Annotated in this window: 107 protein-coding genes and 3 pseudogenes (2 of these 110 only partly in view); 46 read left to right on the forward strand and 64 right to left on the reverse strand. The window is 69.3% G+C overall.

The genetic code is table 11. The features are described from left to right. Positions 1-706 carry the 3' portion of a hypothetical protein gene (locus ACTMTF_RS10945; protein WP_441110490.1) on the forward strand. 482 nt of this gene lie to the left of the window's left edge, so the window shows 706 of its 1,188 coding nt (coding positions 483-1,188); the start codon falls outside the window, past its left edge; it ends in the stop codon at positions 704-706. On the opposite strand, the gene ACTMTF_RS10950 is transcribed toward ACTMTF_RS10945, so the two are convergent. From ACTMTF_RS10950 to ACTMTF_RS10960, 3 genes are all read right to left on the reverse strand, one after another. Continuing rightward, positions 686-1,213 (reverse strand): DUF402 domain-containing protein, encoded by a 528-nt coding sequence (locus ACTMTF_RS10950; RefSeq protein ID WP_441110491.1) that lies wholly within the window; start codon positions 1,211-1,213, stop codon positions 686-688. The genes ACTMTF_RS10945 and ACTMTF_RS10950 overlap by 21 nt on opposite strands. 341 nt (positions 1,214-1,554) lie before the next feature. After that, positions 1,555-2,196: a response regulator gene (locus ACTMTF_RS10955; protein WP_441110492.1), complete on the reverse strand. Its 642-nt coding sequence runs from the start codon at positions 2,194-2,196 to the stop codon at positions 1,555-1,557. Next, complete coding sequence (locus tag ACTMTF_RS10960; protein WP_441110493.1) at positions 2,193-3,545, reverse strand: sensor histidine kinase; 1,353 nt, start codon at positions 3,543-3,545, stop codon at positions 2,193-2,195. Before ACTMTF_RS10960 ends, ACTMTF_RS10955 begins: the two co-directional genes overlap by 4 nt. A gap of 111 nt (positions 3,546-3,656) precedes the next feature. On the opposite strand from ACTMTF_RS10960, the pseudogene ACTMTF_RS10965 reads away from it, so the two are divergent. The 3 genes and pseudogenes from ACTMTF_RS10965 to ACTMTF_RS10975 all read left to right on the forward strand — a co-directional run. After that, a pseudogene (locus tag ACTMTF_RS10965) lies at positions 3,657-4,310 on the forward strand (ABC transporter ATP-binding protein); the annotation flags it as partial. Positions 4,311-4,378: 68 nt separating this feature from the next. Next, positions 4,379-5,137 (forward strand): ABC transporter permease subunit, encoded by a 759-nt coding sequence (locus ACTMTF_RS10970; protein ID WP_441110494.1) that lies wholly within the window; start codon positions 4,379-4,381, stop codon positions 5,135-5,137. Then, entirely contained in the window at positions 5,134-5,910 is a 777-nt protein-coding gene (locus ACTMTF_RS10975; protein WP_441110495.1) for an ABC transporter permease subunit, read from the forward strand. The genes ACTMTF_RS10970 and ACTMTF_RS10975 overlap by 4 nt, the downstream gene beginning before the upstream one ends. Positions 5,911-6,058: 148 nt before the next feature. On the opposite strand, the gene ACTMTF_RS10980 is transcribed toward ACTMTF_RS10975, so the two are convergent. Together ACTMTF_RS10980 and dapA are read right to left on the reverse strand one after the other, a co-directional pair. Next, positions 6,059-7,744, reverse strand: a complete 1,686-nt coding sequence (locus tag ACTMTF_RS10980) for a ribonuclease J (RefSeq protein ID WP_397009173.1) — start codon at positions 7,742-7,744, stop codon at positions 6,059-6,061. Positions 7,745-7,798: 54 nt separating this feature from the next. Further along, positions 7,799-8,716 carry a 4-hydroxy-tetrahydrodipicolinate synthase gene (gene dapA, locus ACTMTF_RS10985; RefSeq protein WP_441110496.1) on the reverse strand — a complete coding sequence of 306 codons (918 nt, stop codon included), beginning with the start codon at positions 8,714-8,716 and terminating at the stop codon, positions 7,799-7,801. A 1,535-nt stretch (positions 8,717-10,251) separates the two neighbouring features. Between dapA and ACTMTF_RS10990 the strand changes: the two genes are divergently transcribed. Both ACTMTF_RS10990 and ACTMTF_RS10995 read left to right on the forward strand, forming a co-directional pair. After that, a complete protein-coding gene (locus tag ACTMTF_RS10990) occupies positions 10,252-10,968 on the forward strand; it encodes a GntR family transcriptional regulator (RefSeq protein WP_397009169.1) in 717 nt (238 codons plus the stop codon). A gap of 808 nt (positions 10,969-11,776) precedes the next feature. Continuing rightward, on the forward strand, positions 11,777-12,433 hold the full coding sequence (locus tag ACTMTF_RS10995) for a JAB domain-containing protein (protein WP_441110497.1): 657 nt from the start codon (positions 11,777-11,779) through the stop codon (positions 12,431-12,433). A gap of 519 nt (positions 12,434-12,952) precedes the next feature. On the opposite strand, the gene ACTMTF_RS11000 is transcribed toward ACTMTF_RS10995, so the two are convergent. Beyond that, entirely contained in the window at positions 12,953-13,771 is an 819-nt protein-coding gene (locus ACTMTF_RS11000) for an NmrA family NAD(P)-binding protein (protein WP_441110498.1), read from the reverse strand. A 586-nt stretch (positions 13,772-14,357) separates the two neighbouring features. Then, complete coding sequence (locus ACTMTF_RS11005; protein ID WP_441110499.1) at positions 14,358-14,648, reverse strand: hypothetical protein; 291 nt, start codon at positions 14,646-14,648, stop codon at positions 14,358-14,360. 101 nt (positions 14,649-14,749) lie between these two features. Here ACTMTF_RS11005 and ACTMTF_RS11010 point away from each other — a divergent pair, with 101 nt between their 5' ends. Continuing rightward, positions 14,750-15,238 (forward strand): GntR family transcriptional regulator, encoded by a 489-nt coding sequence (locus ACTMTF_RS11010; protein ID WP_397009161.1) that lies wholly within the window; start codon positions 14,750-14,752, stop codon positions 15,236-15,238. Between the two features lie 36 nt (positions 15,239-15,274). Further along, positions 15,275-15,661, forward strand: coding sequence for a GntR family transcriptional regulator (locus ACTMTF_RS11015; RefSeq protein WP_441110500.1), 387 nt, complete (start codon positions 15,275-15,277; stop codon positions 15,659-15,661). Positions 15,662-15,885: 224 nt separating this feature from the next. Here ACTMTF_RS11015 and ACTMTF_RS11020 read toward each other — a convergent pair whose 3' ends face one another. The 3 genes from ACTMTF_RS11020 to ACTMTF_RS11030 all read right to left on the reverse strand — a co-directional run bounded on the left by ACTMTF_RS11020 (position 15,886) and on the right by ACTMTF_RS11030 (position 18,338). Next, positions 15,886-16,284, reverse strand: coding sequence for an ASCH domain-containing protein (locus ACTMTF_RS11020; protein ID WP_441110501.1), 399 nt, complete (start codon positions 16,282-16,284; stop codon positions 15,886-15,888). Between the two features lie 6 nt (positions 16,285-16,290). Then, complete coding sequence (locus ACTMTF_RS11025; protein WP_397009155.1) at positions 16,291-17,313, reverse strand: hypothetical protein; 1,023 nt, start codon at positions 17,311-17,313, stop codon at positions 16,291-16,293. Positions 17,314-17,447: 134 nt separating this feature from the next. Beyond that, the gene (locus ACTMTF_RS11030; RefSeq protein WP_441110502.1) at positions 17,448-18,338 is read right to left on the reverse strand and encodes a DMT family transporter; all 891 of its coding nucleotides are present in this window, start codon (positions 18,336-18,338) and stop codon (positions 17,448-17,450) included. 28 nt (positions 18,339-18,366) lie between these two features. On the opposite strand from ACTMTF_RS11030, the gene ACTMTF_RS11035 reads away from it, so the two are divergent. From ACTMTF_RS11035 to ACTMTF_RS11050, 4 genes are read left to right on the forward strand one after another with little or no spacing between them, the layout of a single operon-like run. Continuing rightward, on the forward strand, positions 18,367-19,764 hold the full coding sequence (locus ACTMTF_RS11035) for a PLP-dependent aminotransferase family protein (RefSeq protein ID WP_441110503.1): 1,398 nt from the start codon (positions 18,367-18,369) through the stop codon (positions 19,762-19,764). A gap of 23 nt (positions 19,765-19,787) precedes the next feature. Continuing rightward, on the forward strand, positions 19,788-20,354 hold the full coding sequence (locus ACTMTF_RS11040) for a CGNR zinc finger domain-containing protein (RefSeq protein ID WP_441110504.1): 567 nt from the start codon (positions 19,788-19,790) through the stop codon (positions 20,352-20,354). Between the two features lie 44 nt (positions 20,355-20,398). Beyond that, positions 20,399-21,007 carry an N-acetyltransferase family protein gene (locus ACTMTF_RS11045; RefSeq protein WP_441110505.1) on the forward strand — a complete coding sequence of 203 codons (609 nt, stop codon included), beginning with the start codon at positions 20,399-20,401 and terminating at the stop codon, positions 21,005-21,007. Positions 21,008-21,019: 12 nt separating this feature from the next. Next, positions 21,020-21,895: a 1,4-dihydroxy-2-naphthoate polyprenyltransferase gene (locus tag ACTMTF_RS11050; protein ID WP_441110506.1), complete on the forward strand. Its 876-nt coding sequence runs from the start codon at positions 21,020-21,022 to the stop codon at positions 21,893-21,895. 60 nt (positions 21,896-21,955) lie between these two features. On the opposite strand, the gene ACTMTF_RS11055 is transcribed toward ACTMTF_RS11050, so the two are convergent. From ACTMTF_RS11055 to ACTMTF_RS11080, 6 genes are all read right to left on the reverse strand, one after another. After that, a complete protein-coding gene (locus tag ACTMTF_RS11055) occupies positions 21,956-22,429 on the reverse strand; it encodes a GNAT family N-acetyltransferase (RefSeq protein ID WP_441110507.1) in 474 nt (157 codons plus the stop codon). 137 nt (positions 22,430-22,566) lie between these two features. Next, complete coding sequence (dapB, locus tag ACTMTF_RS11060) at positions 22,567-23,304, reverse strand: 4-hydroxy-tetrahydrodipicolinate reductase (RefSeq protein ID WP_397009141.1); 738 nt, start codon at positions 23,302-23,304, stop codon at positions 22,567-22,569. Between the two features lie 21 nt (positions 23,305-23,325). After that, positions 23,326-24,636, reverse strand: a complete 1,311-nt coding sequence (locus ACTMTF_RS11065; RefSeq protein ID WP_397009139.1) for a M16 family metallopeptidase — start codon at positions 24,634-24,636, stop codon at positions 23,326-23,328. Then, positions 24,633-26,963, reverse strand: coding sequence for a polyribonucleotide nucleotidyltransferase (locus tag ACTMTF_RS11070; protein ID WP_441110508.1), 2,331 nt, complete (start codon positions 26,961-26,963; stop codon positions 24,633-24,635). The genes ACTMTF_RS11065 and ACTMTF_RS11070 overlap by 4 nt, the downstream gene beginning before the upstream one ends. Positions 26,964-27,238: 275 nt before the next feature. Further along, a complete protein-coding gene (gene rpsO / locus ACTMTF_RS11075; protein ID WP_189141590.1) occupies positions 27,239-27,508 on the reverse strand; it encodes a 30S ribosomal protein S15 in 270 nt (89 codons plus the stop codon). Between the two features lie 165 nt (positions 27,509-27,673). Continuing rightward, positions 27,674-28,072, reverse strand: coding sequence for a VOC family protein (locus tag ACTMTF_RS11080; RefSeq protein WP_441110509.1), 399 nt, complete (start codon positions 28,070-28,072; stop codon positions 27,674-27,676). 71 nt (positions 28,073-28,143) lie between these two features. Here ACTMTF_RS11080 and ACTMTF_RS11085 point away from each other — a divergent pair, with 71 nt between their 5' ends. Next, the gene (locus ACTMTF_RS11085; RefSeq protein ID WP_441110510.1) at positions 28,144-28,731 is read left to right on the forward strand and encodes a TetR/AcrR family transcriptional regulator; all 588 of its coding nucleotides are present in this window, start codon (positions 28,144-28,146) and stop codon (positions 28,729-28,731) included. 6 nt (positions 28,732-28,737) lie between these two features. On the opposite strand, the gene ACTMTF_RS11090 is transcribed toward ACTMTF_RS11085, so the two are convergent. Further along, positions 28,738-29,664 carry a bifunctional riboflavin kinase/FAD synthetase gene (locus ACTMTF_RS11090; RefSeq protein ID WP_441110639.1) on the reverse strand — a complete coding sequence of 309 codons (927 nt, stop codon included), beginning with the start codon at positions 29,662-29,664 and terminating at the stop codon, positions 28,738-28,740. Positions 29,665-29,748: 84 nt separating this feature from the next. On the opposite strand from ACTMTF_RS11090, the gene ACTMTF_RS11095 reads away from it, so the two are divergent. Further along, positions 29,749-30,768 (forward strand): TRM11 family SAM-dependent methyltransferase, encoded by a 1,020-nt coding sequence (locus tag ACTMTF_RS11095; RefSeq protein WP_441110511.1) that lies wholly within the window; start codon positions 29,749-29,751, stop codon positions 30,766-30,768. Here the strand turns inward: ACTMTF_RS11095 and truB are convergent. From truB to rimP, 8 genes are all read right to left on the reverse strand, one after another. Continuing rightward, on the reverse strand, positions 30,765-31,637 hold the full coding sequence (gene truB, locus ACTMTF_RS11100) for a tRNA pseudouridine(55) synthase TruB (RefSeq protein ID WP_441110512.1): 873 nt from the start codon (positions 31,635-31,637) through the stop codon (positions 30,765-30,767). The two genes, ACTMTF_RS11095 and truB, sit on opposite strands and share 4 nt — an antisense overlap. Continuing rightward, on the reverse strand, positions 31,637-32,680 hold the full coding sequence (locus ACTMTF_RS11105; protein WP_441110513.1) for a DHH family phosphoesterase: 1,044 nt from the start codon (positions 32,678-32,680) through the stop codon (positions 31,637-31,639). The genes truB and ACTMTF_RS11105 overlap by 1 nt, the downstream gene beginning before the upstream one ends. Then, positions 32,677-33,132 carry a 30S ribosome-binding factor RbfA gene (rbfA, locus tag ACTMTF_RS11110; protein WP_327102359.1) on the reverse strand — a complete coding sequence of 152 codons (456 nt, stop codon included), beginning with the start codon at positions 33,130-33,132 and terminating at the stop codon, positions 32,677-32,679. Before rbfA ends, ACTMTF_RS11105 begins: the two co-directional genes overlap by 4 nt. A 42-nt stretch (positions 33,133-33,174) precedes the next feature. Next, a complete protein-coding gene (locus tag ACTMTF_RS11115) occupies positions 33,175-33,471 on the reverse strand; it encodes a DUF503 domain-containing protein (protein ID WP_441110514.1) in 297 nt (98 codons plus the stop codon). A gap of 118 nt (positions 33,472-33,589) precedes the next feature. Beyond that, on the reverse strand, positions 33,590-36,739 hold the full coding sequence (gene infB, locus ACTMTF_RS11120) for a translation initiation factor IF-2 (protein WP_441110515.1): 3,150 nt from the start codon (positions 36,737-36,739) through the stop codon (positions 33,590-33,592). Positions 36,740-36,865: 126 nt separating this feature from the next. Then, positions 36,866-37,165 (reverse strand): YlxR family protein, encoded by a 300-nt coding sequence (locus ACTMTF_RS11125; RefSeq protein WP_397009120.1) that lies wholly within the window; start codon positions 37,163-37,165, stop codon positions 36,866-36,868. Further along, a complete protein-coding gene (nusA, locus tag ACTMTF_RS11130; RefSeq protein WP_397009118.1) occupies positions 37,149-38,153 on the reverse strand; it encodes a transcription termination factor NusA in 1,005 nt (334 codons plus the stop codon). The genes ACTMTF_RS11125 and nusA overlap by 17 nt, the downstream gene beginning before the upstream one ends. A gap of 11 nt (positions 38,154-38,164) precedes the next feature. Further along, on the reverse strand, positions 38,165-38,650 hold the full coding sequence (gene rimP, locus ACTMTF_RS11135; RefSeq protein WP_441110516.1) for a ribosome maturation factor RimP: 486 nt from the start codon (positions 38,648-38,650) through the stop codon (positions 38,165-38,167). A gap of 276 nt (positions 38,651-38,926) precedes the next feature. Here rimP and ACTMTF_RS11140 point away from each other — a divergent pair, with 276 nt between their 5' ends. Beyond that, positions 38,927-39,946 carry a ferritin-like domain-containing protein gene (locus tag ACTMTF_RS11140; RefSeq protein ID WP_441110517.1) on the forward strand — a complete coding sequence of 340 codons (1,020 nt, stop codon included), beginning with the start codon at positions 38,927-38,929 and terminating at the stop codon, positions 39,944-39,946. 15 nt (positions 39,947-39,961) lie between these two features. Here the strand turns inward: ACTMTF_RS11140 and ACTMTF_RS11145 are convergent, their stop codons facing one another. The 4 genes from ACTMTF_RS11145 to ACTMTF_RS11160 form a co-directional block, all read right to left on the reverse strand. Then, positions 39,962-40,753 carry a class I SAM-dependent methyltransferase gene (locus tag ACTMTF_RS11145; RefSeq protein ID WP_397009112.1) on the reverse strand — a complete coding sequence of 264 codons (792 nt, stop codon included), beginning with the start codon at positions 40,751-40,753 and terminating at the stop codon, positions 39,962-39,964. 90 nt (positions 40,754-40,843) lie between these two features. Further along, entirely contained in the window at positions 40,844-42,592 is a 1,749-nt protein-coding gene (locus ACTMTF_RS11150; RefSeq protein WP_397009110.1) for a proline--tRNA ligase, read from the reverse strand. 70 nt (positions 42,593-42,662) lie between these two features. Beyond that, on the reverse strand, positions 42,663-43,310 hold the full coding sequence (locus ACTMTF_RS11155; protein WP_441110518.1) for a hypothetical protein: 648 nt from the start codon (positions 43,308-43,310) through the stop codon (positions 42,663-42,665). Between the two features lie 95 nt (positions 43,311-43,405). Then, on the reverse strand, positions 43,406-43,852 hold the full coding sequence (locus ACTMTF_RS11160; RefSeq protein WP_441110519.1) for a hypothetical protein: 447 nt from the start codon (positions 43,850-43,852) through the stop codon (positions 43,406-43,408). 101 nt (positions 43,853-43,953) lie between these two features. Here ACTMTF_RS11160 and ACTMTF_RS11165 point away from each other — a divergent pair, with 101 nt between their 5' ends. The 5 genes from ACTMTF_RS11165 to ACTMTF_RS11185 all read left to right on the forward strand — a co-directional run bounded on the left by ACTMTF_RS11165 (position 43,954) and on the right by ACTMTF_RS11185 (position 50,503). Continuing rightward, a complete protein-coding gene (locus ACTMTF_RS11165) occupies positions 43,954-45,021 on the forward strand; it encodes an LLM class flavin-dependent oxidoreductase (RefSeq protein WP_397009104.1) in 1,068 nt (355 codons plus the stop codon). Next, positions 45,021-46,088 carry a hypothetical protein gene (locus ACTMTF_RS11170; RefSeq protein ID WP_441110520.1) on the forward strand — a complete coding sequence of 356 codons (1,068 nt, stop codon included), beginning with the start codon at positions 45,021-45,023 and terminating at the stop codon, positions 46,086-46,088. The genes ACTMTF_RS11165 and ACTMTF_RS11170 overlap by 1 nt, the downstream gene beginning before the upstream one ends. 161 nt (positions 46,089-46,249) lie before the next feature. Beyond that, positions 46,250-47,803, forward strand: coding sequence for an AMP-binding protein (locus tag ACTMTF_RS11175; protein WP_441110521.1), 1,554 nt, complete (start codon positions 46,250-46,252; stop codon positions 47,801-47,803). 209 nt (positions 47,804-48,012) lie between these two features. Beyond that, positions 48,013-49,329 (forward strand): FAD-dependent oxidoreductase, encoded by a 1,317-nt coding sequence (locus tag ACTMTF_RS11180; protein ID WP_441110522.1) that lies wholly within the window; start codon positions 48,013-48,015, stop codon positions 49,327-49,329. A 16-nt stretch (positions 49,330-49,345) separates the two neighbouring features. Then, a complete protein-coding gene (locus tag ACTMTF_RS11185; protein WP_441110523.1) occupies positions 49,346-50,503 on the forward strand; it encodes a DUF6986 family protein in 1,158 nt (385 codons plus the stop codon). A gap of 30 nt (positions 50,504-50,533) precedes the next feature. On the opposite strand, the gene ACTMTF_RS11190 is transcribed toward ACTMTF_RS11185, so the two are convergent. The 5 genes from ACTMTF_RS11190 to ACTMTF_RS11210 all read right to left on the reverse strand — a co-directional run bounded on the left by ACTMTF_RS11190 (position 50,534) and on the right by ACTMTF_RS11210 (position 54,904). Beyond that, positions 50,534-51,214 carry a copper homeostasis protein CutC gene (locus ACTMTF_RS11190; RefSeq protein WP_441110524.1) on the reverse strand — a complete coding sequence of 227 codons (681 nt, stop codon included), beginning with the start codon at positions 51,212-51,214 and terminating at the stop codon, positions 50,534-50,536. A gap of 107 nt (positions 51,215-51,321) precedes the next feature. Next, positions 51,322-51,924, reverse strand: coding sequence for a GNAT family N-acetyltransferase (locus ACTMTF_RS11195; RefSeq protein ID WP_441110525.1), 603 nt, complete (start codon positions 51,922-51,924; stop codon positions 51,322-51,324). A 213-nt stretch (positions 51,925-52,137) separates the two neighbouring features. Continuing rightward, on the reverse strand, positions 52,138-52,893 hold the full coding sequence (locus ACTMTF_RS11200) for a GntR family transcriptional regulator (RefSeq protein WP_441110526.1): 756 nt from the start codon (positions 52,891-52,893) through the stop codon (positions 52,138-52,140). Between the two features lie 415 nt (positions 52,894-53,308). Then, complete coding sequence (locus ACTMTF_RS11205; protein WP_441110527.1) at positions 53,309-53,722, reverse strand: Zn-ribbon domain-containing OB-fold protein; 414 nt, start codon at positions 53,720-53,722, stop codon at positions 53,309-53,311. A gap of 27 nt (positions 53,723-53,749) precedes the next feature. Continuing rightward, positions 53,750-54,904 carry a thiolase C-terminal domain-containing protein gene (locus tag ACTMTF_RS11210; RefSeq protein ID WP_441110528.1) on the reverse strand — a complete coding sequence of 385 codons (1,155 nt, stop codon included), beginning with the start codon at positions 54,902-54,904 and terminating at the stop codon, positions 53,750-53,752. Between the two features lie 133 nt (positions 54,905-55,037). Between ACTMTF_RS11210 and ACTMTF_RS11215 the strand changes: the two genes are divergently transcribed. The 3 genes from ACTMTF_RS11215 to ACTMTF_RS11225 are packed head-to-tail and all read left to right on the forward strand — an operon-like array spanning position 55,038 to position 57,856. Next, positions 55,038-55,724, forward strand: coding sequence for a flavin reductase family protein (locus ACTMTF_RS11215; protein ID WP_441110529.1), 687 nt, complete (start codon positions 55,038-55,040; stop codon positions 55,722-55,724). Between the two features lie 45 nt (positions 55,725-55,769). Continuing rightward, positions 55,770-57,065: a DUF2252 domain-containing protein gene (locus tag ACTMTF_RS11220; protein WP_441110530.1), complete on the forward strand. Its 1,296-nt coding sequence runs from the start codon at positions 55,770-55,772 to the stop codon at positions 57,063-57,065. Between the two features lie 44 nt (positions 57,066-57,109). After that, positions 57,110-57,856 carry an SDR family oxidoreductase gene (locus tag ACTMTF_RS11225; RefSeq protein WP_397009082.1) on the forward strand — a complete coding sequence of 249 codons (747 nt, stop codon included), beginning with the start codon at positions 57,110-57,112 and terminating at the stop codon, positions 57,854-57,856. On the opposite strand, the gene ACTMTF_RS11230 is transcribed toward ACTMTF_RS11225, so the two are convergent. From ACTMTF_RS11230 to ACTMTF_RS11240, 3 genes are all read right to left on the reverse strand, one after another. Next, a complete protein-coding gene (locus ACTMTF_RS11230; protein WP_441110531.1) occupies positions 57,846-58,667 on the reverse strand; it encodes an ATP-grasp domain-containing protein in 822 nt (273 codons plus the stop codon). The genes ACTMTF_RS11225 and ACTMTF_RS11230 overlap by 11 nt on opposite strands. A 93-nt stretch (positions 58,668-58,760) precedes the next feature. Further along, positions 58,761-59,021 carry a hypothetical protein gene (locus ACTMTF_RS11235; protein WP_397009079.1) on the reverse strand — a complete coding sequence of 87 codons (261 nt, stop codon included), beginning with the start codon at positions 59,019-59,021 and terminating at the stop codon, positions 58,761-58,763. Between the two features lie 87 nt (positions 59,022-59,108). Then, positions 59,109-59,366, reverse strand: a complete 258-nt coding sequence (locus tag ACTMTF_RS11240) for a hypothetical protein (RefSeq protein ID WP_441110532.1) — start codon at positions 59,364-59,366, stop codon at positions 59,109-59,111. A gap of 213 nt (positions 59,367-59,579) precedes the next feature. Between ACTMTF_RS11240 and ACTMTF_RS11245 the strand changes: the two genes are divergently transcribed. After that, positions 59,580-60,293 (forward strand): NIPSNAP family protein, encoded by a 714-nt coding sequence (locus ACTMTF_RS11245; protein WP_441110533.1) that lies wholly within the window; start codon positions 59,580-59,582, stop codon positions 60,291-60,293. 28 nt (positions 60,294-60,321) lie between these two features. On the opposite strand, the gene ACTMTF_RS11250 is transcribed toward ACTMTF_RS11245, so the two are convergent. After that, the gene (locus ACTMTF_RS11250; RefSeq protein ID WP_441110534.1) at positions 60,322-60,993 is read right to left on the reverse strand and encodes a pentapeptide repeat-containing protein; all 672 of its coding nucleotides are present in this window, start codon (positions 60,991-60,993) and stop codon (positions 60,322-60,324) included. A gap of 46 nt (positions 60,994-61,039) precedes the next feature. Beyond that, on the reverse strand, positions 61,040-62,521 hold the full coding sequence (locus ACTMTF_RS11255; RefSeq protein ID WP_441110535.1) for a glycoside hydrolase family 3 protein: 1,482 nt from the start codon (positions 62,519-62,521) through the stop codon (positions 61,040-61,042). A gap of 220 nt (positions 62,522-62,741) precedes the next feature. On the opposite strand from ACTMTF_RS11255, the gene ACTMTF_RS11260 reads away from it, so the two are divergent. Both ACTMTF_RS11260 and ACTMTF_RS11265 read left to right on the forward strand, forming a co-directional pair. Next, positions 62,742-63,410, forward strand: coding sequence for a TetR/AcrR family transcriptional regulator (locus ACTMTF_RS11260; RefSeq protein ID WP_397009069.1), 669 nt, complete (start codon positions 62,742-62,744; stop codon positions 63,408-63,410). 14 nt (positions 63,411-63,424) lie between these two features. Next, entirely contained in the window at positions 63,425-64,087 is a 663-nt protein-coding gene (locus ACTMTF_RS11265) for a DNA alkylation repair protein (RefSeq protein WP_441110536.1), read from the forward strand. Positions 64,088-64,299: 212 nt separating this feature from the next. Here the strand turns inward: ACTMTF_RS11265 and ACTMTF_RS11270 are convergent, their stop codons facing one another. Both ACTMTF_RS11270 and ACTMTF_RS11275 read right to left on the reverse strand, forming a co-directional pair. Continuing rightward, positions 64,300-65,886 carry a DHA2 family efflux MFS transporter permease subunit gene (locus ACTMTF_RS11270; RefSeq protein ID WP_441110537.1) on the reverse strand — a complete coding sequence of 529 codons (1,587 nt, stop codon included), beginning with the start codon at positions 65,884-65,886 and terminating at the stop codon, positions 64,300-64,302. 492 nt (positions 65,887-66,378) lie between these two features. Beyond that, entirely contained in the window at positions 66,379-67,218 is an 840-nt protein-coding gene (locus ACTMTF_RS11275; RefSeq protein WP_441110640.1) for a LysR family transcriptional regulator, read from the reverse strand. A 90-nt stretch (positions 67,219-67,308) separates the two neighbouring features. On the opposite strand from ACTMTF_RS11275, the gene metE reads away from it, so the two are divergent. After that, positions 67,309-69,489, forward strand: coding sequence for a 5-methyltetrahydropteroyltriglutamate--homocysteine S-methyltransferase (gene metE, locus ACTMTF_RS11280; RefSeq protein ID WP_441110538.1), 2,181 nt, complete (start codon positions 67,309-67,311; stop codon positions 69,487-69,489). Here the strand turns inward: metE and ACTMTF_RS11285 are convergent. After that, complete coding sequence (locus ACTMTF_RS11285; RefSeq protein WP_441110539.1) at positions 69,467-70,021, reverse strand: GNAT family N-acetyltransferase; 555 nt, start codon at positions 70,019-70,021, stop codon at positions 69,467-69,469. The genes metE and ACTMTF_RS11285 overlap by 23 nt on opposite strands. 75 nt (positions 70,022-70,096) lie before the next feature. Here ACTMTF_RS11285 and ACTMTF_RS11290 point away from each other — a divergent pair, with 75 nt between their 5' ends. Further along, on the forward strand, positions 70,097-71,263 hold the full coding sequence (locus ACTMTF_RS11290; protein ID WP_441110540.1) for an ROK family protein: 1,167 nt from the start codon (positions 70,097-70,099) through the stop codon (positions 71,261-71,263). Between the two features lie 7 nt (positions 71,264-71,270). On the opposite strand, the gene ACTMTF_RS11295 is transcribed toward ACTMTF_RS11290, so the two are convergent. Genes ACTMTF_RS11295 through ACTMTF_RS11315 form a run of 5 tightly spaced genes read right to left on the reverse strand, consistent with a single transcriptional unit; the run spans position 71,271 to position 76,135 of the window. Then, a complete protein-coding gene (locus tag ACTMTF_RS11295; RefSeq protein ID WP_397009059.1) occupies positions 71,271-72,179 on the reverse strand; it encodes a carbohydrate ABC transporter permease in 909 nt (302 codons plus the stop codon). Between the two features lie 2 nt (positions 72,180-72,181). Continuing rightward, positions 72,182-73,093 carry a carbohydrate ABC transporter permease gene (locus tag ACTMTF_RS11300; protein WP_397009057.1) on the reverse strand — a complete coding sequence of 304 codons (912 nt, stop codon included), beginning with the start codon at positions 73,091-73,093 and terminating at the stop codon, positions 72,182-72,184. Further along, the gene (ngcE, locus tag ACTMTF_RS11305) at positions 73,093-74,505 is read right to left on the reverse strand and encodes an N-acetylglucosamine/diacetylchitobiose ABC transporter substrate-binding protein (protein WP_441110541.1); all 1,413 of its coding nucleotides are present in this window, start codon (positions 74,503-74,505) and stop codon (positions 73,093-73,095) included. Before ngcE ends, ACTMTF_RS11300 begins: the two co-directional genes overlap by 1 nt. Positions 74,506-74,524: 19 nt before the next feature. Next, on the reverse strand, positions 74,525-75,259 hold the full coding sequence (locus tag ACTMTF_RS11310; protein WP_441110542.1) for a sugar isomerase domain-containing protein: 735 nt from the start codon (positions 75,257-75,259) through the stop codon (positions 74,525-74,527). Then, positions 75,260-76,135 (reverse strand): MurR/RpiR family transcriptional regulator, encoded by an 876-nt coding sequence (locus tag ACTMTF_RS11315; protein WP_441110543.1) that lies wholly within the window; start codon positions 76,133-76,135, stop codon positions 75,260-75,262. Between the two features lie 73 nt (positions 76,136-76,208). On the opposite strand from ACTMTF_RS11315, the gene ACTMTF_RS11320 reads away from it, so the two are divergent. After that, complete coding sequence (locus ACTMTF_RS11320) at positions 76,209-77,228, forward strand: N-acetylglucosamine kinase (protein ID WP_441110544.1); 1,020 nt, start codon at positions 76,209-76,211, stop codon at positions 77,226-77,228. A 20-nt stretch (positions 77,229-77,248) separates the two neighbouring features. Here ACTMTF_RS11320 and ACTMTF_RS11325 read toward each other — a convergent pair whose 3' ends face one another. The 9 genes from ACTMTF_RS11325 to ACTMTF_RS11365 all read right to left on the reverse strand — a co-directional run bounded on the left by ACTMTF_RS11325 (position 77,249) and on the right by ACTMTF_RS11365 (position 91,171). Next, a complete protein-coding gene (locus tag ACTMTF_RS11325) occupies positions 77,249-78,067 on the reverse strand; it encodes a carbohydrate ABC transporter permease (protein WP_441110545.1) in 819 nt (272 codons plus the stop codon). Further along, on the reverse strand, positions 78,064-78,942 hold the full coding sequence (locus tag ACTMTF_RS11330) for a carbohydrate ABC transporter permease (protein ID WP_441110546.1): 879 nt from the start codon (positions 78,940-78,942) through the stop codon (positions 78,064-78,066). Before ACTMTF_RS11330 ends, ACTMTF_RS11325 begins: the two co-directional genes overlap by 4 nt. Before the next feature lies 1 nt (position 78,943). Then, entirely contained in the window at positions 78,944-80,203 is a 1,260-nt protein-coding gene (locus tag ACTMTF_RS11335) for an extracellular solute-binding protein (protein WP_441110547.1), read from the reverse strand. A 17-nt stretch (positions 80,204-80,220) separates the two neighbouring features. Further along, positions 80,221-81,576, reverse strand: a complete 1,356-nt coding sequence (locus ACTMTF_RS11340; RefSeq protein ID WP_441110548.1) for a cellulose binding domain-containing protein — start codon at positions 81,574-81,576, stop codon at positions 80,221-80,223. 126 nt (positions 81,577-81,702) lie between these two features. Next, positions 81,703-82,449, reverse strand: coding sequence for a sugar isomerase domain-containing protein (locus tag ACTMTF_RS11345; protein WP_441110549.1), 747 nt, complete (start codon positions 82,447-82,449; stop codon positions 81,703-81,705). After that, on the reverse strand, positions 82,446-83,315 hold the full coding sequence (locus ACTMTF_RS11350) for a MurR/RpiR family transcriptional regulator (protein WP_441110550.1): 870 nt from the start codon (positions 83,313-83,315) through the stop codon (positions 82,446-82,448). Before ACTMTF_RS11350 ends, ACTMTF_RS11345 begins: the two co-directional genes overlap by 4 nt. Before the next feature lie 804 nt (positions 83,316-84,119). Next, the gene (locus ACTMTF_RS11355; protein ID WP_441110551.1) at positions 84,120-85,046 is read right to left on the reverse strand and encodes a hypothetical protein; all 927 of its coding nucleotides are present in this window, start codon (positions 85,044-85,046) and stop codon (positions 84,120-84,122) included. Positions 85,047-85,079: 33 nt separating this feature from the next. Next, positions 85,080-90,746: a LamG-like jellyroll fold domain-containing protein gene (locus ACTMTF_RS11360; protein ID WP_441110552.1), complete on the reverse strand. Its 5,667-nt coding sequence runs from the start codon at positions 90,744-90,746 to the stop codon at positions 85,080-85,082. Positions 90,747-91,018: 272 nt separating this feature from the next. Next, on the reverse strand, positions 91,019-91,171 hold the full coding sequence (locus ACTMTF_RS11365; RefSeq protein ID WP_441110553.1) for a hypothetical protein: 153 nt from the start codon (positions 91,169-91,171) through the stop codon (positions 91,019-91,021). Between the two features lie 65 nt (positions 91,172-91,236). Here ACTMTF_RS11365 and ACTMTF_RS11370 point away from each other — a divergent pair. Together ACTMTF_RS11370 and ACTMTF_RS11375 are read left to right on the forward strand one after the other, a co-directional pair. After that, positions 91,237-91,392, forward strand: a pseudogene (locus ACTMTF_RS11370) (GntR family transcriptional regulator); the annotation flags it as partial. Between the two features lie 425 nt (positions 91,393-91,817). After that, positions 91,818-92,300: a hypothetical protein gene (locus tag ACTMTF_RS11375; RefSeq protein ID WP_441110554.1), complete on the forward strand. Its 483-nt coding sequence runs from the start codon at positions 91,818-91,820 to the stop codon at positions 92,298-92,300. Positions 92,301-92,370: 70 nt separating this feature from the next. On the opposite strand, the gene ACTMTF_RS11380 is transcribed toward ACTMTF_RS11375, so the two are convergent. Further along, a complete protein-coding gene (locus tag ACTMTF_RS11380; RefSeq protein ID WP_441110555.1) occupies positions 92,371-92,718 on the reverse strand; it encodes a winged helix-turn-helix transcriptional regulator in 348 nt (115 codons plus the stop codon). A gap of 168 nt (positions 92,719-92,886) precedes the next feature. On the opposite strand from ACTMTF_RS11380, the gene ACTMTF_RS11385 reads away from it, so the two are divergent. After that, positions 92,887-93,519, forward strand: a complete 633-nt coding sequence (locus tag ACTMTF_RS11385; RefSeq protein WP_441110556.1) for an NAD(P)-dependent oxidoreductase — start codon at positions 92,887-92,889, stop codon at positions 93,517-93,519. A 38-nt stretch (positions 93,520-93,557) separates the two neighbouring features. Here ACTMTF_RS11385 and ACTMTF_RS11390 read toward each other — a convergent pair whose 3' ends face one another. Then, positions 93,558-93,908: a helix-turn-helix domain-containing protein gene (locus tag ACTMTF_RS11390; protein WP_441110641.1), complete on the reverse strand. Its 351-nt coding sequence runs from the start codon at positions 93,906-93,908 to the stop codon at positions 93,558-93,560. A gap of 144 nt (positions 93,909-94,052) precedes the next feature. Beyond that, a pseudogene (locus ACTMTF_RS11395) lies at positions 94,053-94,232 on the reverse strand (type II toxin-antitoxin system RelE/ParE family toxin); the annotation flags it as partial. Positions 94,233-94,498: 266 nt separating this feature from the next. Between ACTMTF_RS11395 and ACTMTF_RS11400 the strand changes: the two are divergent. After that, complete coding sequence (locus tag ACTMTF_RS11400) at positions 94,499-95,068, forward strand: dihydrofolate reductase family protein (RefSeq protein ID WP_441110557.1); 570 nt, start codon at positions 94,499-94,501, stop codon at positions 95,066-95,068. Between the two features lie 69 nt (positions 95,069-95,137). Here the strand turns inward: ACTMTF_RS11400 and ACTMTF_RS11405 are convergent, their stop codons facing one another. After that, entirely contained in the window at positions 95,138-96,067 is a 930-nt protein-coding gene (locus ACTMTF_RS11405; protein WP_441110558.1) for an MBL fold metallo-hydrolase, read from the reverse strand. A gap of 125 nt (positions 96,068-96,192) precedes the next feature. Between ACTMTF_RS11405 and ACTMTF_RS11410 the strand changes: the two genes are divergently transcribed. From ACTMTF_RS11410 to ACTMTF_RS11440, 7 genes are all read left to right on the forward strand, one after another. Beyond that, on the forward strand, positions 96,193-97,122 hold the full coding sequence (locus ACTMTF_RS11410; RefSeq protein WP_441110559.1) for a LysR family transcriptional regulator: 930 nt from the start codon (positions 96,193-96,195) through the stop codon (positions 97,120-97,122). Positions 97,123-97,260: 138 nt separating this feature from the next. Then, a complete protein-coding gene (locus ACTMTF_RS11415) occupies positions 97,261-98,193 on the forward strand; it encodes a fumarylacetoacetate hydrolase family protein (protein WP_441110560.1) in 933 nt (310 codons plus the stop codon). Then, a complete protein-coding gene (locus ACTMTF_RS11420) occupies positions 98,190-99,314 on the forward strand; it encodes an FAD-dependent monooxygenase (RefSeq protein WP_441110561.1) in 1,125 nt (374 codons plus the stop codon). Before ACTMTF_RS11415 ends, ACTMTF_RS11420 begins: the two co-directional genes overlap by 4 nt. Continuing rightward, positions 99,311-100,336, forward strand: a complete 1,026-nt coding sequence (locus tag ACTMTF_RS11425; protein WP_441110562.1) for an amidohydrolase family protein — start codon at positions 99,311-99,313, stop codon at positions 100,334-100,336. The genes ACTMTF_RS11420 and ACTMTF_RS11425 overlap by 4 nt, the downstream gene beginning before the upstream one ends. After that, complete coding sequence (locus ACTMTF_RS11430; protein ID WP_441110563.1) at positions 100,336-101,286, forward strand: VOC family protein; 951 nt, start codon at positions 100,336-100,338, stop codon at positions 101,284-101,286. Before ACTMTF_RS11425 ends, ACTMTF_RS11430 begins: the two co-directional genes overlap by 1 nt. Positions 101,287-101,296: 10 nt before the next feature. After that, positions 101,297-102,241, forward strand: a complete 945-nt coding sequence (locus tag ACTMTF_RS11435; RefSeq protein ID WP_441110564.1) for a fumarylacetoacetate hydrolase family protein — start codon at positions 101,297-101,299, stop codon at positions 102,239-102,241. Between the two features lie 38 nt (positions 102,242-102,279). Further along, positions 102,280-103,491: an MFS transporter gene (locus ACTMTF_RS11440; protein ID WP_441110565.1), complete on the forward strand. Its 1,212-nt coding sequence runs from the start codon at positions 102,280-102,282 to the stop codon at positions 103,489-103,491. A 76-nt stretch (positions 103,492-103,567) separates the two neighbouring features. Here ACTMTF_RS11440 and ACTMTF_RS11445 read toward each other — a convergent pair whose 3' ends face one another. Beyond that, positions 103,568-104,638, reverse strand: a complete 1,071-nt coding sequence (locus ACTMTF_RS11445) for a thiolase C-terminal domain-containing protein (protein ID WP_441110566.1) — start codon at positions 104,636-104,638, stop codon at positions 103,568-103,570. 196 nt (positions 104,639-104,834) lie between these two features. Between ACTMTF_RS11445 and ACTMTF_RS11450 the strand changes: the two genes are divergently transcribed. Continuing rightward, a complete protein-coding gene (locus tag ACTMTF_RS11450; protein WP_441110567.1) occupies positions 104,835-105,683 on the forward strand; it encodes a LysR family transcriptional regulator in 849 nt (282 codons plus the stop codon). A gap of 16 nt (positions 105,684-105,699) precedes the next feature. Beyond that, on the forward strand, positions 105,700-106,320 hold the full coding sequence (locus tag ACTMTF_RS11455) for a MerR family transcriptional regulator (RefSeq protein ID WP_441110568.1): 621 nt from the start codon (positions 105,700-105,702) through the stop codon (positions 106,318-106,320). Positions 106,321-106,357: 37 nt separating this feature from the next. Here ACTMTF_RS11455 and ACTMTF_RS11460 read toward each other — a convergent pair whose 3' ends face one another. Next, entirely contained in the window at positions 106,358-106,855 is a 498-nt protein-coding gene (locus ACTMTF_RS11460) for an NUDIX hydrolase (RefSeq protein WP_441110569.1), read from the reverse strand. Between the two features lie 32 nt (positions 106,856-106,887). After that, on the reverse strand, positions 106,888-107,562 hold the full coding sequence (locus tag ACTMTF_RS11465) for a ThuA domain-containing protein (RefSeq protein WP_441110570.1): 675 nt from the start codon (positions 107,560-107,562) through the stop codon (positions 106,888-106,890). A 77-nt stretch (positions 107,563-107,639) separates the two neighbouring features. On the opposite strand from ACTMTF_RS11465, the gene ACTMTF_RS11470 reads away from it, so the two are divergent. The 4 genes from ACTMTF_RS11470 to ACTMTF_RS11485 all read left to right on the forward strand — a co-directional run bounded on the left by ACTMTF_RS11470 (position 107,640) and on the right by ACTMTF_RS11485 (position 112,457). Further along, positions 107,640-108,500: an RNA polymerase sigma-70 factor gene (locus tag ACTMTF_RS11470; RefSeq protein ID WP_441110571.1), complete on the forward strand. Its 861-nt coding sequence runs from the start codon at positions 107,640-107,642 to the stop codon at positions 108,498-108,500. A gap of 29 nt (positions 108,501-108,529) precedes the next feature. Further along, complete coding sequence (locus tag ACTMTF_RS11475) at positions 108,530-109,291, forward strand: SDR family oxidoreductase (RefSeq protein ID WP_397008984.1); 762 nt, start codon at positions 108,530-108,532, stop codon at positions 109,289-109,291. 80 nt (positions 109,292-109,371) lie between these two features. After that, positions 109,372-111,021: an FAD-dependent oxidoreductase gene (locus ACTMTF_RS11480; RefSeq protein ID WP_441110572.1), complete on the forward strand. Its 1,650-nt coding sequence runs from the start codon at positions 109,372-109,374 to the stop codon at positions 111,019-111,021. Next, a complete protein-coding gene (locus ACTMTF_RS11485) occupies positions 111,018-112,457 on the forward strand; it encodes an ATP-binding protein (RefSeq protein ID WP_441110573.1) in 1,440 nt (479 codons plus the stop codon). The genes ACTMTF_RS11480 and ACTMTF_RS11485 overlap by 4 nt, the downstream gene beginning before the upstream one ends. Here ACTMTF_RS11485 and ACTMTF_RS11490 read toward each other — a convergent pair. Continuing rightward, positions 112,429-112,897, reverse strand: the final stretch of a protein-coding gene (locus ACTMTF_RS11490) for an alpha/beta fold hydrolase (RefSeq protein ID WP_441110574.1). It continues 767 nt past the right edge of the window; the window shows 469 of its 1,236 coding nt (coding positions 768-1,236); the start codon falls outside the window, past its right edge — the gene reads right to left on this strand; its stop codon occupies positions 112,429-112,431. The two genes, ACTMTF_RS11485 and ACTMTF_RS11490, sit on opposite strands and share 29 nt — an antisense overlap.

A 112,897-nucleotide genomic window follows, 5' to 3' on the forward strand; every position in this document is an offset into this window, starting at 1 on the left:
GTGCGGGGCCATGGGGTTCGGGCATCAGAGCGTGCATGAGAAGACCGCGGGCGCGGACTTCGACGCCGACCTGATGTCGCTGTGCTTCTGCGCCCGCTGCGCGGACCGTTATCCGGCGGGGACGAGAGAGCGGGTACAAGCGGCCATCGACACTGGTTCGGCCCCTCAGCCCGCCCCAGCAGCCCGCACGCCGGCGCGCCTTCAGGAACCCCATCGGGCCCTCACCGTTGGCACTGGCTCCGGTGCCTTGGAAGCCGCCCTCGGGCCGCTCGCCGACGAGGTAGGCGCCGTACGCGTCGAACTGTCGGCGTCCCTACGCCGCCTCCTGACGGCCACCGCCCGGCAGGTCGCACCCGACGTGCCCATCACCCTGCATGCGGACCCCAACCCCTGGGCCACCGGCCCGTTCGCCGCCCTGCCCGAGGGCGAGCAGGCGGCCGACGTGCTGGTGGGCAACTGCTGGGGCGACCCGGCCAAGGACGCCGCCCGCCTCTCCCGCCTCGGCGAACTATGCGCTCCAGGCCAGCGTGTCGGCGCGTACGTCCTGGCACTGCCCCCACGCCCCGCCGACGCCCAAGCCCTCGCCGAGCTCCTCAGAACCTACGTCAAGGCAGGCGCGTCGGAGATCCACCTCTACCACGCAGGCCTCGCCAGCCCACAGCGACTGACGGCCATGGCGGACGCACTACGACTCGCCAACCTCTAACCCGTCACCCATCAATGCCTCACCCATCCAGCGCAGGTGCGCCCCACCGAACGGCCCTTCCCGCCGCTCAACCGCCGCGAGCAACCACCGCGCGGTCTCCTCAGCCCGGTCGATCATGTCCCGGGGATAGCCGAGCAGCACCTGATGCTCGGCGAACTCGTCTTCGTCGTCCAGAATCAGCCGCCCATCCCGCATCCTGAGCACGTCAAGATCCAGGTCAAGCATGGTCATCTCGCCGTCGCGCCACTCGGGCACGGTCGTCACGTCGACGTAGATCTCACAATGGTGTGGCGGCATGTGGAAGGTCGCCGTCCACCAGGCGTCACGCGGGAACAGCATCAGGCAGTCGGTATGCCAGGTGACCGGCGGCCCCTCCCCCTTTCGCGCGACGGTCCCACTCGGCACCGCCACCCACACGCCGTACCCGTCCTCCCCCAGAAGCTTGCTTTGATGGTTCCAGTGCAGCGCTCCGCCGTATTTGCGATAAACAATCCTCACATCGCTCACGAACGGAACCTACCTGCGCGGAACGCACCCGTCACCGCTGCCCGAGCACAAACCAGCCGCGAACACTTCACCAGCGCCCAGCCACCCCAATCCCTCCTAACCACCACACGCCCCACCGCGTCACCCCACTCGCATCACTACACGCCCTACCATCACCCCATTCGCACCAGGAGACCCTCGGTACCGTCAGCTCACCGCACCATCACATGCCCCATAGCGTCACCCACCCCGCGTACCGTCACACCCACCACACCCCTCGCACCGTCACAACGCCCACACCACCACGCCGCCCGCATCGTCACAACGCCCACGCCACCACAACGCCCGTATCGTCGCTGTCGTCAACATGCTGCGGATACCAATCCACTCTCGTATGCCGCGATGACAAGCTGCGCTCGATCGCGAGCGTCGAGCTTGTGGAGCAGATGACCGATGTGTGTCTTGACCGTGGCCAGAGTCACCTGCAGGTGCTGGGCGATCTCGGCGTTCGCCAGCCCTCGCGCTATCAACGTGAGAACCTCCCGCTCCCGCTCCGTCACACCGTCCAACCCCCGGACACGAGGCGAGGCCGGCGTGCGCGCGAACTCCTCGATCAACCGGCGCGTCACCGCCGGAGCCAGCAACGCATCCCCAGCCGCCACCACCCGGATGGCTTTGATCAGATCGGCGGGCGGAGTGTCCTTGAGCAGAAATCCACTGGCTCCCGCACGCAACGCGTCGTAGACGTACGCATCGAGATCGAACATCGTCACGATCAGCACCCGCGCGGCGCCCCCGATGCGCCTCGTTGCCTCAATGCCGTCCATCTCCGGCATGCGCACGTCCATCAGCACGACATCGGGACAGGTTTCCAGCGTGACCGCCACGGCCTCCGTCCCCGTCGCGGCCTCGCCTACGACCTCCAGGTCGGGCTCCGAGTCCACCAACACCTTGAAGCTGCCCCTGAGCAAGGCCTGGTCGTCGGCGACAAGCACCCGGATCACGAGGCCCTCCCATAGGGCAGGTCGGCCGATACCCGAAACCCGCGCTGAGGAAGTCTCCCCGCTTCGAAAATCCCGCCGTACATCATCACGCGCTCTCGCATCCCGATCAGCCCATGCCCCAGCCCTTCGCCCGGCAAAGTTCGGTGCCCAGGCCCGTCGTCTCTGACCTCGATCCGGACAGACCGCCCATCGTCGACCACCGAGACCCAGCAATGAGCGGGTGCCGCATGCTTCACGACGTTCGTCAGCGCCTCCTGCACGATGCGGTAGACGGACAGCTCCACACCTTCTGGCAGCCTTTTCACCCTGCCTGGCTCCCCAGGTCCCGTCCAGGGCCGGACACGGCCGGCGCTGCCTCCAGCCTTCAGGCTCACCTCTCCGTCATCAGCCGAGCTCAATGCCGGAGCAGCCATCCCCTGCTCTGACCTGCGCAGGTCACGGCGGCCTGAGCTACTCGTCTCACCGCTACGGTCCTGGCGATCCTCGTGCTCGCTGCTGACACGAACATCGAGATCCACCCCCACCCCAGCCAACCTGGCCTGTTCCGCCAGAGCACCTAGGCCGTCGATACCCGGCGCCGGATCGAGTGCTGGTGTGTCAGCAGACCGGAGAACCCCCAGCAGGTGACGCATTTCGACCAGTGCACTCCGGCTGGCCGTCTCGATCACGCGCAACGCGTCATGTGCCTCCTGTGGTCTGGTGGGCAGGACATGGTTGGCCACGCCGGCCTTCACCGCGATCAGCCCCACATTGTGGGTCACTACATCGTGGAGCTCGCGCGCGATGCGCAACCGCTCCTCGCTTACGGCTTGCGCCGCCATGCGCTCGGCGTCGTGGGCCGCGTAGATCCTCCTTTCACGCACTGCCCGACCGACCGTCCAGGCACCGCCCAGCGCCGCGACACCGATGAGCATCTTGTCGACCCCCAACAACCACTCAGGGGCAGCCGCCTTGGGCGCGCCTCCCGCCACCACCAGCCCCACCCCTGTGATCGCCGCGACCACTCCAATGGCAGAACTGGGCAACCAGGTGCCGCGGCTCTGGGCCACCGCCACCAGGTAGAGGGCGTACGCAGGCGATACGTAGGCGAAGCCCACCACGCCGACCCATACGGCCACGACGGCGACCACCAACGTGAACAGGAAAACCGACAGAGGAAGCACCCTCCGTATGGCCAGCGGCAACCCCAAGGCCAAGGGAACGGCGATCCGAACCCACGGTGGCAGCTCCTCCACGTTGACAGCCGCCGTCAGGAACACGAGCGAGAAGCCTAACCCAGCCGCCATGTCCAGCATGATCAGCTGGGCACGTGGGAGCCGCCTGGCGAAGAGGGGGTGCGAGTCGTTCACGCGACGAAGGTAGCTGGTCATTCGAGGTTCGCACGTCAACCCGGAGTCTGAGATTGAGGTTCGGACCGTGGTCCGATGTGGCGAAGACCCACCATGCCGCAACCTAACGGCGTGATCGAACTCCAACGCCTGACGAAACGCTACGGCCGCACGCTCGCGGTCGACGACCTCTCCTTCACTGTGCAGCCGGGACACGTGACCGGCTTCCTCGGCCCCAACGGCGCAGGCAAGTCCACCACCATGCGACTGGTCCTTGGCCTCGACGCCCCATCGTCCGGCGCCGCGCTGGTCAACGGTAAGCGCTACACCTCCTTCAGCAAGCCCATGCACGAGGTGGGGGCCCTGCTCGACGCGGGCGCGATGCATGGCGGCCGCAGCGCCTACAACCATCTGCTGTGTCTGGCCCTCACCAACGGCATCGGCCCTGGACGAGTGTCGGAGATGCTGGAGCTGGTAGGTCTTGCCGGCGTGGCACGTAAGCACGTCGGCGGGTTCTCCCTCGGCATGAAACAGCGGCTCGGCATCGCGGCCGCGCTGCTCGGCGATCCCGGTGTGCTCATGTTCGACGAGCCGGTCAACGGGCTCGACCCCGATGGAGTGCGCTGGATCCGGGATCTCATGCGCTCTTTGGCCGCGGAGGGCAGGACGATCCTGCTGTCCAGCCACCTGATGAGCGAGATGGCGCTCACCGCCGAAAACATCGTCATCGTCGGCAGAGGGAAATTAATCGCGGAAGCGACCGTCCAGGAGCTCACCGCGCGCTATCCCTCTCTGGAAGACGCCTATCTGGCACTCACTGCCGGCCACCTGGAGTACGGAGCAAGGTCATGAGAATGGTCTTCTCTTCCGAGTGGCTCAAGCTGCGCACGATCGCCTCGACCTACCACGCGCTGGGGTCGGCCGCCCTCATGGTGGTTCTCGGAATGGTGTGGACGATCTACGTGAGCAGCCTGGCGGAGGAGCGCGGATCTCTGCGGGCCGCCGCGCCCGAGGAAGGATTCCTTCCTCTCGTACAGATCAGTCTCGCCATCATCGGCGTGCTTGCCATCACTTCCGAGCACGCCACGGGAATGATCCGTGCCAGCCTCACCTCCGTACCCGGACGAGGCACTCTTCTGGTGGGCAAGGCCGCGGTCGTCGGTGTGGTGACGTTCGCCGCCGCCCATGCGATCCTTCTCGTCACCTACGTGTCCGCCCGATTGATCGCGGGGGATCGGCAGCTGGGATTCAACGACACCAGCTTCTTCGATGATCTGCCCATGCTGTTCGCCTCAGGTGTCTCGGTTACCGTGCTGGCCCTCGTAGGGCTCGGCCTGGGGGCCGCCACCCGTTCGACGGCGGCCGCGACCGTGTCGGTGGTGGTGATGTTGTTCGTCCTGCCCGGCATCGCGACCTACCTACCCGAGCCGTGGAACAGCAGGGTGGCGTCCCTCATGCTGCCGAATCTCGTCCCCCAAATCGCCGGCGATCGGCTCTCTTCCCGCCTCGGCGATGGGCTTCTGTCTCCGGCGATGGCATTCACGGCACTCATCTCGTACGCGCTGGTGGCTCTCACCGTCGGCCTCTACTTCCTGAAGAGACGAGACGTATGAGTGTTCTCGCCTCCGAATGGCTCAAGATCCGTTCGGTACGATCAAGTCACCTCACCGTGGGCATCAGCCTCGCCGGCATTCTGCTCGGCCTTGGGCTCGCATGGGTGACGGCCGACATGTACGACAACGCCGCCCCAGCTCAGAAGCCTGGCGCCCGACTCGCCGAGCTCGAAGAAGTCGTGCTCATGGTGCCGCAGCTCTGCATGGGCATCATGGGTGTGCTGACCATGACATCCGAATACGCAACCGGCTCTATGAGGACGACTCTGACCGTCGTTCCGAAACGCTGGCCGGTGATGGCTGGAAAGTCCGTTGTGGTCAGTGTCATCGCCCTGTTCACAGGCTCAGCGGTGGTCTTCGGCACCTACCTCGTCTGCCGGTCCCTGATCGATGACCGCTTCGGCGGCATCTACCAGGTGCCGTTCACGGACAAGCTGCCGCTCCTGATCTCCCTGACCCTTACGGTGCCGGTGTTCGCCCTGCTCGGCGTGGGGCTGGGAGCGATCCTGCGCTCCATTTCGGGCGCGATCATCGTGCTGGTGGGCGCCATCCATGTCATCCCGATCATCGTGGGAAACCTGCCCGAGCCCTGGAGCGACCTGCTGGGATCAGTGATGATCGGCGCTCTGCCCCATGAGCTCACCGGCGATACGACCACGAACACGGTGTACGGCTCGCTCCTGCCACCTGCGGCGGCGGGCGCAGTCCTAGTGGCCTACGCCCTCCTACCGCTGCTCGCAGGCACCTGGCTGCTACGCCGGAGGGACGCCTGAAATGACGCCCTTGGTTGCACTCGCGCGGGCATCACGACATGTCGTCACCTGCGCCGAGACCTTGTGGGAAGGCTGTTCGTCCCTCGCACGAGCAAGAGATCGTTCACGGGTACGGCAGGCGCACATGCATGCCGTACCCACGACGAACTCAGACCTCGACCACCACAGGGATGATCATCGGACGGCGGCGATAAGTGTCACTCACCCAGCGTCCGACGGTGCGACGGACCACGCGACGGATCTCTTGCATATCCACCACCCCGTCAGCCGCCTTGTCCTGCAGAGCCTTCTCGATCTGCGGGATGAACTGCTCGAACTGCGCCGGATCGATACCGGAGCCACGCGCATGGATCTCCGGCCCCGCGGTGATCTTGCCCGTGGTGGAATCCACGGCGATGACCACGGAGATGAACCCCTCATCACCGAGGATCCTGCGGTCCTTCAGCGACACATCGGTGATCTCACCGACCGACGAGCCGTCCACGTACACGTACCCGGCATGAACCGCACCGACGACCTTCGCTCGGCCGTCGACAAGGTCGACTACGACACCGTCCTCCGCGATCACGATGTGATCGTCCGGAACGCCGGTGAGCGCGGCCAGCTTGGCGTGCGCCCGCAGGTGACGCCATTCACCATGCACCGGCATGAAGTTGGACGGCCGGGTGAGGTTCAGCACGTAAAGCAGCTCGCCTGCGGCCGCGTGCCCAGAGACGTGCACCTTGGCGTTGCCCTTGTGCACGACACGGGCGCCCCAGCGGGTGAGCCCGTTGATCACCCTGTTGACCGCGGTCTCGTTCCCCGGCACCAGGGACGAGGCGAGCAGGACCGTGTCCCCCGCGGCGATACGGATGGGATGGTCGCGATTGGCCATCCTCGACAGTGCCGCCATCGGCTCACCTTGGGAGCCGGTGCAGACCAGCATCACGTCCTCTGGCGGCCACTCCTCGATGTCGCGGGAGTCGACGATGATGTCCGGCGGCACCTTGAGGTATCCGAGGTCGCGAGCGACCCCCATGTTTCGCACCATCGACCTGCCGACGAGCGCGACCTTGCGGCCATGCTTGGCGGCCGCGTCGATGACCTGCTGAATACGGTGTACGTGCGAAGCGAAGCTCGCGACGATGACACGCTGCTCAGAGGTACGGATGACCTCGTCGATGACCGGGCCGATCTCGCGCTCGCTGGTGACGAAGCCCGGCACCTCGGCGTTGGTCGAGTCCGACATGAGCAGGTCGACGCCTTCGGTGCCGAGCCGGGCGAAGCCGCCCAAGTCAGTAAGCCGACCGTCACTCGGCAACTGGTCCATCCGGAAGTCACCGGTGTGCAGCACAATGCCGGCGGGCGTCCTGATGGCCACAGCCAAGGCGTCTGGAATCGAGTGGTTGACCGCCAGAAACTCGCAGTCGAACGGCCCGAAGGTGTGACGTTCGCCCTCGACCACCTGGAGCTTCTTCGGTTGGATCCTGTGCTCGGTGAGCTTGGCCTCTATCAAGGCAAGCGTCAGCCGGGATCCGATGAGCGGGATGTCACGCCGCTCTCGCAGGAGATACGGCACAGCCCCGATGTGGTCCTCGTGGGCGTGCGTCAGAACCACGGCCTCGACCTGGTCGAGACGGTCTCTGATGTATTCGAAGTCGGGCAGGATCAGGTCGACACCCGGCTGATCGGGCTCGGGGAACAGCACCCCGCAGTCAACGATCAGCAGACGGCCGTCGTACTCGAAAACGGCCATGTTCCGGCCGATCTCACCCAGCCCGCCCAGTGCGACGATGCGCAGCCCTCCGTCGGGCAGCGGCGGTGGGGGGCCAAGATCAGGATGTGGATGGCTCATGGCCGGCCCCCAATGTCAAATCGTGTTCTCAAAACTTCCGTTTCCTCCCCGTTTCTATGCGTCTGTCAACTTCACCCCGCCGGCTACCAGGCAAGCACGCAGCTCGGCGATTTGCTTCTCCGTCGCGGACACCAGCGGCAGTCGCACCGGTCCGACCGGCACCCCCACCATGCTCAGCGCCGCCTTCGCCATGATCGCGCCCCCCGCGCTCAGCATGATCCCGTCGACCACAGGCGCCATCTGGCGATGAATGGCCAGGGCCTGGTCGACATCACCACCGCGGTGCAGTTGGATCATGCGGGCGAGATCAGCGCCCACCACATGGCCTACTACGCTTACGAACCCAACCGCGCCCAGCGAGAGCCAGGCCAGATTGAGCACATCATCGCCGGAGTAGTAGACAAGGTCGGTCATCGACATCATCTGACTACCGGCAAACAAGTCTCCCTTTGCGTCCTTCACGGCCACGATGCGATCGTGCTGGGCCAGCCGCAGCAAGGTCTCAGTCTTGATCGGCACGCCGCTACGCCCAGGAATGTCATACAGCATGACAGGCAGGTCCGTCGCATCGGCGACAGCCATGAAATGTCGATAAAGCCCTTCCTGCGGGGGCTTGCTGTAGTAAGGGGTCACCACGAGGAGCCCATGAGCTCCCTCAAGTGCCGCCCGCTTGGCCAGCTCGACACTGTGACGGGTGTCATTGGTGCCTGCGCCTGCCACCACGGTCGCCCGATCGCCGACCGCCTCCAGGACAGCACCGAGAATACGTGCTTTCTCGTCGTCGGAGGTAGTTGGGGATTCGCCGGTCGTACCGCTGACGATCAATCCGTCGTTACGCTGCTCGTCCACCAGATAGGTAGCGAGCCGTCGCACAGCCTTGTAGTCGACCGCGCCGTCATCGGTGAACGGCGTGACCATGGCGGTCAACATGCGGCCGAAAGGCGCATCGATGGTTCCAGTTGGCGATGCCATAGTGCGAACGCTACCTGGATTCCCAAATCCGTTGGACGCCGCCACCCCGCTTTGCCAGCCAGGAGCCGCTTTTTATCACACCGTCCTCCGGCATCTCTTACTACATTCTACTACAGTCCGCATCCAGTCGATCGCACTCCGCTTCCGCGCGAGGCTTCCCGGAGCTTCCTGACCCGACTGTCCTATACCCATCCTCAGCCGACGAACGTCCCAACCTGGCACTGCAGTCCCGCTGGGTCGAAGCAAGCGACGCGCCGTGAGGGTGTGCCACAGATTCGCTCGAAGAGCGCCCATGCATCCGCGCCCTCACGCTGGGGTCGGGTGCATTGAGGTCGGGTGCATGGGAGGGACACGGCACCAGCATTGAGCTGTCCGATGAGCGCAATGGCGCTCATCGCCACCGACACCGACACCGACACCGACACCGACACCGACCATAGCCGTCAGCCCCTCGCTCGAGTGGCCGCCTCCGTACAGACGCCTCAGGACAGACGCCTCAGTAGTCCGCCACAGCACCGGCTGCCTTCGATCGATACCTCTTATTGCCCGCCCCACGTGCCGCGCCATCTCCCCTCCTTTGGCTGGCGTGCCATCGCTCGTCGGCGGCCATCTCAAAGTTGTGAACCCCTCCACCTCGCATGTCGGCCTCAGGCCAGGGAAGCGGGTGGCGAACTGGGCGAAGATCACTTGTAGCTCGATGCGGACCAGCGGCGGTCTCTGCAGCAGTGGCCTGATTTCCTATCCGGACACCGCCGTCCACGGTCACGTCCGCGAACGCCCCCGTGAACTCCCACAAATGACCCGCGCCTGAACGCGCCTGAACACGCGTAAACGACCGTGGGGACGCGGGAGCATCCAGCAAGCAACTGTCGCGAATGGCCTTCACGGCCGAGCCATCACCGCACTGCCAAGCAAGCAACCTCTAGACCCGTCCGCAACCCCGTACCACCGGGTATGCGAGGACCAGCAGCAGCTCGCTGCGAAGATGCGCCTGACTGTCCAGATCCCTTTGCCGCCGTCCAGATACCGCCGCCGTCCAGACCCAGCCGCCGCGAGCTACCGACGGAGGGGCCCCAGGTCTGCGGTGGGCGCCGGGCGTTCACAGGCCAGCCGAGTAGTAGAGCTGCTACGGCCTCGCGCAGGGCTGGGTCGTAAATCAGCGGGTCACGCGCCGGGCCGCGATCACAGGGCCGCCCGGTGGTGCGCGGATCTGATGCGCGCCCGATCGGCAGACGGCCAGCGGGCGGTACGGGAGGCTGGTTCGCAGGTCAGCCGAGTGGCGGCGGAGCTTGGGGGCGGCTCGCAGCGGGGCTGGGAGGGGATATGGGAAGAGGCCGCCGATATGTGCTCGGGGGTACACACATCGACGACCTCTACCGGAGAATCGCCACCCCTTACACCGGCGTTACAGAGTTTCTCCGATAATTTTCCGCTACTGCAAAGTTGGGGCTCCAGCAGTCCTCGATGACGGTCGGTTACCTGCCGAATACGGCAACATGGGGCAACGCCTCACACGAACCCCCAGGGATGGACTAGTGGCCACCTCAGATCCGGTCTACCTGCGTGTCGTCGAAGACATTCGGCGACAGATCAACGACGGCACCCTTCCTCCTGGCTCGCCCATTCCGTCGCGGGCGCAGCTGACCCGCAAGTACCAAGTCGGCGAGACCGCCGCCCGCCACGCTCTGCGCGTTCTGGCGGGCGAAGGGCTCATCATCGGCCGGGTGGGCTCGGGCCATTACGTGAGAGAACGTCCTGATCTCGCACCTTTGCACCGATGGCGTTTTCTTGATCACTCCACTCCGTTCGCCGCCGATCTCCAGTCGCAGGGCCGGCGCGTGACCTGGGATTGGCACAGCGAGCCCACCGAGGCTGGGCCCGACCTCGCAAGGCGGCTTCGAGTCGATCAGTCGGCGACCCTGACCAAGACCCACTACGTCTTCCGTGGCGACGGGCGTCCGCTACAGCTGGCTACCGCCTACGAGCCTCTGGAGTTCGCCGCCCACCATGTGGAGGAGCGGCGCAGCCTGGTCACCAGGATGTACGCGCATGGCGTAAAGATCACCGAGGTCGTCGAGAGCGTCCAGAGCCGCGTCCCCGACCCGAGCGAGAGCGACGTCCTCGACCTTCCGGTAGGCGTACACGTCCTGCATGTCGAGCGCACCCACTGGGCCGGCGACCGACCCGTGGAGACCAGTGACATCATCATTCCGGGCGACCGATTCCGTATGGTCTACAGCATGCCGGTCTGACCCCCTGCCACCGTGAGCTCCGCGCCGCGACCACTTCGTCCGCCGGAGCTCACGTCATCTAGACCCGGCCGCTGCCATGGAAACGGCATCAGAGCCGTGACCCATTGGCCGAGCACACCGAAGCCGGAGCACAGCGCGGCAGAACACGACGTTGAGGTCGCGTTCACGGGACACGCTGGGGCCCAAGATCACGGCGCCACGGAATCCACGTCGAGGCCGGAGCCGGCTCACGGAACGCACCGAAGCGGATCACGGTGTGGCGGAACACGACGTTGCGGCCGAGGTTCCACGTAAGACGCTGGGGCCGGATCACGGGCCCTGGAATACGTCATTGAGACACGGGTCACGTCCACGGCCGAACTTCACCATCGTTGAACTCGGACCGCACCAGAGTGATCTTCACACCGTGTGAGCACCCACGAGCCGGCACGGTCGCAACGCGCGGACTGGCAGGGTGAAGCCCACCAGCAACTCGGCCGAGAGCAAACTCCCGTATCCGGCAGTCGCGTACCGCATAATGGCGTACAGATCCACGTCATCGCCTCACACGATGCAAAAGCACTCACCCCCACATAGGCGCAACAGGGAACACCGCCGCAACGCTCCCACCCCCACAGTAGGGGCACCTCAATGAGCCGAAATATCGCGGCATTCCAGGGATAAACCCTGCCAACGGGCATACGACATAGACACCGACAAACGAAATACGAGCCGAATTCCAGCATAGATCGGTCATTGCGGAATCGCTTCAACGCGTAGGCCAGAGGTTGTCGGTGGTCGTTGATAGAACCGTTTTGGAGGTGCGGGGATGCTAGTCAAAGACCTGCCGAGGCGGGAGCGGCCGCGAGAGCGGTTGATGGAGAGTGGGGCCGAGGCACTGGCCGATCGCGAGCTGCTGGCCGTGCTGCTCGGCTCGGGGTTTCGCGGGACCAGCGCGATGGATCTGGCGGCCCAGGTCATCGCGCACTGCGGCGACCTCGACGGGCTGGCCCGGTCGGAGCCGCACCGGTTGCTCGCCGTGCCAGGAGTGGGGCCCGCCAAGGCGGCGCGGGTGGCGGCGGCCTTCCATCTCGTACGGCGCGCGGAGGCGGAGCCCGAGCCGGCGCGGGTCACCAGCACGGCGGACCTGGCCTTGGTCACCGCGCCGCTGTTGCGCGGCCACTCACACGAACGGCTGGTCGTGGTCGTTTGTGACGTTCGCGGTGCGGTGCTCCGGCGTACGGTCCTCACGGAAGGCGGAGCGGATCACACGACGGTCCCGGTACGGGAGATCATCACCACGGTGCTGACCGCGGGAGGCGCCGCATTCGGCATCGCGCACAACCATCCGAGCGGCTCGCTGCATCCGAGCGACGCCGACCTCAAGGCCACGAGCCGACTCATGGAAGCCGCCGAGACGGTCGGTCTGCGCTTCCTTGACCACCTCATCGTCACCGATTCGCTGTGGCGGCGGATCGAAAGCTGACCCGAACAGCGTCCCGAGCGGGAGACCAGTCGAACAGAAACCGACATCCTCAGAGAGCTCGTATGCAACAAATCACGAAGAACGTGTCCGGCCAGATGAAGTCGGCATTTCGCACATAACTGAAGGGCCTTTCACTCTTCACCACCGAAAACGCGCGATCTCTATGAAAGCGCAGAAGGGCAGTCGCGCCGTGGAAAGCCATGGCATCCTCATCTCTACGGGCAGGCCATCTCTGGATTGGCCGGTTGCTCGTAGTGCGTGGTCCCGCGCCTCCCGGAAGGAACGGGGCCACGTGGCCTGCTGCCGGGCGATCCTCGGGCTTCGATCATGACGAGGAAGATGGGCCAGTCAGCCCGACAGCAGGTTCACCGGAGATCGTGGACAGCGACACCGTCAGTGATCCAGGCAAGTCGACCACCGAGGATGCCTCCCGCCAGGCTTCTCGGGTTCGCGTCCACGGGAGCCGGTCACGTCCACGGACGTGACCGGCCTCCGGTGAGCATCGAGCAGCGAAGCGACTCACCCGAAGTGCGCGGTGTGGCCGTGGACCCACTCGGTGAAGCTACGAGCTGGACGGCCGGTGAGGTCCTCGACGGTGGGGACCACGGTGTACGCCGCCGGGGGCGGGTTGCCCTGCCACGCGGCGAGCAGGTCGATCAGCTCTTCTCCGTGGCTGGCCTGCCTCCATCGCTCCCGTGCCTGCTCCTCGGTGAGCTCGTCGAAGCGCAGCTCACGACCGATGACAGCGGCGATGATGTCGAGCCGTCGCCGTGGGGTCAGCGCCTCGGGCCCGGTCAGCGTGTAGATCTTGCCCGCGTGCCCCGGCTCGACGAGTGCGACTGCCGCTGCGGCTCCGACATCGGCCTCGTGCACCATCGCAGCCGGAACATCACCGAACGGTTCACGTACCGAGTCTTCGGTGCGTATGGACTCGGCCCAGCCGAGCGTGTTGCCCATGAAGTCGACGGGCTGGAGCCGGGTCCATTCGAGTTCGCTGGCCTCGACGGCCTCCTCCACCGGGCCCAGCTGCCCGTTCCACAGGACGGTGGCCCGGCGGACGCCGGCTTTCAGGGCCAGGGCGACGATGTCGGGGGCGGTCCGCAGCGTGGCGTAGTCGTCTCCGCCCACCGTCAGCAGGTGAACGCCGGTCACGCCGTCAAAGGCGGGCGCGAGGCTCTCCGGGACCGTGAGGTCTCCGGCCACCACCTCCACCTGCGGCGGCAGGTTGGCCTTCGCCGGGTCGCGGGTCAGTGCGCGGACCTGCTGTCCGGCCTGGAGCAGGTGGTCGACGACGTGGCGCCCGGCCTTCCCGGTCGCTCCGGTCACGAGATACGTCATGTCAGGTCCTCCCTTCAGAGGAACCCGACGTTAAAACCTCAACCGCGCCTGAGGTCAACCGACACGACTGAACGGCGGTCCGAACGGGCGGACTCCGGCGGGCCTGGACGACCAGGAAACCCGCCGGAGTGCCCCAGTGACCCCCCGCGAGCCGGCGGCAGGGGCTCGCGGGGGGAGTCGACCCGGCAGGCGTGGTGCGTGGGATGACGCCTGCCGGGGATCGGACAGGCTGGACCAGGGCCTGTTCGGCTGAACGGCTCGCGAGCTGTGGCGCACGAACCGTAGATCATGGCTACGCAGTCGCACCTTTCATCCCTCCGGCGCGGAGCCATGGGCCCCGGCCTGCTTCGCTGCGGCGTCAGGGAAGCAGGCCGGGAGTCTTCAGCAGCTCACGGCGGGCATGAGCATCTCTCGGATCGCCCCCGGCCAACCGAGCGGCTCTCGGCTTGTTCCTGGCGGGCCGAGCGGCTCTCGGATCGTTCCTGGCAGCCTGAGGAGCTCTCGGATCGTTTCCGGCGGGCTGAGTAGTGACACCTCCTCGCAAAGAGGAGGATTCGCGCCAGAGTGGACGGCCGGCGTCGCGCGATCATCGTGCCGCTCCTTTCAGCAGCATGGCCCACAGTTCGTTGATCGTCGAAGCGATCGCGTCCGGGCTTTCCACAACGAGCAATCCACCACTGCCCTCGCTGGTCCGGCGAATGAAGCGCACACCACCTGCCTGACACAACTCATAGAACGTCGGCTGACAGTCGCAGGTGTAGTCGCGCACCCGTACCCGTACCATCCGGGACAGCTCCGGCGACCAATCGATCAGCATCGGCACACTGGCCGGCGCCCTCACATGGCGGCCGTGATAGTCACCCGGTTCCCAGAGCATGTAATCACTATAGACCGTACTCATAGGTCTATGCACGTATCCATAGATCTACTGAGCGTCTGCTTTGTACGCCCATGTCTGCTTTCGTCTATAATCCGAGTGTGCTTGACCGCGAGGGGCCAGTGCCCATCTACAAGCAGGTCGCCGACCTGATCCGCGAGCAGATCGAACGCGGCGAGCTCAAGGCGGGTGATCCTGTGCCCAGTGAGGCCAAGCTGGAAAAGGATTACGAAATCGCCCGAACGACCGCTCGCCGGGTGGCACGGGAGCTGCGAGAGCAAGGCATGGCGTACACGATCCAAGGCGAAGGAACCTTTGTCGGACAGCCAGGAGCACCGCACACACCCAGCAGGTTGCCCCGCTATCAGCAAATCGCCGAAGAGATCGCCGAGCGGATACGCCGAGGTGACATTCCGCCGAACAGGGCCATTCCTGGCGAAAAAGCAATGATGCAGCAGTACGGCGTCGCCAAGGTGACCGCACGCCAGGCTGTGGCACATCTCAGAGAGCAAGGCTGGGTATTCACAGTCCCCTATCGGGGAACGTACGTGACAAGTAAGGATAAGTGGCCAAAGGCCAAGAGCCGGTAATCATCGCCCTCTGTCCAACCGATATATCCTTGAGCAATGCTCGACCCTGACGGTGACACTCACCTTTATGTGCAGATCAGCGAGGTCATCCGGTCACGCATCGTTCAGGGCGGCTCCCCCGGCGATCCCGTGGCCAGCGAGGCGGACATCCAGCGAGAGTTCGGCGTGGCACGCACCACGGCGCGCAGGGCGATCCGAGTGCTTCGCGACGAAGGGCTCGTGCATACCGTGCATGGCGAGGGCACCTTTGTCGGTGTCCACGCCGCGGCTCCGCGCCTTCCCCGAAAAACGCCGCTATATCAACACATCGCCGCAGAGATCGCGAAGCAGATCAGCGCCGGGGAATTCCAGCCAAGGCGCCCGATCCCTGGCGAAACAACACTTATCCAGCAGTATGACGTAGCCCGCGAGACCGTTCGATGAGCCATAGCGCTTCTGCGAGACCAAGGATGGATTTATACGGTGCCGCAACGCGGCAGTTACGTCTGTCCTGAGGAACGCTGGCCCTCCGACTGAAGATTCGACGCCCAATGATGTCGCCGAATGCCTGCGTAACCGTCGGCTGACGCCTCACCATTGTGGTGAGCGGCCATCGCTTGTTCCTTCGCACTGCGCCGATCATCGGGGGGCGCGATGGCCGCCCCTCCTCACCGGCCGAGCAGGCGGAACGACAGGCACACCACCGTCGTGGTGTCGTCCACGGCGACCCCCTCGTCCCTCCAGTACCGCCTGTGCGCCTCGCGCCAGTCGTCGATCGAGCCGTAGCCCTCGCCCTCGGACTCGGCGAACTCCCAGCTCACCTCCGCGAAGGGCACCTGCGTGACGCCCACCACCTCGACCGTGGCCGTGTGGGCGCCGGAGTCGTCGATGAGGGCCAGGTGCTCCCCCACGTGCTCGAGCTCCTCGTTCTCGGCGTGGTAGTCGAGCTCCAGGAGACCGGCCGTGCCCTGCTTCTGGCCGGCCAGCACCAAATCCGTCAGCCAGCCGCGCATGGCGCCGGGGGTGCCCAGTTCGAGAACGCGCAGGCCGTTCGTCCGTCCCCACATGGAAGGTCAGAATACCGGGATGATGTCCTCGGGATCGATGAAGTCGACCGGCACTCCGTCGAGGTCCAGCTCGGGGATCGCGGGGAAGGCGATGCCCCAGCGTTCGACGATGGCGCGGACGCGGGCCATGGCGACCCGCCAGTTCTCGGCCTGTTCGTCGTAGGAGAGCACGCCCAGGCCGGCGTCCCGGGCGTGGTCCATCAGGACGCGGTGGTTATGCAGGAAGTAGGGCGGCAGCTCCCAGAAGCCTTGGGGCGGCTCCCAGAGGATCATGGACAGGAAGACGAAGCCGGCCCGGAGCTGGCGGGTGATCAGGACACGGGTCTCGTCCGTGAGGCCGGGCCACTCGTTCTCCAGGATCGTCATGCAGATCTGGAGGTGACGGGATTCGTCGCGGCCGATGCGCTGGAACATCTCCTCGAAGACGGGGTGTCGTGCGCCTGAGGCCATCCCCCTGAAAAGGGTGGAGGCCGCCATTTCTCCCATCATGAAGCTGGTGAACAGGATCGGCAGCGAGTATTTGCCCACGGCGGTGTTGTAGCCGGTCCAGTAGCGGCCGCCGTTGTGGTAGAGCCAGCCGATGTTGTTGTGTGCGGCCTTTTCCAGATTGTCGGTGGGGGTCCAGTCGAGGGGGCCGCCGGGCCAGAGTTTGGCGATGCTGCGCTGGCAGCATTCTTCGTGGTTCATCTCGTCACGGGTGATCGAGAAAAAGCACTTCCTGACCGGGTCCTCTTCGTGTTTCTCGAATGCCTGGATGGTGGCGCGGGCGAACACGGCCGGACCGGAGGCGTCGAAATTGGCCAGCACGGCGAACCAGTACATGATTCCCAGCCGTTGCTCGCGGGTGAAGTCCTCGGGGTCCAGCTCGTCCCAGGGGAGGTCGGCCGGGTTCCACAGGGTGCGCTTGGACTTCTCGTAAATGGCCGCGAGTTTCTGGGTCTCGACCCGCCACTCCATCGGGTAGATGTTGGGCTGCGGGATCTCCGGAGCAGGCCAGAAGCCGCCTTCAGGGATCGTGAGGTCCGCCATGTAACACCTCCAATCCCTATCCTGCGTCCAGCCGTCACGCCTTTCAAGTAGGAGCGCGCGGGCGATGGCGACGCAGGCGACTCGCCGCACATGCACACGCGCCGCAAAGTGATGGCGACCAAGCGTCACACCATTCAGGTACGCGCCCGCTGCGTGATGGCGACGCAGGCGAGTACGGTCAGGGCCGCGACCACCGTGGCCGCGCCGAACCTCTCCCCCATCAGGAACCAGGCCCACACCAGCGTGAGCAGCGGCTGAACGAGCTGAGTCTGCCCCGCTCTGGCGATGCCGCCCCTGGCGAGGCCCGCGTACCAGGGAAAGAAGCCGAGGAACATCGAGATCAGCCCCGTGTACGCGAAGCCGGCCAGGGAGACCGGGGTGGGGGTCATGGGGGTGGTGAGAGCCAGGGCCACGGTGATCGGCGCGGTGAGAGGGAGGGACAGCACGACGGTGTAGGAGATGACCTGCCAGCCCGGCGTGGTCCTGGACAGCGTGCCGCCCTCCGTGTAGGCGACGGCGGCCGAGAGGAGGGCGCCCACCAGGAGCAGGTCGGACCAGGTGGCGCTCGCCTCGCCGCTGGTGAGGGTGAACGCCGTGATGGCGGCGGCGCCTGCCGTACAGGCCACCCAGAACAGGGGACGCGGGCGCTCGCCCGCGCGCATGACGGCGCAGGCGGCGGTGGCGGCCGGCAGGAGGCCGATGACCACGGCGGCGTGGGAGGTGCCGGCGCCCAGGTGCAGGGCCAGGCCGCTGAAGACGGGGAACCCGAAGACGACGCCCAGGGACATCACGGCGTACACGCGCCAGTGCCGCCTCGGCGGGATGAGGGGAAGGCGGAGCGCTTTGAGACACACCAGGGCCACGATCCCGGCGAGCAGGGCGCGGCCGATCGCGACCAGCCACGGATCGAAGCCCTGCATCGCGTAGACGGTGGCGGGAAAGGAGCCGGAGAAGGCCAGCACCCCCAGGAAGGCGAGGGCCGTGCCGGTCCGCCGCGCCTCGGGAAGGGGGACCGCTACTCCCAAAGCGACAGTAGCGCTATCATTATCCTTCATGGACAACGATAGCAGTATCGCTCAGATCGCCGCGATCCTGCGCGAAGAGGCCGGCCGCCTCCGGCCGGGTGACCGGCTGCCGTCCAGCAGGGAGATCATGCGCCGCCACGGCGTGAGCCCGGTGACCGTCTCGCGGGCTCTCGGGCAGCTCACCGCCGAGGGCCGGGTGGTCACCAGGCCGGGCAGCGGCGCCTTCGTAGCGGCTCGCCGGGAGTGGGCGCCCGACGCCGCGGACTTCTCCTGGCAGACGGTCGCGCTCGGCGACCGGGTGATCGACGAGGAGCCGGTGGCGGCGCTGCTCCGCGTGGCACCCGAGGGCGCGGTGCCGCTGACCGGCGGCTACCTGCCCGCCGGGCTCCGGCCCGACCGGCAACTCGCGGCCGCCGCCACCCGTGCGGTGCGCAGGCCGGACGCGTGGGCGATGCCGCCGCTGAACGGGCTGGGCGAGCTGCGCGGCTGGTTCGCCGCCCAGGCCGGCGGGGACGTGACGGGCAACGACGCGCTGATCGTGAGCGGCGGGCAGGCCGCGCTGTCCCACGCCTTCAGGGCGCTGGCCGCTCCCGGCACGCCGGTGCTGGTGGAGACGCCGACGTACCCGGGGGCACTGGCGGCGGCCAAGGCGGCGGGGCTGCGCGCGACGGCGGTGCCCATCGACAGGGACGGGGTACGGCCCGACCTGCTGGCGGAGGCGTTCGCGGTCTCGGGGGCACGGGTGTTCTTCTGTCAGCCGACGCTGCAGAACCCCACCGGGGTGACGCTCGGCCTCGAACGCCGGCGGCAGGTGCTGGAGGTGGCCAGGGCGGCGGGGGCGTTCGTGATCGAGGACGACTACGCCCATCACCTGACCGAGCAGGCGCCACCGTCACTGATGTCCATGGACGCGCACGGCACTGTCGTCCACATCCACTCGCTCACCAAGATCCTGTCGCCGAGCATGCGGCTGGCGGCCGTCATCGCCCGGGGGCCCGCGGCGCACCGGCTGCGGGCCGCCCAGCTCGTGGAGTCGTTCTTCGTGGCCCGGCCGCTGCAGGAGACGGCGCTGGAGTTCGTCGGCTCACCGGCCTGGCAACGGCACCTGGTGGCCGTACACACCGAGATCATCACCAGGCGCGACGCGCTCGCGGCGGCGCTGGCCGCGCGGATGCCGCAGGCGGAGCCGTACCTGCTGCCGAACGGCGGCATGCACCTGTGGCTGCGGCTGCCCCCGGAGACCGACGAGCGGGCCCTGGTGGAGGCGGCCAAGCGCAACGGCGTCCTGGTGAGCCCGGGCCGGATCTACTACCCGTCGGAGCCTCCGGGGCCGCGCATCCGGGTCACCCACATCGCGGCCGCGAACCTCGCGGAGCTCGCCGAGGGTGTACGCCGGCTGGCCCAGGCCCTCGACGCGTGCGGATGATCACAAGCCAGTACAGTGGTCACATGTCGGCGCTCACGGAGTTGGTACGCGACTTCGTGAACACCTACGACGTCGAAGCCGACAACGACGAGCTCGGCACCTCATCCGAGTTGGCCGTCTGGCTTCGCGAACGCGCGCTCATCGGCCCCGCCGACCGGGCGACGGACGACGATCTGACGACCGCGATCGCCCTGCGCGAGGGACTGCGCGCCGCGTTGCGGCGCGAGGCCGGTGCGCAGCCGCCCGACCTGCCGGCGCTGCCGGTGCTGCCGCTCACAGTGACGATCAACGTGACGAACGACATAACAAGCGGCGTGACGAGCGGCGTGCGTCCTGGCCTGGTGCCGGTGGCGGACGGGGTGGCGGGCGCCCTGGCCGGCATCGCGGCGGCGGTGACGGACGGTTCGTGGGATCGGCTGAAGGTGTGCGCGGAGGAGACCTGTCAGTGGGCGTTCATCGACGGGTCGAAGAATCGATCACGATCATGGTGTTCCATGAGGGTCTGCGGTAACCGCACCAAAACACGCGCTTACCGGGCGAGGAAGCAGGGTTCGCGTCATCCCCAAGGTGCAAACACCGATACGGTGTAACTCGTGCCTTGTGGCACGAAGAGCAGGCGAAGGAGCGGGCCGAGATGGCAGACGTAGGCGTCCGGGCGGCCCGGCGCGAGGATGTGCTTCAGGTGGCGAATGTCCAGGTCCGTGCCTGGCGCCTCGGCTACCGGGATTTTCTGCCCGAGGGTCCTCTCGAACAGATGACAGGCCCCGCAGCGGAGAAGATGTGGCTACGGCAGTGGGATGAGGCGATCGTCGCCCCGCCCACCTCCCGGCACCGGGTGCTGGTCGCGGTGGAGACGATCCTCGACACCGAGGGCTTTCCCGCGCTGGGCGCCGGCGGCAATGCCGCGCCCATGACGCCGCGGGGCGGCGAACGGGTGGTCGGGCTGGCCTCACACGCTCCCGCCGAGGACCCCGACCTCGACCCGACCGTCGTGGCGGAGATGCTGACGCTGCTCGTGGACCCCGACTTCGTCCGGCGCGGCCATGGCAGCCGCCTGCTGAACGCCACGGTCGACCACCTGCGCGAGGACGGCTACCGCCAGATCGTCACCTGGGTGTTCGCCGACAACTACGCGGTTCTCGGCTTCCTGGAGTCGGCGGGGTGGGGCGAGGACATGGCCGAGCGCGTTCTCGACATGGGCCGGCCGATCCGCATGGTCAGGCTCACCACCGACATCAGCTAGAGGATCTCCCGCATGGCAACCCCTGGTCAGTGGCTCGCCGGCGCGCGCCCGCGCACGCTGCCGAACGCGGTCGTCCCCGTCATGGTCGGCACCGGGGTGGCGATCGGCGAGGGCGGCTTCAACTGGTGGCGCGCGGTTCTCGCGCTGCTCGTGGCACTGCTGCTGCAGATCGGCGTCAACTACGCCAACGACTACAGCGACGGCATCCGCGGCACCGACGACGAACGGGTCGGCCCGATGCGCCTGGTGGGCTCACGGGTGGCCACACCCCGGCAGGTCCTCGGCGCGGCGCTGGGCAGCTTCGCCGCCGCGGCGGTGCTCGGGCTGATCCTCGTGATCGCCACCCGCGCGTGGTGGGTGCTGCTGGTGGGCGCGGCGGCCATCGCCGCCGCCTGGTTCTACACCGGCGGCAAGAGCCCGTACGGTTACCGCGCGCTGGGCGAGGTGGCCGTCTTCGTGTTCTTCGGCGTGGTGCCCGTGGCCGGCACCGCGTTCGTGCAGACCGAGGCGCTCTCGTGGCCGGCGCTGGTGGCGTCCGTGCCGGTCGGGCTGCTGTCATGCTCGATGCTGGTGGTCAACAACCTGCGTGACGTCGGCTCCGACGGCGAGGTGGGCAAGCGCACCCTGGCGGTCGTGCTCGGCGCGCCGCGCACCCGCACCCTCTACGCCACCTGCCTGATCGTGCCGTTCGCGGTGGCGCTCGCGATGATCGTGGTCGCGCCCGCGGCGGCGCTCGCCGTGCTCGCGGCACCGCTGGCGATCTCCCCGGTGCGCACCGTGCTGGGCGGCGCAGCGGGGCCGGCGCTGATCGCCGTACTGCAGCAGACGGGCAAACTCCAGATGGCGTACGGCCTGCTCCTCGCGATCGGCCTGGCCGTCACCCTCTGACATGTCCGCCTGCCCGGCGAGCGCTACGTGGCGACCCTCTCAGCCCCTCCTGGACGCCTCCTACCGGCGCATCACCACTCGTGGCGCCACCTCGATGCCCAGCTCCCGCTCATGCTCGACCAGCGCCCTCAGCTCCGGCCCCCACTCCGACTCCCCCAGCACCTCGAAGCCGTGCCGCTCGTACCAGGGCGCGTTCCAGGGCACGTCCCGGAAAGTGGTCAACGTGACAGCGGGGGCACCCACGGCCAAGGCGTGATCCAGCACCGCCCGCACCAGCCGCCCGCCGATCCCCCGGCGCATCCGGTCAGGGTGAACGGCGAGCTGTTCCAGATGAACGTTCCCGTCGACCCAGCCGATCATCGCGAACCCATCGGGCGGGAAGCCGTCGACCAGCACCGTGCCAGGATCGTCGACCTCCTCGACCATGGTCGTCCCAGCCGGGAAAGTGATCCCCACCTGCTCGAACAGCCCGTCGGCCGCCACTTCGACCGCCACCAGGCCGGCAAGGTCACCGGCTACTGCCCATCGCACCATGCCGACACGGTCTCATGTTCGGTGTGACGGCCGCCTCTGGCTATTAGTGTGATGATCGTAGGCTCGGCTGTGCGGAGCCGGGACCCTCTCCTCACACCGTGCCCGCGACCTGACCAGGTGGTGGGCACGGCGTCTGTCTAGAGGTCGAGCAGTGGCTCCAGCCCGATGGTGAGGCCGGGGAGCTCACCCACCCGGCGGACGCCGAGCAGGACGCCGGGGGTGAAGGCGGCGCGGTTCATGGTGTCGTGCCGGATCGTGAGGATCTCGCCGTCGCCGCCCATCAGCACCTCCTGGTGCGCGATGAGGCCGGCGAGCCGTACGGCGTGGACGTGCACGCCGCCGACGTCGGCGCCGCGGGCGCCGTCGAGCTCGGCGCTGGTCGCGTCGGGCATCGCGCCGAGACCGGCCTTGACGCGCGCCTCGGATACCAGCTCGGCGGTGCGCCTGGCGGTGCCGGACGGGGCGTCGGCCTTGTTCGGGTGGTGCAGCTCGATGATCTCGACGGACTCGAAGTGGCGGGCGGCCTGCTGCGCGAAGTGCATCATGAGCACGGCGGCGATGCCGAAGTTGGGGGCGATGAGGCAGTTGGTGCCCGGCGAGCGCTCCAGCCAGCCGCGCACGGTGTCGAGCCGCTCCGCGTCGAAGCCGGTGGTGCCGACCACCGGGTGGATGCCGTGCGCGATGGCCCACTCCAGGTTGCCCATGACCACGTCGGGATGGGTGAAGTCGACCACCGCCTCGGCGCCGTCGAGCCCCTCGATGGGGTCGTCCTTGTCGAGTGCGGCCACCAACTCCATGTCGGTGGCCGCCTCGACCGCCTTGCACACTTCCACGCCCACCCGGCCGCGGGCGCCGAGCACACCTACCTTGATCACACGGTCAACCATATCCCAAGGTCAGGAGATGGCGTCGGAGAAGTCCTTGTCACCGTACGGACCGATCACGGCGAGCGTGAGCGGCCTGTTGAGGACGTCCCTGGCCACCTCGGCGATCTCGTCGCGGGTGACCGACTCGATCCTGGACAGGACCTGGTCCACCGAGAGCAGTTCGTCGTAGACGAGCTCGTTCTTGCCGATGCGGGACATGCGTGAGCCGGTGTCCTCCAGGCCGAGGACGAGCCCACCGCGCATCTGGCCTTTGCCGCGGACGATCTCGTCGTCGGCCAGGCCGTCGGAGACCACGCGGGCCACCTCGTCGCGGCAGATCTTGAGCACGTCGTCGATCTTCGAGGGCAGACAGCCGACGTAGATGCCGAACTGGCCCGTGTCGGCGTAGGCGGAGGTGTAGCTGTAGGCGGAGTAGGCGAGCCCGCGCTTCTCCCTGATCTCCTGGAAGAGCCGCGACGACATGCCGCCGCCGAGCGCGGCGTTGAGCACGCCGAGCGCGAAGCGGCGGTCGTCGGTGCGGGACATGCCGCTGGTGCCGAGGACCAGGTTGGCCTGCTCGGTGGGCCGGTCGACGACCAGGGCCGTCGACCGGGTCCGGGCGCCCGGCCCGCTGGTGCGGGGCGGGGCGAAGACGGCGGGGCCGGTCAGCGCCCCGGCGCGCTCGTAGGCCCGTACGACCAGCTCGACGACCTCCTCGTGGCGGATGTTGCCCGCCACCGAGACCACCGTGCGCGGCGGCTGGTAGTAGCGCTGGTAGTACTCGGCGATCCGGTCGCGGCCGAGCATGTTGATCGACTCGACCGTGCCCAGGATGGGCCGCCCGATGGGCGTGTCGCCGTACAGGGCGGCCGCGAACTGCTCGTGCACCACGTCCGACGGGTCGTCGTCGTGCATGGCGATCTCCTCCAGGATCACGCCACGCTCCGACTCGACGTCGTCGTCGGTGACCAGCGAGCTGGTCACCACGTCGGCGAGCACGTCCACCGCGACCGGCAGGTCCTCGTCGAGGACCCGCGCGTAGTAGCAGGTGTACTCCTTGGCGGTGAAGGCGTTGATCTCACCGCCGATGCCCTCGATGGACGCCGAGATCTCCATGGCGTCGCGGGTGGGCGTGCCCTTGAAGAGCAGGTGTTCGAGGAAGTGGGTGGCCCCTGTGTGCTCCGGGGCCTCGTCACGCGAGCCGATGCCGACCCACATGCCGACCGCGACACTGCGCACGGTCGGCATGGTCTCGGTCACCACGCGCAGCCCACCGGGGAGGACGGTGCGCTTGACTACCCCGGCCCCGTCCCGGCCGGGATGCAGCGTGGTGGTCGTCACGAGTTGCGGTCGCCGCCGTCCCCGTCGTTGCGCGTGGTACGCACCCGGGTACGGGTGCGGCGCGGGCGGTCGTCACGGGGCTTGTCGTCGCCGGCCGGAGCGGCCGCCTCAGGCTGAGCCTCGTCGGTGTCGCCCCTGGCCTCCTTCTCGGCGGCCTCCTTCTCGATGACCTCGACGGGCACGAGAGAGAGCTTGCCCCGCTGGTCGATCTCGGCGATCTCCACCTGGATCTTCTCGCCGACGCTCATCACGTCCTCGACGTTCTCGATGCGCTTGCCGCCGTGCAGCTTGCGAATCTGGGAGACGTGCAGCAGACCGTCCTTGCCCGGCATGAGGGAGATGAACGCACCGAAGGCGGCGATCTTGACGACCGTGCCCAGGTAGCGCTCGCCGACCTCCGGCATGTGCGGGTTGGCGATGCCGTTGATCGCCGTACGGGCCGCCTCCGCGGAGGGGCCGTCGGTGGCACCGATGTAGATGGTGCCGTCGTCCTCGATGGTGATCTCGGCGCCCGTTTCGTCCTGGATCTGGTTGATCATCTTGCCCTTGGGGCCGATGACCTCGCCGATCTTGTCCACGGGGACCTTGATGGTGATGATGCGCGGCGCCGTCGGGTTCATCTCCGCCGGGGAGTCGATGGCCTCCTGCATCACGTCGAGGATCGCCAGCCTGGCGCCCTTGGCCTGCTTGAGCGCGCCGGCCAGCACCGAGGCGGGAATGCCGTCGAGCTTGGTGTCGAGCTGCAGCGCGGTGATGACGTCCTTGGTGCCGGCGACCTTGAAGTCCATGTCGCCCATGGCGTCCTCGGCGCCGAGGATGTCGGTCAGCGTGACGTAGGTGTCACCCTCGCCGATGAGGCCCATCGCGATGCCGGCCACCATCTCCTTGAGCGGCACACCGGCGTCGAGCAGCGCCATCGTGGAGGCGCAGACCGAGCCCATCGAGGTCGAGCCGTTGGAGCCGAGCGCCTCGGAGACCTGGCGGATGGCGTACGGGAACTCCTCGCGGGCCGGCAGCACCGGGATCAGCGCCCGCTCGGCCAGCGCGCCGTGACCGATCTCGCGGCGCTTGGGCGAGCCCACCCGGCCGGTCTCACCGGTGGAGTAGGGCGGGAAGTTGTAGTTGTGCATGTAGCGCTTGGTGCGGTCGGGGTTGAGCGTGTCGATGACCTGCTCCATGCGCAGCATGTTGAGGGTCGTGATGCCGAGGATCTGCGTCTCGCCACGCTCGAACAGGGCCGAGCCGTGCACCCGGGGCACCACGTGGACCTCGGCCGACAGGGCGCGGATGTCCTTGGTGCCGCGGCCGTCGATGCGCAGGCCCTCCTTGACGACCCGCTCGCGCATGAGCTTCTTCATGACCGAGCGGAAGGCGGCGGAGATCTCCTTCTCGCGGCCCTCGAACTCCGGCAGCAGCTTCTCGGCGGCCAGCGCCTTGACCCGGTCGAGCTCGTTCTCGCGCTCCTGCTTGGCGGCGATGGTGAGAGCGGCGCTCAGCTCGTTCTTCACACCGGACTCGACGGCGGCGAGGACGTCCTCCTGGTAGTCCAGGAAGATCGGGTACTCGGCGGTCTCCTTGGCGGCGACCTGGGCGATCCGCGACTGCGCCTCGCACAGCACCTTGATGAAGGGCTTGGCGGCGTCGAGGCCCTCGGCGACGGTCTCCTCGGTGGGAGCCACGGCGCCGTCGGCGACCAGCTTGAGCGTGTCCTTGGTGGACTCGGCCTCGACCATCATGATCGCGACGTCGCCGTCGGCGAGCACCCGGCCCGCCACGACCATGTCGAACGTGGCGCGCTCAAGCTCGTGGTGGGTGGGGAAGGCCACCCACTGGCCGTCGATCAGCGCGACGCGGACGCCACCGATCGGGCCGGAGAACGGCAGCCCGGCGAGCTGCGTGGACAGCGAGGCGGCGTTGATGGCCACCACGTCGTAGAGGTGATCCGGGTTGAGCGCCATCACGGTGGCGACGACCTGGATCTCGTTGCGCAGGCCCTTGACGAACGAGGGGCGCAGCGGCCGGTCGATGAGCCGGCAGGTGAGGATGGCGTCCTCGGAAGGACGGCCCTCACGCCGGAAGAACGAGCCGGGGATGCGGCCCGCGGCGTACATGCGCTCCTCGACGTCGACCGTGAGCGGGAAGAAGTCGAGATTCTCCCTCGGGTTCTTGGACGCCGTGGTCGCGGACAGGACCATCGTGTCGCTGTCGAGATAGGCGACGGCACTGCCTGCCGCCTGCTGTGCGAGCCGTCCGGTCTCGAACCGGATCGTGCGCGTTCCGAAAGAGCCGTTGTCTATGACGGCTTCGGCTGTGTGGACACCCTCCACGGGGGACCTCCTTGGTCAGTCGGTCTCCCGCGCCCTGTACACCGGCACCCTCGTTAGGTGCAGCGCCGGTCTTCGATCGAAGCGCCCGGTCTTGGTTACCGGAAGCCACTACCGAGGACCGGCCCGCAGGCGTCGCGGGTCGCATGGTGCTGAGCGGACGCGGGGGCTCTAAGTGTCTCGGATATTCAGTTGTACGTCAGGCGCGCGGCGCGAAGCCGCTCGACTCGCCGGACCATATGAGAAGGGAGCGGCGTGTCACGCCGCTCCCTTTCATGCTATCGGCGCAGGCCGAGGCGCTCGATGAGCGCACGGTAACGCGCGATGTCGACCTTCTGAAGGTACTTCAGCAGGCGACGCCGGCGACCGACGAGCAGAAGCAGGCCACGACGGCTGTGGTGGTCGTGCTTGTGCGTCTTCAGGTGCTCGGTGAGCTCGCTGATGCGCTTGCTGAGCAGCGCGATCTGCACCTCGGGCGACCCTGTGTCACCGTCGGCCGTCGCATATTCCTCAATGATGGACTTCTTGGCAGCGGTGTCGAGGGACACGGCTCTCCTTCATCTACGGGCACGCGCGAATGGAAACCTGATGCGAACGACCGTGCGTGCCTACAGTCGCCGCGGCGAAGGCCTTCAAGGCAGCGCACAGCGCCGCCGTCACAGAGCCGACATGCAAGGTTACCACCACGGGCTGGGTGCCCGGGCTCCCCGCTGTCAAACGTAGTGCTCCGCGTACTCCTGGGAAGGCGCGATGGGCGTGATGACGTCGATGAGCACGCCGTTGGGGTCGGCCACGATGAAGTGCCGCTGGCCGAAGTCCTCGCTGCGCAGCGGCAGCTCGGGCGTCAGTCCCGCGCGCACGACGAGCCGCTCCCACTCGGCGTCGGCGTCGGCCACCTCGAAGTTGAGCAGCAGCCCGGCGACCTTCCTGCGGTAGGCCTCGGGCAGCGTCGGATGGGTGTGGTCGAGCAGCGCCAGCTCGTGGGAGCCGCGGCGCAGGCTCACGTACCAGTCCGCCTCGAACGTCACCTCGAAGCCGAACAGCCGGACGTAGAAGTCCCGGGACTGGGCCACCCTGTCGGTGCAGATCACTGGATAGAGCTCCATGGTCATCCCCCTTCACATACCAACGGTATGTGACGGTACGCTAGTTCGCGTACCATCGGTATGTCAAAGGGGGCGCGGTGCCGAGGACCAGAGCCGAGCAGCGGGAGCACACCAGGCGCACGCTGGTCGCCGTCAGCCGGCGGCTCTTCGCGAGCAGGGGGTACGGCGCGGTCGGCCTGGCCGAGATCGTGCGCGAGTCCGGCGTCACCAAGGGCGCTCTCTACCACCACTTCGACGGCAAGGCCGAGCTGTTCCGCGCGGTGCTGCTGGAGGTGCAGCAGGAGGTGGCGGCCCGGGTGGCGGCCGCCGCCGACGCCGAGAGCGACCCCTGGTCACAGCTCAGGGCCGGCTGCGCCGCGTTCGTGACCGCGGGCGCCGACCCCGACGTGCAGCGCGTCATGCTGATCGACGGCCCGGCAGTGCTGGGCTGGAACGAGTGGCGGGCGATGGACGAGGCCACCTCCGCCAGGCACCTGGCCGAGGCGCTCACCGCGCTCATCGAGGAGGGCGTCATCGCCGCCCAGCCGGTCGCCCCGCTCACCCACCTGCTGTCGGGCGCGATGAACGAGGCGGTGCTGTGGCTGGCCCGGTCGGCGGGGCCGAACGACCTGGCCGACACCCTGGCGGCGCTGTCCAGGCTGCTGGAGTCGCTGCGCCGGCCGTGAAGAGTCCTACGAGGTGAGGCGGCGGGACTCGGCGACGTCGGCGTGGATCTGGGCGATGAGGTCCTCGATCGAGTCGAACTTCGTGTTGCCCCGCAGCCGCGCCGCGAACTCGACCGCCACGTGCACGCCGTACAGCTCCAGGTCGTCGCGGTCGAGCGCGTACGCCTCGACCGTGCGCGGCACCCCCTCGAACGTCGGGTTGGTGCCGACCGAGATGGCGGCGGGCCAGCGCTCGCCCTCGTAAAGGGCCGGCAGGTTGGCCACCGGCACGCACTCCAGCCAGCCCGCGTAGACGCCGTCCGCCGGGATGGCCGTCTGCGGCGGCGTCTCCACGTTGGCCGTGGGGAAGCCGAGTTGACGCCCGCGCTGGTAGCCGCGGACCACCACGCCCTCCACCCGGTGCGGCCGCCCCAGATCGGCGGCGGCCCCCCGGACGTCGCCCGACACCAGCCGCTCACGGATCTCGGTGGAGGAGAGCGCGTCGAGCAGCATGACCGGCTCGACCGTGAAGTCGTACTTCTCCCCCAGCGCCCGCAACGTCTCGGTGTCGCCCTCGGCACGGTGGCCGAAGGTGAAGTCCTCCCCCACCACCACGCAGGCGGCGCGCAGCCCGTCGGCGAGCACCTGCTGGGCGAACTCGGCCGGGCTGAGCCGCGACATCGCCGGCGTGAACTCCAGCACCCGGACCTCGTCCACGCCCAGCCGCGTCAGCAGATCGGCTCTGCGCCGCGGCGTCGTCAGGCGCGCCGGACGGTGCCCCGGCCGCACGAGCTCGTCCGGATGCGGCTCGAACGTGAGCGCCACGGCACGCAGCCCCGACTCGCGTGCGACGGCGACAGCCCGCTCGACCACCCGCTGGTGGCCGCGGTGCACCCCGTCGAACACGCCGATCGTGACGACAGATCTCTCCGAATCCCGCACGCCGGGCCCCATTCGCTTGTGGCGGTTCACTCCTCCACCAGCCTGCCATGCTCGTCCCCGTTCGCAGAAACCGAGGGCGGTACCATCGTTGCCACCATGCCTCGTTACGCTCTTTTGATCCTGCCCGCCTTCAACCGCGTCTACGGCCAGAGCTCCGCCCGGCTCACCCGCGCCGAGCTGGCCGTCTTCAGCGACAGAGCGCTGACGGCCGCGGTGTCGGACATCGACGAGAGCCGGATCGGCGGCCTGCCGTACGTCACGTTCGCGACAGCGCGACCGCTCGACGAGGCGGATGTGGCGCTGCTGTCCAACCTCTCGTCGGTCTACGCCCTGTTCGGGATGGAGGGCGAGCTGCTGCGGCCGCTCATGATGAGCCCCCTCGACCGGCTGAGCAGTGACCTGCTCACCATCCAGAAGTACGCCGGCAAGACCAACGAGCACTTCACCAAACTGCTGCTCAACGTCACCGCGCTGGCCTCCGACTTCCCCCTCGACGGCCGGCTGTCGGTGTTCGACCCGATGTGCGGGCGCGGCACGACGCTCAACCAGGCCCTGATGTACGGCTACGACGCCTACGGGCTCGACGTCGACGGCAAGGACTTCGACGCCTACTCCGGCTTCCTCAAGACCTGGCTGAAGAACAAGCGGCTCAAGCACACCGCCGAGACCGTGCCGGTGCGGCGCGAGCGGGCGCTGATCGGGCGGCGGCTCACGGTCACCTTCGCGCTGTCGAAGGAGGCGTACAAAGCGGGCGAGACGCAGCAGGTGTCGGTCGTCAACGCCGACACCGTGCGCAGCCGCGACTTCTTCAAGCCGCGCTCGTTCGACGTGATCGTCACCGACGCCCCCTACGGGGTGCAGCACGGCAGCAAGGGCGGCGGCGGGCTGGCCCGCAGCCCGCTGGAGCTGATCAAGCAGGCAGCGCCGGCCTGGGCCGAGCTGCTGCGGCCCGGCGGCGCGCTCGGCATCGCCTGGAACACCTACGGCGGCGGCCGCGACGAGCTGGCCGGCATCCTCGCCGCGACCGGCCTCGACGTGGTCCCCTACCCCGACTTCGAGCACTGGGTCGACCAGGCGATCGTCCGCGACCTCATGGTGGCCAGAAAACCCGCCTAGGAGACGAAGACCGCCAGCGGCTTGGCCAGCCGGCCCTGCTCCTCCACCAGCGCGAGCAGCTCACCGTCGGGCCCGAACATGCCGATCGGCCCCTTGCCGAGCCCTGCCGCGGGCAGCCGGCCGCCGTGCCTGACGACACGGGCCTCCTCGTCGCTGACGTCCCTGCGCGGGAACGCCGCCGCGACCGCCTCGCCGATCGGCAGCACCGTGCACCGCTCGGCGAGCTGCTCGATGGTGCTGGCTCTGGTCAGGTCGTACGGTCCGACGCGGGTACGGCGCAGCGCAGTCAGGTGTCCGCCGACGCCGAGACCGGCGCCCAGGTCGCGGGCGAGCGCCCGGATGTAGGTGCCGGAGGAGCAGCGGACGGTGGCGTCCACGTCCACGACCTCGCCCTGGTGCCGGATGTCGGTGATCTCGAAGGCGTGGATCGTGACCGGACGGGCGGCCAGCTCCACGTCCTCGCCGGCGCGGGCCAGCTTGTAGGCGCGCTGACCGTCCACCTTGATCGCGCTGACCTGCGGCGGGATCTGCATGATCTCGCCGGTGAGCGCGGCCACGCCGTCCCGCACCCGCTCGGCGGTGACGCCCGTGGCGGAGGCCGAGGCCGTGATCTGGCCCTGGGCGTCGTCGGTGTTGGTGGTCACGCCCAGCCGCATGGTGGCGGCGTATACCTTCTCCGTCAGCGCCAGGTGCCCGAGCAGCCTGGTCGCCTTCTCCACGCCCACCACCAGCACGCCCGTCGCCATCGGGTCGAGCGTGCCGGCGTGCCCGACGCGGCGGGTGCCCGCGAAGCGGCGGAGCTTGGCCACCACGTCGTGGGACGTCCACTCGGCGGGCTTGTCGACGATGATCAAGCCGCTTTCGGCCATCAAGCCTCTCTCAGCAGTTCCTGGAACTTCGCCATGGTCTCCTCGACGCCTTCGTGCGAGGTGAACCCGGCCGCGCTGTGGTGACCGCCGCCGCCCAGCGCGGCGCAGATCGCCGCCACGTCGACGTGGCCCTTGGACCTGGTCGACACCTGCCACGCGCCCTGGTCGTCCTCTTTCAGGACGGCGGCCACCTGGGCCTCGTCAGTGCGCCGCACGACGTCGATGATGCCTTCGAGCTCGGAGTACGGCAGACCGTGAGCGGCCCTGTCGACGCGGGTGACGTACGTCCACACCAGGCCGTCGTCCAGCCGCACCCGCTCCAGCGCCGCGCCCAGCACCTTGAGGTAACCGAACGGGGAACGGTCCCACAGCTCTCTGGCGATCTCCTCGGTACGCAGGCCGGTGGCGACCAGGCGGGCCGCCATCTGGTGCACGGCGGGGGTGGTGGAGGAGTACTTGAACGACCCGGTGTCGGTCACCAGGCCCGCGTACAGGCAGGTGGCAATGTCGTGGTCGAGCCCGCCGCCGAGCCGGTAGATCAGCTGCTCGGCCAGCATGGCGGTGGCCGCCGAGCTGGGGTCGATGAGGTCGAGCGTGCCGAACCCGTCGTTGGACGGGTGGTGGTCGACCACGATGACCTCACGAGCCCTCCGGACGCTGTCGGCGAGCACGCCCAGCCGGCCGATCGACGGGGAGTCGAAGGTGATCATCAGGTCGGGCGCCGCCGGATAGTCGGCCGGCGGCACCAGCATGTCCTGGCCGGGCAGGAAGCCGAGCAGCCGCGGCACGATGAAGTCACGGTCGCCGAAGGAGGCGGCGACGCGCTTGCCCATCGACCGCAGCAGGAAGCCGACGGCCAGCATCGAGCCGAGCGCGTCGCCGTCGGGCGACACGTGACAGGCCAGGGCCACCTCGTCGGCCTGCGAGATCAGCTGGAGCGCCCGGCTCCACGCCGCCTCGGGCACGGGCGAGCCTGTCGGCTGCGCCGTGCCCGGGGTCACGCGGGGCGGGCGGTCGAGCCTGTCGCGCACGTCGGGCGTCACGGCGCGGGGTGTCCCGCCTGCTCGTCGTCTTCCTCGTCGGGCTTCTTGTACGGGTCGGGCTCGCCGGCGTATTCGGCGCCCGCGGCCCGCCGCGCCACTTCGGCGTCCCGCGCCTTGGCGGCGTTGATCAGGTCGTCGAGCTGGCGGGCGCTGTCGGGCAGCGGGTCATGCTTGAACGCCAGCGTCGGGGTGAAGCGCACGCCGGTCTGGCGGCCCACCTCGGACCGGATGACACCCTTGGCGCTCTCCAGCGCGGCCGCGCTGTCGGCGCGCTCGGCGTCGGAGCCGAACACCGTGTAGAACACCGTGGCTTCGCGCAGATCAGGCGTGATCCTCGTGTCGGTCACGGTGACGAAGCCCAGACGCGGGTCCTTGATCCGGCGCTCCAGCATCTCGGCGACGATCTGCTGGATGCGATCGGCAAGCTTGCGCGCTCGTGGTGCATCCACCATGTTCGCTCCCCCCTCAGGCACGACAGGCCGTCGTGCGGTCGTTCACTCTTCGTCGTTGTAGATCCGATGCCTGGCCGACAGCAGCTCGATTTCAGGGCGGAAGGCCACCAGGCGCTCACAGGCGTCCATGACCTCTTTGCAGTTGTCCACTGAGCCGGAGACGACCGCGATGCCGACCTCGGCTCTGCGGTGCAGGTCGAGGTGGCCGGTCTCGGCCACGGCGACGGCCGGAAAGCGCCGTAGCACCTCGGCGACCAGCGGACGTACGACGGATCGCTTCTGCTTCAGCGAATGCACATCGCCGAGCAGGATGTCCAGGGTAAGGGCACCCACATACATGGTTGGCAACCACCGCTTGCCTTGGAGTCTGAAGCACGCCGGTCCTGGTGCGGTGGCGACCAGATCAGAGCGTGCGGAGGGCGCCCGGCGGATGATCCGCCGGGCGCCCGGCCACGGGTCAGGCCCGCGGCTTCTCCCGCATCTCGAACGTCTCGATGACGTCGTCGATCCTGATGTCGCTGTAGCCGACACCGATACCGCACTCGAAGCCGTCACGCACCTCGGTCGCGTCCTCCTTGAACCGGCGCAGCGACGAGACGGTCAGGTTGTCCGCCACGACGACGCCGTCGCGGATGATCCTGGCCTTGCTGTTGCGGACGATCACGCCGGAGCGGACCAGCGAACCGGCGACGTTGCCGATCTTCGGCACCTTGAAGATCTCGCGGACCTCCGCCGTGCCCATCTGGACCTCTTCGAACTCGGGCTTGAGCATGCCCTTGAGCGCCGCTTCGATTTCCTCGATCGCCTGGTAGATGACCGAGTAGTAGCGGATGTCGACGCCTTCGCGCTCGGCCAGGTCGCGCGCCCGAGGCTCGGGGCGGACGTTGAAGCCGATGATGACCGCGTTGTCGTCGGCGACGGCCAGGTTGACGTCGTACTCGGTGATCGCACCGACGGCGCGGTGCAGGACACGGAGCCTGACCTCGTCGCCGACGTCGATCTTGAGCAGGGCGTCTTCCAGCGCCTCCACCGAACCGGAGACGTCGCCCTTGATGATGAGCTTGAGCTCGTCGACGCGCCCCTTCTCGAGGTTGCTGAACAGCTCCTCGAGGGTGAGACGACGGCTCGACTTCGCCATGTCGGCGCTGCGCTTGCGCGCCGCGCGCTGCTGGGCGATCTGGCGAGCCATCCGGTCGTCGGTGACAACGATGAAGTTGTCGCCGGCGCCCGGCACGGCCGTCAGACCCATCACCAGGACCGGACGGGACGGCGTGGCCTCCTCGACCGCGTCGCCGTTGTCGTCGAGCATCGCCCGGACGCGGCCGAAGGCCTCGCCACAGACGATGGAGTCGCCGACGCGGAGCGTGCCGCGCTGGACCAGGACGGTGGCGACAGGGCCGCGGCCCTTGTCGAGGTGTGCCTCGATCGCCAGGCCCTGCGCGTCCATCGTCGGGTTGGCCCGCAGGTCGAGCTCGGCGTCGGCGGTCAGGATGATCGCCTCGAGGAGGTTGTCGATGCCCGTGCCGTTCTTGGCCGAGATGTCGACGAACATCGTCGAGCCACCGAACTCCTCGGCCACCAGGCCGTACTCGGTGAGCTGGGCCCTGACCTTGTTGGGGTCGGCGCCCTCCTTGTCGACCTTGTTGACCGCGACCACGATCGGCACGTCGGCCGCCTGGGCGTGGTTGAGCGCCTCGATCGTCTGCGGCTTGACGCCGTCGTCGGCCGCGACCACCAGCACCGCGATGTCGGTCGCCTTGGCACCACGGGCACGCATGGCGGTGAACGCCTCGTGACCCGGGGTGTCGATGAAGGTGACCTTGCGCTCCTGGCCCTCGTGCTCGGCGGCGACCTGGTAAGCACCGATGTGCTGGGTGATGCCACCGGCCTCGCGCGCCGCCACGTTGGTCTTGCGGATGGCGTCGAGCAGCTTGGTCTTACCGTGGTCGACGTGACCCATGACGGTCACGACCGGCGGACGCGCGGCCAGGTCGGCCTCGTCGCCCTCGTCCTCGCCGAACTCGATGTCGAAGGCCTCGAGAAGCTCGCGGTCCTCCTCCTCCGGGCTGACGACCTGGATGTTGTAGTCCAGCTCGGCGCCGAGCAGCTGCAGCGTCTCCTCGTTGACCGACTGGGTGGCGGTCACCATCTCGCCGAGGTGCAGCATGATCTGCACCAGCGCGGCCGGGTTGGCCCCGATCCGGTCGGCGAAGTCCGCCAGCGAGGCTCCGCGCGGCAGACGGATCGTCGCGCCGTTACCGCGCGAGACCTGCACACCGCCGATCGCCGGCGCCGACATGTTGTCGAACTCCTGGCGCCTCTGACGCTTGGACTTGCGGCCACGCGTGGGACGGCCGCCGGGACGCCCGAAGGCACCCGCCGTACCGCCGCCGCGACCGCGGCCACCGCCGCCGGGACGACCGGCGAAACCACCCGGAGCGCCCGGACGCTGACCGGTGCCGGCGCCACCCGGGCGACCGGCGAAACCGCCGCCACCGCCACCGGGACGACCGCCGCCGCCACCGCCGCCGCCGGGACGGCCTCCGCCGCCACCGCCACCGGGACGACCGCCACCGCCACCGCCGCCGGGACGGCCTCCGCCGCCACCGCCACCGGGGCCGGCAGGACGGCCCTGCGGCATCATCATCGGGTTGGGACGCGGACCACCCGGGCGGGGACCACCCGCACCAGGACCGGGACGCGGACCCGCGGCGCCGGGCGGACCCGGACGCGGACCGGGCGCACCCGGCCGCGCGTCGCCACCGGCACGACTCTGCGGCGGACGCGGACCCGCGCCCTCACGGGGCGGGCCGTCACGACGCTCGCGCGGACCTGCCGGTCCGCCGCCGCCTTCACGGTTGCCTCCGGGACGCGGCGGCCGGGACTGGCCCATGCCGCTGGCGTTGGAGGAGAACGGGTTGTTGCCCGGACGCGGGCCGCGCGGACCCGGCTTGGGACCGGGACCCGGACGGGCACCGCCGCCACCGCCACCGGCAGGAGCGCCGGGACGACCGGCCTGGCCGGGACCGCCACCGGCGGGCCCACCACTCTGACGGGGCGCCGCCGGACCCGGCTTGGGACCGGGACGGGCCGCCGGACCGGGACGCGGACCGGACGCCGCCGGGCGCGTGCCGCTGTCGAAGCGGGCCTGCGGAGCCGCGGGCGTCTCGCCACGAGCCGCCTCGGGCCGCACCTGCGGCTTGGGCTCAGGCGCGGCGGCCTGGGGCTCCGGCTCCGGCTGCGGTTGCGGCTGGGGCGCGGGCGCCGGCGGACGCGGCGCGGGGCCCGGACGCGGACCGGGCTTGGGACCCGGACCCGGACGCGGAACGGATGAGGTCGGCGCCTCGTGGACGCCGTTGCCGGCCTGGCTGTCCGCCGGCCGAGGAGCAGCCCTTGGCGGCTGCGGCTTGTGAGACGACGAACCGCCGCCTCTGGAGGGCCCACCCTTGGATGCGCCCAGAGCTTCGGTGAGCCTGCGGACGACCGGCGCCTCGATGGTCGAGGACGCCGAACGGACGAACTCCCCCATCTCCTGGAGCTTGGCCATGACGACCTTGCTCTCTACGCCGAACTCCTTAGCGAGCTCGTATACCCGGACCTTCGCCACTGCACTCCCTTACTCGGCCCGGGAGGCTGGCTGTGCCGTCCGGACCGTCGTTACGTTGACGTCTTCATCGCCGCGTGCTCATCAGGCGCTCATAGCAATCTGACTCCGCCCCATCAACTCGGCGTCCTACATGACATTTCGTGGTTCTCCTTCTAGGTGGGCTCGCACCCGCGAGACGTCAAGCGGCCCCGGCACGCGAAACGCGCGCGGGAGCGCTCGGCGACGCTCGGCAAGCTCTAGACAGCTCACGGTCGGATGCAGCGATGCACCCCGGCCAGGAAGCCGTCCTCGCAGGTCAGGGACCACCTGGTCCTCGACCCGCACCAACCGGAGCAGCTCGGACTTAGCCGTGCGGACCCTGCAGCCCACACAGGTGCGCTGTGGGGCCGCGTGGCAACCATATTCCAGCTTACCGTGTCGACGCATCTACGGAACCGGCGGCGTCCTCGGCCTGCGTATCCGGACGGATGTCGATGCGCCAGCCCGTCAGCCGGGCGGCAAGCCGGGCATTCTGCCCTTCCTTGCCGATGGCCAGGGAGAGCTGGTAGTCGGGCACGATCACTCGCGCCACCCGTCCTTCGAGATCCAGGACCTCCACGTGAGAAACACGTGCGGGCGACAGGGCATTCCCCACGAAGTCGCCCGGGTCCTCCGACCAGTCGATGATGTCGATCTTCTCGCCGTGCAGCTCGGTCATCACGTTGCGCACCCGCGAGCCCATCGGGCCGATGCAGGCGCCCTTGGCGTTGACGCCCGGCCTGCGCGACCGCACCGCGATCTTGGTGCGGTGGCCTGCCTCGCGCGCCACCGCCGCGATCTCCACGGTGCCGTCGGCGATCTCCGGCACCTCCAGCGCGAACAGCTTCTTCACCAGGCCGGGGTGCGTGCGCGACAGCGTGACCGAGGGGCCCTTGTGGCCCTTCTTCACCTGCACCACGTAGGCGCGCAGGCGCTCGCCGTGCACGTAGTCCTCGCCGGGCACCTGCTCGTGGGCCGGCAGCACGGCCTCGATCTTGCCGAGGTCGACCAGCACCACCCGCGGGTCCTTGCCCTGCTGGATGACTCCGGAGACCAGCTCGCCCTCGCGGCTGGCGAACTCCCCGAAGTTGATCTCGTCCTCGGCGTCACGCAGCTGCTGCAGGATGACCTGCTTGGCGGTGGTGGCGGCGATCCTGCTGAAGTTTCCAGGCGTGTCGTCGTACTCTCTGACGATCTCGCCGTCCTCGTCGAGCTCGGCCGCCCAGATGGTCACGTGCCCGCTGCTCTTGTCGAGCTCGGCCCGTGCCTTGGTCGCGGCGCCTTCCGTGCGGAAGTAGGCGATCAGCAGCGCGTCTTCGATGGCCTTGACGACCAGGTCGAAGGAGATGTCCTTCTCCCGCTCAAGGCTGCGCAGGACGCTCATGTCAATGTCCACGAGGCTTCCCCTTAGCCTTCGTCGCCGTCGACGTCGTCGAAGCGGCGGAACTCCACCTGCACCCGTCCACGGGTCAGGTCCTGATAGTCGAGCCGTCGCCCGGCTCCTTCGACGTCGAGATCGACGCCGTCGTCGTCGGCGGCGAGGACCCGGCCCTCGATCACCGCGCCGTCTCGCAGCTCTGCCTTCACCAGCCGCTTGGCCGCTCGCCGCCAGTGGCGGGGCTCGGTCAGCGGCCGGTCGATGCCCGGCGAGGACACCTCGAGTGTGTAGGCCGACTGGCCCATCACGTCGTCGTCGTCGAGGGCCGCCGAGACGGCCTGGCTCACGTCCGCCACGTCGTCGAGACTCACGCCGCCGTCACGGTCGACGATCACGCGCAGCAACCGCCTCTTGCCGGCCTGGGTGACGGTGACGTCCTCCAGATCGAGGCCCTCCGCGCTGACCACAGGCTCAAGGAGCTTCATCAGGTGGTCGCGGGATGATGCGCTGCCCATATCGACCTCCCCTATTGTCATGTCTCAGCCGGGCGGACCTCGCCTCTGGCTCTCTGTCGCATGGCTGCTCAGCCAGCGGCGACAGTTGACACCCTATCTGTAGGAAGGCACGCAGAGAGCGACACTCGGCACGCCCGGACGGCGAGCCTCGGCTCCGGAGGCGGCGAACGCCACCTCGGCGAACGACGGCCGGGTGCTGCGGTACGCCTGACAGCGAGGGGAGGCGTGAGCCCGTACGATGCTATCTGCGGTCCGTGACACTGGAGGTCCCTGCTCGTGCGCCAGCCACACCTCTCCCGGCGAGCCGTGCTGGCGGGCGGAGCGGTCATCGTGGCGCTCGCGGGATGCAGCGCCCCCGGCGACGTCCCGGCGCCGCCCCCGCGCGATTCCCCGGAGGAGGCGCTCGCCCGCATCCTGATCGCGGAGAAGGCGAAGACGGTCGCCCTCTACGACACGCTGATCGCCAAGGGCGGCGACCGGCTGGTCCCCTTCAGGGAGCGGCACGAGGCCCACCTCGCGGAGCTGCGCAGGCGCTTTCCCAAGGTGGCCGCCGGTCCCGCAGCGTCCGGCGCCCCCACGGCCGCCGCGAGTCCCACCACCGGCCCCACCACCAGCCCCACCGCCGGCCCCGCTACCAGCCCCACGGCGAGCCGCGGCACGAGCGGCAAGGTGTCGATGGCTCGCCTGCGCAGCCTCGAACGCAAGGCGGCGGCGCTGCGCCCGAGCCAGCTCTCCGGCATCTCGCCGTCTCTCGCCCAGCTCGTCGCCAGCATCGGCGCCTGCGAGGCCATGCACGCGCTGGCCCCGGTCACGGCCCCCGAGCCGGCCGGGGCGGGCGCGCGGCCCGGCGACGTGGACAGGCTGCGCAAGGCCCTGGCGGCCGAGCACGCGGCGGTCTTCGCCTACGGCCTGCTCGGCGCGCGGACCACCGGCTCGATGCGGGCCCGGATCACCCGGGCCTACGACTCCCACCGTGACCGCAGGGACGAGCTGCGCGAGGTGATCATCGCGCGCGGCGGCAAGCCCGCCGAGCCGGCCCCCTCCTACGCGCTGCTGTCCGTGCCGTCGACCGCCTCGGCCGCCGCCGGGCTCGCGGCCCACGTGGAGAGCGGCATCGTGGCCGCCTACCTGGAGCTGGTCGCCGCGGCCGGCGCCGAGACACGCGCGTACGCGGCACTGGTGATGCAAGAGGCCGCGACCCGCTCCTACTCCTTCAGGCCGGCGATCACCACAGCCTTCCCCGGCATGCCGGGGAAGGCCACGCCGCAGCGGACGACCCCGACCCCCGGCGGCTGACCCCGGTCCCCGCCGTCAGCGGCGGCGGCAGATCATGAACTCCGTCGTGGGGCTCTCGCGCAGCACGCGCACCAGGCGCCGCTCCACGGGATAGAGCGCGGCCCCGGCCAGCCAGCCGGTCACCTCGGTCAGCGTCACCGCGCGCAGCAGCCCGCCCCACAGCTTGCGCCACAGCGGCTGGCCGTCGACCTGGGCGTTCATCAGCACCAGCATGGGGACGCGGCGCACCACGTCGAACCCGGCCTCGTCGAGGGCCCTGGTGATCCACGGCAGGGTGCGGTTGACCTGGTAGTCGGAGCGCTCCTCCGGCCTCTGCAGGAAGTTCTCCGACAGCACGAAGGCGCCGCCCGGCCTGATCGCCTCGCCGATGTTGCGCAGGGCCGCGCGGTAGCGGTCGTCGTCGGTGATGTGGAAGAGCATGTCCATCGCGGAGACGGCGTCGAACGAGCCGGGCTCCAGCGCGTCGCCGGGCTCGGCGATGTCGAGCTGAAGGAACGAGGACTTAGGGAAGCGGGCGCGCAGCCGCTCCACGGCCGCCTCCGTGAGGTCGCTGCCGGTGACGGACCCGGCGCCGAGCTCTCGCCACAGGCGGACGTAGAAGCCGGTGCCGGAGCCGACGTCGAGCACCCGCGCCTTCGGCAGGTCCAGGCCGAGGGTGGCCGCCTCCCGGCGGAAACCCTCGGCGCGCACCCGATACATCCAGATATTGAACGCCCGGCCGAGCGCCTTGTATCCGACACCACTCTCGGTCCAGTCGGACTCCAGGCGTCGTTCCCAGAAGTCTTTCAATTCGACATGTGGCTTCATCGCACCGAGGTTTACAGCCCCTCAGCGCGCCGTCAAACCAGCCGCTGTCTAACGCCCTTTATGTACGTGAATCGCCCCTAAGTGCGGGGGTCAGGAGGCCGCGCAGGCGGCGACGACCCGGTCGACCGCCTCTGCCAGCGGAATCTCGCCCTTGTCCCCGGACACGCGGTCGCGCAGCTCCACCACGCCCTGGTCGAGCCCGCGGCCCACGACCAGGATGGTGGGCAGGCCGAGCAGCTCGGCGTCCTTGAACTTGACGCCCGGCGAGACCTGCCGCCGGTCGTCCACCAGGACGCGCAGCCCACGGGACTCCAGCTCGGCGGCCAGCTCCAGGGCGGCCTCCACCTGGCGGCCCTTGCCGGTGCCCACGATGTGGACGTCGGCGGGGGCGATCTCGCGCGGCCACACCAGGCCCAGCTCGTCGTGGGCCTGCTCGGCGATGACCGCCACGGCGCGGGAGACGCCGACGCCGTAGGAGCCCATCGTGATGCGGATCGGCTTGCCGTCGGGGCCCAGCGCGTCGAGGCCGGCGACGTCGGCGTACTTGCGGCCGAGCTGGAAGATGTGGCCGATCTCGATGCCGCGGTCGATGGACAGCTCCGCGCCGCAGCGGGGGCAGGCGTCACCGGCGCGCACCTCGGCGGCCTCGATGGTGCCGTCGGGCTCGAAGTCACGGCCGGCCACGACGTGCGCGGCGTGCTTGCCGGGCTCGTTGGCGCCCGTCACCCAGGAGGTGCCGGTGGCCACGCGGGGGTCGACGAGGTAGCGGATGCCGAGGTCGCGCAGCACCTGCGGGCCGATGTAGCCGCGCACGAGGCCGGGATGCTTGGCGAAGTCCTCGGCCTCGAAGATGGCGGGCTCGCCGGGGGCCAGCGCGGCCTCCAGGCGCTTGAAGTCGACCTCGCGGTCCCCCGGAACGCCGATGACCAGGGTCTCGACCTTTTTCGAGCCGGGGGTGGCGACCTTGACGACGACGTTCTTCAGCGTGTCGGCGGCGGTGACGGACAGGCCGTGGTGCTCGTTGACGTAGGACACCAGCGAGTCGATCGTCGGGGTGCCGGGGGTGTCGAGGACCCGCTGCTCCGGCAGGCCGTCGAGCGCGCGGGCGGCGGGGGCGGGCGTGGTGACGGCCTCGGCGTTGGCGGCGTAACCGCAGGAGCGGCAGGCCACGAACGTGTCCTCGCCGGTGGGCGTGGGGGCCAGGAACTCCTCCGAGGCGGAGCCGCCCATCGCGCCCGACGTGGCGAACACGATCTTGTAGGTGATGCCCAGCCGGTCGAACGTCTTGATGTAGGTCTCGCGGTGCGCCTCGTAGGAGCGCTTGAGGCCGTCGTCGTCGAGGTCGAAGGAGTAGGAGTCCTTCATCAGGAACTCGCGGCCACGCAGGATGCCCGCCCGGGGCCTCGCCTCGTCGCGGTACTTGGTCTGGATCTGGTAGAGCGTGACCGGATAGTCCTTGTAGGAGGAGTATTCGCCCTTGACCATGTCGGTGAAGAGCTCCTCGTGGGTGGGGCCGAGAAGGTAGTCGGCGCCCTTGCGGTCACGCAGCCGGAACAGCGTGTCGCCGTACTCGGTCCAGCGGCCGGTGGCCTCGTAGTACTCGCGGGGCAGCAGGGCGGGGAAGAGCACTTCCTGGCCGCCCATCCGGTTCATCTCCTCGCGGACGACGCGGGCGACGTTCTCCAGCACCATCTTGCCGAGGGGCAGCCACGAGTAGATGCCGGGCGCGACGCGGCGGACGTAGCCGGCGCGAACGAGGAGCTTGTGGCTCGGCACTTCCGCGTCTGCCGGGTCGTCCCGCAGGGTGCGAAGAAACAACGACGACATGCGCAGCAACACGGCTACTCCTTGCTCGGGCCTGATGTGAAGGATTACAGGCTATCGACTCGGAGACACCCTCGGCGCGTGCTTATCCGGCGACGGTGATCCAAGCGGCGAACAGCCCTGTCAGCAGCACGGTGCACGCCAGCGCCCTGATCCGGGCCCCGGCGCTCCCGCGCAGTGCGATCACCACGGCGACGGCCACCGCGCCGATCAGCAGGGCGGGCAGCGGCCAGAAGGACCGCTCGCCGCCGATGAAGCCGGGAGTGGCCCGGTCCACGACGTCGGCGAGCAGGGCCGCGCCGATGACGCCGGCCGCGTAGTCGCCCCACCGGTCGCTCCTGCGGGTCACGTAGGCCAGCAGGCCGATGCCGATCAGCAGCGCGAGCGTCCAGTTGAGCACGGCGACGCTGCCGCCTATCAGGTGGAAGCGGGAGCCGCCGCCGATGACGCCGCCGCCCACGGCCGCGGCCAGCGTGGCCACCGCGGCCAGGAACGTGGTCAGCAGCGCCCAGCCGAAGCCGGACGCGCTGGCCCCGACGGCCAGCGCCAGCGCCAGATAGGCGTACGGGTCGTAGACGTGGCCGAACCATCCGGGGCCCTTGCCCGCGGCGAGCACGCCGAGGAGACCGATGGCCAGCCCGCCGAGAGAAGCGGCCAGCACATGGCGCTCGATGCCTCGTTGCCGCCGATCGAACTCGGCGAGATCCACGTACTCCATTGTGCTCTTACCCATGTCCATCCCCAGGCCATCCGTGCCTAAAGACGACCGTTGTCAGGGTATGTGGCCGTACAAAAAAGGCAAATTTCGGGACAACCTTAGGGAAGGTGTCAGCCGCCGAGCAGTTCTTCCCAGGGGTGGCGGGCGGTGGTGCGGCGGGTGGTGTCGAGCGCCTCGGCCAGGCGCCAGAAGTGCGGCCGGGACCGCACTTCGGTCCTGCCCATCGGGTCGACGGCGCGCAACTCGAAGCGGACGCCCCTCACCTCCAGCACGGCGGAGACGTCGTCGGCGGTCACGACGCGACCGGTGGCGTGCGGGTGCCGGGCGAGCAGCGCCGCCACCTCGGAGGCGAAGGGGCCGTCGCGCCACTCGATGTGCCAGCTCTCGTCGGGCCCGGGCCACCAGGTCAGGTCGCGGCACGACTCGATGAACTCCGCCTTGGTCGCGAGCGCCGCCATCACCCGGCCGAACGCCTCGTAGCGGCAGGCGCTGGCGAGCGAGTGATCGTCCGGGTCGGTCCCGTCCTTCGGCCGCCGTAGCGCGTGCTTTCGCCTCACGAGGATCCACTTTGATCGTGACAGCGCCCTTCCCGCAAGTGGTGGCTGCTGGTACGCTCAACCAAGCGAGCGCTTGGTTCACAGACTTCGGCGGAGGCGCGATGACGGCCCTACGGATCAGCCTGGGCTACGAACTGGAGGTACGCGGGCGCACCCGCGAGGTCGAACAGCGGGCGTTCCAGAACGTGATCGACCAGGTCGTGCTGGGCGATCGGCTGGGCTACGACACGGCCTGGTTCGTCGAGCACCACTTCACCCGCGGCTTCTCCCACTCCTCCGCGCCCGACCTGGTGCTCGCTGCCATCTCCCAGCGCACCGAGCGCATCCACCTGGGGCTCGGCGTGGTGCTGCTGCCGTTCCAGTCGCCCATCCGCACCGCCGAACGGGTCGCCACGCTGGACGTGCTCAGCGGCGGACGGGTGGAGTTCGGGACCGGGCGGGGCGCCTCCCCGCTGGAGTACCAGGCCTTCCAGCGGCCCTTCGAGAAGTCCCGGCAGATCTGGGAGGACTCCCTGGAGGCGACGCTGGCCATCTGGCGAGCCGACGGGGAGCCGGTCAGCCGCTCCAACGAGTTCTTCGAGATCCCGGACGTGGCGGTCTACCCGCGTCCCGCGCAACGGCCCCACCCTCCCGTCTGGGTGGCCTCCACCTCCCTGGAGGGCTACCTGGCCGCCGCCAGGCACGGCTACAACCTGCTCGGCATGACGATGCTCAAGGGCATCGACGAGGTGGCCGAGGACATCGCCCGCTACCGGGAGGCGCTGGCCGACAGCGGCTTCGACCCCGGCACCCGGCGGGTGGCGCTGATGATCCCCTGGTTCGTCGCCCCCACCCGCGAGCAGGCCAACGCGACGGCCGCCGACGCGGTCCTGTGGTACATCCGCCGCCAGGTCAACCTCGTCACCCCGCCGGACTACTACGACGCCCGGCACGCGACCCACCGGGTCCTCGGCCAGCTCGCGGCCGGGATGCCGCCCGAGGAGTCGATGGCCGTGCTGCGCGAGCACCTGATGGTCGTGGTGGACGACGCGGAGGGCTCGCGCAAGGCGCTGGCCCGCGTCGCCGAGGCCGGCGTCACCGACCTGATCCTCCAGGCGCAGGTGGGCGGGCTGGCGCACGACCAGGTGTGCGCGTCGATGACCCTGTTCATGGACGAGGTGATGCGTTGATGCCGGCCCGCTGGCTGACCCGCCACGATCTCGGCGCGACCGGCGGCTCCGCCACCGGGCTCCTGCTCGTCGCACCGGATCTGTCCAGCGTCTTCCCGCTCGACCCCGCCGACCGTACGGCCTGCGTACGGATGACAGGTGAGGCGCTGGCGGCCGTGGGGGTCGGCGCGGCCGATCGGGTGGTCGTGGCGCTGGCCGAGCCGGCCGGCTCGCTCTGGGCGTCGGCGGCGGCGGACGTGGCGGCGGCCGGCGCGTCGGTCGGGCCCCGGGGCCGGATGCGGCTGCACCACGCTCTGACCACACTGAGGGCCACCACGCTCGTCGCCACGCCCACCGGCGTCATGGACTTCCTGGCCAGGCTGCATCTGGAGTTCCTCCTCGACCCGCTCGACCTGGGGCTGGGGCACATCGTGCTGACCGGCGAGATCGCCTCCAAGCGGACGATGCGCCACCTGGCCGGCGAGTTCGGGGCGGCGGTGTCGGAGGCGTACTCCAGTCCGTTCAGCGGCGGCGCGCTGGCGTGGCGGACCTCGGAGGAGGACCCGCTGACGCCCGTCGCGGACGGCGTGCTCGGGCTGGCGGCTCTGGACAAGGACGAGCCGTACGTGGGCAGCGGCCCCGCCGAGCTGGTGATCACGGCCGCCGGGCACTCCACGCTGGGCGACGCCGTGCTGCGGACCGGGCAGGTGGCGGGTGACCCGAGCGCCCCCGGCGGGCTGCCCGCCCCTGAGCACACCGTGGGTGAGCACGTGCTGGTGCGAGGCGTGTGGGTCTCGCTGCCGCGCCTGGAGAAGGCGCTGTCCAAGATCGACGGGGTGTCCGGGTGGGAGCTGACGATCAGCCGGGCGGGCACGCTCGACTCGGCGGTGCTCACGGTGACGTTCGGCCGGCAGAGCCTGGTCGCGAACCCGATGTGGCAGTCCCGGATCCGGGAGGCGCTGCGGGCGCTGACACCCGTCGCGATCGGCGTGGACATCGCGCCCGAGGCGGCCGAGGCGGCCCGGCCCGGTCTGGTGAACGATCTACGCGGCCAGCACCTCGGCCGCGACCGGGCGCTGCTCACCTGAGCCCCCGGTGTGACCCGATCGGAGGCGTGACGGTGCAACCCACGGGATCGACGGGATCGACAGGATCGGCGGCATCCGAGGCATCAGGGGTGCCGGAAGCGGCGGAGGCGGCGGCGCCGGGATCGGCGGGAACGATGCCGGCTTGGGGGACGCTGCCGCGCATGCTGCGCGACCAGGCCGCACGCCATCCCCGCAGCATCGTGATCGTCGACGGGGACACCCCGATGACCATGGCCGAGCTGCGCGCGGCGGCGGCGGTCACCGCGCGCGGGCTCATCGCGCTCGGGGTACGGCCGGGTGACCGGGTGGCTCTGTGGGGGGTGAACGATCCCTCCTGGGCGGTGCACGCCTTCGCCGTCTGGGACGCGGGCGCGGTGCTCGTGCCGCTCTCCCCCCGGTACAAGGGGATCGAGGCCGCCGCGCTGATCGAGAAGACCGGGGCGCGGATCCTGATCACCGGCGACGGCCCCGACCGCACGCCCCTGGCCGGCCTCCTGCCACCGCTGCCGGGCCTGCGGCACCTGGTCGTGCCCGTCTCGGAGCGGCGGGCGGAGCGGCTCACGCACCCCCCGCGTACAGGCCACTCGGAGCTGCGGGCGCGGGGGGCGGAGGTCGAGGAGCGGATCGGCGAGGAGCGGGCGCTCGCCGTACGGCCCGATGATCTGTGCGAGATCATGTCCACCTCCGGCACCACCGGCGCGCCCAAGGGGGTGATGCTGGATCACGCGCAGGTGCTGCGCGGCTACTGGGACTGGTCGGAGATCGTCACGCTGGACGAGCACGACCGCTATCCGGTGATCGCGCCGTTCAGCCACGGGTTCGGGCTGAACGCGGGGCTGGTCGCCTGCGTGCTGCGGCGGGCGGCGATGATGCCGATCCGGGTGTTCGCGCCCGGGGCGCTGATGTCGCTGATCTCCGAGGGGCGGGCGAGCGTCCTGGCCGGGCCGCCGACGCTCTTCCACCGGCTGCTGGACGAGCTGGACAAGGGCGACTGGGACGTGTCGTCGCTGCGGGTGGCCATCTGCGGCGCCGCCGCCGTCCCTCCCGCGCTGATCACCCGGCTGGTGGAGCGGGTCGGGCTGACGCGCATGATCAACGCGTACGGCCTGATGGAGGGCACGGTCGTCTCCATGACCAGGGCCGACGATCCGGTCGAGGTGATCGCGTCCACCACCGGCCGGCCGGTGCCGGGCATCGAGGTGCGCATCGTGGACGACTGCGGCCTGGAGGTGGCCGCCGGGGAGCGTGGGGAGATCCTGCAGCGGGGGTACGGGGTGATGCGCGGCTACTGGGACGATCCGGACCGGACCGCCGAGGCCGTGGGCAAGGACGGCTGGCTCCACACCGGAGACATCGGCACTCTTGATAAATCCGGAAATTTGGTGATTGTCGACCGGAAGAAAGAGCTCTATATCGTCAACGGGTTCAACGTCTCACCCGCTGAGGTGGAGTCGCTGCTGTTGCTCGAAGGCTCGCTCGCCCAGGCCGCCGTGGTCGGCGTGCCCGATCCGGTCTCCGGCGAGGCGGGCGTCGCCTACGTGGTGACCAGGCCGGGGATCACCACCGATCCGGAGGCGCTGCGTGCCTGGGCACGGGCCAACATGTCCGGTTACAAGGTGCCCAAGCGGATCGTCGTGGTGGACGCGCTCCCGACGAACGTCAACGGCAAGATCGACAAGCCCGCGCTGCGCGAACGGCTCGCCCGGCAGACCTAGGCGTCCTTGAGTGCCCGGCGGGTCTGGAGGAGTATCGGTACAGAGCCGGGCCACGATAACCGGATATGTCGGAAAAACCAGAAAAATCTAGAAAAAAAGGATGATCGGGCGGCATTCGGTAAAAATCCGTGTGGGCGTTCGGGGATAGATCGATCACGCCGACCCGTTGCACCTGGTGAAGTGGACAACGACCGGCATAGGGAGACGACGTGACGTTGCGCGTGGCGGTCATCGGGTCCGGGCCCGCTGGGATCTACACGGCCGAAGCCCTGGTGAAACAGTCGGCCGGGCCCGTCGAGGTGGACGTCCTCGAACGGCTGCCGACCCCGTACGGGCTGGTCAGATACGGCGTGGCGCCCGACCACACGTCGATCAAGTCCATCGCCGGCTACCTGCGCCGGGTCCTGGAGCTGCCCGAGGTGCGCTTCCTCGGCGGCGTGACGCTGGGCGAGCACCTGTCGGTCGAGGACCTGCTGCGCTGTTACGACGCCGTCGTCTACGCCACCGGCGCGATGGTCGACAGGAAGCTCGGCATCCCGGGCGAGGACCTGCCGGGCAGCGTCGCCGCCACCGACTTCGTCAACTGGTACTGCGGTCACCCGGACGTGGACCCGTCGAGGTTCACGCTGGACAGCCCGGAGGTGGCCGTGATCGGCGTCGGCAACGTCGCCGTCGACGTGGTCCGCGTGCTGGCCAAGACCGCCGAGGAGCTGAGCTCCACCGACGTGCCGCACGACGTGCTCGAACGCCTGGCGGACAGCCAGGTCAAGGCCATCCACATGATCGGCCGGCGCGGCCCCGAGCACGCCAAGTTCACCCTCAAGGAGCTGCGCGAGCTCGGCGACCTGACCAACGCCGACGTCTGCGTGCGCCCGGAGGAGGCCGTGGTGCTGGGCGCCGACTTCCCCAGGCAGATCCGCGGCAACATCGAGGTGCTGCGCTCCTGGTCCGACCGCGAGCCCGTCGGCCGGCCCCGCCGGCTGGACGTGCGCTTCTGGCTGCGCCCGGTGGAGATCCTGGGCGCCGAACGGGTGGAGGGGCTCAAGCTCGAACGCACCCGGCTGTCGGAGGGGGGCCGGGTAGTGGGCACCGGCGAGTTCGAGACCCTGCCCGTCGGCATGGTGCTGCGCTCGGTCGGCTACCAGAGCGTCCCGCTGCCGGGCGTGCCGTTCTCGCGGGAGACGATGACCGTGCCGAACGAGGCCGGCCGGGTGCGGGAGCGCGAATACGTCGCAGGCTGGCTCAAACGCGGCCCCACGGGCGTGATCGGCACCAACAAGTCCGACGCCGCCGAGACGGTCCGCACCCTCCTGTCCGACCTGTCCGACCTGTCGGGCCCTTCCGACGCGGGGCGTCCGCGCGCGTCCGTCGACGCGCTGCTGGCCGAGCGGGGCGTGCACCCGGTGACGTACGCGGAGTGGCAGGCCATCGAGGCCGCGGAGGCCGAGCTCGCCAGGACGCTGGGCCGCGGCGAGCGGGTCAAGCTCGCCGGCCTGGAGGCCATGCTGCGAGTCTGCCGCCCCTGATCCGCGAAGGGAACCCATGCGCGTCACCACGAGTCACCACGTCGACGGCTTCGAGGAGGTCCACGCGACCCAGCGGGCCCGCTACCCCGAGACGGGCCCCGCTTGGCAGCCGGCGCACACCGTCTACGTGCCGGCCGACCGGTTCGGCGCGGGCACGGTCGCCGCGTGGGGTGACGAGGCGCTGGCCCTGGCCAAGGCCCACCTGTCCGGGCCGGGCGAGCTCGCCGAGGTCTTCGGGCTGCCCGCCGTCCTGGCGACCGCCGTCCACGACAGAGTCCTGCGCAAGCTCGCCACCGAGCCGGTCGAGGACCTGCGGGTGGACTTCGAGGACGGGTACGGCGTGCGGCCGGACGAGGAGGACGGCCATGTCGAGCGGGCGGTCGAGGCGCTGGCCGGGATGCGCGAGTCGGGGACGCTGCCGCGCCGATGGGGGCTGCGGGTGAAGTCGTTCGCCGACGGCGACCCGGCGCGCTCGCTGCGGACCCTGGACGGGTTCGTCACCGGGCTGGTGGAGCGGGCCGGTGAGCTGCCCGCCGGATTCACCGTCACGTTCCCCAAGGTCATCATGGAGTCCTATTTGACCCAGTTCGCGGCATTTCTACAGCGGCTGGAGGAAGGGCTCGGGCTGGGGCGGAGGCTGCGGTTCGAGATTCAGGTGGAGGCGCCGCAGACGGTGCTGTTCCTGCGCGGGGACCTGGCCGAGACGCTCGGCGGACGGCTGGCCGCCGCGCACTTCGGGGTGTTCGACTACACCGCGGCGATCGGGCTGCCGCCGCACGAGCAGCGGCTCGACCATCCCGCCTGCGACCACGCCAGGCACGTGATGCGGACGGCGTTCGCGGGAACCGGGGTCGAGCTGTCCGACGGCTCGCTCGCCGCCTCCCCCGCCTCCGGCTCGGCCGAGGACGTACATGCCCTGTGGCGGCGGCACGCCGAGCTGGTCAGGCACTCGCTCGCGTACGGCTTCTACCAGGGCTGGGACATGCACCCCTCGCACCTGGTGAGCCGCTTCGCCACCGTCTACGCCTTCCACCTGGCGCGCTACGACTCCTACCGGGACCGGGTGCGGGCCTGGGAGGAGCGCCGGGCGGCCGGGGGCGGCGTGCTGGACGAGCCCGCGACGATCAGAACCCTCGCGGCGGCCCTCCACAGAGCGGACTCGACCCTCGGCTGACATTTCGTCTCGCGTACGGCCCGCGTACGGTCAGTCGCGTTCGATCAGGGCGCGCCAGCGGCGGACGAGGCGGGAGTCGACCGGCTCCGTCCAGCTGGGCCGGACGGCGGAGCCGACGTGGAAGGCGCGGACGCCGTAGTCGAGCAGGTCCGGCACGTGGTCGGGCTTGAGGCCGCCGCCCGCCAGGATGATGGAGCCGTCGCCCGCGTCCGTACGGCCCTTCAGGATCGCCAGGCCGTCGGCGACGCCCTTGGGCGAGCCGGAGGTGAGGACGGTCGCCAGGTTGGGCAGCAGGCGCACGGCCCGCCAGGACGCCTGCACGTCGGCCGCGTGGTCGACGGCGCGGTGGAACGTCCACGGCAGCGGTGACACGCCGTGGATGAGCGCCTCGGTGGCGGCCAGGTCCACCGCTCCGGCCTCGTCGAGGAAGCCGAACACGAACCCGGCCGCCCCCGCCTGTGCCAGCGCCCTGGCGTCTCGCCGCAGCCGGTCCAGCTCGTCGGCGTCGGCGGTGAACCCGGCGTGGCCGCGCAACATCACCATCTGCGGCAGCGGGCACTCCGCGGCGATCGCCGCGACCGTCTCCGGCGCCGGGGTCAGCCCGTCGGCCGCCATGTCGGCGACGACCTCCAGGCGGTCGGCGCCGCCCTGTTCCGCGGCGACGGCGTCGCGCACGTTCAGCGCGATCACCTCAAGGAGGGATCCGGTCATGCAGCAGAGGTTATATGGCCTTCTGCACCTTTTCGCCCGAGACGGCGAAGAAGATCCGCCGAGCGGGCCATGATCCGGGCCCGGAACCCGGAGGCGCAGGGACCGGATCAGGCACTGATCAGCTCCGCGAAGGTGAGATCACGGAACTCCGTGATCGCCACGTCGCTCGCCGGGCGCTGGAAGAGCGCGCCGGAGGCCCGATGGGGCAGGTCGACCGTCCGCAGGTGGCGGAACCCCCGGCTGCGGTAGTAGCCCTGCAGACGGGGGTTGCCTTTGGCGCAGTCGAGCCGCAGCCACGGCAGCCCGGCGTCGTACGCGGTGCGGCCCGCCCAGTCCAGCAGGGCGTCTCCCAGCCCGACGCCCGACCAGGAACGCCCCACGGCCAGCTTGTGGACGTACAGGGCCGCGTGGGGGGCGTCGTCCAGGGTCCAGAACTCCGCGTCCGCGTGGCGGTCGAGGGCGATCGTGGCAACCGGAGGGGCCGGCTCGCCGGGGCTGAAGTAGCGGAGCTCGTCCTCCAGAAGATATAGCACCCGCTCCTCGATGAGGGGCTCGATGCGCTCGGGGCCGAAGCCGTCGCGGGGCCACTGGCGGACGCCCCGCGAATACAGCCACTCGGCGGTGTCGGACAGGAGGGTGAGGACGCCCGCGAGGTCGTCGGGCTCGGCCCTTCGGAGTGTCAGCGGTCGGAGCAGGGTGTTGGCGTGCATGGTTCACCTTTCGTCGCTCTGTGCGTTGAGTTGGATACGGTGAGTAATGGCATCATGAGACGCGAACCCAATAAGGCAAATAGCCCGATAAATGCAAATAGTCCGATATATGCGGATAAATCGCCGCCAGGGGAGCGTGCACGACTCCCCGCGCCCAGCGAGAGTGCAAGCTCGCTGTGCCGCGGCGGGCGGATCACCCCCAACCGAGCTCGGTCAGCGGCGGTCGAGCTCGTATCTGATCAGATGTTTGTCGGCAGGCAGCACCGACACCGCAACGCGCACCGGCATGTCATCCACGTCGTATCCGACTCGGACATAAACCACAACCGGTGTACCAAGCTCCAACTGGAGCCGCTCGGCCTCTTCCTGATTGGGCATCCGCGCCCAGATGTCGTCCACCACGCGGACCTGCCCGTGCCCCAGCTCCTCCAGCACCCGGTTGGCGCCGCGCTCGATGTCGCCGGGACGCGCGATCTCGGAATCGGCCACCAGGTCCCGGGGGAAATAGGAGTCGTTGGTGTTGTACGGCTGGCCGTCCACGAACCTCAGGCGGCGCCGCACCACCGCGAGCTGCCCGTCGGCCAGCTCCAGCCTGCTGGCGATCTCCTCGACCGGAGAGACGGTCAGCACCTCGATGTACTGGCTGGGGGCGCGGCCCTCCTGCGTGACGGCGAACGCGAAGGCCTCCCGCAGCTCCCCGGTGGGTTGCGGCTCCAGCTCCCGCTGGGGATACATGAGGAGCGGCCGGCGGTCCCTGACCACCGTGCCGCGTCGCGGAGTGCGTGTGACAAGCCCCTCATTCACCAGCTCACCGAGGGCCAACCTGACGGTGTTCCTGCTCACCCCATGGTCTTCCATGAGTTGCGCCTCAGTCGGCAGCTGCGCTCCGGGGCCGAGTACGCCGGAGTAGATGGCCCTTCGTAGCTCCGAAGCCACCTGCTGATACAGCACCGACCTTGCCACTTTCACCCCTTTTGTTCCAACAATTTAGACGATCTGGTTCTAGCAGGCCATCACCCCTTGACCGGACGGCATAGTCGGCCGCATCATCCATTCGTTGGTACAAATCCATCGAAAGGCCGGTGAGGGGGTGAGGGCCGGTGGCGCCGGACCGCGTGGGTACGCCGTACCTGCCCTGGGACAGCCCCTGCGAAGCAACACGTTTACTGCGTTACGCGGTGCGTCGCACGGGATTCGTCCACATCAACCAAGCCCGCCGACCCGGGAGTCCTCACGAGAGGCCCACTCCCCCACCATCTCCGTGTGCGACCACGCGACCTAGGACTCCATCCCTCGCCGGAGTCCTGGTGTCGCCGCACACGGGGGAAGCGCGTCCTGGCGGGTCCCCCACGCCCGCCAGGGCGCGCGTTCCTGCCGGCCCCGCTCACCGCGCGGCCGGCCGCCAGTCCAGCAGCATCAGTCCGTCGCTCAGCGGCGTGTAGACCCCCCGCACGGCCTGCCCGCCCCGGGGCTCCCGGTCACCGCGCCAGTTGCCGTGGACCAAGCAGCGCGGCACGGCCGCGAGCCGCACCATCACCACGACGTACGGTTCCGCACCCCCCGGAGTGCCGCCCGGAGTGAAGGCCTGATGGTTGACGATCCAGCTCTCCACCGTGCCCACCGGCTCGACCGCCTCCCAGCGCGCGCCCTCGCGGTGGCAGGCGGGGCAGAAGGCCCTGGGCGGGAAGCGGGGCGTGTCGCAGGAGTCGCAGCGCTGGACGGCGAACTCGCGCCGGGCCAGGCGCTCCCACCATTCCGCCGAGTCCCGGTCCGGCACCGGAGGAGGTCTCTCACGCACGGCTGGCCTTTCTGCCGGAGGGCGCGCTCAGCCTCGGGTGAGGATGAGGGCAGAGGTGGCGGGCAGGATGTAGCCGGGCTGGGCGGTGGACAGGGCCACCTCGGCGCCGGGCACCTGGCGGTCGGCCGCGTCGCCCCGGAGCTGGGACACGGCCTCGGCGATGTGGTTGATGCCGTGGACGTACCCCTCGGACAGGAAGCCGCCGTGCGTGTTGACCGGGAGGCGGCCGTCGGAGACCGCGTACGGGCCGCCCTCGCCCTTGGCGCAGAAGCCGTAGTCCTCCAGTTGGACGAGCACGGAGTAGGTGAAGCAGTCGTAGAGCTCCGCCACGTCGATGTCCGAGGGCCCCAGCCCCGCCTGGGCGTACAGGCGCGGGGCGAGGCCGGCGGCGGCGGAGGTGGTCGGGTCGGCGGCGCCGCCCGAGAGGTGGGAGGCGCCGCCGCCCCAGGCGGCGGCCGAGATGAGCACCGGCGGGCGGCGCAGGGCACGGGCGCGCTCGGCCGTGGTGATGACCAGGGCGCAGGCGCCGTCGGTCTCCAGGCAGCAGTCGAGGAGCCTGAACGGTTCGGCGATCCACCGGGCGGCCAGGTAGTCGTCGAGGGTGATGGGGGTGCGCATGAGGGCGCGCGGGTTCTTGGCGGCCGACGCGCGCTGGGTGACGGCAATATGCCCGAAATGCTCGGCTTTAGTGCCATATTTCAGCATGTGGGCTCGGGCGTACATCGCGTACTGCTGCGGCGGCGCGAAGTAGCCGTACGGGGCCTGGAACTGGACCTCCGGGCTGACCGGCAGCCCTCGGCCGGTGCCGCCCATGCGGAACTCGGAGCGGGCGTTGATGGCCCGGTAGCAGACCACGGTCTCGGCCAGTCCCGCCGCCACCGCGAGGGCCGCCTGGCCGACCACCGCGTGCGAGACGCTGCCGCCGCCGAACTGGTCCAGGTGCCAGGCGGGATCGTGCACGCCGAGTGCGGGGCCGACCACCGAGGGGGCGGCGGAGTCCCCCACCCGGTGGGTGGCCAGGCCGTCCACGTCGCCGGGGCCGAGTCCGGCGTCGTCGAGCGCGGCCATGATCGCGCGGCAGGCCAGGGTGAGCGTGCTGACGCCGGAGTCCCTGGTGAAGGCCGTGTATCCCACTCCGGCCACGGCCGTGCGATCCCGGAATTCAAGCAAGCGCTTGGCCACACCGTCACGCTAGGCGGAGAATTCAGGCCATGTCAACGCGTACGCCATTCCGCTTGACAGCCCTTCGGCCGCGCGCCTACCGTCCAAGCAAGCGCTTGGTATGATAGGCGCGTCAGGTGAAGAGGAGGCGACCATGGGCACGCACGCCGCCGGTCTGATCGCACCGGAAACGATCGCTCCGGGCACGATCGCGCCGCGCACGCCACCGGCCGCGCTCGCGCCGGCCGGGGTGATCGCACCGGATCGGCGGGTCGCTCCGTTGCCGCCTCGCCAGCGCAGGACTCGCGACGGAGCCGCCATGCCGACCGGCCCTTCCAACGGCAGTCGCCGAGAAGACGGCCATCTCGACAGCAGGACGTTCAGATCGGTGCTCGGCCGGTTCGCCACCGGAGTGGTGGCGATCACCGCCCTGGACCCGGTGGACGGCAGGCCCTGCGGCCTGGCGGCCAACTCCTTCACCTCGGTGTCGCTCGACCCGCCGCTCGTGGCGTTCTGCGTGGCGCACACGAGCACGAGCTGGCCCCGAGTGCGCGGCGCGAAGGCGCTGACCGTGAACGTGCTGGCCGAGGACCAGCAGGCCGTCTGCGCGCAGATGGCGACCAGGGGCGGCGACAAGTTCGCCGGGCTGCGCTGGACCGGCTCCCCCGGCGGCAACCCGGTGCTCGACGGCGCGCTGGCCTGGCTCGACTGCGTGGTGGAGGCCGAGCACCCGGCCGGGGATCACGTGATCGTGGTCGCCCGGGTGCTGCAGCTCGACACCCACGCCGACGGCGGCCCGCTGGTGTTCTACCGGGGCGGCTACGGCGGCTTCGCCGAGTGACCCCCTGCTGGTCAGAAGGGGCAGGCGGGATCTAGGGTCCAGGGTATGAGCACACGCTCCTCCTTCCTGCTCGACGTCCTCATGTCGGAGTTCGGCGAATCGATCAAGCTTGATCCTCCCGCTTTCAGGAGGAAGTTCCGGAAAATGGCGGCCTCCCCCTTCGCGTTCTACCGGGGCAGCGCGGCCCTGTTCTACGCGGACCTGACCGGGCCGTACGCCGACGAGTCCTATCTCGACCCGGTGACCAGCCGGGTGTGGATCCACGGCGACCTGCACGCGGAGAACTTCGGTACCTACATGAACGCCTCGGGCGTGCTGGTGTTCAACGTCAACGACTTCGACGAGGCCTACGTCGGGCCGTACATCTGGGATCTCAAGCGCTTCGCCGCCAGCGTGGCGCTGCTGGGGTACGCCAAGGCGCTGTCGGACGAGGTGATCGGCAGGCTCGTCGGCGGCTTCGCCGGGGCCTACCTGACCGAGCTGGCCGCCATCGCGCGCGGCGGCGACGACGCCATCGGGGCGCTCACGCTCGACACCACCTCGGGAGTGCTGCACCGGGTGCTGCAGACGGCCCGGCTGCGCACGCGGGTGGCGATGCTGGAGGTGGAGACGGTGGTCGAGGAGTACGACCGGCGCTTCGCGTTCATGGAGGGGCGCGAGCCCGTCGAGCCGGGGACCCGGGCGCAGGTGCTGGCCGCCTTCGAGGACTATCTGACGACGCTGCCGACGCCGTCGAGCCCGGTGGAGCACCTGATCAAGGACGTGGCGCTGCGCAAGGGCGTGGGCATCGGCTCGGCCGGGCTGCCCTCCTACAACTTGCTGCTGGAGGGGACGTCACAGGCGCTGGAGAACGACGTCATCCTCTACATGAAGCAAGCGCAGGTGCCCGCGGTGGCGCGGCACATCACCGACGAGAAGGTGACCCACTACTTCCACCACCAGGGGCACCGCACGGCCGAGTCGCAGCGGGCCCTGCAGGCCTACGCCGATCCCTGGCTCGGCTACACCACGCTGGGCGGTGTGGGGCAGCTCGTGGCCGAGGTGTCGCCGTACTCCGCGGATCTCGACTGGGACGACGTCAACGAGCCGGCGGAGCTGGAGGCGATCGTGCGGGATCTGGGCAGGGCGGTGGCGCGCATGCACGCGGTGGCCGACGACGAGTCCAGCCACGACCTGGTGAGCTTCTCCACCGAGGAGGCGATCGTGGCGGTGGTGGGCGACGACCGGGCCGGGTTCGCCGAGGCGCTGGTGGACTTCGCCCACCGGTACGGCGCGCGGGCCCGGGAGGACCATCAGCGGTTCGTCGACCTGTTCCGCAACGGCCGGCTGCCCGGAGTCTGATCGGCCATGGCAACCGACCGGTCGGTATGGCATGCTTCCGAGACATGAATCTGTTCTCGGTGGAAGGCAAGACCGTCGTCGTCACGGGCGGTTCACGGGGCATCGGACGCATGATCGCGGCCGGTTTCGTCGAGGCGGGCGCACACGTGCACATCTCCGCGCGCAAGGCCGCCGAAGTGGAGAAGACGGCCGCCGAGCTGGGCTGCTCCTCGGTGGTCGCGGACCTGTCCACGCCCGAGGGGGTGCAGACGCTGGTGTCGGCCGTCGACGGGCCGGTGCACGTGCTGGTCAACAACGCCGGCGCCACCTGGGGCGCGCCCCTGGCCGACTATCCCGAGCACGCCTTCGACAAGCTCTGGGACATCAACGTCAAGGGCGTCTTCTACGTGACCCAGCGCTTCCTGCCCCAGCTGCGGCAGGCGGCCGGCGCGGAGGACCCGGCACGGGTGATCAACGTGGGATCCATCGACGGGATCAGGGTGCCGGAGATGGAGACCTTCGCCTATTCGGCCTCCAAGTCGGGCGTCCACATGCTGACCAGGCACCTCGCCAAGCAGCTGGCCGCCGAGCACATCACGGTCAACGCGCTGGCCCCCGGGCCGTTCGAGTCCAAGATGATGGCCTTCGCCCTCGACGACCCGGCGACCCGTGAGGCCATTGCCGCCGGCATCCCCCTGGGCCGCATCGGCCGCCCGGACGACATGGCCGGCGCGGCGATCTTCCTGGCCTCCCGCGCCGGCGCCTACCTGACCGGCACCGTCATCCCGGTCGACGGCGGCCTCACCTGCTGAGCAGCTCGCGCAGCGCCTCGGCGAGGCGCTGCGCCGCCCCGGGCTCCTGACGCAGATAGAGGTACGGCTCCGTCAGCTCGACCTCAATGACCGCCGGGCCGCCGTCATGGAGCCGGACCAGGTCGATCCTGGCGTACAGAAGGGCCTGAGGGATGGCGGCAAGCACCTTCTCCGCGAGTTCGACCTGGTCCGGGGCCGGTGTGCGCGACTGCGCCCGTACGTTGTCCGCGCCGGTCATGCCGGGGGCGAGCATCGGCATGCGGCGGACGGCGTGGCTGAAGCGGCGGTTGAAGTAGAGGAGCGAGGTCTCGCCCTCGGACTCGACCATGTCGAGGTAGGGCTGGACCATGGGCGTGCGCCCGGCGCTCTCCAGGGCGGCGGCGTGCGCCTGGGCGCGGTCGCGGTCGGCGGTGCGGATCGTGTCGCGAGCGCCGGCGGAGATCGCGGGCTTGACGACGTAGTCGTCCCAGTGCGGCAACTCCTGTGACGACCAGTGCGTGGGCACGATCGGCACGCCGAGGTCGCGCAGGTAGGTCTTGTCGGTGTTGGCGGCAAGGACGGCGGCCGGGTTCAGCAGCCGGGTGACGGACTCCACCCGGCGGGCCCAGGAGAGAAACTCGGCCCTGCGGTCGACGTAGTCCCAGACCGAACGGACCACGACGGCGTCATAGGCGGCCCAGTCGACGCCAGGATCGTCCCAGCGTTCGGTCCGGCCCTCGATGCCGGCCGTGTGCCAGGCGTCGAGGGCCGGCTTCCGCTCGTCATCATGGTCGTCATGATCATCGAACGTCACATATGCGCAGGTAGTCATCCGGCGATGCTAATGCCGACGCCGGGATGAGCCCGTGTGGGGCACACGCCCCCGCGCTCCGCGCCGAGCGCGGGCGCGCGTGCCGGGATCGGGCTAGTCGACGCGGACGCCGAAGCCCGCCCGGCTGTCATCGGAGGCGACAGCGGCGTTGCCGTTGATGTTGTTGACGTTGGTCGAGCCCCGGCCACCGAAGTTGGCCGCGCCGATGTTGGCGAAGTTGTTGCCCGACTGCGAGGTCTCGTCGTTACGGCTGGAGTTGCGGTTGTCAGTGTCGGCGTAGGCCGGGGCGGACAGGAGGGTGAGACCCGCGGCGGCGACAACGACGAACCCGGTCACGCTGAGCTTCTTGATCATGTCGATTTCCTTCCACAGAGGTTAGGTCGAGAGAGGTCAGACGCTCGCCGGGACTCTGGGTCCGGCGGGCAGGAAGCCGTGATCGGTCTAGTAGAAGATGTAGGTCACGGCGATGCTGTCGTTCGTCGCGGTCGTGGCGATGCCGTTGAGGTTGTTGACGTTGGTGGACCAGCCCCAGCCTCGGTTGACCATGGCGATGTCCGCGAAGTTGTTCCCCGACTGCCAGGCCTCGGTGTTCCGGCTTTGGTTGTCGGCGCGGCTGTCCGCGTGCGCGGGGACGGCCAGCAGCGTGACGCCCGCCGCGGCCGCGACCACGGCACCGGTGACGCACAGCTTTCTGATCACTTGAGCTCCTTCGCCGTTGGCTTCGAGGGGCGGTGGAACGCCAGGGCCCGAAGGCATGCCACAACCCCCTTGACCTGTCTTGACCCATGAGGATCAAGGTCACAGCGACTATATAACCGTGGGTCATTAATCGGTAGCTTAAAGTAATCAGAAGATTCTTCTGGCAAAGTCACTGACAAGGGATGTCAGTGACAGCGCCATACCGTCGGCCGCATGATCTACGAGCTGCGGCAGTACATACTGCGCCCCGGCATGCGTGACACGCTGATCGAGCTGTTCGAGCGCGAGTTCGTGGAGGCGCAGGAGAGCGCCGGGATGGACGTCGTGGGCCACTTCCGCGACCCTGATGCGCCTGACACCTTCCCCTGGATGCGGGCGTTCGCGGACATGGACAGCCGCCGGGCGGCCCTGTCCGCCTTCTACGGCGGCCCGGTCTGGAAGGCCAACCGCGACGCGGCCAACGCCACCCTGATCGACTCCGACGACGTCCTCCTGCTGCGCCCGGCCGGCCACGGCTTCCAGCGATCACCGCGCCCGCCCGCGGCGCCCGCCTCGCCACCGTCGTCACTGCCGTCGTCGCTGCGGTCCTCGCCGTCGTCGTCGCTGCCGTCCTCGTTGTACGTGGCCACGATCTGCCACGTCGAACCGGGCGCCATCGGGTCGTTCCGCGAGTTCTTCGCCGGGCAGGTGGAGCCGGTGCTGGCCGAGGGCGGGGCGGCGCCGGTCGCCTGCTTCGAGAGCGAGCACGCGGTCAACACCTATCCGGCGCTGCCCGTACGTACAGGTGAGGAGGTTTTTGTGTGGTTCGCCCGCTTTGAGCAGGCGCGGGACGAGCGTGTGGTGGAGGTGCCGGCGTTGGAGAAGTACCTCACCGCGCCGCCACGCCGCCTCCGACTCGCCCCTGCGGCCCGTTCAGCCCTGCGCTGAGCCCTGGGCGGCGCCGCGCCTCAGGGCGTCAGATCACGTTGATGCCCCGGGCGGCGAGGATGGCGTCGGCCTGGGCCCGGTTGATGGTCGCGCCGGCGAACGCGTACAGCCTGGCGTCGTCGATCTCCCCCAGATCGGCGCCGCGCAGGTCGGACCGGGCGAAGACGGTCTTCAGCAGCTTGGCGCCGCGCAGCCTGCAGTCGCTGAAGGTGGCCTCGGTGAAGTCGCAGCCCGACAGGTCGGCCTCGTCGAAGCGGACGCCCTCGATGAGGTCGCCGCGCATCGAGCAGCCGCCGAGGTTGGCCAGGGTGAGGTTGGAGCGGGTGACCTTGAAGCCGGTGCCGCGCGAGCCGGTGAGCGAGGCGCCGATCAGACGGCAGCCGGTGAAGGACGCGTCGGTCAGCAGCGCGCCGCCGAACTGCGCGGAGGACAGGTCGACGTTGGTGAACGTCACGTCGATGAGGTCGGCGTCGCTGAACCTGACGCCCATCCCGCCGCCGCCGCTGAAGACGGCTCCATCGAGGTCGGCCTTGCGGAAGTCGGTCTGCTCCAGCACGCACGACTCGAAGCGCGCCCCGGCCAGGGAGGCTCCCCACAGGTCGGCCTCGGTGAGGTCGCAGCCCTGGAAGAGGTGCGTCTCGTCCGGCGCGAGCCGGTCCGTCAGGGATTTACGGGACAGATCCTCGCCGTCGAAGTTCACGGTGTCAGACGCTACCGGTCAACTGCGGGCGGTCAGACGCGGGCGGTCAAAGGCTGCCGGTGATCACCTCCGCGGCGGCGCGGCCGCAGACCATCGCGGAGCCGTACGTGGCGATGTGCACCGCGCCCAGGTCGGAGCGTTCGGGCAGGCCCATCTCCACCACGACGGCGTCGGGCCGGGCGCTGAGCAGGTGGCGCAGCGCCTCGCCCTGCCAGGGGTGGCGGTGCACGTCGCGGACCACGAGCACGAGCGGGCGTCCGCCGGCCGCGCCGGCCAGCAGGTCCTCGATCGCGGCCCCGGTGGCCTGACCGGCGGCGAACCTGGTCACGGTGGTGCCGGGCAGCAGCGCGGCCAGCGGTCCCGCCACTCCCCAGGGGGTGCCCTTGTCGATGGCCAGGTTCATCTCCGGAGACAGCTCCACCACGTGCGGTGCGGTGGTGAGCGGCAGCACGGCGGCGCTGGACCTGCGGGTGACGCGGACGGCGCGGCGGGCCGCGGTCAGGCCCAGGTTGCCGTTCGCGCTGGGGGCGCTGCCCGAGGAGGTGGTCCAGACGGCCAGCTCGCGGACCCGGCGTGCGGCGTCTGCCAGGCGCTCCTCGGGCAGCAGTCCTTCGGTCACGGCGGCGGCGATGGCGTCGCGCACCCCGGTCGCGGTCGCCTCGTCGGCCCGCTCACCGCCGATGCAGATGGCGTCGGCGCCGGCGGCGATGGCGCGCGCCGAGGCCCCGCCGATGCCGTGCCTCCCGGAGACGGCGGCCATCTCGATCCCGTCGGTGACGATCATGCCGTCGAAGCCGAGCTCCTCGCGGAGCAGCCCGGTGAGCACCTTGGGGCTGAGCGTGGCGGGCAGCTCGGGGTCGTAGGTGGGGACCAGGAGGTGGCCGGTCATGATGGACCGGACTCCCTCCTCGATGGCCGCGCGGAACGGCCGCAGGGCGTCCTCGATCCCGCCGGAGGCCACCATGGGCACGCCGTGGTGGGAGTCCACCGAGGTGTCGCCGTGGCCGGGGAAGTGCTTGGCGCACGCGGCCACGCCGGCGGACTGCATGCCACGGACGAAGGCCCGGGTGTGGCGGGAGACCACGTCGGGGTCGGCGCCGAAGGCCCGCAGGCCGATGACGGGGTTGTCCGGGTTGGAGTTCACGTCGGCCGAGGGCGCGAAGTCGATGGTGATGCCGGCTGCGGCCAGGTCCCGGCCCAGGTCCGCGGCGAGCGCCTCGGTCAGCGCCACGTCGTCCACCACGCCGAGCGCGTAGCCGCCGGGGCGGGTGCTGCCGGTGAGGACTTCGAGCCTGGTCACCTCGCCGGTCTCCTCGTCGGTGCCGACCAGGGCGGCGGGGTTCTCCGCGCGCAGCGCCGCCGTCAGCCGGGCGACCTGGGCCGGATCGGCGATGTTGCGGGAGAACAGCACGACGCCGGCCAGGCCCTCGGCGAGTCTGCGGCGCACCCAGTCCGGCGGGGTGTGACCCGCGAAACCCGGCAATAGCACGGCGTCGGCCATGTTGAGGAGGTCACCGCTCTTGGACATGACTCGAAATCTAATAGGAAAGTTTCTTATTTGCTAGAGGCATTTTCGAACGTCAGCCCATCTCCTCCCCTGACGAACTCCGCCGCCGTGCCCATCCCTGTCCCACCCGGCCGGGCGGGCCGACCGGTCCGGAGGCCGTCGCCAATCAAGCGCTTGGCCGCACCGATGAGCTGGGCCGGTTAGGTGAACAAGCGATTGTCTGAGGGCCCATAATGAGTACGTGACAACGCGAAAGAACTCCGCGGGCACCGCCGCTCCGGCGAAGCGCCAGCGAGCCAACTCCTCGGGCCCCGCGTCCGAGCGCCGTGACCATCTCGTCAAGCTCGCGGCGGAGCTCTTCGCGCGCAAGGGCTTTCAGGCCACGACCGTACGCGAGATCGCCGAAGAGGCCGGCATCCTGTCGGGCAGCCTCTATCACCACTTCGACTCCAAGGAGACGATCGTCGACGAGGTGCTCTCCACCTTCCTCGATGATCTCATCGCCCGCTACCGCGCGGCCCTCGAAACCGGCGGAGACCCGCGCACGGTCCTGTCGGAGATGGTGCGCATCGGCTTCGGCACGCTGGAGCCGCACCGCGCCGCGATCACCGTGATGCAGAACGACTGGAACTATCTCCGTCAGTTCGAGCGGTTCAACTATCTGGTGAAGGCCGAGGAGGAGGTGGAGCAGATGTGGGTCGCGCAGATCAAGGCGGGGCAGGGCGTCGGGCTCTTCCGCCCCGACGTCGATCCCAAGCTGACCTACCGGATGATCCGCGACACCATCTGGGTGGCGGTGCGCTGGTTCCGCCCCGGCGGCAGGCTCAACACGACCGGGCTGGCCGAGCACTACATCACCGTGCTGTTCGACGGGCTGGCCACCGGTGAGCGGACGTCCCAGCGAGCATGAGTCTCGGTGAGGCGGTGCGGCATGCACTGCGTGAGGCCGCGCAGCCGGACAAGGCCGCCACCATGCAGGCCTACATGAAGTCCAAGATGCCCTTCCTGGGCGTGCAGGCGGTGCCCCGGCGGGCCATGCTCAGGCGGGTGTTCGCCGCCAACCGGATCGACAGCGCGCCCGACTGGCGCCGGGCGGTGCTCGCGCTCTGGCGGGAGGCCGAATACCGTGAGGAGCTCTACGCGGCGATCCAGCTCACCGGCCACCACCTCTACCGCGACTACCAAACCCTCTACACGATGCCGATGTACGAGGAGATGATCGTCAGCGGCGCCTGGTGGGACCTGGTGGACGAGCTGGCCACTCACCGGATGGGCGCCCTGCTCGCCGCGTTCCCCGACTCCATGCGGCCGTTGATGCTGCAGTGGGCGCACGACGACGACCTGTGGAAGCGGCGCACCGCGATCCTGTGCCAGAACCGGTTCAAATCCCGCACCGACACCGCGCTGCTGTTCGCCTGCATCGAGCCCAGCCTGTCGGACAACGACTTCTTCGCCCGCAAGGCGATCGGCTGGGCCCTGCGCGAGTACGCCAAGACCGACCCGCGGGAGGTGGTCCGCTACGTGCGGGCCAAGGGCATCTCGGGGCTGAGCCGACGCGAGGCGCTGAAGAACCTGCCGGTCACCTAGACGAGTGAATCCCGAGTCGCCGCGGCAAGTAGTGCGGAAATGACGAAGGGTGTTGACGATCGGTTGGTGACAACAGACCTCAACACCCTTCCCACCGCACGCCGTTGCGAACTGGCCGGCCGGGCCGGTCACGGCTTACTGCCGCTCCCACTCCCACCGGCTCTTCGCAGGAGGGCGCGAGAGGTCTTCGCTGTGCGCTTGTTCCTACGTGGTCATCGGGCGGCGACGGCCTCGGTGGCTTCGGTCTCGTCCGCGAGTGCGGGAGCCGTGTTCTCGGGGCCGCGGAAGGCGATGTAGACGAACAGGACGCCCATGACGGCGACGCCTGCCCACATGGCCTGCTGCCAGCCGTCGACGAAGGACTGCTGGGCGGCGTGGAGCAGGTCCCGAGCGTGCGAGCCGCCGCTTCCCGCCACTTCCACGGCGTTGGCGACGCCCTTTCTGGCGGTGTCGGCGGCCCCTTGCGGGATGCCGTTCAGTCGGCCTTCGATGGCGCTGCGGTAGCCGTTGGCCAGTAGCGCGCCCAGCAGGGCGACCCCGAGTGCGGCGCCGAATTCGCGGGTGACGTCGTTGAGCGCGGAGGCGACGCCCTGCTTCTCCCGCGGCAGGGAGCCGGTGATGGCCTCGGTGGACGGGGTCATCGACAGACCCATGCCGATGCCCATGGAGAGCATGCCGGGCAGGATGGTCAGGTATCCCCCGTCGACGGAGACGAACAGGGCCATGAGCGCCAGGCCGACGCCGGCCAGCGCGATGCCCACGGCCATCGTCGAGCGGGTACCGATCCGTGCGGCCAGCTTGGGGGCCAGACCCGAGGTCATCATCATCATGACGGCCATAGGCATCAGCGCCACCGTGGACAGCAGTCCCGACCAGCCGAGCACGGCCTGGAAGAACGGGAAGAGGACCACCGCGATACCCGTTTGGACGCCGAAGACCACCAGAAGCGTGAACGAGCCGCCGGCCAGACCGCGCTCACGGAACAGCCGCATGTCCAGCAGTGAGGCGTCGCGGCGATGCAGCTCCCATACCACGAAGCCGATCGCGGCGACGAGGCCGACGGCGAGGCTGATCAGAGTCGCGGGGGCGGTCCAGCCGTGTTCGGGGCCTTCCTGCAGGGCGAAGATAAGGCCGACCACGGCGACGATGGAGAGCAGTGCGCCGCCGGTGTCGAAGCGATGGGCCGAGGTCTCGCGGGAGTTGGGAACCGATTTCAGCGTCATGGCCAGAGCCACGAGGACCAGGACCACAGGCAGGACGAACAGCCAGCGCCAGTCGGCGACGTCGACAAGGAGGGCGGAGAGGAACATGCCCAGGATGCCACCGCCCCCGGCGACGCCGGTCCAGACGCCGATCGCCTTGCCGCGCTGCTCCTCGGGGAAGGTGGAGGTGATGACGGCAAGGGTGATGGGCATGATCATCGCGGCGCCGACACCACTGGCGACGCGGGCGGTGAGCATGACCTCGGCCGACTGGGCCAGGCCCGCGACAACGCTCGCGGCGACGAAGACCCCCAGACCGGCGATGAGCATGGGCTTACGGCCCAGGCGGTCGCCGACGGCGCCGAGCGGCAGAAGCAACGCGGCCAGGGTAAGAGTGTAGATGTTGATGATCCACAGGACGGTGCCCTGTGAGGCGCCGAATTCCACGGCCATGTGGGTCTGCGCGACGCTCAGCCCGGACACCGAGGCGATGACGGCCATCAGCGCGATGGAGACGGCGATCAGGATCGTGCGCAGCTGACGCGCATCAGGTACATCGCCGGCTTGAGCGGCCTGACGGGGCTGGTTCGTACTCATGGGTTCCTCTCAAAAGGGGCATGCTGCGTCAGTGCCGGTGCCGCGCCGGGCTGTCAGGGGGTGGGTGCGTGGCCCTGGGCTGCGGCGAGGGCCGCGTCGGTGTCCGCGGTGGCGTCGCAGACCATCTGCGCACGACGCTAACCGCGCTTTGCATCAAAGGCATACGATGCTGCTTATAACGCAAGAAGATTGAGAGCTGGACAGCTTCGTACGCAAACGCATCCGTGCCCTGCGGGTGGCGCAGGGCTGATCCCTGGAAACCCGCGCCAACCTCAGCCAGTCCTCGCTGAGCCACATCGAGGACGGTCAGCGGCCGCTACGTGTCGACTCGACGAGGAGACCTCCACCCGCACCCACCGCCGAAACCGACCCCGTCCAGCGCCCCGAGGCCGGCGAGGCGCTGGGAGGCGGCTCTTGGCCTCCAGTTCGGTGTGTCACAAGCGAGCGATGCCACGCAGGCCGTCGGCGGACGAGTGACCGGCCGTCCCGGCATCACCTGGTCCACAACGCGTCCTGTACGGCCTGCACCAGGGCGAGCAGCTCACCCGTGACCCGATCCTTGGACCAGGCCAGCGCGTAGGTGATGCGCAGGTCGGGCGCCTCCAGCGGGACGAATCTGACGTCGTCCCGCCGTACGGTCCTGACCAGGAGTTGCGGGATCGGCAGCAGCCCGGCACCGGCCGCCACCAGGTCGAGGGCGGCGGCGAAGTCGTCGCCGGGCAGCAGCCGGCGGTGGCCCGGCAGCCCGGTCCAGGGCCTGCCGTCCGGGGTGAGCACCGCCTGCCCGGCCAGGTCGGCGGGCACGAGCGCGGCCCTGCCCGCCAGGGCGTGCCCGGTGGGGACGGCCACGTGGTCCACCGTGACGTGGAAGCGCGCCGCCGTGACGAACCTGGCCGGAGCCGGGATGGCCAGGATCGCCGCCGAGACCTCGCCGGACTCCAGCGCTGCCGAGGCGGCCGCCCGTCCCGCCATACGCAGCTCCACCCCGATCGCCGGGGTACGGCTCGCCATCCTCCTGACGATCCTGGCGGCCAGTGCGCCGATCAGTGGAGGATAAGCAAGATGAATAGTAGGGCGGGCCAGCCGGGCCGCCTCCGCAGTGAACGCGGAGGCGGATTCGAGCACCTGCTCGGCGTAGGGCAGCAGCGCCAGACCCGCGGCCGTCAGGCGCACCTCGCGGGCGGAACGCTCGAAGAGCCTGACCCCGGTCGCGCGCTCCAGCCTGGTGATGGCCTGGCTGATGGCCGGCTGGGACAGGCCCAGGTCGGCGGCGGCCCCGGAGAAGCTGAGCCGGGCGGCGACTCCAACGAAACAGCGAACTTCTTTGAGCATAAGCACCACGAATACATGATGCATGACGGCAAGCGGACTGTGCAGGATGCCACCGTCTCGATCAATCGCTGAACCTCGCATGGAGCCCTCATGTCCCGTTTCCCGCAGTCCACCGTGCTCGGTTACCCGAGGATCGGCCCGCGAAGAGAGTTGAAGCGGGCGCTGGAGTCCTACTGGGACGGCCGCACCGGCCGTGACGAGCTGGACCGGGTGGGCGCCGCCATCAGGGCGGACACCTGGCGCAGGCTGGACGAGCTGGGCCTGGCGGCGCTGCCGTCCAACACGTTCTCGCTGTATGACCAGGTGCTGGACACCGCCGTGCTGCTGGGCGCGGTGCCGGAGCGCTATCGGGACGCCGCCGACCCCTACTTCGCCATGGCGCGCGGCACCGACGGGGTCGCGCCGCTGCGGATGACCAAGTGGTTCGACACGAACTACCACTACATCGTGCCGGAGGTCGGCCCGGAGACGGTCTTCAAGCTGGACGCCGCCAAGCCGCTCGCCGAGCTGCGGCAGGCGCGTGAGCTGGGGTTCGAGACGCGGCCCGTGGTGATCGGGCCGATCACGTTCCTGCTGCTGTCGGCGGACCCGGCCGCGGCGCTGGACCGGCTGGACGACGTGCTGGCCTGCTACGAGGAGCTGCTCGGCGCGCTGGCCGCCGAGGGCGTGGCGTGGGTGCAGCTCGACGAGCCGGCGCTGGTGGCCGACCGCAGCCCGGCCGAGCTGGCCGCCGTGCGCGCCGCCTACGAGCGGCTCGGCGGCGTGGCGGCGCGGCCCGCCCTGTTCGTCGCCTCCTACTTCGGTCACCTGGGCGAGGCGTTGCCGGTCCTGGCCGACACGCCCGTGGAGGCGATCGGGGTCGACCTGGTGAACGGCGAGGTGGACGGGCTCGCGGCGCTGGCGGGCAAGACGGTGGTGGCGGGCGTGGTGTCGGGGCGCGAGGTGTGGCGGACGGCTCCGGAGCGGGCCGCGCACGCGCTGCGCGCCGTACGTGATCACGCCGCGCACGTGGTGGTCAGCACCTCATGCTCGCTGCTGCATGTGCCGTACGACGTCCGCGACGAACCGGACCTGGACCCGGAGCTGACGGCGCGGCTGGCGTTCGCGGAGCAGAAGGTGGCCGAGGTCGTCGAGCTGGCGCGCACCGGCTTCGACGGGCCGGAGCCGGTCACGCGCCCGGCGCCACAGTCGCGGCCGGAGCCGGTCGAGCAGCGCAGCCCGTACGAGGTGCGCGCGGCGGCGCAGGCCGCGCACCTGCGGCTGCCCGTGCTGCCGATCACCACGATCGGGTCGTTCCCGCAGACCGGCGAGCTGCGCCAGGCCCGCGCGGCCACGGCGGCGGGCACGCTGGCCACCGAGGACTACGAGCGGCTGGTGGAGGCCGAGATCGAGCGGGTCGTGCGGCTGCAGGAGCGACTCGGGCTCGACGTGCTCGTGCACGGGGAGCCGGAGCGCAACGACATGGTGCAGTACTTCGCCGAGCACCTCGACGGCTTCGCCGTCACCAGGAACGGCTGGGTGCAGTCCTACGGCTCACGCTGCACCAAGCCGCCCATCCTGCACGGCGATGTGGCCAGGCCCGAGCCGATCACCGTGCGCTGGGCCCGGCACGCCGGCTCGCTCACCGGCAAGCCGGTCAAGGGCATGCTCACCGGGCCGGTCACGATCGTGGCCTGGTCGTTCGTCCGCGACGACCTGCCGCTGCGCGAGGTGACGTTCCAGGTCGCGGACGCGGTGCGCGAGGAGGTGCGCGACCTGGAGGCGGCCGGACTGTCGATCATCCAGGTGGACGAGCCCGCGCTGCGCGAACTGCTGCCGCTGCGCCGCGCCGGGCAGGCCGGCTATCTGGACTGGGCGGTGGCCGCCTACCGCCGGGCCACCTCGGGCGCGGGTGACAGCACGCAGATCCACACCCACCTGTGCTACTCCGACGCCGGCGAGATCCTGGCCGCCATCGACGGGCTGGACGCCGACGTGACGACGATCGAGTCGGCCAGGTCCGGCGCGCGGATCCTGGAGGCGGTCGGCTCCTTCGGCCGCGGGCTGGGGCCGGGCGTGTACGACATCCACTCGCCCCGGGTGCCCTCCGGCGAGGAGGTCGAGGGGCTGCTGCGCAGGACGCTGGCGGCGCTGCCCGCCGAGCGGGTCTGGGTCAACCCGGACTGCGGGCTGAAGACCCGCACCTACGAGCAGGTGGAGGCGGCGCTGGCCAACGTGGTGGCGGCGACCGGCAGGCTGCGGGCCGAGCTCACCTCCCGTAGCGCTCGGTGAACTCCTCCGTCGTCATGCCGAACAGGATCTCGTCCTCGTAGCGGCCGGCGGCGAAGCGGGCGCGGCGCCGGCGGCCCTCCTCCACGAACCCCAGCCGCCGGTGCAGCGCCAGCGACGCCTCGTTGGAGGCGTACACCTTGGCGTCGGCCTTCTGAAAGGCCCGCTCCTGGAACATGTAGCGCAGCAGCAGCACGATGGCGTCACCGGCGTAGCCCTTGCGGTGGTGCGGGGTGCCGATCGAGATGCCGTACAAGAATGTGCCGTTGTGGCGGTCGACCGTGTGGGTGAGGATCACGCCGACCGGGGTGTCGCCGTCCCGGTCGGCGATCACCAGCCGGAACTCGTCCGGGTCCGGCTCCTTGGCGGCCAGCTCTGCGGCCCACTGCCTGGCCCGCTCCGCCGAGCGCGGCGGGTGGATCCGAAAGGCGTTCCGGGCCGCGTCGGTGTCCTCTTCGAAGGCGAGGAGCGCCTCACCCTCGTCCGGCTCGATCGCCCGCAGCCGCACTCGCTCGCCCACCCATATCGACGTCATGGTGCGCAGGAAACCAGAGAACACCGGTGCGCCGCCACACCGTTTTCCTCGGTCAAGGAAACGTACAATTCCGCTGTGAAGGACTCCGGGGCAGCGGACGTGCTCAGCCTGCGGCGCCACAATCTCTCCCTCGTCCTGCACCACCTGCGCGATCACGGGCAGAGCTCCAGGATCGAGGTGTCCGCCGACACCGGATTGGGCGCGGGCGCGGTCACCAGCCTGGTCGGCGAGCTGATCGGCTACGGGCTGGCCGAGGAGGTGGGGCTGCGCGGCACCGGCTCGGCCGGGCGGCCGCGGCGGCTGCTGACGCTCGGGCACACCTCGGTGGCGGCCGTCGGGGTCCGGCTGGATCCGGCGTTCATCTCCGTGCGGGTCACCGATCTGGCCGAGCGCGAGCGCTACCACGAGCGGGCGCCCCACGGGCTGCGGGCGCCGACGGCGGACGAGATGGCCAAGGCGCTGGCCGAGCGGATCCTCCGGGCGGTGGGCGAGTGGCACGGGCGGACCGTGTCGGTCGTGGTCGCCGTGCCGGGCTGGACGGATCGGGGCATCGTGACCAGCGTGCCGTTCGGGTGGCGGCTCGCGCCGCTGCTTCCCGCCCTGCGCGAGCAGCTCGCCCCGGGGATCGGGCCGGTCGCCCTGGTCAACGACGGCAACGTGGAGACCTGGGCCGAGTACCAACTGCTGCGCCTGACCGGGGTGCGCGATCTGATCTATCTGGCGGGCGGGATCGGCGCCGGCGGCGGCGTCGTGGTGGACGGCCGCCTGGTCTACGGGGCTCACGGGGCGGCGGGCGAGCTCGGTCACCTGGAGGTCGAGCCCGGCGGGCTCCCCTGCCCGTGCGGCCGGCGCGGCTGCCTCGAACGGTACGTGTCGCTGCGGGCCCTGCTGGATCGTTCCGGCATCGGCGAGCACGAGCGGGGCGTGGAGGAGCTCGCCGAGCGCGCCGAGCGGGGAGACGCCGTCACCTTGCGGGCGCTGCAGGAGGCCGCCGAGCGGATCCACTCCGTCGTCATGAACGCCAGGATGCTGCTGAACCCGCAGGTGGTCGTCCTCGGCGGCCACTTCGGCAGGCTGGTGAAGTGGCTCGGGCCGGTGATCGCGCACGACACGCTGCGGGTCTCGCCGCCGTTCGAGGTGCGCGCCGCCGGTCATGCGCGCGACGCCGCGCTGTACGGCGCCACCTGCTTCGCCGTGTCCGCCATCCTGGACGACCCGCTGCTGGTCACCCGGCCGTCATGAGACCGCTCTACTTCAGCGCCCCCATGGTCAGGCCGGCCTGGATCTGCCGCTGGAAGATCGTGTAGACGACCAGCATCGGCAGGATGGCCAGCGTCAGCGCCGCGAACAGGGCGGCCCAGTCGGAGTCGTAGCCCGCGGCCGTGGAGATGTCCGCGATGCCCTGGGTGAGCACCCACTTGTCCCGCTCCTGCAGCAGCACCAGCGGGAGCTGGTACTGGTTCCACTGGCCCAGGATGTTGAAGATGGTGATGCTCACCAGGCCCGGCCTGGCCATCGGCAGCATGATCTGGAAGAAGACGCGGGTGTGCGACGCGCCGTCCACCATGGCCGCCTCCCCCACCGCCGTGGGCAGCGTGCGGAAGAACGCCGCCAGGAAGAACACCGTGAACGGCATCGAGTAGGCGATGTAGACGAGCACCAGGCCCGCATGCGTGTTGAGCCCGATGAACGGCCCGACCAGCGGCACGTTGCCCATGTTCTGCACCACGAAGAACAGCGGCGTCAGCGCCAGGTACACGGGGAAGGCCAGGCCGGAGACGAACAGGAGGTAGACGGCCCGGTTGCCGCGGAAGGCGTAGCGGGCCAGCACGTAGGCGGCCATCGCGCCGCACAGCATGGTGCCGAACGTGCTGAAGGTCACCACCACGACACTGTTGATCATGTACTGGCCGATGTGCGCCTGCTCCCAGGCCCGCGCGAAGTTGTCCCACTGCAGGGTGGCGGGCATCGACCAGGCGTTGCCGAAGATCTCGTCCTCGCTCTTGACCGAGGCCAGGAACGTCCACAGGATCGGCACCACCGTCAGCACGGTCCACAGCAGCAGCGCCAGGTGCGACAGCATCGCCATCGGCCCCAGCCGCCGCCTGCTCTCCTGGCGGGCCAGCTTGCGGGAGTTCGCGACCGTCCACGAGGTCATCTCTAGTACTCGATTCTTTCGCGACGTGACAGGCGCAGCGACAGGATGGCGAAGCCGATGGTGAAGAAGAACATCACGACGCCCAGCGCCGAGGCGTAGCCGAAGCGGAAGTACTGGAAGGCGTTGCGGTAGATCTCGGTGGCCATGACCGTGGTGGAGAAGTCCGGGCCGCCGTGCTGGTCGGTCATCACCCACACGATCGCGAACACGTCCAGCGCCAGGATGCCGAGGTAGACCCAGGCCACCTGCACCGTGTCCCAGAGCAGCGGCAGCGTGATCCGGAAGAACAGGCTGACCCGCCCGGCCCCGTCGATCTGCGCCGCCTCGAACATGTCACTCGGGATGGAGGCCAGCCCGGCGGAGAACAGCACCACGTAGAAGCCGACCGCCTGCCACACCATGACGCCGAGCACCGACCAGAACGCCAGGTCCGGATCGGACAGGAAGCCGACCGGGCCGCCCCCCAGCGCCATCAGCGGCCCGTTCAGCATGCCGCTGCCGTCGGGTCTGAACACCTGCTGGAACAGCACCGCGACCACGGTGACGGCCAGCACCTGGGGGAAGAAGAACAGCACCCGGTAGAACTTCGACCCGGCGACCCCGCCCACGCCCCGCCCTTCGCGCCCCACATTGAGCAGGAACGCGAAGAACAGGGCGATGACGATCGTCACCAGCGGCAACAGCACGAGGAGCGCCGCGTTGTGCGTGACCGCCTTCCAGAAGATCCCGTCGGAGAAGAGCCTGACGAAGTTGTCCAGCCCGACGAAGTTCGGCGTGGCGGTCACGCCTCGCCAGTCGGTCATCGCGATGTAGAACGCCTGGGCGTACGGCGAGATGACGTAGACCAGGTAGAGCGTCACCGGGGCCGCCAGGAACGCGGTGATGAACAGGCCCCGGCGATAGGTGTTGAACATCAGCGCTTGTACTTCTTGATCGAGGAGTCGTTCTTGATCTCATCCGCCTTCTTCTGCAGGCGGTTCACGTACTCCTCGGGGGTGACTCCGCCGGTCATCAGCTGGCCGGTGGCGGCGACCGCCTCGTCGTGGAGCTGGGCGTACCAGGTGCGCCAGCGGTAGTAGACGGTGTTGGCGCCGGCGGCGGCGAGCGCCGCCGTGGCGCTCTTCGCGCCGGGCGACAGCTCGCGCCCGTCGCCCGCGCCCTTGACCACCGACACCGTACGCACCAGCTCGCTGAAGTCGCCGGCCGCCTTCTTCGACAGCATGGCCCGCAGGTACTCCATGCCGCCCTGCGGGTTGGCGCCCTTGGCCGGGACGATGAACGACTCGCCCGGCTGGGTGTGCAGGGTGCCGTGGGGCATCTTGTCGGAGTCGGTGAAGTCGGGGATGGGGAACATGGCGTACTCGAAGTCGTCGGGCGTGGTGGTCTTCTGCTCGTTCTCCAGCCACGACCCGGACGGCAGCATGGCCACCTGGTACTTGTTCTGCGCCGTCTGGGTCTGGACGTGGTCCAGGCCGGCGGTGCCCTCCATCAGATACTTGGCCCCGACCTCGGCCCACGCGGTGGCGGCCGTCTTCATCGGCTCGCTGGACCAGGCGCCGTCCTCAAGGTTGTCGATGTTGACCAGGACCTCGTTGCCGCCGATCTTCGCGGCCATGGTCAGCAGCGGCTCGTACAGGTACTGCGGGTGCTTGCCGGCGTAGGTGAACGGCGCCATCTTGCCGGACTTCTTGATCGTCTCGCACAGCTTGAGGAAATCGTCCCAGGTCGTCGGCGCCGTCCAGCCGTTGTCCCGGAAGACCTTCTGGGAGTACCAGATGCCGTGGATGTAGTTGACGTAGCCCAGCACGCTGAACTTGCCGTCGTAGGTGCCGAACTCGATCACCGCCGGGTCGAGGATGTCCTTCACCTTGACGGCGGGGTCGTCCCAGCTCGGCGCGTCCAGCATCGGGGTCAGGTCCTGGAGCTGGCCGTCCTGGGCCAGCGCGCCCATGTCCATGGCGTTGGCGCCGGAGTTGTCGATGACGTCCGGCGGGTTGCCGCCGGCGAACCTCGGCTGCAGGACCTTGGTGATCTCCTTGGTGGAGTTGTGCTTGATCGCCACGTCGGGATACTTGGTCTTGAACAGCGGCTGGTGGATGTCCGTGGCGTAGGCGTTGCCGAAGCCGCCGTCGAAGATCCACACCTCCAGCGGCTTCTTGGCGTCCACGCCGAAGGGGTTCGCGGCGCTGGTCGCGACCGGGGCGGCCGACGAGGCGGGGGCCTGCGTCTGCGGGGTGGCGCAGGCGGCGAGCGCGCCCGCCACGGGGGCGATGGCGGCGGCGCGCAGGAGTGCGCGCCGGGTGATGCTGTGGGGGGTGTTGGGCATGTGAACTACTCCTGACTGGTCAAGCTCCACGTCTGATGCGTCCTGCGTAGCGGCTCTCCAAGGCCTTGTTGTGCTCGTCGCCGCCGGTAACGTTTACCGACAGGTAGACCGGCGGTGTCTCCCCCAGCTCCACCAGCATGTCCACGGCTTCGGTGACCACCATCTGGGCCAGCAGCGCCGAGGTGATCGTGGAGACCGCGCCGTAGCTGCCGCCTCCGGGCAGCTCCATGAGGGCGTCGCCGTAGGGCGCGCCGTTGTCCAGCACGATGTCGGCCAGGTCGAGCAGCTTGCCGCCCGACGGGTGCCGGGAGGTCATCTGGATGCTGTGCTTCACCGAGGTGATCGCGATCAGCTGGTGACCGCGCTCCTTCACCAGTGAGGCCAGCTCGACCACCGTGCCGTTCACGCCCGAGCTGGAGACCAGCACGAACACGTCCTGCGGCGCGACCGGCGCCAGCTCGTAGATGCGGTGCGCGACCGCCGGATCGCGCTCCAGCTCGGGGGTGAGCACACTGGCCGGCTCACCGCCGTACAGGACCAGGTCTTTGGGCGTGAGCCGGTTGCTCGGCACCAGCCCGCCCGCCCGGCCCGCGATCTCCATGGCGATGGCCTCGGAGTGTCCCGACCCGAACGCGTTGACCACGCCGCCCGCCCGCAGCGACGCCACGACGGCCTCGGCCGCCCGCCGCACCGGCTCCTCCTGCGTCTCGGCGACCTGACGGGCCAGCTCCAGGGCCATGGATGCGTACGTCATCTAGCCTCTCTCCACGCGGTGGCTCTCCACCGCGCTGATCGTGAGCTCGAACGCCTGGTTGGTGCGCTCGTAGGTGCGCTGGGCGACCGCCACGTAGACGGCGTCGAGGACGAACAGCTGCGAGTGGACCGCGGCCAGCCCGCCGAGCCGGAACGTGGTCTCCCTGCTGGCCGTCGTCAGCACCAGGTCGGCGAGCTCGGCCAGCGGCGAGCGGGCGAAGGAGGTGACGGCGACCGTCCTGGCGCCGTGGCTGCCCGCCTCGGCCAGCGCCTCCATGACCTCGCGGGTGCGGCCCCGGTGGCTGATGCCGATCGCGATGTCCTCGGCGTTCATCAGGGCCGCCTCCGACAGGGCGACGTGCGCGTCACCCGCGCTCCAGCACGGGATGCCGATCCGCCGCAGCCGGCCCTCCAGCATGGTCGCGACGTTGCCGCTGGTGGAGACGCCGACCAGGAGCACCCTGCGGGCGGCGATGATGTCGTCGGCGACCTTGGCCACCACGCCCGGATCGAGCTGGGCGGCGGTGTCCTGGATGAGCCGGGCGTCGGCGGCGGCCATCACCTCGATGGCCGCGTCGATCGGGTCGTCGGGGCCGATCTCGTGCCCCACCCCCGCGCCCCAGCCTGCCTGGGCCGCCCTGCCGGTCTCGGTGGCCAGCGCCACCCGCAGCTCGGCGTAGCCGGAGAAGCCGAAGGCGCGGCAGAACCGGGTCACGGTCGCGGGCGAGCTGCCCGCGCGCTCGGCCAGCGTGATGATGGTCATCCTGGCCGCCTCAGCCGGATCGGCGAGGATGACCTCGCCGACCCGGCGCAACGCCTCTGGCAAACCGGGCAGCTCTGTCGCGATCCGGCCTAGTGCTCCTGAAGTCACGAACATTCCTTCCGGATATCGCGTCTTCTGGCGAAAATTATTCTTGCAATGCGGTCAAGTCAAGACCCACAATCTGATCGTGACGAATTCGCTCGTGGTCGGTGTCGACGCCGGCGCCACCTTCACCCGGGTCGCGGTGCACACCCTCGACGGCACCCGCGTCGGCTATGCCAGGAGTGGCGCGGGCAATCCCAGCGCCCACGGGTCCGTCAAGGCGGTCGCCCACATCGGCGGCACCCTGCGCGAGGCCCTGACCGGCCACGACGGCTCCCGCGTGGCGGCGTCCCTGGCCGGGGTCGCCGGGCACGTCATGTCGATGGCGCCCGAACTGGGCAAGGCCTGGGCAGACCTGGGCATCCCTGCCGCTCCCCGGCTCACGGGCGACGTGATGATCGCGTACGTGGCGGGCACGCCCGAGCCGGACGGTTCGGTGCTGCTGTCGGGCACGGGCGCGGTGGCGGCCCGGATCGCCGACTACGAGATGGTCGACATCGCCGACGGCCTCGGCTGGTTGCTGGGCGACGAGGGCTCCGGCTTCTGGATCGGCCGCGCCGCGGCCAAGGCCGTCGCCGCCGCCCTCGACCGGCCCGCCGCCACTCCCCGCGACGGTGACCGCGACGGTGACCGCGACCGGCCCGCCGCGCCTGGCGGCTCCTCTTCCGGCCTGCTCACCGAGCTGGTGCTGGAGCACTTCCTCGGCGCCGAGCGCGGCTCCTCGCCGCGCGAGGCCGCGGACCGTCTCGTACGCCTCGCGCAGGCGGATCACATGCGGCTGGCCGCGTTGTCGCCCCTGGTGAGCCAGGCCTCGGCGGCAGGCGACCCGATGGCGCTCAGGATCGCCCGGGAGGCGGCCGATCACCTGGTCGCCACGGTCAGGCGGGTGCACGTCTCCGGTCCCGTGGTGCTCGCGGGGAGCGTGCTGACGAACGAGGGCCCCGTACGGCAGGGCGTACAGAAGCTGCTGGCGGGCACGGAGGTGGGGACCGCGGTGGCGACGGCGCGGGACGCGGCGGGGGCGGCGGCCTGGCTCTCGGCCCGTGGCCTGCTGCCGGAGAGCGAGTGGAAGGCCGCGCACGCCCGCTTCACCACCGGCGCCTGACGAGGGTGGCCACCCTCCCGTCACCCCTTGATCGCGCCGGCCGTCATGCCCGCGCCCACCCGCCGCTGCAGGAAGAGGAAGAGCAGCAGCGCCGGAAGCGCGAACAGGCTGGCCGCGGCCATGGTCGCGCCCCAGTCGGTGCCGAAGACGTCGCGGAAGGACGACAGCCAGACGGGCAGCGTCCGTTTGTCGTGGTCCTTGATGATCAGCACGTTGACGAAGGCGAACTCGTTCCAGGCGGTGATGAACCCGAACAGCGAGGTCGCCATCAACCCGGGCGCGAGCAGCGGGAAGACCACCCTGCGGAACGCCACCAGCCGGCTGCACCCGTCGACCTGGGCCGCCTCCTCCAGCTCCGGCGGGATCGCGGCGAGGAACCCGCGCAGCGCGACGATCGTGAACGGCAGGGTGATCATGAAGTAGACCCCGGTCAGCATGGCCAGCGAGTCGAGCAGGTCGGTGTCCCTGGCGATGATGAACACCGGCACCAGCAGCGCCTCCCACGGCGCCATCTGCGCGGCGAACACCATGACCACGAACGCGCCCTTCCCGCGCCACCGCATCCGGGCCACCGCGAACGCCGCCAGCAGCGCCACCACCAGCGCGAGCAGCACGGCGACCACGGTCACCAGCAGGCTGTTGCGCCAGAAGACCCAGAAGCCGGGCGCGTTCACGGCGGTCGCGAAATGCTCCAGGGTGGGGGCGGCAGGCCAGAACGTCGGGGTCTCGGACTGGATGTCCCCGGTCGGCTTGAACGCCGTCAGGAACATCCAGTAGACCGGGAAGATCGTCACCAGCAGTACGGCCAGCGCCGCGGCGTTGAGCGTGAGCCTTCTCATGAGCGGACCATCCGTCGCAGGTTGCTGATCAGGGCCACGGCGAGGATCACGACGGTGAGCAGGGCGACCGCCGAGCCCAGGTCGTACCGGTGCAGCACCCGGGCGATCTTGAACGCGTAGATCGGCAGGGTGGTGGTGGCGTCGCCGGGGCCGCCCTGGCTGAGCACCCAGATCTGCGGGAAGCACTTGGCCACCCAGATCACCTCCAGCGCCGTGATCAGCGCGAAGAGCTGTCTGAGGATCGGCACGGTGATCTTCCAGAAGACCTGCCATCCGGTGCCGCCGTCGATCCTCGCCGACTCGTACAGCTCGGCCGGGATCGTGGTGAGCCCCGCGTAGAGGGTGAGGGCGGCGAACGGCACCGACTGCCAGACGACCAGGATGACCAGCACGGCAAAGGTCGCGGTCCCGTCGGCGAACCAGGCGTAGCCGTCGAAGGAGCCGAAGCCGAGCGCCGTCAGCAGCCAGTTGACGACCCCCAGCTCCGACTGGAACAGCCACTGGAAGATCGTGGTGGCCGCGATCACCGGCGTGGCCCAGGCCAGGGCCAGCGCGCTCATCAGGGCCAGGCGCATGCCGCGCCGCAGCCGTACGAGCATCAGGGCGACGCCGGTGGACAACACCACGATGAGGACCACGGTGACCGCGGTCCAGACGACCGTGCGCAGCAGCACCTGCCAGAACTCGGCTCCGGACAGCAACTCGTGGTAGTTGCCGAGGCCGATGAACTCGGCGCCGCCCCTGATGAGCTCACCCATACGGAAGTGCTGGAGCGAGATCACGGCCGCCTTGAGCAGCGGATAAAGGAGGAGGAAGGCCCCACCCGCCACCGTGGGGGCGATGAGCAGGTAGGGCCAGAAGGAGCGGGTCCGCAACTCAGGACCCGCTGTTGAGTGTCGTGGTGATGGACTCGGAGACCTTCTTCGCCTCGGTGGCGGGGTCGGCGCCGGTGAGCACCGCGGTCATGTACTGCTTGATGACCGAGGTGGCCTCGACGGCCGCCCAGTTGGGGGTGTTCGGAGTGGCCCGGCCGACGGCGGCGCCGACCGCCATGGCGGCGGTGCCCTCGTCCCCGGACAACACGGAGGCCAGCGACGTGCGGTTGGGCACGAAGCTCATCGTTTTCGCGAGCTCGGTCTGGAACTGCTCCCCGGCCAGGGCCTTGATCACCTCGTAGGCCTCGTCCTGGTGCTTGGCGGCGACCGGGACGATCAGGTCGGAGCCGCCGGTGAAGACGGCGCCGGGCCGGTCCGCGGTCTTGCCGGGGATCGGGAAGAAGCCCATCTTGTCCTTGAGCTTCGGCTCGACCTCCAGGACTCGGGCGGCGATGCCGGGCACGGCGATGATCTGCGCCGTCTTGCCCTGGGCGAACACCTCATGCTGGGGCGGGTTGGCCTCGTCCGCCTCCTTGGGGCCCTTGCCCAGGGCTTGGAGGCGTTGGTAGAAGTCCATCCCGGCCAGCGCCTGCGGGGTGTCGAGAGCGCCTCGCCACTTGCCGCCTTCTTGTACGGCGAGGTCACCGCCCTCGTCCCAGACGAACCCGGCGAACGCGTACCAGGTCTGCCCGGGCAGATAGATGCCCTGGTCACCGCCCTTGTTCAGCTTGGCCGTGATCTTTAGCCATTCGTCCCTTGTCTTCGGTGGGGCGTCGATCCCGGCCTTGGTGAACAGGTCCTTGTTGTAGACGACGACCCGGTTGGCGGCGTACCAGGGGATGCCGTACTGCTTGCCGTCGATGTTGCCCGGCTGGGCCAGGCCGGGCAGCCAGTCCTCGCCCTTGAGGTCGGCGATCTTGGCGGTGAGGTCGGTGACGCCGCCGCTGGCCGCGTACTGCGCGACCTGCGTGTTGCCCACCTCCATCACGTCGGGGGCGTCGGTGCTGGCCAGCGCGGCGGTCACCCGCTCGCCGATGCCGTCCCAGGCCTGGATCTGGAGGTCGAGGTCCACGTTGGGATGGGCGGCCTCATAGCGGGTCTCGAACGTCTTCAGCAGGTCCTGCGTGACGCTGCCGTCCATGATCCAGACGGTCAGCTTGGCCGGGCCGGTGCTCGCCGGGGCGCCTGTGCTCGCGCCTGAGCCGCACGCCGCCGCGGCCAGGGCCAGTGCTGCCACCGCGGCGGTGAGTCGGTGCTTCATGTTGCCTTGCCTTCTCGCTACGGGTTGGGGACGGTGTCGCGGAAGGCGGTGCCCTCGGCTCGGAGATCGTTGATCCGGCTCAGCACCCCGGCGGGCGAGACGACCTCGTTCTTGGCGTGGTAGACCCAGTCGACCTGCTGGCGGTAGGTACGGGTGCCGGTCGCGGCCTGAAGATCGATGAACCACTGGTTGAACATGATCCACTGGGGCGTCTCGGGGTAGTAGATGCCGCCGTGGTCGGCGAACAGGCGGCCGTCGACGTAGTACTTGATCCGGCCGTTCGCGACCTGCATGACCAGGTCGTGCCAGCCGGCGAAGCTGGCGCGCTCCTCGGTGTGCGTGTTCACCGCCTGCCACGGCTCGCCCTGGTAGGTCTCCCAGCTGGTGGTGTAGAGGATGTTGGACGGCTCGCCCCAGCCGCCGTTCGGCAGGTACTCGAAGTCGAGCTCGCCGTAGTCGGGGTCCAGGTTGAAGCGGAGCGGGGTGATGGTGAAGAACGTCTGCACGACGTGCTCGCCGTCCGGGCCGCTGGTCGGGGCGTCACTGAACCGCACGCGGGCGCCGTACGTGCCCTCGAAGAACTTGCGGTTGGCGGTGGAGAGCTCGGTGTGCACGGTGCCCGAGGCGGTGCCGTTCGTCGAGGAGTCGAGGGTGAGCAGGCCGCCGGGGAACGTGATCGCCGACGGGGACCAGGTGGCGCCGGGCACGCCGGGGCCGCCTGAGCTGCCGCGCACGGTCCAGCCGCGCTGGGCCAGCCGTGGGTCTGTCGAGTTCGTGTACGTGAAATCGTCGAACAGGACGCCGCCGGGGCCGGGCGGATCTGTCGGGTCGGGGTCGGGGTCCGGGCCACTGCCGGAGGGGTCACCCCAGGCCAGCTCGCCGTTCACGTAGACGGCGATCTTGTCCCAGTCCGTGTAGGAGGTCTGGGCGCCGTAGGAAGGGTCGTCACTCTGGGTGAAGCTCTGCCAGTCGGCTCGGTAGAAGCGCAGTTGCAGGTCGCGGGTGGTGGCGCCGGGGGCCAGTTGGCCTGCGGTGAAGCCGATCTCCAGGTATTGCGCGCCGGCTGATTGGGGGACGAAGTGGCCCGTCACCGTTGAGCAGGAGATCACTGCCCAGGAGCAGGCGAAGCGGTAGGACTCGGTGCCTGTCAGGTAGTAGCGGATCTTGACCTGGTTGAGGGGGATGGTGGTGGTGCCGTCGTTGAAGAGCTGGAGCCAGGGCTCGGCTTGGGCGGTGCTGGCGCCGGGGGCGCTGGTTCGGTATTGGAGGCGTACTGCCTGGTCGGCGCTGGCGGGGTTGGCGATGGCCAGGGCTGCGGTCAGGGCCAGGGGGGTGGCTAAGGACAGCAGGACTTTTCGGAAATTTCGCGACATGGGTGGGGTTCTCCTTGTTTCAGTGGCCCCCGAATGTGCGGCATGCCAAACAGAGCTGTCGTGCGGCTTTGGTGTGGCCTTGGTGCGGCTGTCTTGATGTGGGCTGTCTTGATGTGGAGCGAGGGGTCAGGCCCCGCGGCGGATGCGGCCCGCGTACAGGGCTTCCAGCTTGAGGTTGTGCGCGTCGCCCTCCGGCACGTTGGCCGAGAGGTAGACCGGGGGCACCTGTCCGGCTTGGAGGAGGTTGCTCACGGTCTGTGCCACGACGAGCTGGGCGAGCAGGGCTGAGGTGATGGTGGAGACGGCTCCGGTGGCGCCTCCGTCGGGCAGGGGCAGCACGGCGTCGCCGTACGGGGCCCGGTTGTCGAGGACGACGTCGGCCAGGTCGGTGAGCTTGCGTCCTGAGGGGTGGCGGGAGGGGACGGCGTCGCTGTGCGCGTGCGAGGTGATGGCGACCAGGGCGTGGCCGCGCTCCTTGACCAGCGTGGCCAGCTCGACCACCACGCCGTTCACGCCGGAGTTGGAGATGATGACGAAGAGGTCGTCGTCGTGGACGGGGGCGTTGTCCAGGATGGCGTGGGCCACGGCCGGGTCGCGTTCGAGGTCGTAGCGGTCCAGCTCGGATCTGGGGGCGCCGCCGTACAGGACGATGTCCCTGAGCGCGAGCCGGTTCGTCGGGACGAGGCCGCCGGCGCGGCCGGCGATCTCCATGGCGACCGCCTCGGAGTGGCCGGAGCCGAACGCCTGGATGACGCCGCCCTTGGTCAGCGCCTGGGTGAACAGGTCGGCGGCCCGGTGGATGGCCGGATCTTTCGGGATCGTCTGGACGAGGTGCGCGATGTGCTCGGCAAATGCGTCCGGATTTATCGTCATATATCTCCTTCTGACAGGCGGTGTCCCGCCACGGCCCTGACCGTGACGTCGAACGCCTGCCTGGTCCGCTCGTACGTACGCTGCGCGACCGACACGTACACCACGTCCAGCACGAGCAGCTGCGAGTGGATCGCGGCGAACCCGTCAGCCCTGAACGTCGTCTCGCGGCTGGACGTGGTCAGCACCAGCTCGGCCACCTCGGCCAGCGGGGATCGCGGATGCGACGTCACCGCCACCGTGATCGCGCCATGGCTGCCGGCCTCGGCCAGCACCTCGATCACCTCGCGCGTCCTGCCGCTGTGCGAGATGCCGATGGCCACATCGCCCTGACCCAGCAGCGCCGCGTCGGTGAGCGCACTGTGGGCGTCGGACCTGCTCCAAGTGGGGACCCGCATCCGCTGCAGGCGGTACTCCATCTCACTGGCCACCGCCGCACTGCTCGACACCCCGAACAGCAACACCCGGCCCGCACCCGCCACGGCCTGCGCGACCTTGGCCACCACGGCCAGGTCGAGCTGGTCACCGGTCTCCTGGATCAGGCGGATGTCGTTGCCGGACACAACGCCCAAGACCTTTTCCAGGCTGTCGTCGGGGAGGATTTCCTGGCCTATGTCGGTCTGCCAGGTCTGCTGGGCCACTCGTCCGGTCTCGGTGGCCACTGCTACCCGTAGCTCGGCGTAGCCCGCGAAGCCTAGTGCTCGGCAGAACCTGGTGATCGTGGCCGTGGAGGTGCGGCTCCGCTCGGCGAGGTCGACGATCGTCAGCCTGGCGGCCTCGCCCGGGCTGGCGAGGATCGCGTCGGCAACCTTCCGCAGGGCATCGGGCATCTCATGCCGCTCGGTCCTGATCCGGCCAAGTAGTTCCACGCGGTGATAATTATGCTCAACCACTGCCCCGGTCAAGAGCCTAGGCAATAATTCTTAACATAGCCTTGATCTTGCAGGCCTCGTCAGGACGACACTTCCCCCGCCCCAACGGGGCCTCAGCCAGTTGTGTCAATTCCTGCGCTGCACGGGCGCCCAGCCACGGACTCTCGAGGAGGCCCTTCGAGGCTTCCTCGGGCAACCGGCGCACGAACCGCATGCCCCACACGCCAGGCCGAGCTCCACTTCGCGCCAGCGTAGATCTGGCTGCCCATCGGGCATCCGCACACCGGCCTGGCGCGGCCGCCGCCGATAAGGCGCACTCCTCTCGTGGCAACCGCGCCTATCCACGCCGACGCGGTACCAAGGCCGCCATCCCAAAGGAAACCGACCCAGCGGCCAACCGCAAGTAACGCGGCTCCCGCGGCGGCCGCCCGGTCGGTCATGATCCAGACCTCTACAGGCAGCGCAACTTGGCGGAACGGTACATCAATCAGATCAAGGAGTGACGAGGGCTGGCTTCCGCTTTGACAAGACCCCCGGCAGCTACCTCGTCGGCCTCCATCTACGAGGAGCCCTCCTGTGGCTCCGGAGCCTCCAACCCATCAGAAGATCCGGACTCCGCACAGGCCCTAATTCGATCGCAGGGATCTTCGTCATCCTCGACCCCCCCTTTATGATCTCGAAATGTCGGGCGAACTGTAGAACGCGACTTGGGCGACACTGAGAGTGACGACGGATAGTCCTGTCTATCGCAATGTCTCTTGCGATAGAAGTTTGGCCAGAAGAACGGAAAGTGTGATCCGTTCAACCGATGGTCCATGCATCAACTATGCGTATCGTACGAACGGCCGGCATGTTCAAAATCTCTAATAGCCGGGGTTGGGAGTACCCGGATGTAAGAAAACCATAGACGCGCCCTTCTCGCGCAGCCTCTCGCAATCGGTTGATGTCCAAATCCATTTGTGCGAGGCCAATTCCGTCAACCCAGGAGAGCCGGGACACCCATCGGCGATATAATTCCAGGCTGGAGGCCTGCTCGCACAAGGCTACCCGATAGACGGCGCAAGGCCGCCAGAAGATCGGCTTTTTCATTCCCATTCCCGTGGTTGACAGAAATAGAAATGAAATATCCGTCTTTGTATCCACCAAGCCCGCGAGCGCCAGGTTCAGCTTCTGCTCATCCAAAGGCTCGGTCAGCTCAATCACTGCAGTGGAAAACGTATTTTCCGGCAACTCCGCGAGCTTGTGACGAGCTTGCATCTTCGCGCTATCATTTGTACCTTGCCCGCCACTAAATGCATGAAGTATTCCTGTCATTTTGGTACTAGGAGGCAGCGACTTGCTGAGATATCTCAGAGCATTCATGCTAACCGAGGCGTCGAGAGACCCGATTTTCGACCTTCCATATCCATCACCTCGGAATTCAAGGCGCGTTGAAATCAAGCCGATTGATACGTCCGTGGGACGCATCCGATACTCTGGATGAGCCATTTGAACAGCTCCAGCATAAACTTCACTAAAGCGCTTGGGTTCATCTGCGAAGAAATGGAAGACCTCGATTGATAGGATGACACCTGTCGCGATCAGGACTATTAGCCGAACTGTGCGTCGTTGGACCATGGCTATCCTTTCCGCCGCATTGCTATTCATATGCAGTGACGGCCGGGGGAGCGAGCTGCTCACACCCCCGGCCATCTTAACCGCGCGCCCGAGCGCGCTCGCGTCGATCATCTCAACGAGAGTGCGCGATGCACCGCGCCAGCCTTACCCCTTTGCTCCGTCGCTGAAGTTATAAGGCGCCACGGTTTTAGCCCACCAGAATTTCCCGCCGAACCCATTAGCTGAAATAGCCACAGGTGCAGCCTCGCACTGCGCCGGTTTAGTGGCGCCACTTTTGCACTTCGCGAGGACCTCGAGCGTTCCAGTCACTGCGTGCTTGACCCCAGTGAACCCGCCACAGGTTAGTGTTCCGCACGTTAGGGAGAACGACTTAAGAGGAGCGGGGCGTAGGCGTTTTACGCTAGTAGGCGCCTCGTAAGAAAGGTTTCCGGTAGTGTCGCTTTGCTCGATTCCGAAACCGGGAGGCCATGATATGGAAGGAGAGAAGCCCAGGGATCTGAACGTCAAGCCCGTCTCGACCTTGAGCCGAAGATTGTTAAGGATCAGTTTGTCGACCTTACTTCTGCCGAACGATCCCGATGGTACGACCTCTGCGGATACACTCCATTCATCCACGATAAGAGGCCATGTGGTACTGCTTACTGCGTATCTCCATCCGAGGTAGCCAGTGAACGTAAACATGAGACCCTTCGTGCGATAGTCCCAACCGTGGATTCGGGAACCGCAGGCTTCACGTTCGCTGGAGCAGCGTTTGTCAGCACTCCATCCCCGTAGTCCACTCGGTCCTGCGCTCCCGGCACTACCGCCTTCTGTTTCTTCGCACTCTTCGCGTACCGTTCCGTCCGGGTCAACGAACCCGGCGCAGCGGTCATAACCGTCCGTGGAGTCCTGATACTTCGGCATCGGAGCCTGAACCACGGTCATGTTGCCGCACCGGTCAAAAATGTGGATCGAAATGGTCGACTCGCTCGGATGGACGACACCCTGCGTGCTGGTCCTCGCCTGTCCTGAACCATCTTCGGGTGAGGTTTGCGTCCATGTCCGCGTAACGGAGGCGACAACGTGAACCGATCCGCTCTCACCGGGGCTGACGACCACGTCGTCCAGCGTGACACTAGAGTCGCTACGCGTCTCCTCCATCAGCTCCATGCTAGCCCCGTACTGCACAAGGGGCGTGTTCAGCAGCGACAACTTCGCGGTGCTCGGTGCATCCGGGGTTACACCCGGCACGTCCCAGATCGTCGCAGCCCGCCCCTCCAGTACAGCGTCCTGCGCCTGGTAGTAGGCCTTGACGCGCTGGGTGTACTCGACCACCCCTGACTCTTCGGCGGCGGCCTTGCTCTGCGACTGATCGCCGTCCAGGAATGGGTTGCACGGTTGGGTCGTGTCCTTAACCGGGGGTGGCGGCACTGCCTTTGGAATGACCGTAGTCGCCTCCCAGTCGCTCTGTCCGAATGCGGTCTTGGCGCGAACCTTTACCGTGTGGGATTCCCCGTTCGTCAACCCAGTGATTGCCGCGTACGAGTCTTTGACGTCGAGAGTTTTCACCACGGTGCCGCTGCTGTTGGCGACCTCGACGTCATAGCCGTCCAGCATCGCGACACTGCCGTTGGATTCTGGCAATCCCCAACTGGCGATAGCGCTGGCGTCTCCCGCTTGAGCGGAGAGGTTGAGCACCTTGCTGGGCGGTCCTGCAACTAGGTAGGTCAGAGCGAACGTTGGCTGCTCAGCCGCGGCCGTATCAGCGAACGTGATGAACTCGTCCTTGTTGGAGGTGAGCAGCAGCCACTGATATTCGCTGCCAGCGATGTCGGCCTGCGGGCCGGTGACTGGCAGGGTGTGCGGGGTTGTGCCTGGGTCGGCGTCTGCCGCCAGATCGGAACCCTTGCTCTCGCTCGTTACTGGACTCTTCAACGGGGTCGCGGTGATGATCGCATCCGTCGGGCATGTACCTGCCTGGCAGGCGGATGCCCCGAGCTTGAGGATTGCTTCCGACACAACTGCACCGTCGGGGAGTTCATCGAGCCTGAAGCCGATCACTGCCGCCGTCTTGTCGGCACCAACACCCCCGATCTGCATGGTAGGCGAATCGCTTACCGTACACGGGGCACCGTTACAGGCGGTCGGGTCGGTCTTGGCGGTTTTGATGACGAAACTGTCCTTGCCCAACGTCAGGTTCCGGATATCCTCCTCCTGTCCGGTTGGGGGTGTGCCAGGGGTGGTGAAGCTGATGGGTTCCGTCTTGGAGGTGCAGACCTCACCGCCAGTGCCCGGGGTCGTGTCGGCGGTGCTGCTCATGGTCGCCCGAGCGGCGTTACTCGTACCTCCGAGTGGGGTGTTCATATCGGTGGTGATTTCGGCGGCGGTTTGGGCGCGGTTGTAGATGCGGACGTCGTCGAGGACGCCCTCGAAGAAGTCGCCGTAGGGGGTGTCGCCGCCGAGGTGAAGGGCACCGCCGTCATCGGCGATGGTGCCGGCGGAGGGGAAATCGCCGATCAGGGAGCCGTTGCGGTAGAGCCTGGCGCCGGAACTGTTATAGGTGAAGGCGAGGTGGGCCCACGTGTTGCGCGTCAGAGGGCTTTCACCCAGCGCCCCGTCTGGTCCGTCCTCTGTGGAGTACCAGCCCATCGGGACGCCGCCCTCGCCGGACGCGTACAGGGCGTAGGACATATCAAAGTTGGTGAAGTAGTCCTTGGCGATGACTGCCTGGTAGTCGTCGACGGTGCTGGGCTTGACCCAGGCTGACAGGGTCAGGGCGTTGGTCATCCGCAGCGACGGGGAGTCGTTGATGAAAACGGAACTGGAATCGCCGTTGAAGGACAGCCCCTTGCCGTACTTTCCGGTGACCCAGGAGGTGCTGTCCGCGGTGCCGTCGTTGGTGCCGGTCGCGTCGGTGACGGTCGTGCCGGTGCCCTCGTCCATGGCATAGGCGGCCACCAGGCCGGGAGGCAGCGTCGGGTCTGGATCAGGATCCGGGTCAGGATCCGGGTCGGGGGTCGGAGTGGGATCTGGGTCCGGGGTTGGGGTGGGGTCGGGATCCGGGTCCGGGTCCGGGTCGGTGCCGCCGTTCTGCGGGCCGGTGACACACGCAGTCATCTGCCACTTGTACGTACTTCCCGGCTGCACGGTGTTGGCAGGGATCTGGAAGGACGCGCGTTCACCACCGTTGACAGTGCGTGCGCCGAGCGGCGCGGACGCGACGGGTGCGCCGGTGCTGTCGTACAGGTAGTACTTGGCCGTGACCGGACCGCCGGAGGGCCGGTTGACCATGCCCGAGAGGATGGGCTGGGTTGGGTCGGCCATGCCGGTCTGGTTGTCGGAGGGCAGCGCCGGGGCGTCGCTCGTGATGCGGTAGGCCGGGCTCTCGTTGCACGAGGGCGGCGTCACGCCGGCTCGGCAGGCCTTGACCACGAACTTGAAGCTGGCCGGGTTGTCCAGCGCGAAGACCTTGTCCAGCGCCTGGCCGGACGGGATGTTGTTGTGGGTGGTGGTGCCGGGCACGCCGACCAGGGTGCGGATCTCGTTGGCGGTCAGCGCCCGCTGGTAGACATGGAGGTCGTCCAGAGCCCCCTGAAGGTTGCCGCCGAGGGGATATCCCGTGCTGCCGATCTCGAAGGCGCCTCGGGCGTTCCAGTTGGCGGTGTGGTCGGCTTCGCCGGACAGCACACCGTCCACGTACAGGCGGATCTTGCCCGCTGTCTTGTCGTACTGGGCGGCCAGGTGAGTCCATTCGTCGATCTTGGCGAGGTCCTTGGACTGGACCGAGGACTGCCGAACGTCGGTCGGGTGGTCCTCCTTGATCATGGTCCACCACCAGCGCTGGTCGAACTCGAGCGCGGTTGAGGTCTCGTACGACAAATTGAAGCCGGGCAAGTTGACGCCCATCTGCGACAGGACGTTCTGACTGGTGGTGCTGCTGTCCAGCCGTATCCAGGCCGTGGTGGTGAAGCTCTGGTTGGTGTTGATGACCGGGCCGCTGGTCTTGGCGTTGCCACCGGTGAACTTCACCGCCTGGCCGAGTTGGGCGGGCTCGCGGGTGTGAGCACCGCTCAAGGTGGCAGAGCGGTTGTTGCCGGAGGAGTCGGTGAGGGTCGCGCCTGAGGTCTCGTCGAACTTCCAGTACGCGGCCTCCCCCGTGGGCAACTCGACGGCCGGCGCGGCCATGGTCGAGTCGTTGACCGTCACCGTGTAGTTGAGCGGTGTCGCCTCCGCCACGGCCGACTTGTACGTCACCTTGACGTTCTGGCTGCGGGCGATCGCGTCGTTGCCGTCCATGGAGTCGATGGACTCGGCGGTCACGGTGGGGATCTCCGGGGGCAGCACCCAGTCCACGCTGAGCTTGGGCGCATCGCTGGGGTTCCACATGGCGGACCAGAATTGGTACGACTCATCGAAGTTGGGCGGGGCCGTCTCCTCGTCCGTCAGCCTCATGACGAAACCGTGGTTGGCCGTGCCGGACGCCCACAGCCTGGTCATGTCGGTGAGGTTCCAGCTCCACACCGACCCGGGTGTCGGGGGCAGTGCGCACGGGTCGACCGACGCCCGGCCTTCCTCCGTACTCTCCGGCTGGTCTTCCCAGAAGGTGTCATCGGCCTCCCACGGCTGGGTGATCCGCTGTGCTGCGATCCCCTGGAACTCGCCGCAGTTGAAGTCGTACACCTCGCTCTTCAGCCGCAGCTGCAGGGTGGACTTGACCACCTGCTTGCCGGTGATCGGCGCCGTGTCGAACGCCATCAGCGAACGAGTGGGCCGGATCTCGTAGACGGCAGTGCCCCCCGACGAGCACCTCGAAATGCACTCCGCGTATTTGCCGACCTGCCCCGGTGACAACTGGGAGTTCGGTGCTTCGATGGAAACCTCTTGGGTCACCCCGAGCGTCGTGGTCGGATCGATCGTGACCGGGTACTGGGTGGCGGGGTCGGCCAGCCAGCCGGCGTCCGGCTTGAGCAGCAGGGCGGTCGCCCCGTCCTTGCCCTCCACCGTGGTCTTGATCTTGGCTTGGCGACCCGGGCGGTCGGCGCTGGGCTTCTCGGCCGCCGCGTCCCACATCAGCGGCGCGGGCGCGGAGGCGACCTCCTTGTTCTTGGCTGTTGTCAGGGAGAGCCCGCCAGCCTTGGATTTCTTGAGCGTGACCCCCTTGGCCTGCACCGGGATGCGGAACTCCACCGGGCCGGTGGGCCGCTCGCGCAGCACGATGTCATGCCGGAAGCCGGTCGGCAGCGCCGTCACGACCAGGTCGCCCGACGGTCCCGCGACGCCCGGGTAGGTCGCCACGTTGCCCTTGATCTGCGGGCGAGGCAGCTCAGTCGGCCAGGAGAGGCCGAACGACTTCTCCCTGCCGAGGGTCATGGTCGCGAACGGGTCGGATCCGCCTGCCGACAGTCGCACGTTGGCCTTGGCCAGCTTGGGCTTCAGTACGCCGTTCTGCTCGACCAGGGAGGTGTCGATCCACGCCCAGGAACCGTCCCCCTGCCTGAGCTGCGCCGGACCGGCATAGGACTCGGTGGCCAGATGCCCGTCCGGATATGCCCACGTACGTGAGGTCTCCGTGTAGGCGGCCTGAACCGCGACCGGCTTGTCCCGCTTCTTCGCCTCTTCGACCGCGGCGCGCAGAGCCGCGTCCGGGTCCTCCGGGCGCGGGAACGTGGTCACCGCCGGGCCCTTGGCCGCGGCCTGTGCGTCGGGGTCGGCCACGGCTTGCGTGATGGGAACCGCGACCAGCAACGATGCCGCAACCGTGAGCGTCGTTGCGACCGCGAGTCTCCGTCTTGGTCTCTTGCTGAAGATCGATCGGCTGCCTAACTCGTCCACAGACACCTTCCGTGAAAGTTAGTTCGAATTGTCAGCCTTGATCATTCATCGAAGATCGCCAGTGATCAACACGATCTAGATCACAATAACTTGATCAAAAAACCCGTAACACGGGCAGACGAGACACTGATTCCCAAAGGGCAGAATCTATGACAATTCGGTAATTGATATTTCCCCTTTGCGCCTTTGACTCTCGTTCGAACTACTGCGCAGCCGCGCAGTCACACTGGGCGGTTGAATGGCGACGGGGCGGCACCGGACCCGCACGCGGTTCATCGGGCATGGCCGTCGAGCAGGCTCTCCCACAGCCGATGCGCTGCGGCGGGCCGCAGCCAAGGACTCTGGCTGACGCAGGTGCCCTCGACTCCCGGCGTCGGCTCGGCCGGCCAGTCGCCGGTCCGCCTCGGCGACACCATCGACGCCACAGAGCCAGGCGACAGCCGCCGCATGACCTCATTGCCGCGATCGACTCCCACGCCGATCCGAACCAAACCGTGCCGTCCCGTCAGAAGCCGAGATGTGCGAGGAGTTCGGTGTCAGCCGCAACACTGTGCGAGCGGCGATCCGTACCCTCAATGAGCAGGGCGCACTCCGAGCCGTGAGAGGTCGCGGCACGTTCGTGGTCGCGCAACCCCCGCCGCGCTGACGGCACGGCGCTCTTCCACGCAGTCCGCCGATGAGGGACTCCAGCGCCCAGGACCGAAGAGTGGCGTGAATAAGGCGGAGTTTGGCGCGAACCGGTCTTCTCCGGTGCCGACGGAGGTGCAAAACTCACGGATCGCCGTACTGATCACGGCCGTCGCGGGGACGGTCGGCAGGCGGTCTTCTCGTGGAGGACGGACAGTGAAGCGGTTGCGCGGCCTCCTGGGTGTGACGCTCCTGGTGGGAACGGCCACCGCGTGTGGGCTCATGCCGGCGCCCCAGCCCTCCGCCGCGAGCCCCGCGGCCAGTCCTTCCCAGCAGAGGCAGGAGGCCGCGCCCCCGTCCGAACCACCCTCTGAGAGCGCCAAGCACACGGTGCCCGCGAACCCCTGCCGTGTGCTGACCGCGTCGACCCGGTCGAGGATCGGGATGCTGCAGGGGAAGAAGGACCGGCTCAACCCGGCCTGCAAGTGGAGCAACGACCCCGGCGACGACCCGCCGTTCAGGTTCAGGGATCTGGGCATCACCTATGACGCCGGGTTCGTGGGACTTCCCGCTTCCGTGGCTGACGCGAGGAAGAGCTTCGCGACCATGAGGAGGAGCGACTACCGGCAGCCCAGCATCTTCGGCGGTGCGCCCTCGGTGAGGGGAACGGTCAAGCAGGTGGGCTCCGCCAAGGCGGGCGAGCACTTCGACGAGGGCTACTACGTGTATTACGTCTACGAAGTCGGCGAGGCCAAGCGTGGTGAGGGCAAGGCCGTCCTGCGCAAGGGCAACGTGGTGATCACGATCAACGTCAGCGGTGCCAACGTGCCCGGACGTCTGGTGCGCGACGGCAAGCCGATCGGTAACGCCACCGCCCAAGCCATGATCGACGTTGTGGCGGCCCAGGCCATCGCGGCAGTGCGGTGACATCCGCGCTTCCGGTGGGTGAGGCGGGCTCGACCGGTTCGGCGCCGGCGAACGATCCGGAGCGGCTGCTCTAGTCGCCGGGTCGGCCGGCGAGGCTTGGCGAGGACGCGTGCCCATCTGCGTGCGGCGGGAGGGGGTCGGCGGGGCGGGGCCAGCGGTGTGCCCAGCCGACCAGCGGGTGCAGGAGTTGGATGAGCTCGTGGCCGGCGTCGGTCAGGGAGTAGCGCACCTGCACGGGATAGGTGGGGGTTACCTCCTTGTGCACGAGCCCTTCGCGGGTCAGCTCCTGCAGTCGCGCCGAGAGGAGCCGGTCGGAGATGCCCTCGACGTGCGCGCGCAGCTCCGAGAAGCGTCCGTGGCCGAGGCGCAGGCTCATAAGGATCGCCGCGTTCCACTTGCGGCCGGCGAACTCGGTCACGCGGCGGAACTCCCCGCAGGCCTGATCACTGATCTGTTCGCCACACGGTGTAGTCACTAATGAAAAGTAAGCGGCTAACGTCGCGTTTGGCAACTCGGGGCTCTCCGCCGAGAGTGTGTATCGCCGCGGTGACGTGAGACCGCCCGGCTGACCATCAGGGGGAACATCATGAAGATCGTCGTCCTGGGCACCGGTTTCGCCGGCTCAGCCCTCATCCGGGAATTCACCACCCGCGGCCACGAGGTCGTGGCCGTCTCCCGAACCGGAGGGGGCACGTGGCCTGCGGGCGCATCCTCCGTCACAGGCACCGTGCACGACCCCGCCTTCGTGGCGCGAGTGACCGCCGACGCCGACGTCGTCGCCGTGGCCCTGCCGGCGCTGAGCGCGGAGGGCGGGATCGCCGCCGGTGTCGAGGCACTGCTTCCCGCCGTCGATCGCCGCGCCCGGCTGGGCGTCGTGGGCGGCTCGGCCGTCCTGCCGCTGATGGAGGGGGGACCCCGGCTCGGTGACACCGCCGCGTTCCCCGACGCGCTGCGGGCGCGCGTCACCGCCCACCAGCGGGCGCTCGACACGCTGGAGGCTGCTCACGGCGAGCTCGACTGGTTCGTGCTGGTGCCCGCCGCCGAGTTCGGCCCGCACGTTCCCGGAGCCCGGCGGGGGACGTACCGGACGAGCCGTACCGCGCTGGTGTCCGATCCGGACGGTCACTCGGCGATCGGCGTCGAGGACTACGCCATCGCGTTCGCCGACGAGCTCGAGACTCCTACGACGCACCGTTCCTGGCTCACCGTGGGCTACTAGCCCCGACTGGTTCGGGGAACGATGAGATCGTCGTGATGTCAGGCGGCGCTGTCCAGAGACTTCTCGCTCACGGGCAGGCGCAGGGTCCGGTCGCCGAAATCGACGACCAGATCAAGACGCGCTCCGAGCGCCTCGACATAGCGGGCGATCACCTCGATAGAGGTAACCTCGCCGTGCTCGATCTGCGAGACCCGGGCGACACTCACCTCCATGGCCCCCGCGACGTCCTTCTGGCCGAAACCGAGCTGCTTGCGGGCCTCAGCCAGCTGATGGCCTCTCGCCTCGGCGAGCAGTTTCCTGGCGCCTGCCTCGATCACGGAGGGAGAAACGCCGGCCGCGTGCAACTGCCGCTCCAGATCGCCCCAGTCCCCTGGTGCCCGCTTCGGCATGTTCACTCCTCGTCGTCGCTGGTGTAGTCGATGTAGAGCTGGATGGCCAGGGGAATGTTCTCCTTGTACCACCGCTCCCAGTTCCCCGCCCAGCAACAACAGCGCCGCACGGGTGGGGTCGAAGGCGAGAATGATTCTGATCTCCGACCGGCCATGCGAGCCCGACCGCAGTTCCTTCAGGTGATGCAGGGAGCTTCCCTTGAGCCTGTCGACAAGTGGCCTACCCAGCGTCGGTCCTTCCTCTCGGAGTGCGGCGACGGCCTGCGCGACCTGAGTCGCCGAATCAAGATCCTCCTTGATCAGGATGCCGAACCCAGGCGGCATACTCGTCCGTGACCTTCACCGTCCAAGCCAAGAGAACCTCTCAAATTCAAGGATAGTCTTAAGTCGAGAACTAGGCTGCTCCCGCCGTGACGACAACACCCGGAAAACATCCAGGCAGGTGACAGCATCAATGCGGCTGAGTTCTCCTGCCAGGCCCGCACGTTCGCGAAACCCGCCGGGGGACGTATCGGAGAAGCCGTACCGCGCCGATGACTTTCGAGGGACCGGGTGGTCCACCTTCTGAGGACAGCGATCAGGAGGGCTCCATGGGCACGGTGGTGCTGTACAAGAGCATGTCGTTGGATGGTTTCGTCGCCGGTCCGGACATCGGTGCGGAGCATCCCATGGGTAAGGGCGGCATGCGGCTGCATGAGTGGATGTTCACCGACCGGCCCGACCCGCGCGACAAGGACGTCATCGCCGCGATGTCCGCTTCGGCCGGCGCGGTCGTGGTCGGCAGGCGCACGTTCGACGTCGGCCTGCCGCACTGGCAGGACACTCCTTATCCGGTGCCGACCTTCGTGCTCACCCACCAGGCTCGCGACGAACTCGCCATGAAGAGCGCGACGTTCACCTTTGTCACCGACGGTATCGAGGCCGCTCTGAAGGCCGCCCGGGACGCCGCCGGCGACAAGGACGTGATCGTGATGGGCGCCCTGACTGGACGGCAGTTCCTCCGCGCCGGGCTGCTGGATGAGTTGCTGATCAATCTGGTGCCGGTCGTGCTGGGTGCCGGAAGCCGGCTGTTGGAGGACCTTGGCCACATCGAGTTGACGCGTACACAGGTGATCGCCTCCAACGCGGTCACGCACCTGCGGTTCCGGGTCGTGAGATAGCTGCCTGTCGATTACCCGGCGGGCTCCACCTGCGGCTCGCGACGCCCGCCGGATAATCGACAGGCCGGGTCAGGCCCGGCAGGTCAGCGGGCGGCCGCCGTTGTAGGTGACCATGTCGCGGAACGCGCCCGGGATGTCGATGCGTGCGCCCGGCTCGGCGCCGTTCTCCTCGGCGTAGGCGCGGTGCAGGTTGCCGACGATGCGCTCACTGTCGAGCCATCCGGCGTACTGACCGAGGTCGCACTGACGTGCGGCGTCGAGCGGCGAGAGCCCCGCCGCGACGCCCTGCTTCGCGACCTCCTGGACGAAATGCAGGTACCCCAGCGCGTCATCGATGGCCTCGGGTCCGCACACCGGACCGTGGCCGGGCACGATCGTCGTGGCGCCGAACGCGGCGATCACGTCTTCGAGGACCGCGATCGAGCCCGCGACCGAACCGGAAAGAAGGAAGGGCGTTCCGCCCGCGAACAGCAGGTCGCCTGCGAACAGGACGGAGCGCTCCGGCACCCAGATGACCGAGTCGTTCGTGGTGTGCGCCGGACTGCCCACATGGCGGACCTCGCAGCGCAGGTCGTCGACCCACAGCGTCACGCCCTCGCGGTAGGTCAGGAACGGTGGCGCCGACGGCAGCGAGCCCTCGTCGATCGGCTCGAAGATCCCGGTGAGCGGCGGCGCGGCGGCCATGACCAGCATCTCCGACCGGGTGTCCTCGTGCGCGACGATCGTGGCCCCGGGCAGCCAGGCGTTGCCGGCCGTGTGGTCGGGATGGCTGTGCGTGTTGATGAGGGTGTGCACCGGTCCCGGCGACACGGCACGCATGGCGGCGGCGAACGCGCGGGTGCGCCGCTCCGTCGAGCAGGTGTCGACGGCGACCGTCCCGGACCGCCCGACGAGCATCCCCGTGTTGTTGATCATCCAACCGCCGTCGGGCTGCACGTAGGCGTAGAGGCCGCCACCCAAGTCCTCGATCCGCGGATCGCCGACAGCATCGTCACTCATGCGTCTACCCTCCTGCCCGCGTACTCCGCTCGGGAAGCTGATTTCGCGTATACCTGCCATCAGTGCGACTGATGACCTGCACCTCCGTCATCGGTTGGGCTGAATACCCTGAAAGGGAGCGCGATGTGGAGGCCGCCGTGAACCTGTCGAACCTGGACCTGAACCTCCTGGTGTCGCTGGACGTGTTGCTGGAGGAGCGGTCGGTGACGCGCGCGGCCGCGCGCCTGGGCCTGTCCCAGCCCGCCCTCTCGGCCGCGCTCGCCCGGTTGCGGCGGCACTTCGACGATCCCCTGCTCATCCGTTCAGGCAACACCTCCGAGTTGAGCCCGCTCGCCCAGACCCTGCGGCTCCGCACCTCACACGCACTGAACGAGGTCGAGCGCGTGTTCGCCAGTGAGGCCGTGTTCGATCCGGCGACCTCCAGGCGCACCTTCACCGTGCAGGCCTCGGATTACGCCATGGCCGTGATCGGTCCGCGGGTCGCGCAGGTGCTCGCGGACCAGGCCCCGGGTGTCTCGCTGCGGTTCGAGAGTCATTCGAGCACCCTGACGGACACCCCGGCCGACTGGCTCCGTGGGGTGGACGGCATGATCCTGCCGCGCGGATTCGTGTTCAACCTCCCCTCGGTCGACCTGTTCACCGACGAATGGGTGTGCGTGGCCGATCAGGACAACGATGCCGTCGGTGATGCCCTGACCATGGCGGACGTCGCCGAGATGCCGTGGGTGCTCACCTACCACGGACCGACCCGTTTCCTGTCCGCCGTGCGACAGCTGGAGCAACTGGGCATCGAGCCCAGGGTCCAGGTGGTCGTCGAGAGCTTCCTCGTCCTGCCGTTCTACATCGTCGGAAGCCGCCGGCTCGGGCTCGTCCAGCGTCACCTGGCGGAAGCGCTGGCTTCCGGCAACCGGCTCCGGGTGCTCACCTGTCCCTGGGACGTGGTGCCGGTGGTGGAGACGCTCTGGTGGCATCCGCTGCACACCCGCAGCCCGGAGCACGCCTGGCTGCGGTCGGTCCTCACCGAGACGACCCGGCACCTCGACCGACGAACCTGAGGGTTCGCGGGGGAAGCACCGCCTGCTGAAACGACATTCGTCTGCCTGATGTGGGGCATCAGCTATTTCAGCTTCCCCGATGCGGTTGGTCGGGCAGACAGTGGTGGCCATCACAGCACATGGATGGAAGGACCACTTGTGGTTGCCCCTTTCGCCCTCGCCACGGTCGCCGACGGCACCGCGGAGCGGCCCGCGCTGGTCGTTGATCTTGACGGGGACCCTGCCTGGCGTGACCTCTCCGACCTCGGGCCGACCGTGCACGCGCTCCTGCAGGACTGGGACTCGGTGCTACGGACGCTGCGCACGCTGACCGACCAGGCCACCCGCCCGCTGGAGCAAGAACACCTCCGGCGTCCGTTCGTGCCGGGGCAGGTCCTGCAGGCCGGAGCCAACTATCGCACGCACGTCGTCGAGCTCGCGGTCAAGCACGCCGCCAGTGACCGGCCCGAGTCCGAGGTGCGAGCCGAGGCCACGGCGGCGATGGAGCGCCGCACCGCCGACAGCGAGCCGTACCTGTTCATCGGACTGCCCTCGGCCATCACCGGCCCCTACGACGACGTCGTGCTCCCCGCCTACTCGCAGCAGCACGACTGGGAGCTCGAACTGGCCGTCGTGATCGGCCGGGAGGCGTTCCGCGTGGATCGCGAGCGCGCCCTCGAACACGTCGCCTGCTACACGATCGCCAACGACCTGACCACGCGTGACCTGGTGTTCCGCCGCGACATGCCGGCGATCGGCTCCGACTGGTTCCGCGCGAAGAACGCTCCTGGCTTCACCCCGCTCGGCCCCTACCTGGTGCCCGCGGAGTTCGTGCCCGAGCACCCGCGGGTCCGGCTCGAGCTCAACGGAGAGGTCATGCAGGACGAGTCCACCGAAGACATGATCTGCGACGTCGCCGCGATCGTCGCGGCCGCGTCGCGAACGACCCCACTGCGGCCCGGTGACCTGCTGCTCACCGGCAGCCCGGCGGGCAACGGCATCGCCCACGGCCGTCTGCTGCGCGCGGGCGACGTCATGACCGGCACGATCACCGGGCTGGGCGTTCAGCGCACGCGGGTGGTCGCGCCGTGACCGCGGTCGAGTCCGTCGGGATCATCGGCGCCGGAATCGCCGGTCTGGGCGTCGCCATCCTCCTCGCCGAAGCCGGCGTGCCGGTGGACGTCATCGAGACCACGGCGGAGGTGGGCGCCCTCGGGTCGGGTGTCACGCTGCAAGGCAACGCACTGCGCGTGCTGCGTCGCCTCGGGGTGTGGGAAGGGGTCGAGCAGGCGGGGTACGCCTTCGACTCGGCCGCCCTGCGCACGCCGGACGGCGCGCTTCTGGCCGAGATGACCGACACCCGGACAGGCGGTCCGGACCTTCCTGCCACGGTGGGGATCCACCGCCCCGACCTGGCGCGCCTGCTCGTCGAGCGCGCTGCCGGCCTGGGCGCGAGGGTGCGGACCGGTGTCCGGCCCGTCTCGCTCGAGCAGGACGACCACGGGGTCGACCTCGGGTGCTCCGACGGCACGCGCGCTCGCTACGACCTCGTCGTGGGTGCCGACGGGGTGCGGTCGTGGACCCGTGACACGCTCGGCGTCCAGTTGAGGACCGAACCGGTGGGCATGGGGATCTGGCGCGCGTTCGCGCGGCGGCCGCCGTCGGTGACCCGCACCGACCTCTGCTACGGCGGCGCGGCCTACATCGCCGGGTACTGCCCGACCGGTGAGGACACGCTCTACGCCTACCTCGTCGAGGACGCGCGGGACCGCAGCGCGCTCTCCGCCGATGAGCGGCTGGCCACCATGCGCGGGCTCGCCGAGCACTACCACGGCGCGTGGGACGACATCCGCGAGAACCTGACCGACCCGTCCCGGGTGAACTACACGTGGTTCGAGTGGCATCTCCTGGACGGGCCGTGGCACCGCGGCCGCACGGTGTTGATCGGCGACGCCGCCCACTGCTGCCCGCCGACGCTGGCCCAGGGTGCTGCTCAGGCGCTGGAGGACGCGCTGGTCCTGGCCGAGCTGCTCACCACCCGCGACACCCTGGACGAGGACCTGTGGTCGGCGTTCACCGCACGCCGGCTCGACCGCGCCCGCACGGTGGTCGAGGGTTCGGTGCAGATGTGCCGATGGCTGCTGGCCGGCGAGCGCGGCGACCTGCCAGGACTGATGGGCCGGGTCCACTCCCTGCTCATGGAGCAGCCGTGAACGCGCCCATCGAGTCAAGGGACCTCGTGATCGACGTGCACGCCCACTGCCTCGTCGCCGAGGTGGAGGCGCTGGTCGCCGACGAGCCGGAGCTCGCCGAGCTCCGCGCGCTGGAGGCGCGGCGCCACGGCGCGGAGTCGATGGCGGTGTCGGGGCAGATGGTCCGGGCGGCCCTGCCCGCACTGACGACCGTGGCGCGGCGCCTCTCCGACATGGCCGCGGCGGGCGTGGACGTGCAGGTCGTCTCGCCGTCCCCGTCGCACTACCACTACTGGGCCCGCCCCGATCTCGCGACCGCGGTGTGCCGGGCGGCGAACCGGGGCGTGACGGCCGTCGTCGCCCAGGCTCCCGACCGGCTGGTGGGATTCGGGCTGGTCCCCCTGCAACATCCCGATCTGTGCGTCGCCGCTCTCGACGATGCCCTCGGTCTCGGGCTCAAGGGCGTCGAGATCTCCTCCTTCGCTCCCGGCGTCGAATTATCGGACGCGCGCCTCGACCCGTTCTGGGCGCGGGCCGCCGAGACTGCCGCCGTGGTGTTCCTGCACCCCTTCGGCTGCTCGCTCGATGAGCGGCTCGACCGGTTCTACCTGGCCAACACGGTCGGGCAACCGGTCGAGAACGCCGTCGCCCTCTCGCATCTGATCTTCTCGGGGGTCCTGGACCGCCACCCGGACCTGCGGGTGGTCGCGGCACACGGCGGCGGCTACCTGCCCACCTATCTCGGCCGCTCCGACCACGCCTGGCAGGTGCGCAGCGAGGCCCGGCAATGCGCCGAAGCACCCTCGGCGTACCTGCGCCGGATCTGGTTCGACTCGCTCGTCCACACCCCGCAGGCGCTGCGCGCTCTGGTCGCGGCCGTGGGCGCCGACCGGGTCGTGCTCGGCTCCGACCACCCCTTCGACATGGGCGTGCCCGATCCGCTCGCCCGCCTCGACGCCGCCGGACTGGACGCGGACGACCGGGCCGCGATCGCCGGCGGCACCGCACAGAAGCTGGGGCTCGTCCCCGGAAAGGAATCCTGATGTCCGACACGGCGCCTCCACGCCTGATCACGCACATACGGCACGTCGACCTCGCCGTGCCCGACCTGGCCGCCCAGCAGGCGTTCTACACCGGCCAGTGGGGTCTCACAGAAGTCGCCACGGACTCCGGGCTGTCCTTCCTCGCCGCGGAGGGCTCGCCCGAGCAGTACGTCATGCGCCTTCGTCAGTCCGTCGACAAGCGCATCGACCTCATCGCGTTCGGTGCCGCGACCCAGGCCGACGTCGACACACTCGCCGGCCGGCTGGCGCGGGACGGCGTGACGCTCGTGTCGGAGCCGGGAGCGCTGACGACGCCCGGCGGCGGCTACGGGTTCCGGTTCTTCGACAACGAGGGCCGTACCGTCGAGATCTCCGCCGATGTCGCCCAGCGAACCCACCGCAAGATCGAGGAGGGCGAGTCGATCCCGGTGCGCCTGTCGCACGTGGTGGTCAACTCCGCCGATCCCGAGGCCACCGTCGCGTTCTACGAGCGCCACCTCAGCTTCGCGCTCTCGGACATCCTCACCCACCCGCGCAATGGTCACATGATGTGGTTCCTGCGGTGCAACCCGTGGCACCACAGCTTCGCGATCGCCCGCTGCCCGCACCCGTCCCTGCACCACGCGAGCTTCGAGCTGCGCGGGATCGACGAGTACATGCGGGGTACCGGCCGTCTCCTGCGGGCCGGGGTCGAGAAGATCTGGGGACCGGGCCGGCACAAGGCCGGCAACAACACCTTCTCGTACTTCCTCGACCCGCAGGGCAACACGATCGAGTACACGACCGAGCTGGAGCGCCTGGACGAGGACGCCTGGCACCCCGGCCTGCACGATCTCTCCGATCCCGATGTGGCCGACCAGTGGGGCACCGCCAACCGGATGGACGAGTTCGTCGCGAGGAAGTCGTTCAACGACCCGGACAAGGGCCTGTTCATGGCCCCGCCCGTCTGAGGGCCGGACGATGCGTTTCGCCACGGTCTCAGAAGCCGACGGGCAGGTGCGGTGCGGAGTGGTGCAGGACGACACACTGCTGCGCCTCCCTGCCGGGACCACGGTGCTCGACCTGCTCCGTACCGACGGACTCAGCGACGCCGGAGCCCGCGCCGTGGCCGACGGCGACGCCGTCCCGCTGGCCGGGCTGCGGCTGTTGCCACCGGTCGAGGCACCCACGGTGCGCGACTTCGTCGCGTTCGAGGAGCACGTCGAGGGGATGGCATCCGGGGCCGGTGTGGGAGCGGAGTGGTACGAGGCACCGACGTTCTACTTCACCAACCCGTACGCGCTCGTCGGCGCGCACGACGATGTGGCAGTGCCGCCCGGCTGCTCCCGGCTGGACTTCGAGTGCGAGGTCGCGGCCGTCATCGGCCGGGGTGGCGCCGACATCGCCCCCGGCGACGCGTCCGCGCACATCGCCGGCTACACGATCTTCAACGACTGGTCGGCACGTGACCTCCAGTTCCGCGAGATGGCCGTCCGCCTCGGGCCCTGCAAGGGCAAGGACTTCGCCACCACGCTCGGGCCCGTTCTGGTCACGGCCGACGAACTCGAGCCCTACCGCGACGTCGACGGCTTCCTCGCGCTCGGCATGACGGTCGCGGTCAACGGCGTCGAGATCGGCCGTGACCTGCTCTCCAACATGAGCTGGCCGTTCGAGGACCTCGTCGCCTACGCCAGCCGCGGCACCGAGGTCCGTCCCGGTGACGTCCTCGGCTCCGGCACCTGCGGCAACGGCGGCTGCCTCGCCGAGCTGTGGGGCCGGGGCCGCACCGACCTGCCCCCGCTGCAGCCCGGAGACGTGGTCACGATGACGGTCGAGGGGCTCGGCACCCTCCGCAACACGGTCGTCGCCGGACGCGAACCGCATCTGATCCCGAAGGCCCGGTCCCGCCCTCGCACGCGTCCCTGAATCCGTCCCACTCCACCCCCCAACGCCGTGAGGTCCCCATGAACACCGACGCCTCCCGAACCGCAGGGCTGCCACAACTCATCCTGCTGCTGGCGGCCAGCTCCATGCCCGTGCTCGGGGCGGTCCTGATCGCACCCGTGCTCCCGCTCATCGCCCAGCACTTCGCATCCGTGCCGGGCGTCGAGGTCCTGGTGCCGATCGTGCTGACCGTCCCCGCGCTCGTCATCGGGCTGACCGCGCCGTTCGCCGGGCAGCTCGTCGACCGGCTCGGCCGGCTGCGGGTGCTGCAGGTCGGCATGGCCGGCTACGCGGTCGCCGGCACCGCGCCCCTCTGGCTCGACGACATCGGCTCGATCATCGTCAGCCGCGTGTTCGTCGGCGTGTTCGAGGCCGGCATCGCGACGGCGGCGATCACGCTGATCGGCGACTACTGGAAGGAGAAGCGCGACCGCTACATCGGTCTCCAGGCGACGACGGCGTCGCTGGGCGGGGTCGTCTTCATCGCGCTCGGCGGCGCGCTGGGGGTCGGGGGCTGGCGGGCGCCGTTCTGGGTCTACGCGATCGCGCTGGTGCTCGTCGTCCCGATGACGTGGCTCCTGTGGTCGCCCCAGCGGTCGTCGGAGCCGGCGGATCCGCGTCCGGCCGGCACTCCGTGGCGCGCGCTCGCCGCGCCGTGCGGGGTCACGCTGTTCGGCGGCGTCGTCTTCTATATCCTCATCGTTCAACTGTCCACCGTGCTGACCTCGATCGGGATCACGTCCACCGCGACCACCGGCCTGCTGACCGGTGTGCTCGCCATCGCCATCGCCGTCGGCGCGGCGCTCTACGGGCGGTTCGCGAGGCTGGGCAGGCGGGTGCTCCTGCCCATCGAGTTCGCGGCATCGGGACTCGGGCTCGTCATCGTCTTCGCCTCGTCGAGCGTCACGGTGGTGATGGCCGGCGCCGTCATCACCGGATTCGCCAGCGGCCTGCTCTTTCCCACCCTCATCTCCTGGGTGCTGGACAACGTCGAGTTCCCCCAGCGCGGGCGCGGCACCGGGCTCTGGACGGGCACGGCGTACGTCGGCCAGTTCCTCTCCCCTCTCGTCGTGGCGGGGCTGGCGGTCTTCACCGGCGGTCTGCAGGGCGGCATCGGCGCGCTGGGGGTGCTCTCCGTCGTCGTCGGAGCCGCGCTGTTCCTGACCTTCCGCAAGCAGAACCCGACGCCCGCTTCCGCCGTCCCGCCCGCGCCGGTCACTGGCGGACACTGACCGCAGGGCACGACCATAGGCAAGCCGGGCCTGCAGAAGGTCACCCACGTCTGCGACAGAGGAAAGCGAGCGTGCGTCAGCTCGCCAGCAGCGCCGCACTCCCGTAACTCCCGCCGAACCCCGTCACCAGCGCCACCGCACGCCCGCCCCTCAGCTCCCGCACGGCCTGCGCCACGTTGTTCAGGCCGTGCACGTACCCCTCCGACAGCAGCCCCCCGTGCGGGTTCACCCAGGCGTGCCGCCGTTCCATCAGGTACGGCCCGAGCTCGGGCCGCCCCACGACCCCGAAGTCCTCCAGCTGCCGGGGCACCAGCCACGAGTACGCGTCGTACAGCATCGCCACGTCCACATCCGACGCCCGCATCCCCGAGGCCCGCCACAGGGCCGGCGCCACGTACGCGGAGAAGACCGCCGTGACGTCCGGTGCGCGGTCCATGGCGGAGCTGCCCAGCCCGCCCCCGCGTACGACCGCTTGGACGCGCGGCCCGTCCAGCACGCCGCTGATCAGCAGCGCGCAGGCGCCGTCGGTCTCCTGGCAGCAGTCCACCGTGCGCAGCGGCGTGCAGACGTACGGCCTGGCCAGGTAGTCCTCGTACGGCAGCCGCTCGCGCCTGAGGGCGCGCGGGTTGGCGGCGGCGTTGGCCCTGGACTGGGCGACGACGGCGTGCAGGTGCCGCTCGCCGAGCCCGGTCTCGTGCAGGTAGCGGGTCGCGGCCATGGCGAACATCGGGATCGGGCCGGCCATCCCGTACGTGAACCGCTCCTGGGGCCCGGTGGACACGGCATTCATCCGCTTCCCGGAACGACCGTTCAAAGCGCGATAAATGAGGATATTTCGAGCTAGACCGGCGTGGATCAGCATGGCCGCATCCCCCAGGATCGAGGCCGCCTGGGTGCCGCCGCCCGCCAGGTCGTTGTGCCAGCCCAGCCGCTCCATGCCCAGCGCACGGGCGACCTGGGTCACGGGCACGGAGTCGTTCAGGTGATAGCTGAGCACCGAGTCCACCTCACGGGCCTCGATCCCGGCGTCGGCGCAGGCCGCCCGGCACGCCTCGACGGCCAGCTCCAGCTCGGTGCGGCCGGAGGCACGGGTCAGCGCCGTCATGCCGATCCCGGCGACGGCCGCCCGCCCGGCGAAGGGCTGCATGGCCACCTCCTGCCGGACACGCTATCGCCGCATGGGCCATCAAGCCAAGCGCTTGCTCGGGAACAGACCGCGACAAACCTCGTAAAGGGTGAATATCCTCACCCTTGGTCAACTGACGCTCTTCACTCCGGCTATCCACATATGTCAGATGAAGTGCGATCATCAAGAGCCCATCACCTTCACCCCGAGGTGAGCGATGGATTTACGCCATATCCGCTACGCGATCACGATCGCCCGCGCGGGCAGCCTGCGTCGTGCCGCGACCATCCTGCGGATCGCCCAGCCCACCCTGTCGGAGCAGCTGAAGGCGCTGGAGAAGGAGGTCGGGGTGGAGATCTTCACCCGTTCCTCCAGTGGCGTGCGGCTCACCGAGGCGGGCGAGGTGTTCCTCGCGCAGGCCACCGTCGCGGTGGACGCCTTCGAGCGGGCGATGCTCGCCGCCCGCACCGAGGAGCGGACGACCCGGCTCGGGGTGGCCGACGGACTGAGCGACGTGGTGGCCCGGCTGCTGTCGCAGATTCACCACGCCGGCCCCCGGGTGGCTCCGATGGGCACGGCCGAGCAGATCATCTCCATCATGGACGGCGCGATCCAGGCGGGGCTCGGGTACGCGCCCGGCTCCCTGCCGCGCGGCGTGGCCCGGATGCTCGTGCACCGCGCCCCCGTGCGTGCGCTGCTCAGGCGCGACCACCGGCTCGCCTCGCAGAAGCGGCTGTCGCTCGCCGCGCTGGCGGGCGAGCCGCTGATCATGCCCGAGTCGGAGGCGGTGGCCGGCGCCCGCCGGTTCCTGGAGGCGTTCGTACGGCAGCGCCTGCATCCCCGGCTCGGCCCCGCCGCCGCCACCCACGATCTGGCCATCGCCATGGTGAGCGAGGGAGCCGGCTACGCCCTCTGCGTGCGTGACGGCACTCCGGTGCCGGAGCGGCTGACGTTCGTGCCGATCGCCGAGGAGGTGCCGCCGATCGAGGTCGTCCTGCTGTGGAACCGTCAGGCGGACGTGCACGACCTGATCAGCGCGGCCCGGCACCTGGCCCGATCTGGATAGCGGTAGTATCCACCAGATGCGCATGTCCGAGCTGAGCACCAGGTCCGGCGTGGCCATCCCCACGATCAAGTACTACCTCCGTGAGGGCCTGCTCCACCAGGGCGAGCAGGTGGCGGCCACCCGTGCCGACTACGACGAGTCCCACCTGCGCAGGCTCCGCCTGATCAGGGCACTCCTGGAGGTGGGCAGGCTGCCGGTCGCCGCGATCAAGAAGGTGGTCGACGCGGTGCAGGACGAGTCTCTGCCGGTCCACCAGCTGCTCGGCACCGCGCAGTACGCCCTGAGCCCCACGGTCGCGCCCGAGCCGACCCCCGAATGGGACACCGCCCGCGCCCAGGTGGACGCCCTGCTCGACCGCCTGGGCTGGCAGGTCACGCCCGAGGCCCCGGCCAGGAACGAGCTGGCGCAGACGGTGATCAGGATGCGCCAGCTCGGCCTGGCCGCCGACCTGACGCCGTACGCCGAGGCGGCCGATCGGCTGGTCACCGAGGTCGAGCTGGACACGATCCCCTACGACGGCCCGCGCGACGCCGCCGTGGAGGCCCTGGTGCTGGGCACGGTCCTGTACGGCCGGGCCTTCGACGCGCTGCGCCGCCTGGCCCAGGAGTCGGAGTCGGCCCGCCGCTTCGCCCGCTGACCCGCATGTCGCGGCCCGCGTGGGGTGGCGCGGCCGCTCAGCGTGGCGCGGCGCAGGCGGCGAGGTAGCGGCAGAAGGCGTCCTGGCCGTCCGGGATGAACGGCCAGCGCCACACCGCCAGCCGCAGCTCGTCCTCGCTCATCCAGCCGTGCCAGGACATCGCCTCCGGATCCGGGCGCGGCTCGCGCGGGACGACGGCCTCGTGCACCCCCAGCCAGTAGGGGCCGGCCACGCCCCGGCAGAGGAACTTGAGCACCGGCCGCACCGGCACCCGCACGCCGAGCTCCTCGGCCAGCTCCCTGGCCGCCGCCTGCGCGTAGGCCTCCCCGACCCCGACGGCGCCGCCCACCGTCACGTCGTAGTAGCCGGGGAAGCGGGCGAGGTGGCCGGGGCGCCGGTGCACGAGGATCCGGCCCTGCTCGTCACGGCAGATCGTGGTGGCGATCCGGTGCAGCCAGCCTCTGCCGGTCGCCTCCGCGCGCTCGACCACGCCGAGCACATCGTCCTGTTCGTCGACGCGTTCTACGAGTTCCACGCCCCGAGGATCTCAGGCGCCTGTGACATTCTTCAGTCCGTGACCGTCACGGGGCGCTTCAGCAGCCACAACGCGGCCCGTTGCAGCAGGGTGCGGTGGATCTCGTTGCCGTAGGAGCGGGTGTCGTGGCCGAGCGCGTCGTAGAACACCCGGCCGCGCCGTACGGGACGGGCCCACATCAGCGGCTGGCCGCGCGAGGAGGCGAGCGGGCGCACGTCGGGCAGCACGTCGAGGTCGCTGTAGACCTCGTCCACGAGGTCGAAGTCGCGCAGCCCCTCCACCACCGGGTGGCCGCCGTGCGTCCGCACGCCGGTCCAGCCGAGCGGCGGGTGGTGCGAGGTGGACCAGTCCCAGCAGCCGCCGAGCACCCGCGACCAGCCCTGCCAGTCGTCGAAGCAGATCGCCGCCGAGTGCATGCACAGCAGGCCGCCGCCACGGTCGAGGTGGTCCAGCAGGGTCGTGCGGGCCTGGGCCGGGAGCCGGAAGCTCCATCGGTCGCGCAGGTCGGCGAAGCGGTCGGCGTTCATCTGCCAGCGCAGCGCGTTGACGGTGATGAGCTGGACCTCCGACGGCTCGCTCAGCGCGCCGGCGATGTCCTCGGTGATCTCGGACTCGACCCCCACCTCGGCCAGCACCTCGGTGAGCGCCGCCGACGTGGCGTCGAAGTCGTGGAACGGGCCTCCCGACAGGACTAAGTTGCGTGCCACCCGCCCAGCTCATCACGCCTGCCGCCGTATTTCCACCCACCCGCTGGGCTCCGGCCGGGATGACTACGCTGCCAAGAGTGAGTCAGGTCGAGGATTTCGAGGCCCATCGGGCGACGCTGACCGGACTGGCCTACCGGCTGCTCGGCAGCATGTGGGACGCCGAGGACGTGGTGCAGGAGGCCTGGCTGCGCTGGTCGGGCACGGACCGGAGCGACATCGAGGAGCCCCGGGCCTTCCTGGTGACCGTGGTGTCGCGGCTGGCGTTGGACCAGCTCCGCTCGGCCAGGGTCAAGCGGGAGGCCTACACCGGCCCCTGGCTGCCCGAGCCGGTTACGACGGCGGAGGCGGGCCCGCTGGACACCGCCGAGCTGCGCGACACGGTGTCGCTGGCGACGCTGCACCTGATGGAGCGCCTCTCACCGCCCGAGCGGGCGGCGTTCGTCCTGCGGGAGGCCTTCGAGCTGCCGTACGACCAGATCGCGGAGATCGTCGGCACCTCGGTGGTCAACGCGAGGCAGCTGCACCACCGGGCCTCGGTGCGGCTGAGCGAGGGCCGCGACAGGTTCCGGCCATCGGCCGGCGAGCACGCGCGGCTGCTGACGAGGTTCATCGAGGCGGCGGGCGGCGGCGACCTGGAGGCGCTCACCGAGCTCCTGCACGAGGATGTCGTGTCCTGGAGCGACGGCGGCGGCCGGGTCAGGGCGGCGCTGCGCCCGATCCACGGCCGGCGCAAGGTGCTGGCGTTCCTGGCCGGGCTGATGTCCCGCTATCCCTACGGTGACACCACGCTCGGCGAGGCCAACGGGCACCCGGTGCTCTGGACGCACCTCGGCGAGAACCGCCAGCTGGTCGCGATCGACGTGGACGAAGGCCGTATCCGGGGGCTCTACACTCTGCTCAATCCGGACAAGCTTCTGCGGGTGCGCCCCTCCTCCTGACGCGCCCGCGGGGATCTATAGTCGCCCCCATGGATCTCGGCATCAAAGGCAAGGTCGCACTCGTCACGGGTGGCAGCGCGGGCATCGGGCTGGCCGCCGCCAAGAGTCTCGCGCGGGAGGGCTGCCACGTCTGCGTGAGCGCCCGCAACCCCGAGCGGCTCGCGGACGCGGTGGTGGAGCTGCAGGAATTCGGCGGCGTGGTGCACGCGGTGCTCGCCGACGTGGAGGACCCGGAGGCCGCCGAGCGGGTCGTCCGGGAGACGCGCGACGTGGTCGGCCCGGTCGACATCCTGGTGGCCAACGCCGGTGGACCGCCCGCCGGCAGGTTCGTGGACGCGAGCATGGCCGACTGGGAGCTGGCGATCCAGCGCAACCTGCTCGGCACCGTGCGGCTGGCGCGGGCGGTGCTGCCGGAGATGCGCGAGCGGGGGTGGGGCCGGATCGTCACGATCACCAGCCGGTCCGCCCGCGAGGCGCTGGACGGGCTGGCCCTGTCCAACTCCACCCGTTCGGCGGTGGCCGGGCTGGTGCGTACCCTGGCGCGTGAGGTCGGCGGTGACGGGGTGCTGGTCAACAACGTGATGCCGGGCTCGATCGACACCGAGCGGCTGCGGGACCTGGTGGGGGGCGAGGAGGCGATGGCCGAGCGGGCCTCCGCCGTGCCGCTGGGCCGGATCGGGCGGCCCGAGGAGGTGGGCGACGTGGTGGCGTTCCTGGCGAGCGAGCGCGCGTCGTACATGAACGGGGTTTCGGTGCTGGTGGACGGTGGTGAGAGCCGGGTCATCGCGTGACCCGGGACCGTGGGAATGAATCCCTACAATTCGGACGCTCATGACATCCTTGCAGTAAGGAACGATTGGAAGGCGGGGGCATGGACAAGCCGGTCATCGTGACGGTCGACGACGATCCGGGCGTGTCGAGGGCGGTCGCCCGCGACCTCCGGCGCAGGTACGGCCAGCAGTACAGGATCGTCCGCGCGGAGACGGCGCCGCAGGGCATCGAGGCGGTCAAGGAGATGCGGCTGCGCGGTGACGAGGTGGCCGCCATCCTCGCCGACTACCGGATGCCGCAGATGAACGGCGTGCAGTTCCTCGAGGCGGCCATGGACATGTACCCGTTCGCCCGCCGGGTGCTGCTGACGGCCTACGCCGACACCGACGCCGCGATCCAGGCCATCAACGTGGTCGACCTGGACCACTATCTGCTCAAGCCGTGGGATCCGCCGGAGGAGAAGTTCTACCCGGTGATCGACGGCCAGCTCGACGCCTGGCAGCGCACCGACCGGGTGCAGGTGGCGGAGCTGCGGGTGGTGGGCGACCGCTGGTCCGCGCCGTCCTACAAGGTGCGTGACTTCCTGGCCCGCAACCACGTCCCCTACCAGTGGATGCTGACCGAGGACCCGGACGGCGCCCAGCTCGTGGCGGCGGCCGGCCAGGACTGCCGCCTGCCGCTGGTGGTCACCGCCGAGGGGGAGATGCTGCAGGCTCCCGACCAGTCCACGCTGGCCTCGACCGTGGGCCTGTCGACCACCCCCGCCACGGACTTCTACGACCTGATCGTGGTCGGCGGCGGCCCGGCCGGGCTGGGCGCGGCGGTCTACGGCGCCTCCGAAGGGCTCAACACCGTGCTGGTCGAGGCGCACGCCTCCGGCGGTCAGGCGGGCCAGAGCTCCAGGATCGAGAACTACCTGGGCTTCCCCGACGGCGTCTCCGGTCAGCAGCTCGCCGACCGGGCGCGCAGGCAGGCGCTGAAGTTCGGCGCCGAACTGCTGACCGCGCGCAGCGTCACCCACCTGGAGCCGCGCGGCCAGGCGCGGGTCATCGGGTTCGAGGACGGCCGGGAGATCGCCGCCCACGCGGTCATCCTGGCCACCGGCGTGACCTACCGCCGCCTGGACGCCCCCGGCCTGGACGACTTCGTCGGCAGGGGCGTGTTCTACGGCGCGGCGCTGACCGAGGCGCCCTCCTGCAAGGACAGCGAGGTCTACATCGTGGGCGCCGCCAACTCGGCCGGGCAGGCGGCCGTCTACCTGGCGGGATTCGCCAGCCGGGTGCACTTGTTGGTGAGGGGTGACGGTTTGGAGAAATCCATGTCTCACTACCTCATCGAGCAGATCCATGCGGTCGACAACATCGAGGTGCATCTGGAATCCCAGGTCACCGGCGGGCAGGGCGACGGGCACCTGCAGCGGTTGTCGATCTCGACCAAGGGCGAGGAGCGGACGGTCGAGGCCCAGTGGCTGTTCGTGTTCATCGGCGCCAAGCCCTACACCTCCTGGCTCGGCGACACCGTCGAGCGGGACGACAAGGGCTTCCTGCTGACCGGCCCGGACCTCGTACAGGGTGATCAGCGACCGCGTAACTGGACGCTCAGGCGCCAGCCGTACTTCCTGGAGACCAACGTGCCGGGAGTGCTGGCCGCCGGGGACGTGCGGGCAGAGTCGATCAAGAGAGTGGCCTCCGCCGTCGGAGAGGGCGCGATGGCCGTCGCGCTCGTGCACCGCTACCTGGAGAAACAATGACGAAAGTGGACATCGACGAGCTACGCAAGCTGTTCCTGTTCGAGCGCCTGACCGACGAGCAGCTCACCAAGCTGGCGAGCAGCGGTGAGATCAAGTCCTTCGAGCAGGACGCGGAGATCGTCCGCCAGGGCGAGCCGGCCGAGTGCTTCGCGGTGCTGGTGGAGGGCGAGGTGCAGATGGTCTCCGAGACCGTCACCGCCGGCACGGTCGCCATGCCGCGCGCCTCCCAGCCCGGGGTGTACGGCGGCGCCACCTCCGCCTACCTCGGCGACCGGGCCCCCCAGACCTACCAGCACACGCTGCGCGCGACCGCGCCGTCACGGGTGTTCATCCTGCCGGCCAGGAAGTTCGCCTACATCGTGACCGAGTGGTTCCCGATGGCCATGCACCTGCTCGACGGCCTGCAGTCCGGCGGGCGGATGCAGCGCGAGATCATCGACCGGCGGCAGCGGCTGACCGCGCTCGGCACGATCACCGCAGGGCTCACCCACGAGCTGAACAACCCGGCCGCGGCGGCCGTGCGCGCGGTGAGCGAGCTGCACTCGCTGATCAGGTCCTCCCGCGTGGAGCTCGCCCAGCTCGCCGAGGACGGCATCCCGCCGCAGCGGCTGCGCACGCTGGTGGAGCTGCAGGAGGCGTGCATGGAGGCGGTCGGCACGCTGGCCCCCCGCAGCCCGATGGAGATCTCCGACGCCGAGGACGAGCTCGGTGAGGCGCTGGACGAGCTCGGCGTACAGGACGCCTGGGATCTCGCCCCCGCGCTGGTCAACGCCGGGTTCGGCAAGGAGCACCTGGCCAAGGTGCGGACGAAGGTGGGCGAGGAGCACGCGCCCGCCGCGCTGCGCTGGCTGTCGGAGGCGGTCGAGATCTCGCAGATGCTGAACGAGGTCACCGAGGCGACCGAGCGGATCACCTCACTGATCCGGTCGGCCAAGCAGTACTCCCAGATGGACCGGGCGCCGTTCCAGGTGCTCGACGTGCACGAGCTGCTCGACAGCACGATCGCCATCTTCCGCGGCAAGATCCCGCCGGGCATCAGCGTGGTGACCGACTACGACCGGACGCTGCCGTCGATCCCCGCCTACGGCGGCGAGCTCAACCAGGTCTGGACCAACCTGATGCACAACGCGCTCGACGCCATGGGCGAGGAGGGCACGCTGACCGTCCGGACCGCGCACGACGAGGACGAGGCGATCATCGAGATCGGCGACACCGGCCCCGGCGTGCCCGAGGAGATCAGGGACCGGATCTTCGAGCCGTTCTTCACCACGAAGACCGTCGGCCAGGGCACCGGGCTCGGGCTGGACATCTCCTACCGGATCGTGGCCGGGCGGCACGGCGGCGAGCTGAAGGTCCGCTCGACGCCGGGCGACACCTGGTTCGAGGTACGGCTTCCGCTGCGTGAGTCTACGGTGGGTCCGTCACCATCCGCATGAGCCGGGGCACGATCCGGTCGGCGGCGACCCTGACGCCGTCGTGCTCCCACTCGTTCGTCACCCAGACACGCAGGTTCCCCACCCGGCCGGCGGTCTCCAGCGAGAGGGCGGCGTCCACGTACATGTCGTCGTGATAGACGACGGCGGCGACCGGCACCTCGTTGGCGGCGAGCCGGTCCGGGTCGTAGAGCGGCGGCCAGTCGGCGACGGCGGCGAGCAGCTCGGCGGCGCCCTTGAAGGGGCGCAGCGCGTGGATGTCGTCGAACATCCACGGGTAGATCATCTCGCCGGTGAGCATGGTGGGCGTGTCGAAGTCGGCCGGGCGCACCCGCTGCGCGGCCCAGCGGGTGGCCGCGCCCTGGGCGTAGGTCGGCTCGTGCAGGACGGCGTAGCCGGGGGTGTCGATGAAGCCGGTCTCGGCCATGACCGCGTAGCGGAAG

Origin of the sequence: Nonomuraea sp. ZG12 (assembly GCF_052068115.1) — a bacterium.
Lineage (GTDB): Bacteria > Actinomycetota > Actinomycetes > Streptosporangiales > Streptosporangiaceae > Nonomuraea.

Coding starts and splice junctions, on each gene's coding strand:
- ACTMTF_RS11195 (WP_441110525.1), bottom strand. CDS start 51,924: ATGCACGCCAACACCCTGCTCCGACCGCTGACACTCCGAAGGGCCGAG.
- ACTMTF_RS11480 (WP_441110572.1), top strand. CDS start 109,372: ATGGACAAGCCGGTCATCGTGACGGTCGACGACGATCCGGGCGTGTCG.
- ACTMTF_RS10970 (WP_441110494.1), top strand. CDS start 4,379: ATGGTCTTCTCTTCCGAGTGGCTCAAGCTGCGCACGATCGCCTCGACC.
- truB (WP_441110512.1), bottom strand. CDS start 31,637: ATGGCCGAAAGCGGCTTGATCATCGTCGACAAGCCCGCCGAGTGGACG.
- ACTMTF_RS11345 (WP_441110549.1), bottom strand. CDS start 82,449: ATGACGATAAATCCGGACGCATTTGCCGAGCACATCGCGCACCTCGTC.
- ACTMTF_RS11125 (WP_397009120.1), bottom strand. CDS start 37,165: ATGCGTCGACACGGTAAGCTGGAATATGGTTGCCACGCGGCCCCACAG.
- ACTMTF_RS11055 (WP_441110507.1), bottom strand. CDS start 22,429: ATGGTGCGATGGGCAGTAGCCGGTGACCTTGCCGGCCTGGTGGCGGTC.
- ACTMTF_RS11170 (WP_441110520.1), top strand. CDS start 45,021: ATGCCGGCCCGCTGGCTGACCCGCCACGATCTCGGCGCGACCGGCGGC.
- ACTMTF_RS11340 (WP_441110548.1), bottom strand. CDS start 81,576: ATGTCGCGAAATTTCCGAAAAGTCCTGCTGTCCTTAGCCACCCCCCTG.
- ACTMTF_RS11325 (WP_441110545.1), bottom strand. CDS start 78,067: ATGAGAAGGCTCACGCTCAACGCCGCGGCGCTGGCCGTACTGCTGGTG.
- ACTMTF_RS11310 (WP_441110542.1), bottom strand. CDS start 75,259: ATGACGTACGCATCCATGGCCCTGGAGCTGGCCCGTCAGGTCGCCGAG.
- ACTMTF_RS11430 (WP_441110563.1), top strand. CDS start 100,336: ATGTCCGACACGGCGCCTCCACGCCTGATCACGCACATACGGCACGTC.
- ACTMTF_RS11275 (WP_441110640.1), bottom strand. CDS start 67,218: ATGCTCAAAGAAGTTCGCTGTTTCGTTGGAGTCGCCGCCCGGCTCAGC.
- ACTMTF_RS11485 (WP_441110573.1), top strand. CDS start 111,018: ATGACGAAAGTGGACATCGACGAGCTACGCAAGCTGTTCCTGTTCGAG.
- ACTMTF_RS11080 (WP_441110509.1), bottom strand. CDS start 28,072: ATGACCATGGAGCTCTATCCAGTGATCTGCACCGACAGGGTGGCCCAG.
- ACTMTF_RS11015 (WP_441110500.1), top strand. CDS start 15,275: ATGCTCGACCCTGACGGTGACACTCACCTTTATGTGCAGATCAGCGAG.
- ACTMTF_RS11455 (WP_441110568.1), top strand. CDS start 105,700: ATGCGCATGTCCGAGCTGAGCACCAGGTCCGGCGTGGCCATCCCCACG.
- ngcE (WP_441110541.1), bottom strand. CDS start 74,505: ATGCCCAACACCCCCCACAGCATCACCCGGCGCGCACTCCTGCGCGCC.
- ACTMTF_RS11225 (WP_397009082.1), top strand. CDS start 57,110: ATGAATCTGTTCTCGGTGGAAGGCAAGACCGTCGTCGTCACGGGCGGT.
- ACTMTF_RS11270 (WP_441110537.1), bottom strand. CDS start 65,886: ATGAGTACGAACCAGCCCCGTCAGGCCGCTCAAGCCGGCGATGTACCT.
- ACTMTF_RS11020 (WP_441110501.1), bottom strand. CDS start 16,284: ATGTGGGGACGGACGAACGGCCTGCGCGTTCTCGAACTGGGCACCCCC.
- ACTMTF_RS11005 (WP_441110499.1), bottom strand. CDS start 14,648: ATGCTCTGGGAACCGGGTGACTATCACGGCCGCCATGTGAGGGCGCCG.
- ACTMTF_RS11445 (WP_441110566.1), bottom strand. CDS start 104,638: ATGCAGCCCTTCGCCGGGCGGGCGGCCGTCGCCGGGATCGGCATGACG.
- ACTMTF_RS11450 (WP_441110567.1), top strand. CDS start 104,835: ATGGATTTACGCCATATCCGCTACGCGATCACGATCGCCCGCGCGGGC.
- ACTMTF_RS11315 (WP_441110543.1), bottom strand. CDS start 76,135: ATGTTCGTGACTTCAGGAGCACTAGGCCGGATCGCGACAGAGCTGCCC.
- ACTMTF_RS10975 (WP_441110495.1), top strand. CDS start 5,134: ATGAGTGTTCTCGCCTCCGAATGGCTCAAGATCCGTTCGGTACGATCA.
- ACTMTF_RS10995 (WP_441110497.1), top strand. CDS start 11,777: ATGCTAGTCAAAGACCTGCCGAGGCGGGAGCGGCCGCGAGAGCGGTTG.
- ACTMTF_RS11235 (WP_397009079.1), bottom strand. CDS start 59,021: ATGATCAAGAAGCTCAGCGTGACCGGGTTCGTCGTTGTCGCCGCCGCG.
- ACTMTF_RS11095 (WP_441110511.1), top strand. CDS start 29,749: ATGCCTCGTTACGCTCTTTTGATCCTGCCCGCCTTCAACCGCGTCTAC.
- ACTMTF_RS11405 (WP_441110558.1), bottom strand. CDS start 96,067: ATGAGTGACGATGCTGTCGGCGATCCGCGGATCGAGGACTTGGGTGGC.
- ACTMTF_RS11040 (WP_441110504.1), top strand. CDS start 19,788: ATGTCGGCGCTCACGGAGTTGGTACGCGACTTCGTGAACACCTACGAC.
- ACTMTF_RS11175 (WP_441110521.1), top strand. CDS start 46,250: ATGCTGCGCGACCAGGCCGCACGCCATCCCCGCAGCATCGTGATCGTC.
- ACTMTF_RS11165 (WP_397009104.1), top strand. CDS start 43,954: ATGACGGCCCTACGGATCAGCCTGGGCTACGAACTGGAGGTACGCGGG.
- ACTMTF_RS11335 (WP_441110547.1), bottom strand. CDS start 80,203: ATGAAGCACCGACTCACCGCCGCGGTGGCAGCACTGGCCCTGGCCGCG.
- ACTMTF_RS11245 (WP_441110533.1), top strand. CDS start 59,580: ATGATCTACGAGCTGCGGCAGTACATACTGCGCCCCGGCATGCGTGAC.
- ACTMTF_RS11000 (WP_441110498.1), bottom strand. CDS start 13,771: ATGACGTATCTCGTGACCGGAGCGACCGGGAAGGCCGGGCGCCACGTC.
- ACTMTF_RS11390 (WP_441110641.1), bottom strand. CDS start 93,908: ATGCCGAAGCGGGCACCAGGGGACTGGGGCGATCTGGAGCGGCAGTTG.
- ACTMTF_RS11035 (WP_441110503.1), top strand. CDS start 18,367: ATGGACAACGATAGCAGTATCGCTCAGATCGCCGCGATCCTGCGCGAA.
- ACTMTF_RS11385 (WP_441110556.1), top strand. CDS start 92,887: ATGAAGATCGTCGTCCTGGGCACCGGTTTCGCCGGCTCAGCCCTCATC.
- ACTMTF_RS11295 (WP_397009059.1), bottom strand. CDS start 72,179: ATGACCTCGTGGACGGTCGCGAACTCCCGCAAGCTGGCCCGCCAGGAG.
- ACTMTF_RS11215 (WP_441110529.1), top strand. CDS start 55,038: ATGGGCACGCACGCCGCCGGTCTGATCGCACCGGAAACGATCGCTCCG.
- ACTMTF_RS11220 (WP_441110530.1), top strand. CDS start 55,770: ATGAGCACACGCTCCTCCTTCCTGCTCGACGTCCTCATGTCGGAGTTC.
- ACTMTF_RS11375 (WP_441110554.1), top strand. CDS start 91,818: ATGCTGCAGGGGAAGAAGGACCGGCTCAACCCGGCCTGCAAGTGGAGC.
- ACTMTF_RS11050 (WP_441110506.1), top strand. CDS start 21,020: ATGGCAACCCCTGGTCAGTGGCTCGCCGGCGCGCGCCCGCGCACGCTG.
- ACTMTF_RS11285 (WP_441110539.1), bottom strand. CDS start 70,021: ATGACGTCGATATGGGTGGGCGAGCGAGTGCGGCTGCGGGCGATCGAG.
- ACTMTF_RS11255 (WP_441110535.1), bottom strand. CDS start 62,521: ATGTCCAAGAGCGGTGACCTCCTCAACATGGCCGACGCCGTGCTATTG.
- ACTMTF_RS11190 (WP_441110524.1), bottom strand. CDS start 51,214: ATGACCGGATCCCTCCTTGAGGTGATCGCGCTGAACGTGCGCGACGCC.
- ACTMTF_RS11435 (WP_441110564.1), top strand. CDS start 101,297: ATGCGTTTCGCCACGGTCTCAGAAGCCGACGGGCAGGTGCGGTGCGGA.
- ACTMTF_RS11155 (WP_441110518.1), bottom strand. CDS start 43,310: ATGGGTAAGAGCACAATGGAGTACGTGGATCTCGCCGAGTTCGATCGG.
- ACTMTF_RS11090 (WP_441110639.1), bottom strand. CDS start 29,664: ATGGGGCCCGGCGTGCGGGATTCGGAGAGATCTGTCGTCACGATCGGC.
- rbfA (WP_327102359.1), bottom strand. CDS start 33,132: ATGGTGGATGCACCACGAGCGCGCAAGCTTGCCGATCGCATCCAGCAG.
- ACTMTF_RS11025 (WP_397009155.1), bottom strand. CDS start 17,313: ATGGCGGACCTCACGATCCCTGAAGGCGGCTTCTGGCCTGCTCCGGAG.
- ACTMTF_RS11045 (WP_441110505.1), top strand. CDS start 20,399: ATGGCAGACGTAGGCGTCCGGGCGGCCCGGCGCGAGGATGTGCTTCAG.
- ACTMTF_RS11230 (WP_441110531.1), bottom strand. CDS start 58,667: ATGACTACCTGCGCATATGTGACGTTCGATGATCATGACGACCATGAT.
- ACTMTF_RS11300 (WP_397009057.1), bottom strand. CDS start 73,093: ATGTTCAACACCTATCGCCGGGGCCTGTTCATCACCGCGTTCCTGGCG.
- ACTMTF_RS10980 (WP_397009173.1), bottom strand. CDS start 7,744: ATGAGCCATCCACATCCTGATCTTGGCCCCCCACCGCCGCTGCCCGAC.
- rimP (WP_441110516.1), bottom strand. CDS start 38,650: ATGGGCAGCGCATCATCCCGCGACCACCTGATGAAGCTCCTTGAGCCT.
- ACTMTF_RS11440 (WP_441110565.1), top strand. CDS start 102,280: ATGAACACCGACGCCTCCCGAACCGCAGGGCTGCCACAACTCATCCTG.
- ACTMTF_RS11145 (WP_397009112.1), bottom strand. CDS start 40,753: ATGAAGCCACATGTCGAATTGAAAGACTTCTGGGAACGACGCCTGGAG.
- ACTMTF_RS11475 (WP_397008984.1), top strand. CDS start 108,530: ATGGATCTCGGCATCAAAGGCAAGGTCGCACTCGTCACGGGTGGCAGC.
- ACTMTF_RS11185 (WP_441110523.1), top strand. CDS start 49,346: ATGCGCGTCACCACGAGTCACCACGTCGACGGCTTCGAGGAGGTCCAC.
- metE (WP_441110538.1), top strand. CDS start 67,309: ATGTCCCGTTTCCCGCAGTCCACCGTGCTCGGTTACCCGAGGATCGGC.
- dapA (WP_441110496.1), bottom strand. CDS start 8,716: ATGGCATCGCCAACTGGAACCATCGATGCGCCTTTCGGCCGCATGTTG.
- ACTMTF_RS11400 (WP_441110557.1), top strand. CDS start 94,499: ATGGGCACGGTGGTGCTGTACAAGAGCATGTCGTTGGATGGTTTCGTC.
- ACTMTF_RS11355 (WP_441110551.1), bottom strand. CDS start 85,046: ATGATCGACGCGAGCGCGCTCGGGCGCGCGGTTAAGATGGCCGGGGGT.
- ACTMTF_RS11115 (WP_441110514.1), bottom strand. CDS start 33,471: ATGTATGTGGGTGCCCTTACCCTGGACATCCTGCTCGGCGATGTGCAT.